Origin of the sequence: Aquimarina agarilytica ZC1 (assembly GCF_000255455.1) — a bacterium.
In the GTDB taxonomy this organism is placed as follows: Bacteria; Bacteroidota; Bacteroidia; order Flavobacteriales; family Flavobacteriaceae; genus Aquimarina; species Aquimarina agarilytica.
Genome location: NZ_JH621249.1, coordinates 31,738 through 147,080, shown reverse-complemented (window position 1 = coordinate 147,080; position 115,343 = coordinate 31,738). Strand labels below are relative to the sequence as shown.

The following is a 115,343-nucleotide window of genomic DNA, read 5'->3' as shown; positions in this document are numbered from 1 at the left end:
ATCGCCATTTTGTAAACCTTCTGTTACAGCATAATTTTCGCCATTTCGGTTTCCGATGGTTACTTCACGCATTTCAAAAACGGGTTCGTTGGGATTGGTTTTTATATAGACCAATGAGCGTTCGCCAGTCCACATCACAGCACTTGCAGGAACTGTTATCACTTCGGTAGTCATCATCATTTCCCCTTTGAGTTTACCCGTTACAAACATTCCTGGTTTTAAAAGGTCATCTGTATTTTTAAGTGTTGCTCTAACGGTAACCGTTCTTGTTGCATTGTTCAATATCGGATCAATAAAAGAAACCGTGGCGTCAAATTCTTTATCGACATAGGCATTGGTTACTACCTTTATTTTCTGACCTACTTTTAAATCTGAAATCTGATTTTCATAGGCATCAAATTCTGCCCAAACCGAATTCAAATTGCTTACTTTCAAAATAGGCTGACCTTGTTTTACAAAGTCGCCTTCTCTTGCCATCACTTCTGAAACAGTACCTGAAACGGTGGCATAAATGGGGAAATTATCTCGCACTTTTCCTGAAGTTTCAATCGCATCAATTTGGGCTTCTGAAAGTTTCCAGAGCTTTAATTTATTTCGCACTGCTTTGTACAATTCAGGCTGCGATTCTTTTAATGAAGCGGTTGTGAGCAATTCTTGCTGTGCAGCTACTAAATTTGGTGCATAAATGGTGGCCAGTAATTGACCACGATTTACTTTTTGGCCTTCATAATTAACATTCAAACGCTCGATACGCCCATCAAAATAGCTTGCTTGTACAGCATTGTTTTCTTCGTTGGTGGCGATTTTGCCCGAAAGCGTAATCATTCCATCATCTTCTGACATACTGCTATTACCTACAATAGTAGTTTGAATGTTTGCCAGTGCCATTGCATTTTCTGTCATTTTAATCTCATTAACTGCAAGACCATCTGCACCAGATTCAGCAGGTATCAAGTCCATTCCACATATAGGGCAGTCGCCTGGTTCGGGCTGCATAATCTGTGGGTGCATTGAGCAGGTCCACATTTGGTTTTCTGATTCGCCAGAATGGTCGTGGGTATCTGACATTTCAGAAACGTCCTTGTTTGCCTTGGCATCACTACCTGAACTACCAAAAATGAGCCATCCACCTAGTAGTCCCACGATTAGTGCAATTGCTATATATAAAATGTTCTTGTTCATACTATTATTTCTCGTTTTGTAAACGTTCGATCATCGCATTCATTTCTTCAATCTCTTTTCGTTGTGCTTTGATAATTTCCTCTGCAAGTTTTTTTACTTCTGGATCTTGTATATCTGCACGCTCACTGGTTAAAATTGCTATTGAATGGTGTGGTATCATTGCTTTCATCCAGAGTATATCGCCTACAGTAGATTTTTGCTCACGCACTAATCCTAAAGCTCCTAGAAACAATACAAAACTACCTACCAGAATAGCTATATTCTTCTTCTTATTTTTATACATATTAAGCATAAATAATAGCATAATTACAGCCATAGTAGAAATACCTAAACAGACCATATAAAATCGAGTAAGACTAAATCTTACGTGATCAAATTCATAAGTATTTAAATACATTGTAATGTACATTGCTATAAATGATGCTCCCAGCATCAAGAAAAACTTAGTGTACTGGCTCATTCCTTCTTTGTTGTTGTGTTCGTTTGAATTCATAATTTTTGGTTTTTTAGTTATTTTTAATTTATAGATTTTGTTCTGAGTCTAAGTGCGTTTGCTATTACAGAAACTGAACTAAAACTCATTGCCAAAGCTGCAATCATAGGCGATAATAGAATTCCGAAAAATGGGAATAATACACCTGCCGCAATCGGCACACCCAGCGTGTTGTATATCATAGCAAAAAATAGATTCTGCTTGATGTTCCGCATTACTTTGTGGCTTAAATTTCTTGCTTTTACAATACCGTGCAAATCGCCCTTTACCAAGGTTATCATCGCGCTTTCTATAGCGACATCGGTTCCTGTACCCATTGCGATACCCACATCACTTTTAGCCAGTGCTGGCGCATCGTTTATACCATCTCCAGCCATTGCAACTACGTGACCTTGTTCTTGTAGTTTTTTAACCTCTTCAAGTTTATTTTCAGGTAACATTCCCGCTTTAAAGTCCGCAAGATTGAGTTCGCTGGCTACTGCCTGGGCGGTGTCGTGATTATCTCCTGTGAGCATTATTACTTCGATGCCTTTGTCTTGCAATTCGTTAATAGCTTTGGCACTCGTTTCCTTAATTTTATCGCCTATGACCACATAGCCTGAAACCTCGCCATCAATGGATAAGTAAGAAACGGTCTTTCCTTGTTTTTGAAAAGACTGTGCTTCATCATTCATAGCAGATGAAATTGTTGCCTTAGCATATTCCATCATTTTATCGTTGCCTAAATCGAGTTTTTTGCCATCAACTGTTCCTTCTACACCTTTTCCAGTTACTGCGCTAAAGTTTTCGGTTTTTGATATTTCAGTTTTCTGCTCCTTTCCATATTTCACGGTAGCTTCGGCAAGGGGATGCTCACTGGAACTGTTTAGGGATGCGATAAGATGTAGAATTTCGATTTCGCGAAAGCGAGATTCATCAAACGACCCAATTTTCTCAACCGTCGGTTTGCCTTCTGTTATCGTTCCTGTCTTATCTACTATTAGCGTGTCGACCTTATCCATTTTCTCTAAAGCTTCGGCATTTTTAATCAACACCCCATTTTGTGCGCCTTTACCAACACCTACCATAACGGACATCGGCGTTGCCAATCCTAACGCGCACGGACAGGCAATAATCAATACGGCAATGGCATTTACAAGGGCAAATACATAAGCTGGCTCTGGTCCCCAAATTGCCCAGACAATAAAGGTGATGACCGCAATGATAACCACTACAGGTACAAAATATCCTGAAACGGTATCTGCCAATTTCTGAATAGGGGCGCGACTGCGACTGGCATCGTTTACCATATGTATGATTTGGGAAAGCAAGGTTTCGCTACCTACTTTTTCGGCTTCCATCAAGAAAGACTGGTTCCCGTTAATGGTACCGCTACTTACCTTATCATCTACAGATTTATTAACTGGGATAGGCTCTCCCGAAATCATTGACTCATCCACCGTAGTTTCTCCTTCGGTAATTTTGCCATCCACAGGAATTTTATCTCCAGGCTTCACTCGTAGGATATCTCCTTTTTCAATTTGGTCTATGGTAACTTCTTCTTCGTTTCCATCTACTACGCGTACTGCCTTGTTAGGTGCAAGTTTTAATAATTCTTTCACTGCTGAATTGGTTTTGCTATGCGCACGCGCTTCCAAAACCTGACCCATCAATACCAAGGTGAGAATTACGGTAGCAGCTTCAAAATACACGTGAACCGCACCAGATTCTGTTTTAAATTGTTCTGGAAAAAAGTCTGGAAACAACATCCCAAAAACACTGAATAACCAGGCTACGCCCGCACCTATACCGATTAGCGTGAACATATTGAGATTCCACGTTTTGATACTTCGGTAGGCACGTTCAAAGAACATCCAAGTGGCATAAAACACTACAGGAATCGATAGCCCAAATTGAATCCAGTTCCACCATTTCTGTTCCATTACATCGTATAGCGGATTGTTGGGAATCATTTCGCTCATAGCGATTAGGAAAATAGGAAGCGTTAAGGCTACCGCTATCCAGAATTTCTTAATCAACTTATTATAGGTTTTCTCTTCCGCAGATAGATCAGGTTCCATCGGCACCAAATCCATACCGCATATAGGGCAAGCTCCAGCTTCATCTTTGACAATTTCTGGGTGCATTGGACACGTCCATTGTTCTGAAGTTGTAGCTGACAAATTTTGCTCCTCGACTAAATCCATTCCGCATACTGGGCAATCTCCTGGCTTGTCATAAGTTTTATCGCCTTCGCAATGCATTGGGCAATAGAAGGTTCCTGTTCCTTTGCCTTTGGGTTGCGGTTTCTGTTTTTCAGCATCGGTCTCAGGACGTTGTCCAGCTTTATAGATTGTGTACGTATCGCCATCTTTTTCCATTGCTTCTTGAAAAGTTTCGAAAGGAATGATGCCTTTCATATCGATAACAGCCTCTGCTTTTACCAGATTGACCGAGACACCTACAACACCATCTACCTGCTGAAGTATTTTTTCTACGTGAGATTTGCAGCCGTTGCAAGTCATACCATTAATAGGAAACGTGCGTGTTTTTATCCCATCTGGTTTTATTGGATGAATGTGGTATTTGGCTTTCTTTTCTTGAAGTGCTTTCTTAAACTCTTCAATTTCAATATGATGCTCCATTTCAATAGTGACGGTTTGATTTTCAAAATCAATCACTACGTCAGTAACTCCATTAACTTCTGATAAGGCATTATTTACTGTTCTTAAACAACCCTTGCAAGACATTCCCTGTATTTGATATGTATGTTTCATTTCTTTTGATTTACCTTGATTTGATTAATATTTGCTATACCAAAAACTAGAACAAAAAACCGAAGCGCTATCGCTAGCATAACTACAGTTTTTGCCGATAGACTTACAGGCACTATATCACCATATCCCACAGAGGAAAAAGTTATCGTACTGTGATATAAATATTCAAATACGATAGCTGGCATTGAGCTATTTGAGGTAAGATTATTTTTAAATGCATTAGAATCGATTAAGTGTAAAGCACTAAAATCCATCGTAAATGATATAATAATAAGACCAATTAAAAGACAAAAAAGGATTAAGATATGACTGAGCAGATGACTATCTCCAATAATTTTAATTAGTTGTTTAAATGATAGTCTTATTACAAAGAATATTTTTAAAGCAACTGAAATCATAACTAATAAAATAGCCGTGGTCTTTTCAAAAACCGGAAACAAATAAATACTGAGGATGCTGAGAACAATTACTAGGGTTGTAACTGGCCAAGCCTTACCTAATAATTGTTTATAAAATCGATCCATATTAATTTGTTTATTCATTTTCTATAAATTGTGCCTAAAGGAAATTATGAACTACTCATAGGGCTGAGTTCTTCATTCGGGGAAAGCATTTCCTTTAGGACTTAATTTTCTAATATTATTTTGCTCATATAATGCAATACTTTCTCAGTCGCTAGTGAATCCAAAATAGCTCTCTGGTGCATCAGGGTATAGCTATTCATAGGCATTTCTCCACTTTCTACTTGTTTAATGATAGACCGTAACTTACTTTTCTTTCTCCTATCAGAATAATTACTCCACTCGTTAAAATTCAGTTCCGCTTTTCCCTCTTTAATATGGTTTTCTAAAAACCAACCTGCGGGCTGAATTTTACTATACCAAGGATAAGCAGTGTTATTACTGTGACAATCATAGCAGGACACCTTGAGTTGATTCTCAATATCTAACGGTACTTTATTAACCATCATAAAATCAGTTTCAAGTGTTGTATAGCTTTCATTTTTATCCACAGGAAAAAATTGAATAACGATTAACGCAATAAGCGCTACCCAAGCTATGATTTTTAGAAATTTCATTTAGTTTATTTCTCTCTGTACTTTACCACATCTCAACATTGAACTACCGTAATACGGATTTAAAACGTTTTCTTCTTTGCTCAACCAAGCGGTACCACCATCATACATAGGGCAATATTGCTCGTACAGTTTTGTTGCTGTTCCTGTTATTGCTACCATATCTGTAATGTCTTTACTTAAAACTTTGAAATGCTCGCGCTGGTGTGCAATATCACTTTCTGAAATGTGCTCTGCGTGTTCTGTGGCATCTTCGATGATGTCATTTAATTCTGATTTTTCATTGTCCGAATAGTCGGATGCATCAAAAGCTTTCAGGGATTGAGCCAATGTATTTCCCAATTCCTTTGCCTTGCCATTATCATCATCTACCAAGGCATCTTTTAGGTTGAAATAGTCTTTAAGAATAGCTTCTGCTTTTACATCTTGATTGTCACTCATCGCCATATCGTCCTTGTCATCCATAGATTCTTGGTGCATCTCATTGCTCATTGGTGCAGCAGCCTCTTCTTTGTTTCCGTCTTTACAGGAAACTGTTAAAATCATTGTGGCAGCTAATGCCATTGTACCTATTGTTCTTTTTACTGTTTTCATTTTTATTTATTTAAGGGTGATGTTAATTTTTGGATAATAGATTCCCATCCCTTTTGAGATGGAAATCTTATTTGTTAATTATGCGAGATACGCTTTACAGGCATCAGCACATTTTTTACAGGCATCTGCACAATCTTTACAATGTTGGTGGTCGTGCTTGCTACATTCATCGGCACATTGGTTACAGATCTCGTGGCATTTTTCTACCATCGCTTTCGCGAAAGCGGAATTCATAGCCAGCAATTTTACAGTTGTTGCACAGATTTCCGCACAGGCTCTGTCTGTTCTAATACAATCTACCATCATTTTGATATTATCAGTCTCAAGACAGGCATCTGCACAATAGTTGCAGTGTGAAATGCATTTATTTAATGCATCTATTAATTTTTGATTTTTCATAGTGTTTATATTTTAGAGTTAGTAATTATTTCTTTCTTTTAAAATCTAAGTGATAGCCCACCACCTGCGCCAAAACGGTTATCATAGCTTCCCACTATTGAAAAGTCTCGACTTAACACATATTCAAGTCCTACTTGCCAAGTAGTTTCTTCTTCAAAGTTGGTTCCTTCCTCAAAATCCGTAATCCAACCAAAATCCATCTGATATTCATATTCACCATAAAGGGCAATATGTCTGGTAATCATAGTTGACGTTGCAAATGATATCGTAGGTCTTAATTTGTTATCTATTCTTAAATCCGAATCAATGAGCATAGGCAATAAATACCGTATTCCAACAACACCTGTTGTAGAAATCTCCTCTAGACTGTCTTCCATTTCATTTTCTACATTTACTCCACCAAAAACACGGAAGTAGCTATTGAGCCAACGCTCATAAGTAAACTCAGCTTCAATATTTTCATTCCATCCATATTCTCCACGTAGAGTAAATTGATTTCTTATGTTAGTTGCTGTGTATAACAATTCAGTCATATGGCTTGCACCGGTAACTTCTCCCCAAGACCAAATGTGATCAGCTTCATTCGTGAGATTGGTTAATGGATATGCGTTTAATCTCTTATCACGAGGCGTGTCATAACTAAATACCCTTCCCATACCGCTATTGATATGATATAGGACGTGGCAATGGAAAAACCAATCGCCATACTCGACTGCATCAAACTCGATGACCACTTTTTGCATAGGTGCAACATTAACAGTATGTTTAAGAGGCGAGTATTCTCCATTTTCATTAAGAACTCTAAAAAAGTGACCGTGTAAGTGCATAGGATGGTGCATCATCGTTAGGTTATTGAGCGTAATACGAACTACTTCGCCCTTTTCAATCTTAATCTTGTCAGTTTCAGAAAGTGGTACACCATTAATAGACCATACATAGCGATTCATATTTCCTGTTAGATTAAAGAGCATTTCCTTTACAGGTTTATCATTTTTAAATTGAGTAGGTTGTTTTGCTTTGAGATAGTTATAATTAAACTCTGGATTGCTACCAGTCTTCATATTGCTACCTATTACCTTTTCTTGCGGCACCATATAGCCCATTTTCATTCCGCCCATTTTGTCGCCACCATCCATCTTCATCTTGTCATCCATTGTCATACTATCTTTTTTCATATCCATAGCACCGTGATCCATCTTCATTGCGTACTTTTTCATAAGCGCAATAGAGTCATTACGAGACGGATTAAACTTGGCTGCTGGCGCTCCCATTTTCATATCCATTGCCATCATTTTTTGCATCATTTTAATAAGGTCTGGCATTGGAACTTCAGGTGCAGCAATAATATTTCCTGTTCCTAACAAAGCAGATGCTTTTCCAGAACCATCTTGTGACGTAGCAAGAATTTCAAGTTTGCCGCTATCTGGAATCGTCACTATAAAATCATAAGTTTCTGCAACACCTAAGAGTGTTTTGTTCATTTTAATTGGAACGACATCTATACCATCTGATGCGACTAGTAATGGGTCTTCTCCTGCAAACGTGAGCCAGAAGTAACTAGCAGCTGCCGCATTTACAAATCGTACTCTAACCTTTTCTCTAGGATTAAATTCAGGATAATCATTTGTAGGTTGACCATTGATTAAAAAATTGTCGTAGTAATTATCTAGAATAGCCATATCTGGCATTCTGTTCCACATCATTTTTAGTTTAGCACCAGTTGCACCACGAGCAATTACTTTATCCCAACTTTGGATTTGATTTTTTTTGATTAAGTACCATTCATTACCTCTTTTTAGATTACGCAATTGTGTTTTAGGGTTTTCATCCATCCAGTCTGAGAGTACCAGAACAAGATCTTTGTCATATTCTAAATCTGTTTGTTTTGGATTAATTTGAATGCTTCCGTAAACGCCACGTTGTTCTTGTAAACCTGTGTGAGAGTGATACCAGTATGTTCCCGATTGTTTAAGAGCAAACTTATATTGAAAGGTCTCGCCTGGTTGTATAGGTGGTGTAGTAAGGTAAGGCACACCATCATAATAATTAGGCAGAATAAGGCCGTGCCAGTGTACCGATGTCTCAACATCCATTTGATTCGTCACATTAATGATGGCAAATTCACCTTCATTAAATTCTAAATTAGGACCTGGGATACCACCGTTTATTACCATTGCCTTCACATCTTTACCAGTAATATTTACAGTTTTATAATCTATAGTTAAATCGTAAATACGTTCTGGCCAGTTGTCTACGTTTTCCTCACTACTGTTAGCCACAAAGGAATAATTTGATGTTTGAGCCACTGCGATAATTGAAATAAAGAGCGCTATAATTAATGTAATTTTTCGTTTCATAGTTTTCTTAACTTTTTTTATTTGTAAAGTTAGAAATGTTAAAATCGTTTGATTTACGATATTTTGGATGATGTTTATTAAATTTTGTCTAACGATTTCCTAAAATTCTTGTTCATATTTTTATACTCCGTTAAACTTTTTCCAGTATGTTTCTTGAACTGTGCGCTCAGATTTCCCACGCTGGAATATCCTATGAGCTGGCTTATCTCTGTAAAATTGTACTGACTGGATTGAATTAGTTCTTTCACTTTTTCAATCTTAAGATTGATGAAATACTGTTCAATGGTTTTTCCAGTGGTATAAGAAAACACTTTTGATATTTTACTGTAATCTGTATTAAGAATATCTGATAGATATTTTGACAATACCTTGTTATCCTTAATAGGTAATTCATTCAATAGTTCTATGAGTTTATGCTTTATGTTTTCAGTTAAAATATCTTCCTGAGAAGCTATAATTTCAAAATCATTTTGCTCTAAAACCTCATTTATAATGCTTAAATCCTTATTACCATTCTCTCGATAAGACATTTTACCTAGTTCAACATTTATTATGTCGATACCATTTTCTTGCAACTCCGTGCGAACAACTTTTACGCAACGGCTACAGACCATATTTTTTATATATAAATTTTTCATTTTAGTTAGTCAAATAATTTATGACGGCTTGTTGAACTAAATACATCCGAACCGATTCTATCTGATTTATCTGAAACTTTAATTGCAGTTCCTGTATATCGAGCACATCGTTAAAATCGATGGTTCCCGTTTCATAATTCTTGATTAGAATTTGCTCGGCATCTTTGGCTTGTTTCAAATTCTTAGCTTGAGTATTAAATTTTATTCGGGCTTGGTTGCGTTGGGATATCGCTTTCGCGAAAGCGGATTCCAACACATTTAATCGTTGCTCTTTTTGAATTTCAATTTCCTGTTGGCGTAGTTCATTTTGCCTTGAAATTGACTTATATCGATTATTAAAAATTGGAATAGAAACCGAAACCATAGGCATCAACACATCTTTACCATTGTCGCTAAAATTGACATCGCTACGTTCACTTACAGGTAGGTAGTCCACGCCAAAACCAATCATAGGTAGGCTCTCACGTTGATTGAGCAATTCTGATTGTGCTACGGATTCGTACAATTTATCGTATTTGAGCAGTTCAGGATTGAGCGATAGTGCATCTGTTCCGTATATAGGGTCATTCTCTGGGATTTCCATTATTGCAACTATATCAACCGTCCTATTTTCATCCCGATTGAGAAGATTATTAAAGGTTGTTTGTTCTGCGCTAAATTCCTCTTCCAATACTTCTTTTTGCTGCTGCAATTCATTTTGACGAATCTGCAACCGCAATACATCTACCGCAGATGCCTTGCCCACTTCTACCGAGGTTAGGGCAAGTCGCTCATAGGTTTTTAATAGTTGAATGTTCTCGTCAAGTACCTTTTGCTTTGCTCTTGTTTCATACAACCTGTAATAGGATTGCGCTACTGAAAGCGCCAATTTTCGTTTAGCGATTGTGATTTCCACATATTCAGCTTCGGCCATTGAAGTTGCATAATTTTCACGTGCGGTAATGGTGCCAAACCAAGGTAACATCTGTTTTACGCCTATTCGCGCTCTTTGAGCGCCCACTCTTGTTTCTGGCTCACTTACAAAATAGCCTGCGCTTACTTCAGTATTGGGTAGCCAGTTTGCTTCATTGACCTTTTCTTCGGCAATATTGTAGCGCAGTTCAAAAGCCTGAATCTCAGGATTATTATTCTCGGCTTCTTCAATATAGCTTTGTAGTTGTTGCGCCTGCCCGCCGATTGAAATCAGTCCAATGCTCAATATGAGTAGAGTGTTCAGGTGGGCTTTCGCACTTCGTCTTCGCTCAGCATAAACTTCAGCGGAAACAAACAAAAGACAGATTATGATTTTTATATTTTTCATTTGTTTGCTCTTTTAAGTTGGTATTCTTTTTTCCAGCTATATAGAACTGGTAACAGGAAATAGGATGTGACGTCGATTATCATTCCGCCAAAAATGGGGATGGCCATCGGTATCATAATGTCGCTTCCTTTTCCTGTAGATGTGAGTACTGGCAGCAATGCCAAAACTGTGGTCACGGTGGTCATCAAGCAAGGACGTATTCTTTTTCCTGCGGCTTCTAATGTGGCGAGACGTATGCCTTTTTTACTGTCTGGCTCGTTGCTTTTAAAAGATTGGTCTAAATAGGTTGCCATTACAACACCATCATCAGTCGCAATACCGAAAAGGGCAATAAAACCGACCCAAACGGCCACACTTAAATTGATGGTTTTCATATTGAACAAGTCCCGTAGGTTCTCGCCAAAAAAGCTAAAATTGAAAAACCAATCTTGACCGTATAACCAAATCATTATAAAGCCACCTGCAAAGGCTACGGCGATGGCAGTAAAAACCATAAGCGACGTAGAAACCGACTTAAACTGAAAATACAAAATCAAGAAAATGACCAGCAAACAAAGTGGCACGACTACCGATAACGTTTTTTCTGCCCGTAATTGATTTTCGTACGTTCCTGTAAATCGGTAACTGATGCCTTGTGGCACGACCAAATCGCCATTATCGATTTTCTGTTGAATGAGAGATTGTGCATTTTCCACCACATCGACTTCGGCAAAGCCATCAAGCTTATCAAACAGCACATACCCAATCAAGAAGGTGTCTTCACTTTTAATGACCTGTGGACCTTGCTCGTATTGTATATCTACCAATTCGCCCAAAGGAACCGGACTTCCAGTCGATACCGGTACATAAATACTTTTTAAATCTTCTGGATTTGCACGTAATTCCCGTGGATAGCGCACTCTTACACCATACCGCTCACGTCCTTCTACTGTTTGGGTAAGTGGCATACCGCCTACAGCAACCTGAAGTACTTCCTGAACATCCATAATGGAAATCCCATAGCGAGCCAATTGGTCTCGTTTAATATCAATTAGCAAATAAGGTTTACCCACGATGCGGTCTGCAAAAACGGCCTGTTCTTTGACACCTTCGGCTTGTTTTAAAATATCTTCCAATTGCAGTCCAAAATTTTCTATAGTTTTTAAATCTGGGCCTTTTACCTTAATTCCCATTGGTGCTCGCATACCTGTTTGTAGCATCACGAGTCGCGTCTCGATGGGCTGCAACTTGGGCGCAGAAGTCACACCTGGGAATTTCGTCACTTTTACGATTTCATTCCAAATGTCATCAGGACTGCTAATCTCTGGTCGCCAGTTTCGGTAGTATTCGCCATCATTATCTTCAATCAATTCATTGCGTGTTGCACTTGTTTTGAGTTGTGACGCATCATAGTTTGCATCATCATCGATTTCATTATTGGGATTAATAATGAATTTGTCATTTTTCAGCACAAATAGACCATCATCGTTTACACGGTAGCGTTGTCTCTCGCCATTTTCATTACGCAAATATTCAGACTTGTATTGAATGACATTTTCATACATCGAGAGTGGCGCAGGGTCAAGAGCTGATTCTGTCCTTCCTGCTTTTCCTACTACAGTTTCAATTTCAGGGATGCTTGCCACGGCCATATCGAGCTGTTGCAATACACGCTTGTTTTCTTCGACACCTGCGTGCGGTAAGGATGTGGGCATTAATAGGAATGAGCCTTCATTGAGTGCTGGCATAAATTCCTTCCCTGTGTTTCGCATTATGACCACACCTAAAATCAGCACCGTGGTTGGAACAATTAAAAACAGGTATCGATTTTGAAGTGCCCAGCGCAAAATGCTGTCATAGTATCTTCGGAAAACTGTAAACACACCAAGCAGTCCAAAGCAGATAATCGCTACAAAAATCAAATTCATTAGAATGCTGCGGTCAAAGCCAAGTGGTCGCCAATATTCAGCTAACAGCACGACGATAGCAATACAGGAAATGATGATATTTACTACATTTTGATTGATGTTGAGCCTGTAGCCAGCAATGGTTTGGTTGTATTCCTTTTTCGCTTTAAGCGAAAAGAATAAACCGCTACATCCAAAAGCTATCAAAATCAACCCAAGCCAGTAACCAAATACAAGTGCAGTGATGCCGAGTGCGATTAAAAGACCATTCAAAAGCAATTTAGATTGCTGGCGAATATTTGTTTTTTTGAAAAGGAACGCGGCAAATGGCGGTATTAAAAACAGCGCGATTACAAGCGATGCAGAAAGTGCCATTGTCTTTGTAAAAGCCAATGGTCTGAAGAGTTTCCCTTCAGCACCTATCATCGTAAATACAGGTAGGAAACTGATAATCGTCGTGAGTACAGCGGTCAAGATTGCACCGGAAACTTCCGCAGTAGCGTTGTAGATGATTTCGTTTGTGGTGTATTCTATTCCGCTTTCGCGAAAGCGTAATTTTTCATCTTCCAGATGCCGAATCATATTTTCGGCAAGTATGACGCCCACGTCCACCATTGTACCGATAGCAATGGCAATTCCTGACAAGGCAACAATATTGGCATCTACATTAAAGAGCTTCATTGTTATAAAAACCATTAAAACGGCAACAGGCAACAAGCCAGAAATTAAAATGGATGCGCGTAGATTGAACACCATTACGATAATTACCAAAATGGTTATCAGGATTTCAAGTGTAAGGGCTTCATTGAGCGTGTGAAGTGTTTCCTGAATAAGCTGAGTACGGTCGTAAAAGGGAACAATAGTCACTTGTGAAGTACGACCATCTGCCAAGGTTTTTGTGGGTAGTCCAAATGATAATTCGGCTATTTGGTCTTTTACATTATTGATGACTTCCAATGGGTTAGCACCATAACGAGCCACAACGACACCGCCTACCACTTCGGCACCTTCTTTATCTAAAATACCACGTCGCGTTTGTGGTCCCAAATGGACATTAGCGATGTCTTTGATTCGGATAGAAGTAAAATTTTCCGAAGCGACCACCGCATTTTCAATATCTGCAACTGATTTCACGTACCCCAAGCCACGAACCAGGTATTCGGCTTGATTGATTTCCAACGTCTGCGCACCGATGTCTTGATTGCTTTCTTTTACGGCTTTTACGATATCGGTCAAGCCGATGTTGTACTGCCGCATTTTTTCAGGGTCAACATCCACTTGGTATTCCTGGACATAACCACCAATTGAGGCCACTTCGGAAACACCGCTTGCCGAAGACAATCCATATTTCACATAGTAATCCTGTATGCTACGCAATTCCTGTAAATCCCAACCGCCAGTTACATTACCATCTTTATCACGACCTTCCAGCGTGTACCAAAAAATTTGTCCCAAGCCTGTAGCATCTGGACCCAATGCAGGGTTTACACCATCGGGCAATAAGTTTGCGGGAAGGGAATTGAGTTTTTCGAGAATACGGCTACGTGACCAATAGAATTCTACATCTTCTTCAAAAATGATATAGATACTTGAGAAACCGAACATTGAAGAGCTTCGGATGGTCTTGACCCCAGGGATTCCCAACAATGAAGTAGTGAGTGGATAGGTAATCTGGTCTTCAATATCCTGCGGTGAACGCCCTTGCCATTTGGTGAAAACAATTTGTTGGTTTTCGCCGATGTCTGGAATGGCATCAACAGCTACAGGATCAGTTGGTAAAATACCAGTTTCCCAATTGAAGGGTGCGTTGACTATTCCCCAACCTACAAATAGGGCAAGCAATATAACGGCGACAAGTTTGTTTTCTATGAGAAATTTTATGCTTTTATTTAGCATACGATATGATTATTAAACAGTTATAGAAATATGCTTTGGTTTGCTCACAGTACAAATGAGAAACAATAAAGCGTGCCCAAAACGAATGTATCGCTGGGCTTTTCCAGTTGCAATTAGATTGCTACTGGTACTGTTTAATAAATCAAATTAAGAATGTCTGGTGCAATATCTGCAAGTCCCGCCTAATGAATGGGGGCGAGTGATCTGAAAAAGAGATCTCTTTAGATTCAGTTCCTTCAAAAAGACTGATATATGAGTAAGCAAAAGAGGCAACGAATATTTGTTGCTCAAAAGTAAGTTGTGAAAAATCCTGTTTTAAATCGTCCTGACCTTCAATAATCAATTGTTCATCTGAGCAACAAGATTTTTTAGAAATCATTGAGTTAGAACAACCCTTAGCAGGTTCAGCTTTTTCCATTCCGCAAGTCTTAACATCTTGGATGAATGAAAAATCTACTAACGTATCTCCACAATAATGCATATCCACAGTAAATGACATTGTGGTCAGTAGAACCACAACAGCCATTACCATTGCCATTGATTTGTGGATAAATTGTTTCATTTATTGCAAAATTAGCAAATATTTTAACATAAATGTTTGTTTTAACGAAATGTTGTGTAATGGTGAAAAATCACATTTTCGATAAATAAGAGTAAATCACAATCAAATTCTTTTATTTTAGTGAGCTTAAACAATTAAATATTAGCACGCTATAGACTTCAATTTAACAGACATAAACGCATCATACTCAAGTCTTATCCCTAAAAAGACCGATGGTATAACCGTTTATATGCTTCATAAAAAAATCATTAATAAACAGATTAACAAGCACTTTACCTATAAAGATATTGAAAGGTGTATAAAAGATGTGGCTTTAATGGAAAGCAGTAGTATACCTCATAGTGATCCTATTGTGGATGGTTTGTTGAAGTACTATTTAGAACACCCAAGAGAAGAACGCTTTAAATATGCGCTTACTGACTTTGCACTTAAGTTCATTAAGCTTATAGATAATAAACTATATAGTCCGTATGCAAAATTTCCACTTCGTGACACTTTCAAAAAACTTGCAGACTTTACAGCTTCAGATATTAAAAGTATAGATGATTTTAATAGATGGTATGAATTTAATTTTGAAGGTAATAGCGGCACTGTAATTTTAGATCATTTAGAGTCATTAAAGGATTACGTTAATAAGGCTATTGACGAGCTCAATATTTATATCAATCAAGACCAAGATTCGGCATTGAAAACAGCTGAGAATGTTTCCATATTATTTGAAAAAATTACTGCAAAAAGCGACGAGATTAAAGACACTTTACTAATAAGTAATAGCCTTGATGAAGAAATAGAGCAGGTCGTTGACTATTTTCTTAAAAGAAAAAACAGCCTTCCTGACACTAAAACGCCTGAACAGAAAGAAACTCATAAAATATTAAGAGAAGAATACGATAGAGCCGTTCAAATTAAAAAGAAGGTAGATGAGTTTTTTGTTGAAGTAGAATATAAATTAGGACAATTATTAGATAGGTCAGCTTACGCAAGCACTCAATTAATAACGGTACAAGATAATTTTAAAAATAAATCGGCAGTTAGAATAAATGTAAAGCGTTTTTTAAAATTCACATTAGAACAAGCATCCTTCTCAAAAAAAGATGGTATTACATTGTCTGAAAAATTTCCTTTAAAATCTATTGTTTCTGAACGTTTTAAACACGTCGGTTTGGTTTATTATGAAGAGTTTGGTATTCAGAAGAGCTATGTTATTGAACCTAAAGTTAATGAAGCACACCTAAAGTCACAAATCTCAAAATTAGATACCGAACTAACTCGTCAAGAGAATACCGCCAAATGGGTAAATCACTTTAAAAAGCAGTTGAGCAACGATGGGGAAATTGATTTTAGCAATCATTTTTACGAAATAGCTTTAAAAGAAAATGATGCCTTAATAGCACTTAAAGTAGGATTTGAACTTGTAGAGTTTGCTAGACACAATAACGATTACGAAATTAAAATAGACAGAGAAATCCCCAAGTCATCGCTGTCTCAAAATATTGCATTATGGAAAATGAAAATAATAAAGAAGTAAGTCAAATTTTTTCGTTTTTTGAAAACGCAGATGTTCAAGAATATTTTGCAGATTTAAATATTGAACTACTATCTGGTAGACATATACAAAATGATAAATTTTATCTCTATAAACTACTTAAGGACTATTTCAACGAGCTTTCATATTATTATGAAAAGATATATGGTTTAGAACTAATAATGGAAAGTAGAGAAGACTCAAAATACTATTATGTAGATTATCCTGATGCATCCAAAGGAGCACTTGCTAACCCATTGCGACACAAAAAGCTAACGCAAAAACAAACCTTGATAGGTATTATACTACTTAATATGTATTACGAGCGCTATTTTGAAAGTAAAAAAGAAGTTCGCTTTGCAGATATAAAAAAGGAGATTAAAGAAAGTGACAATAATATTTTGTACAAAAAATTATTCTTTAACAAAGTACAGGACGACTACTTGGAGGGCGATTGGTTATTAAAGGTTATTAAGCCATTTAAGAGTGTACTACGAGAATTTAATAAGTTAGGATGGATTACAAATTTAGCTGTAGAAGATGGCGAAGATATACATTTTGTATTACGAGAACCAATTATTAGATTTCAAAAATTGTATGAAAAAGAAATTACAAACTTCACAGAGTTTAGTGAAAAATACCTTAGCCAATTATAATGATAGAATACCCAAGAATTTTTTCGCTATCCACAGTTGGTGTGAGAAAGCACTATAATCAAGACTACTTATTGCATCAAGTAAGGACTGATTTTACTGGTAACAATGGTATTGGTAAATCGCTTATAGCAGACTTATTTCAACTCATATTTATTGGTCAAAAGAGCAAAATAAGTTTTGGCACCGAGAGCTTCAAAAATAAAGACAGACACATACATACGATACCTTATAATACCGATGATGCTTACGTTTTTATACATATAGAATTTAAGAAAAATGAATTTATAACTATTGGTACTAATATAGGTAATAAGCGTAGCAGGCCGTTAAAATCATTCTGGATATTAAATCAAGCCTATAATGATAATGACAGAAAAGACCTTGAAGCTTTAGGACTTAACGCAAATCAGTTAGCATACAGTAGAGATTTTTTAAAAGACGGTCAGTTTTTGCCCATTAACCAGCTTGCAAGGCATCTTAAAAAGAATAAAAAAGGCTTTCTAAAATCCTTCACAGATTTAGAAGATAAAAAGGAATATTATGATTTTTTATATACTAATGAGCTTTTGCCTATAAATCTTGCGATTGATGAAAATATGGATGCTTTCGCGAAAGTGATACAATCCTTTTCAAAAGCAAACTCATTAGATACGGAGAGCGATAAAATTTTAAAGGATTTTCTTTTTGAGAATAGTTTGGATAAGCTTGAGACCAAATACAAATCAAACAAGGAGAAGCTTGAAAAACTCATTAGTGAATACAATGAGCTGGACGAGGAAATACATACTATTGAGTTAAAACAAGAAGTATTAGGTAATCTTAAAGAGTTAGAGCAATTAAAAAACGATGCGCAACAAAATTATCTAACAGCTGAATACCATAGTAATTATTCGCAATACGAAACTGTTGCAAATAAATGCATAGGAACTTCTAAAAAAATTGAAAGAGAGACAGATATCGTTAGTAACCTAAAATCAGACCTGCCAAAAATTTCTAAACAAATTGAAATTACAAAGTCAGATTATGACACCTATTTTAAAGCTCAAGAATCCTTTACAAACTATAAAAATCTATTTAATGCACGAGCAGAAAAATTAGCAAGTCTTAATCAGCTTCAAAAAATGAAGCTACCTGAAATAGATCAAGCAAATTTAGTTGAGATAAATATTGAAGAATACAATCACCAATCAATAATTGACAGGGTAAATAAACTTAATTCTGATTTAAAAAGATACGGTACGATTGATAAAATAAATGAGAAGACATCATCACAGCTAAAAATTATTGCAGACTACAAAGCAGTCAAGAGCTCAGAGCTTGCTGACTTAGAAGCACTCAATCGTATTCTATCTGCTGGAGAAGATGGTTCCTTAATCGCACAGATTTTAAAAGACGGTAATAATCTTACTAAAGAACAGGAAACTGTACTGTTCGGATTGCTTAAAAATGTGGATTGGGAAAAACCAGATAATCCTACTAAAGGAAGTCAATACACTAAAGATAGTTCTCTCTTAAAATCTGAAAATATTGAAGAAGATAAGGTGAATTCCGGTTATTGGTTTGCAATAGGTGCTTTACGAACCTTTGTACCTTACTCTAATGATAAACAGATATTTGCTGATACTGCTAAAATGAATGATGCTAAGAAAAAAAAGCAGAATGCAATTAACGAGCAAGTAAAGTCTATCAATATTGAACTTGGCGAAATTTTAAAATTTGAGAAAGGAGATCCTTACGATTTGTCAGCGGTTGATGAGCTGAAAAATCTTAATAAAGATTTTAAAGACTTTTCGTTATACGAAAGGTCAAAAATAGCAATGAGTATTGCCGAAAGTCTTTCTACTAAAATTACTCAAGACCAGAAAGACTTGGAGCTATCGTTGCGAGAATTAGAAGCACTTGAAAAGAAAATTCCAATTAAAATTACAGATGAGAAAATAGACGACCAATTAACATCTTATATTCAAAAAGTAGCTGCTAAAAAGTCTGTCCATACAGATTTGCAAAACAAACTTGAGACTTCAAAATCAACCATAACCCAAAAGGAAGAAAATTTAGTCACACTTAAAGCGTTGCTTGACTCACAGGAGAAAGAACGAGATGACCTAAAGAAAAAGTATGAGGGTGCGCTTACTATCTTTAAAACACGTTTTAGTCAGTTGCATATTCAGGATTTTGTACCTACTAATATCAATCAAGTGAATGTAGAAAATCTTCAAAAATTATATAACACAAATAAGGACAACTACATAAACGCTTATGGTAAAGCATCATCCCAATTCGATACCACCAAAGATGATTTAGAAGTGAAAAACCAGATGGATGATCAGAATTATTCATTTGCGGTTTTAGAATTAGTGCTATTAGGACCAAAAATAAAACACACTGAAAATCTTGCCCCAGCACTTAAAAAATCTAATCAAAACAGAACTAAAGTAATGCAGGCCATTACGCAGGCGATGCTTCGTATATTCAAATTGACAAAAACAAAGTACCAAGACTTTGAAAAAACAGTCGAAGATTTGAACGATTTTTTTAACGAGCGACTAATTAGTGACAAGTACCATTTCAAAATAGATTTTACGCCAAATGAAACATTCAAAATAGATTGGATGAAGAATCTACAGTCGTCCACTCAAGCCGCTTACTCGGAAGGAGAATTACAATTTTCAGACTCAGTAGAAAGTTTTGTAGAAAAGATATTTGCAGAAACAACCTCCTACAATGAGAAGATAAAATTTTCAGACCTATTAGACCCAAAAACTTATTTCGATTTAAGTACCAGATTATTAGACAAAGACGGCATTGACCAGACAGGAAGCACAGGACAAAGCTATACAGCGATTGTATTATTAGGTATTGGCAGACTTTCAATTGTGCAAAAAGAAGATAGAAAAGGTGTCAAATTTTTAATACTTGAAGAAGTCTCTAATATGGATAAGGGTAACTTTGACACCTTTCCAAATATTGCAAAAGAGTTTGGGTATCAAATGTTGACAATGACACCAGAACCTTACGGCTCTAATGAAAACGAAGGCTGGTATTTACACCATTTAATAGAAGGCTACGAAGATGTTAATATCAATTATGCACCGCCAAGTAGCTATTTTAAAACTAATGAAGCCAGACAAGATCTGTCAGATTATTTAAATAATATAAATGAATAATGAATTGGGTAGCACTAAAATCATTAAATGAACTTTACAGAAATAAAGAAACAAAGATTAAAGAAACTTTAATTAAGGATTCTTTGTTTCAACACTTGCTGAATGATACCCAAGAAATTAAAGAAGGCTATAAGATTTATTATTCTGACGATGAAGATTTTTTTGAGATGTATGAAGAAGAATATCTCGAGAAGTTTAATCAGTACTACGCATTTTTAGAAAACAATCAGCTTTTAAAACCCCAAACCAGATTTGAAGAAGCAGATATCATAGAGCTAATGGATATGAAACGTCGTATAGACAGCGGCGAACTTTTACCAATTAGGAATCAAATAATACAAAATGAGGAAACCGTCAGGAATGTGTCTTCTATGTTTTTCAAAAATGAAAAATATTTGGTGGGTAAGAAATCTTTAATTGATGCCGTTAAACAGATGCTTCAAATTGATGAGCTTGCTGATGATAAAGATCAGCAATATATGTATCGTTTAGAATGTGAAAATCCTAAGTTAATTATTCTCTGTGAAAATTTAGACTTTTTAAAGAGACCTTCATTACCTAGAAAATACGGTTATGAACTTTGGTATGCTGGAGGGAAAAACATTGAAAAACTAAAATATACCTATGACAGGAATTTGCCTATCTACTATTCAGGCGATTGGGATTATGATGGTCTACTTATTTTCAATATGGTTTGTAAACTTATTCCACAAATTAAGCTACTTTATCCAACAGCGAGTTCTAAAAGCATCCTGAAATCAGAGCACAAAAGCCTTTGGATAGACAGGGATAACCCCTCTAAATACTCCAATCTTAGTGTGAAGAATTTAGATAATAGGCACAAAGATATTTTAGTTAATTTAATAGAGAAAAATCACTGGATAACTGAAGAGGACAATCAACTTAAAGAAATGGTTACTTTGATTCAAGATTAGAATGATGTCACTTTATCAAAGTCATCAATAAGCTCTTATGACTATTACACAAAAGGATTAACCTCTGCAGGCGTACCACTAGGATAACCCCAAGCCACATATTGAGACTTTAAATCATCTACATCAAGATGTACGAAAGTTCTACCAACACCTATGCGCTTAAATCCAACATTACGAGCCGAAGTGACAAGATGATTACGTATAAACTTAGAGGGAGCTTTAATATCAACCGCTTTACAGGTCGGTATTTTATGAGATGAGTTAGAGACACCGCCAACCTTACTGTTATGCGACGGACTGCGAGCGCCAGAATTTATCCAGCTAAAAATAGGATAGCCAGTACGAGCTTCTAGTTGCCGAAGCATAAATAGTAAGCGTCTGTCCATACAGTTGCCAGAACCAGGAATATCTGGACTATCAAATATAGATAAGTCCATTGGTTTATGACCCGCAAACAATTGTTGTCTCTTTTTAGACCTGGAACCCTTGTAAATAACAAAAGCACCCAACAGTAAAACTGATAGAGTGCCTATGCCTACATAGATATGTTGATTGCTATTTTTTACCACAACCACATACCTTTGAAGGCATTTTTGATTTTTTGTATCGCAGATATAAATCTGAACTTATTTTAACTGCACTCAATAAAATAAATGCTCCAAAAATGTAATTGAGAGTATTGTTTCCTTTATCAACGTTCATCGTTTTTCTCTTTTTTATAAGACTGTATTTCGGCTTCCAATTGGTCTACGTATTTTTCTAATTCGGTAATACGGTCGCGCTGTTTTGTGATGGTTTTATTCATCAAAGCATTTTTACTTTCTAATTGTTTCAATCGCTTTTCCATATTTTCAGACCATAACTTGTAATTCTCTACCACCAGACTATTGGCTTGAATGTTTAAGTTGCGTATTTCTGCATTTTTAAGGCGCTTCTGCATACCATATTGCAACAGGATTTCAATGAGCTTCCAGAACCCTGTAGCTCCTAAAATGATAGCAATAAGCTTAAAGATTTTTATTTCCATACGTCTGTAAGTTTTAAAATAGCTAAAGTGATAAGAGTCGCACCTATGGTTACAAAGGCTATAAGAGGTTTCTTAGTATTCTTTAATGACCTCTTTTTTGATGAGACAGGAACTAAGGCTTCAATTTCAAAGATTAATTGAGAAATTTTATCAGCATAGTTAGGGTCTGTGGCATAACCAGCATTAGCGATTTCGTTTGCAAATTGATGTGGATTTGCAGTATGTTGAAATGCTGAACGATATCTAGAATTGCTTTTTAAAAGTCCTGCCCAATCTATAAAAGAGTGTAGCGGTGAGGCATAAGCTCTAAAATTGTCGAGTACGCGATATTTCCATTTTCCACTAGAAAGTAGAACAGGAAATCCTGATAGAATAACAGGAAACCATTTTGTTGATATGCTAGAATATTCAGTAGTTTTAATCAATTGCTTATCTCCTTGCCAACCACCATAATTTCTGCCACTACCCACTTTCATACCAAATAGCATATTACCTTTAATGGTTTTGCCCCAACCTGTTTCTAGCGCACATTGGGCAAGCCCAAAAAGCGCTGGAATCCCTGTGCGCTGTTCTGCCTCTTTAGCATAAGAGTAATATGTCTGTACAAATTGCTGTTTCATTTATCACTTTTGCACTAGCTTAACTACTTCTTATTTTTAGCATCCGTAGTTGTGGTTTTTCTCGCATTTCGTTTTCTGGGTGCTTGTCTATCTGGAAACGACCTGAACTTTAAGGGTAACTCGGCTACGTAGGGATTTATATTAAGATTCACTTCGTCCTGCTCATCTTCAAACTTACCAGAGAGAAAAACACGACCATCATCATCTATCGCATAGAAAAAGGGTTTACCTTTTCTGCTCAATAGCGTTCCTGTGTATTCACCTTGTGGATTTTTTACCAATGGTGCAGGCAAGCTCACTTGCCATCCCGCAATTTCATCTTTGCCAGACCTAGTACGTAGTCTAATATCTTTTCCTATTACAATGTTTTCATTGAGTACGGCGTACACATTGCGCTCTGGTGAATGAAATAAATCAGGATTAAGATGATTAGGTGGAACTCTCAATTCCCTTTGAGAATTAACCACATTTCCAGGTGCTTGTATTACGGTACTTTGATATCCTACTATACTCATTATTGTGCTATTATTATTCCGGTTAATATGAGTAAGCCACCACCAAAAAACCAGCGTTCTAGCTTACCTCTTTTTAATTGTTTTTGTTGCTTTCTTACAGTCAAATTGAGTTCTTGAATATGTGCTTCATCATTGACTTGGATGAGTGATAGATTTTCAATTTTGTTTTCTAGCTTTAAAATGGTAGTATCCTTTTTTTGTAACAGTTGTTTCCACCTTATCTGCCTAATTTTAAGCGTATCGATAATGCTATCTTGAAACAAACTATACTCTAACTTCGTTGCTAGAAAGCGTGATTGCTCCATATTAAAACAGAAGTGTTTACCGTTTTTGAAATCCCGTACTATCGGTTTTAAATCCTGCGATGTACTCGTGCAAGTCCATAGCAGACATAGCATTAATCCTATCCAATTTTTCATATAGTTGGGTTTCTAGTTTTTTGATGGTTTGTTCACTTAAAGAAATATGAGTAGCTAAACTGTCAGTTTCCTTTTTTAGATGTAGAATTTCTTCATCTAGCGTTGCATTTCTATGAGCTAAATTTTCATTTTCCTGTTCCAGTTTTTCTATGGTGTCATTTTGTAATCGTTCTTCTTGAGGAATGATGTAGAACACTAATAAAAGAACTAGCCCAACCATCCAAAGCACCAATAAAATGGGTTTCCAGTATTTCATTATACCTTGGGTTTCGTTTGAAAGAGTCTATTTAAAAACTTTTCTAGTAACAGCTTATGAAACACCAATGCAAAAGCAAAAGATTGTAAAAGGCACTCAATCATTTTAAGCTGATAACCACGGATAAAGTATAGCGCTATTCCATAAACCAGCCCGATGATGAAAACGCGATAACGTGTAGCTATTTTTAGTTTGAATACTTCATAGAAAAAGTCGGTAGCTCGATAATGGTTTAGGCCATAAGCAATAACAATGAAAGTCAGAATATATGACCAGTCTAGGCTATTTAGGTAATTTGAAATGTGTTGTAAGATTTCTATCATTTTAATTGTGATTTTAGGGTTGATTTGATGCTTTTAATATCTGCTTGCAAAGACGCTATTTGATGATTAGGAAATAGATTTTTGGTTAAATGTGCTACCACAACTATGGTGGCGCCAGAAGCCAATAATGCCAGTACAATTTTGGTTAAGGTCTGATTGGTAAGTGTTACCGTAACTTCGGTTTTAATTCCATCCTTATCCACCAGACCATCAATTAAATCTTTAATGCTTCTTTTTTGGGTCATTAGTTGTTTTGTTTTTCGTGCCAGCTATATTCAATTTCTTAAATAGAGAAGCTGTTATGGTTTTTACCTTCAGGTATTTCTGGACACGTTCTTCAATCGTTTTATCAAAAGTGTCATTAACAATGCCCTGACTTCCGTGATTACGCAATAGATACACCTGCAATTGTTTTACACGTTCACCTTTGCTACCCAATTTTAGGGGGAAGTCATCATTAGGTTCGGGTGGAGCTTTTGGTTTTACCAGAATGGTTTCTTCTTTCTTTTTTACAGGTGCGATAGGTTTCATTTCAACAACAGGAACTACTTTTTCTTGAATAATTGGTTTTTCAATTTTTTCAAGTTTAGGCTCTTCAACTATTGTAAATTCAGCTTCTTCGATTCGTTCTTCTTTTTCTCTGAAAAAGAGATATCCTAGAATTCCTAAGCCAAGCAATCCACCAGCTATCATCAATCCTTTATTTATCGTTTGCTCGCTCATCATTTTCCTAGACTTTTCAATGCTTTGCGCATTCCTGCAATATCAGTAGTGCTAAAGATTGTTTTCTTTAATCTTTTTTGTGCAGCACGAGATGTTTTAGGACCAAAAATGCCATCTACACCATCTCGTTTAGGACCACTGCGACCTAAATCTTCCTTATAAATTTTTAGGTAGCGCTGTAACACTTTTACATCGGGATGACGACTACCATATTTTATAGGATAACCAGCTTTGGTCTGCGGTGGTTTACTACCTAAACTTGACGTACCCGAACTACTTGGAATAAAAGGTGGTGTTTGATAACTAGATGTACCACTTAGTATAGATGTTCCTGTAGTAGATGAGCTGGCGCTAGCAATCTGTTTTTTCTCTTTCTTTTTACTCATTACGTAGTAAGTGATGGCTGCTCCTGCGAGCACTACAATAACACCTCCCACAACGAGGATATCTTTATTCTTCTTTGCAAATGATGGTTTTGGTTTCGTTTTTATCTGTTTCATTGTATCGTTTTATGATTGATAGTTTGGTAATCGTTGTACATATTTTGACACGTACTCCTTCATTTCATTTTGGCTTAAAAAGCTATTTAAGTACTGCCACATATCCTTTTTATAGCTTTGATAGAAAGCTTTAGAAAGACTCGCAACTTGAGTTTTATCACGAAGCTTTTTTCCAAAAACATCTTTTACAGCCTCTTCATCGTCATTAAAAGTACCTTTGGCTTCTTTAATGATTTTTGCAAACTTTTTGGCTGAGATATCATCTAACACACGGATTGATTTCGGGGATACCCATTTCTGTACATCCGTTAAATAATTCATATCAAAAGGGCTGTTCCAGTTGGGTTCTTGTTTGGTGGTACCCACATTTCCAGTAGAAACTTGTACACCGGACCCTATTGCTGTTATTGTTGCAGAAGCCATTGATTGTTGCTTGTTATGCTTTCGCGAAAGCGTAACAAAAACACCGATACCGATAACGCCTAATCCTGCGCCACCTATCATCCACCAACTTGTTTTTGAGAGTTCCATTTTATGCGGTTCTATAGTTAGGAAGTGCCTTTACAATGTTGAGCACTATGGTTATTTCTTGTTTGTCAAAACGGTCTTTAAGTGTATCTATAAGGTTTTTAGAATAGGTTTCTTGATAGGCTTTTGCCACCTGTGATACCTGAACTTTATCTTTTAGTTGCCTAAACACACCGTACACTTGTTCTTCGTCATCACCACCTTGGTACCAGCTTCCCCAAGCCTTATGAATTTGGTCAGCATAGCGCGAAGCTGTACTGGTTTTTAAAACCAAAACTTCACGATTTACACTCTGTAATACCTTGTTTAAAAAGTGAATATCAAATGCGTTTTGTGAATTGAGTCCATTTGTAATAGGCTGAATTTGTGCTTGAATAGCAGTCATTAATTTGCTAGTGCGTATATCACGACTACGTTTTCTTAACGACAGAAAAGTTGTGCCGATAAATAATGTGCCTACACTTGCGCCTATAATTTTATACGTAATACTCATTTGCCTAATAGTTTTAAACCGCGACCTGCAGGTGTTAGCATTGCTACATCTGATAGGTCTGCGTTTTTTGATGTGTTTCTAAGCAAAACAATAATCCCAACTAAAACGACCGCAAGAATTACGGGAACTCCAATAGATAGAATCTTTGTAAGATTCTTACCTAAGCCAAAAATGTTTCCACCTATTTCGGAGATATCAGCTATAGTACGTGTTGCCATATTAGACACATCAAGATTGTTTTTATGCAACCATTTATTGAAGTTGGGACTCGTGGTGCAAGACGTAGAACCATTAGATTTCCAAGTAATCAACCATATCATTTTTGCATTTTCCTGACCAAGCTCACTTTTAAGTTTTGTAAAATAGCTCGTCCAGAAGTCACACGGGTCGTCTGCTTCTGGTACAAGAAAAATGCGGTTTTCTATGTTGATTTGAATGGCCATTATCCTACGATGCGATGGGTTTGTTTTTTACTCTCGGCTTTACTAAAATCATTGTCCTCCAGAAACTTCTGAAGACGTGCTTTTAACTGTGCTTCTTTTTTGAGTGCAGTTCGTTTATCGTAGTTGATGTAAATCTGCCTACCCAGCCAAAAACCTACACCTAAAGTGAGTATCGTTTTCATTTGCTATTTTTTGAAAATGTTATGCTCTTGAATCTCTAATTCACGTAGCCACTCTGCAACTTCAAATCCAGGATTATCTTCATCTGCTTTTGCAGGAATTTCATTAAATCCTGCAATGATGATATCTGGAAAGCGCAGTATATAGAACTTTATAATAGCCTCAAGCGTGGCTTTTTGTTCATCGGTACGCGTGTCTTTATCCCAAGCTTCTTTGAGTGTTCTGCCACCTACGTATGCAATATGCTTTGCAATACCTGTGATACCTTTTTTACCGTGGGAGATACCCCATAAATCGGTAGTTGTTGGACTAGCTTCATTGATGATGGTTTGCAATGAGCCATCTTGCGGTATCAAGTAATCGATACCTGGGCGATTCCAGCCAAAACCACCATCGCGTTTTGAATCCGTATGTTTTGCTATGATGACTTCTTTTCCAAAGTCTTTAGTTTCGCCTGTGTCAGTACTTTGTATGATGAGATAATCTATTTTTTCCATTTCTTTTAGATTTAAAAATTAATTGGTTGTAAACGTCTAAAGCCCAACAAACGATAGGTTGGATAGGTTTTAATATTGACTTGATTGTTCTGATTTCCACCTAAGACGTAGATGTGTTTTTTGTCTTCGGTATAGCCTATAAAAAGACCGACGTGACCTTTCCAGCTCGACTTTTTATGTCGCCAGAATATGACCACATCATTAAGTTCAGGTTCTTTAATTTTAGTGCCTACCTTTAGCCAAGAGCGAGCCGTAAGTTTATGGCTTCGTTCCACATTGGCTTTATGAGCTACCCAATTTATAAAGGCAGAACACCAAGCAGTTTCATCGGTAGTGACCCAAGTATGACCAATCTCTTTAAAATATTTAAGAACAATCTGGTTATGTTGATTGCCTACAGTTTCCGTAACTCCGTATTGGCTTAAGGCGATATTAATAAGTTGTGTCATCTGGTGGCTCGTTTTCGTTGTATTCGAGCCACGATGCTGGTATGCCTTTACTCATTTGCACACCAGTAGATATTCTTGATTTTTCGGGAAGTACGCTGTACATCTCAAATTGTTTGTGGTATATCAAGAAGGTTACCACTTGTTTAGGATTGATTTTAAAGCACCAAATAGAATGCCCGTCAATGATGTCACCATCAATATCAAAGACCTCAGAAATATTACCGAAGTTTTGTGGACTTTGATGGTTACTCAACGAAAGCGTTTGACACGTCTCCTTACCAGCAACCGATTTTTCAATGAGCCGTAGTGCGTTTATACGGTCTTCTCCTGAAGCCACAATTTTTAGATGAGAAATTAGTGTTGGGTTGTGCTGGAAGTCTTCACGATATTCGTAATACTCATCATTGACAGTAACCGTTGGGCTACTTTGGTTTCCTGTGATAGTAACGGTATCACTTTCAGTATCGCTCACAGCAATAACATCTTCTTTTGAACTTATTGCTATATGACTTGTAAAACCGCTTAACTTAATTACATCTTGAATTTCGTTTGCAGTAGTGATTCTTGTTACCGTTTGATTTTCAGTACATCCTACATAGATTAAGTTATTATGAGGATTAAATGCCATAACCGATGGACTTTTACGCAAAGGTATTTTTGTAATTGTCTTGGATTGTACAGCATCATATACAAGCACGGTTTTACCTTCATAAAAGGAAATGTACATCAATCCATTTTCTGGATTGAAGGCAAAGTAAATGTTCTCTTCTACAGTTGCACCCACACTACTTTTAAAGTTTCCTGAAAGGTCATAAACGTTAATTCTCCCATCAGTAATAGTGTGTACAAATAAATCTCCAGTATTCGTGTCAACGCCTAATGACTTTACGCCTTCTACACGTGGTAGGTTATTGGCTCGTCTGAGTGCGCATATTTTGGTTATTGTGCCAGATGTAATATTAGCAGTGTAATAACATCCATCTTTGGGGTTAAAAACAACATCAACAGGTCTTACACCAGTATTACTTCTTTCAATGATTTCATTATCGGGAGAAATGAAAACTACTTCGTTTGATACGGAGCAAGCAACTGCTATAGTTCCATATTGTAAACTGCTTTCATTTGAATTTACAGTAATTGCGGATGGACTTATGGCTCCAGGCAATACACCAAGACCTTGATTAGAAAACCTTGCTGACCCATCATCTTCGCCTTCAGAAGCTATTGGGTTTTTTGATAAATCGATAGTGGTAATCACATCACCAGTACTGCTTATTACCGACACGGAATCTGAAAGCTGATTAATACAGTAAAATGCGTCATTTACTGCATTATAAATCACGCCTTGTGGATGTTTTTGAACCAATACTTCTTTAGTAAATGAACGCTCTATTTGCATTGGGTCTGTAAGTGGGAGACAAGCATTAGCTCCCCATAGGCATACTTTTTGTATGTCGTCGGTATGATTAGTTACGGTAATTTGCGTAACCTCGGTATCCTTTTGTAGTTTTTTGTAGAAGCTGTTTATTGCCTTTTGCTTCTCTAACCAGTTAAATCTTGTTTTACGCATTTACTCTGTAATTTTCTATAAAGTTGATGACATCTTTAGTGCGTTCTATTTGGGATGCACCGACCATTTCAGGATTTTTACCAAAGACTTTCGTCACCGCATAAACAGCTTCAATAGTCGGAAAACCATAATCTAAATATTGCTTCATCCCGCATAAATCTGCAGTCGTTTGACTACGGGTATTTAAGAACCAATGACAGCCTTCGTGAGCTAAAATGGCAACACGTATAGGAATGGTGTAGGACTTAAATAAACGCTGTGAAATTTGAACTCTCGGCATTTTACGATGTGTTCTTGCTGGTGTTACCAGTTCGCTACCAAAGGCATCAGTAATTTTAGGCAAATACTGAAACAAAAACTCGTGGTCTGTACTATCGTAAAATCCTGGTGGTACATAACCTGCTTTTTGAGCAAACTGTATCGCAAATTCCAAATAACGATGTTGGTCATCTGTAGCCCACATCTCAATAGGTTTCATTTTTTCAATCTTCACATTCACAATCTCAAACGCATCATCATCTTGTGCATTTTTATCAAATACTTCCATTTCCAAGACTTCTGGAGAAACTGGAAGTGAGATGATAAATTCTCTTTTAATTCCCGCTTTCGCGAAAGTTGCCTTTCTTCTGAAATAATAGGAATTAGCATATCTAGGGTCGTACACACGAATACCTAACTGAAAAGGCATTCGAGCCAAAACCGTTAGCCGAATACGAAAGCGCTCTTTATTTGATGGTATCGTTGTTATCACTTAGTAGGATTGATAAGATTTGTTCTTTTGACTACTCATTACAGCTAGTCCAATGACACCAACGACGACTACACCTCCTAATACATAGACCACCGTTGGGAAGCCTTTTTTCTCTTCTTCAGGTTCTGAAGGCGCACCTACATCTATTGAATAGTCTGAAGTCGGTTCTGAAGTATTAGTGTTATAATCTGAAGGTAACTTTGGTCTTGTGAACGAGTCAATGGCCGCACCGATAGCTGTTGCACCTCCTATGTCATTATATACCTGACCAACATCTTTAAAAAACTGCTTCCGTTTCGCTCTACGCTCAATACGTTTAGGTGCTGAACGTCTTATGGTTCTGCGTTGTAGTCGTTTTGCTTTGCGAGCAGCTCTACGAGCACGACGTTTCTTTTTATTACCAAAAAAGTCGTCGTAATCTTCGATAAAATGGTCATCCAGTAATTGTTCTGTTTCTCCTGTAATCATAAACCTTAATAGATTGCCATTATTCGTAAAGTAGAAGCACCTGGGTCATAGGAGATTTTCTTGTAACCTTTACCTACAAAAGGGTAACCTTTTGCTTCGCCAGGAATCAAAACAACACCGTTAACTAAAGCTTTACCTTCTCCAACGTTTTTTATAGATGCACTTAAAAAGCCATCATTAATGTCGCCTGGTTGCTCGGTGTCCGTTTCATTTACTTGTGCTAATATGTCCATTGTTTTGTTTTTTGAATTGAATGAATTTATAAATGCCAAACCCTGTAATACCAACTACACCTACAATAGCAACTACTTTGATAAGCTTCCCGCTTTTTGAATCGGACTGTATAGCTTTTTTAGTAGCTTCCACTTGCTGAGTTTTTATTTGCTTAACATCAGCTTTAGAGACTTTTGATAGTGGTTTTTTAACCTGTTTTGGATTCGTCTTTTTAATTAAATGGTTGATGGGTGTTTTCTTTTTTACAACAGGTTTTACCTTCTTTTTTATAATCGCTGGTTTTTGTTTTACAATGGTTCTTGGTAAAACAGCAGGTTTTATTTGATATGCAGGTCTAACTTTTATAGGTGGTAACTTGAGAGGACGCCCACGGATAATTCTAGGTTTTCTAACCACGACTTTTGGTCGCCTTTTTATAGTTGCGTACCTAATATTTCGTGGCGGTCTGCTTAGTTTTGGGTAGCGCGTCACACGACTGTTTCTAAAGTTTCGTTTTGAAAAACGTTTTCTATGTGCGCGACGCGGTCGTCTTCTGTAATTATCAAACGCTTCATCCTGATACACGTCGTAATCGGTTATTGCAAAAGTGTTTACCATACTATTTAGGTATTTGCATCGGTGGTGCGTAAGGCATTGCAGGACGTCCCGATTTCATTAATACTACGGCGCCTATTCCTAAAGCCACGACACCACCGCCTATCATTAGCATCATATTGGTTTTCTTTTGGGCGGCTTCGGCTTTTTGTTTGGCTTCTTCCCGACGGCGTTCTTCTTCACGCCTACGACGTTCTTCCGCTTCACGACGCCTGCGTTCCTGCTCTTCTCGCATACGTTGCATACGCATTTCCATATCTCTTTTGGCAGCTGCCGCTTGTGCAGCTGCTCTAGCCTGTGCAGCTTGTGCCGCACCTGCATTACTAGATGAGCCTCTACGTTTTTTCTTTTTGAATAATCCGCCTAAAATGCCCACGGCACCTTTGGCAATAGCACCCCAGAACTGGTCATTCTCTTGTGAAGAAAACTTTTGGATTAAATTTTCTAGTGCTTTTGCGAAAGCGGAATCTCCATCCTTTAGAAGTTCTACCACTTCATTGATAAGCTGTTCTTTTGAGGGTTTTCCTTGAAAGAATACATTGCTTTCGGCGAGTAGTTCTTGTACAGGCTTGGGGTAGTTGAGTACCAGATAGGTAAGGTTATCTATCGCCTGATTGTATTGTGATTGTTTATTTGACATTACTGAAATTGAATTTTAAACCGTGACCTACCAATGCACCAGCAATGAATACCACTCCGAAGAGAATAAGTTCATCTTTAGTAATGCTAAAGTTTTTTGGGGCTTCAGTTTGGGTTGCTTCTTCTTTTTTTAGGGCGAGTTTTCTGGTTCTGATTTCGTTCCAGACCATTTGCACTTCCTGTGCAAGATTTTTGTCTTGTGGATTTGCGTTCGATTTTTTGACGATTGTTTGGTAATACCGTTCTAACTCTCGGTCTTTATAATTTTCAAACTGACTCAAAAAACTGTCTTCATCTCCAGTTCCAGAATAGTTCGAGTGTCCACAGGCTTTACAGAAGTTACCTTCGGCATTGTATGAATCGTTGCTACACGCACCACAGAAGTTATCTTCTTTAAGCATATTAAGTTTAAGAATTGCTTCTTTATCTGGATGTAGCTGGATAAGTTCCTTTATGACCTTTCTACCTTTCTTTCGCGTAAGCTCTTTAATTGCTTTGGCAAGATGTAAAGGGTTTTTTGGAGCCTCGAAACCGTATTGCTCTAATAGATGAGATACTGCGCTTGCATTGTGATACACGATGTAGTCTATTCTATTTTGTCCTAGCGTATGTGTTTCTGCTTGCTTCATAGTGTTTTAGATATAAAAACAGCCAGAGTTAATGGTTTGGGGGAAACCGACTCTGGCTGTCTGGTAATGGGTAGCAAAGTCGCGCCTGCAAGTTACAGACTATCGTCTTTTACGTCTCACGAGTCTCGTAGGCACTCTTCTACGCGGCGCTGGTTTACGGATGTAGCGCACTCTAGGAGATGGTCGTCTACGTATACGTCTTACTTTACGTTTACGGCGTAAGCCTAAAGCTGTAGGTCGGCGTCTACGAATCAAATCCAGTTGTGGCAATCCTGTTGTTCTAGGTGCTCTTGAAAGTTCGGCTACGTTGCTTCCTTTTAAAAGGTTGCCCAGATTTGCTCTCGCTTTGATAGTGAAAGTAAATACCGCCGTTACGCCGTCTTCTACAACTACACGTAGCGAATCCTGACCTGTAACATCCATCTCGAAGTTATCGTCATCAATAAGTTGCTGGGTAAAGTTTTGCGGTGATGTTGCATTACGTGGTTGGTACACACGTGTGGTCTTAGAACCAGATGCCGTTCTACGGTCAATACGTAGTACGTTGTCAAACTGAAGCGCATTACTCACCGAGTATTTCATTCCCGCAATTTTAAACGGATTTGATTTACTCTCTTCTCGCACTTCTTTATGGCTAGACTCTTCTATATCTACAGAGACACCATTGGGTTGTGCCGCTTCTGCGTTACCACCAAAGATAACTGCCTCAGCAGCTGCTCCAGATTTATTGGTTACAACTACCGTTAAAGTTCTGTCGTTAGGGTCTATTTTCCCGATGCTTGAACGTGTGTAATCATCATACGCCTCTTCATCATACTCGCCTTCATCGGCATAGTCGTCATAATCGTCGTACTCATCTTCGTACTCGTCATCGTAGCCGTCTTCTAATCCTTCAAATCCAGAATCGAAGTCGTCTTCTTCGTCATCATATAATTCGTCGTTATCGTAGTCATCATACTGGTCTTCAGCAGCTTCTTCGTAACGCATTAATTCGTCGTTATAATCACTCATTTTAATTGTCTTTTTTGCCTGTATTCACAGGATGAAACTTTTTTAAAGTGTCCACGAGTGTCTCTAAACACTACTTTTTTGTAGGACTAGCGATAGCTTTCTTTTTGTTTTCGGCTATCTTTTTTGCCTTCATCTTTTGAACCATTGGAGCGACCAAAAATGTTCCTAATGCGAGTCCAGCAATACCTGCTCCCACACAATAGAGAATTGGTGTCCAGGCGATGTCTTTGTTGTTTGCCATTCGTTTTGTTGTTTATTGATTTTTGAATTTTTGGCGAGGTCTCTAAACCTTGATAGACTGCGAAGTTGGGAAGAGGTAGTTGTTTTTCCGCTGTCGCGAAAGGGACTTTGGAACGGGATGCTATTTAAATTGTATTTTACAGGTTATGAAAGAAAAAATAGAAAACGAAATCAAAGCAGCTGCAGGAAGACTATCTAACCACTTAAAAAATGTGCAGATTAATGGAAGTTCTGGGTATATTCAATACGATTTTAAGTGCAGCGAATTATTAGATTGGAATGATAATGACATAAGGAAATCACCAGAGCATAAAGGCTTTTTCGAAGAAGTGACAAATTTTACTGGTCCAGTTCTATATTTCTTTGAAATTATTTCCACTCAGGATTCAGGCGCAGTAAGGGAATGTATGAGAGCTTATAAAATTCTGGAAGGTTCTAAATCGGTTCCTGCCTTGAAAAAAAGATATAATCAAGATTCTCGTATTTTATATGTAGGAAAGGTGAAGCGTAACTTTTATGGAAGAGTAATCCAGCATTTAGGATATTACAAGGTTGCAAGAACGCAAGGTTTGCAATTATTCTATTGGGCTAGAGAGTTTGGTTTAGATGTCCGTTTACACGCCTATCATTTTGAACCAGAAATGCACGACTTGGTTTCGATTCTAGAATTGAAGTTTGCAAGAGATTTGAAACCTATTACTGGTAAGCATTCTTAAATTATTCTTCTTCATCAAGAATTGTAAAATCCATTGTATTCAAGAGTGTTCGGATAGATTCTTCTTTTTCTATCAGATGATGAAATATTAAATTAAGGTGCTCATCTGATATTTCTACTTGAGGAACAGGTCTTCCGTCTATGTCGTCATCATTGATATAAACCAAGCCTTCATTTTCCAAAATATTAATATCTACAATAAGTTCCTTTTGAGTTATTCTGAAAATCCTTTCTAAAATTTCTGGTATTATACAAAAATGAGAATTGAAGTTTTTAATCTTACCTCTATCTGCAATGTAAAACAATAATTCTCTGGATATTTTAGGGACTCTTGATAAACGCCTATATAAATCTAATAATTCCTTGAAGCTTTCATCATAATGCTTATTCCTTTCAAGAAGATACTTAAGAGCATTCTTTGGAGGGCTATTTGGCACCTTTTCTGCAATGTTAGTATAAGAGCTTTCAAAATTTCCTTCTGTATCGACAACTTCTAATTCAATTTTCACCGAACGAAACTCAAGCTTGAACAAATCGTAAAGTGCGCTTAGCTTTTCTAAATCTAAAATTACTACATACTTTAGTAAGTCGTCCAAGTCAATAATATCCGTATCGATATCAAATTTAATATTGCTTGGTTTTAATGAATATGAAGATTGTTTTTTGCCAATTACTATTATTTTGAATTTTGTAAAATCTTTCTTTTGTTGCTCTGTAATCTTTTGAAGTGTATCGTTCACTTTTTTACTCGTGTTAGATGAAGTCACTTGAAAAGCAATTTCTTCTCTTTTATCTCCTAAATCTAAACCTGGATTATTTGACCTTATTTGGTTTAAATTTTTAAGGTTTAAGTTGAAGGTGATATTTAGAACTTCTTTGATGAAATCCTCACAAAAGAGAGTAAGGTCAGTATATCCTAATTTATTACGTGTCTCTATCTGATATTTCAAAGATGAAATATCGTCTACTATCTTGCCGATTAAAGAACCTCTACTTATCATTTTATTCTTCTATTATCTTCAAAACCCCTTCATTACTTTCCTTAAATGCGTTACTAGCTTCAAGAGTAGCTTCCATTTGCTCCATATCATCACCCAGAAGTGTATGGCTAAAAGCCTGGGCGCGATTCAACATTCGGATGTATACTTCTGGGTCATTATTTCGCGTAAGCTTGCGTAAACCACCTAAGTAATCTTCTCGATATACGGTTGGTATGATAATTTTAGTGTGGTTTGCTGCGGATAATTCTGCATTCATCATTATACGAGCCATACGTCCATTACCATCTAAAAACGGATGCACCTCGCTTACTACAAACATTATGTATGCAGCTTTTGCAAAAGGATGTACAAGCGCTTTGTAAAAATCAAAACTTTGTATGAGCGTTCCGTTAACCAGTTCCATATCTACAAAAGAGGTGTTGCCCGCTTGATTGTTTTTGTCTTTAAAAATACCGGGCTTTTTATCTGCTCTAGCACTTAGTAAAATAGCGTGTCGGTATTTTAAAATTTCAATGAGATTTTCTCCAGAATAGGGCAACACGCGCATTTCTTGTTTATTGGATGCTAATTGATATGTTCCTAAAACATCGTGCGAATCTTCATTACGTGCAGGCAATGGTTGCTGTGTGGCAATGATGCGTTTGGCTGTATCAATTTCAAAAACAGTACCTTCTATATAGTTTGAAAAGTAGCTTTCATAGAAAGCAAAGTTTCGGTACGCTCTGGTTGTAGTATTTTGCTCTTCACGGTTTTTAAACTCTTCTTTTTTGAGTGCTTTAAAAAGTGTTTCAAACAATTGGATACGCGCTGGGTCGTAAGGCAAATTATTTGCTCTGGCTACTGCCAAAGGTGATTTCAAAGTAGTTGCAGGATGCGTAGTTAATAAGGCACTTATAATCTTGTTCAGTTTTTCAAACTCTTTTTGCATCCCAAGTTGTTCGGCAATATCACGAGCTCTATCTCTAACGCCGTTTAATTCGGCTTCACCATTAACTCGAATAATTTTTTCTAGTTTCTCTTCTATTTCAGGATAGGTAAGTGTCTTTGAGTCGCCACCTGTTTGTCTGGAGACTTGTAGGTTTTCTAATAAGGCGCGCTCGCGTTGTGATACCATAAGTTCGCCAGAAAATGAAGTATCACCCTCAATGGCTTTTGAGCCTTCCATAAACCGAATAGTTATTCCTGGAAGTTTTACCTTTTTAGTGTATTTGTAGGTGACAAATAATTGATTTGTTGACGTAGGCGTAAATTCAAAAGCAGAGCGATGACTTAATACAGCTCCTGGATATTGGTTTCCTAAAATAGGGAATATATTACGCTGTATGATATCTTCTGGCGTATCTTCTAGGTTACTGGTGTAGATACGAGAAGCTATCTTTCTAATTTTTCCTTCTTTCTCAAGTTTGGATATTTGTCTTGAAACATTTGATTCTGGTGAACCATAAATGATTTCTTGAAGATGTATAGGCTTACTTTTTTCCATTATAATGATATCAAAGCACGAATTTGATAAATATTTTCCATTATAACTATTTTTTTGTCAAATATTTTCCAATATAATAGATTTGACTATTTTCCAGTAAAACATCAGAAAAATAGTTTTTTGACAAATATTTTCCACTATGCAAATGAATCTGATAAATATTTTCCACTATATAGGGCTGGTCAATCCATTTTCGTGGTAACGAAGTTTATCTGAAATCAATTTTACAATCGCCTCATTTTTGGTTTTGTAGATATTATTACCTTCAAAGTCCTGTTCATTAAGCAACATTTTCACTTTTCGACCTTCTTCCTGGTCAATAAACTTTTTACAGGCTCTAATGAAGGCAGCGCGACTGCAACCTTTAATACGTTGCTCTCGCATATTAACGTAGACAAAAAAGCTTTTTTGAATCTTATACTGTTGCTCGGTAATTTTACCCATTGCAAAGGCATTGGAACATAATTCGTATTGCTCGTCTACAATGAGCTGCGCGATGCGTACCATTTGATATTTTGGTATGCGCTCTCGGTAACGCGTCACATCATCTACCTGATGATGCAATCGTAACCACGTACAGTTTTGCCATTCAGAAGTGGTAATTTTTGCAACAGATTGATGGGTAAGTACAATATCAATTCCTTTGTGACGAACAGTACACAATGCACCTATCATCGATTGCCCTTTTGCACCTGTCATATAATGGTCGATGTCGTCCAGGACGACAAGCCCATTTTTGTAGTGCTTCATAATTTTGGTAATGACTTCTTTTTTCTGGTCATTATCCATAGGCGAACCGTCTGGATTAAATGGACGAATGCGTCTTGATGATACCTTTGTAAGTGCTTTGAGATGATTAGGACTCACAGTTCTGAATTGCGGATAATCATCATCATTGGTATCAAAAGCCAACACTTTACGACCTTTTTTGCCCATCACGAGATGGTCCATCATATAATGCTTAATCTCTTGTTTGTTACGGTAGGTCTTACCAACGCCTGTTTCGCCACAAACTAGCATAATCATTGGTTGGCGTTCTAAATCTTCCTTTTTATAAGTAATAGGTTTACGACCGCGATTAGATGTAGTTCCAGCCATTACGAATTGTTTTGTAGTTCTTCGGCAACTTCTAAAATGGGTAGGTCTTCATCGACTTCTTCTGCTTCGATGTCTTCGATAGTTGATTCTGGTTTACTGATTTTTTCTTGAATAGGTTCTTTTTCCGACTCTGCTTTCGCGAAAGCATATTCGTTATTCTTTTCAGCTTCCTCAGAATCTTCCTCCTCAATATCATCAACTTCTGTTTCTCCTTTTTCCTGACGAACAATATCGAGAATACGGTTTTCAAGAAGACTATTTTCTGCACGCACTTCCATAACCACTTGTGCTTTTTTAATTAAAATAGAAATAATCGCACCCATTAGTTGCTGTTCTGGAGTGAGTTTTTTCGCTTTCTTTCGTAGTACTTGAGCCAGTAATGGTCTCAGAAGTGCTTGGTCTTCTGTGTCGAGTTTTATGCGCTCAACATTCTTATCATTCTGCTGGTCTACAACTTGAATGATTTCTTCAAACTCATAGAACTCCTGATGTTTTTTGATTTTAACGAAGTAACCACCACCTACAGCAAGAACGTTGTTGGACATTCCTAAAATAGCATCAGCCGCCTGATTTGCTTGCGCGAGCGGAACTTCAAAATCTTGGTCGGTTACTGTATCATCCTCATCTGTATCAAATCCGTTTCCATTGATATCTTGTTCTGGAGCATCAAGTGGTTCTTGTGCTTTCTCTTTTTCGACCTTTGCTTCAACCGAACTTCTAAAGTCTGTTTGGGTATTTCCGCTGCGTGTAGGTTCTAATTCTTCTAGCGTTTTCTGCTCTTGTTCTGGTTTCCAGACATTCCAGCTTTTTTGTTTTTCCTCTTCGGTTTCAACAGGACGTTCGCCACCTATATCTTTTTCTATAACAGGCTGATTGAGCGGACTGCTATCTTCGTTTTGAAGCTGTTCAAAATTAATTTCTTCTGGGCTTGCGGTAAGGGCATCTTGTACCTCTTTTGCGATGTTATCTTGCATAGGCTAGTTCAATTTTGCAATAAAATTGATAGTATTGTTTTCTAGGATTTTAAACTTCTCTACAAAAGGCTTGTAGAATTGTGGGATGGACAGAATCTCATCACATTTATGATAGTTGTACAATATGGCACGTTTAGACTGATTAAAGCTTTCTCCAATTTTAGCGTAGCTAGAATCTGTATATTTTTTGAGTAGAAAATAACAACACATACGTGCCTCACGATACTCCTGCACAGTACTTGTGTAGAAGTTGTCTTCTTTTAAATCGAATACCTCTATACTTTGCGAAATGATAAATACGAGAAGGAGTTTTACTTTCTCCTTGTCTTGGGTAGTAAGCTCTGTATTACTGGTTAAGCTGTCTATGACTTCAATGGTTTTTTGAAGTCCAAACTTCCCAATTAAGGAATCTATACTTTGTTGTAAATCGTGATAATCGTATGCTGTTTTTTTCATTGGGCAAACGCCGAATTGTTTGACAGGCAAAGTATATAAAGTTGTTTTACAGCGTATTTATAATTGATTTACAGATTATTTACTCCCGTTTTCGTTTGAGTAGGTGGTAATGTTTTTTAACTTGTGGGGTTTAACTTGTTATTATGTACTTACGGAAACTGAAACTATGGAACTTTAGAAAATTTGGAGGAGCTAAGCCATTTAATTTACTTGAACCTAATCTTGATTTGAACTTTTCAACTGGTGTCAATGTTTTGATAGGACAAAATGATTCTGGAAAAACCGCTATCATTGATGCTATAAAACTTGTTCTCAAAACACATAGTTTTGAATGGTTAAAAGTTGTAAACGATGACTTTTATTTAGATTCAGAAAGACTCAGGATTGAATTAATATTTGATGATTTAGATGCAGAAGAAGCTAAAAACTTTACAGAATGGCTTGGATGGGCTAAAAAAAATGGAGAAGAACCAAAACCCTATTTGAGACTTATTTACGATGTAAAACGAAATGTTATCGAGAATAAAATTTTGCCTGCCGATGTAAAAGCTGGTGTTGACCCAACTGGATATCAATTAACTGCAGAAGCCAAAGATTATTTAAAGACAACCTATTTAAAGCCTTTAAGAAATGCTCAAGCAGAACTTGTTCCTAGAAAAAATTCAAGGTTGACGCAAATTCTCCAAGAGCACGATGCTTTTAAAGGTAGAAATAATGACCACCTGCTAGTTGAACTTTTCAATAATTTCAATCAATCAGTCGAAAAATATTTTTTAGGCGTAGCACAAAATGGAGTGCCATTGCCACCGCACGAACAAAATGGGAAGGAGCTGAAAGATGAGATAGATAGTTACATAAAGTTATTTTATGATGGATCAAAAGAATCGGCCTTTGGTGTAAAGGGTAACAATCTAAAAAATATTTTAGAAAAGTTGGAATTATCCATTAAAGACGAAATTAATCCAGGCCTAGGAACACTAAATCGTTTGTTTATGGCTTCGGAGTTGTTACATCTTAAAAAGAAAGATTGGACGGGTGTTAGACTTGGTTTAATTGAAGAGTTGGAAGCACATTTGCATCCGCAGGCTCAAATGCAAATTATCGAAGTTTTACAAAAAGAAAGAGACATACAACTTATCCTAACTACTCACAGTCCAAACTTAGGATCTAAAATACAACTCGAAAATCTCATTTTATGTGCAAATGATAGTGCATTTCCAATGGGCAAGGAATACACCTGCCTTGAAAATGAGGATTATAAATTTCTTGAAAGATTTTTAGATACTACAAAAGCGAATCTCTTCTTTGCAAAAGGCGTTATTATGGTCGAAGGTTGGTCTGAGGAAATGTTGCTCCCTACGATTGCCCAAAGGTTAAAGGAACAAAATGTAATTCAGAAAAACTTGACGGAGGCTGGTGTCTCAATAGTTAACGTAGCGAGCACAGCTTTTCAGAGGTATTCAAAAATTTATTTGCGTAAAGAACCTACTTCGAAGAAAATAGAAATTCCAGTAGCTATTATTACTGATGTAGACATTAAAGCATATGAAGAAGAAATAAAAGTTGGGGCGGATGGCAAAAACTACAAATCCTACACAAAAAAAACTGCGGTAACTGTTCTTGAAGATTCAATAAAAGAAGTAGCAAGATTAGAGTCCGATTATAATAAGGATAACATAAAGTGCTTTGTGGCTAAAGACTGGACATTGGAGTATGCGTTATCAAAATCCTCATCTGTCGGTAAGCTTTTTAATGAAGCATTGATGGAGGTACATCCAAAAATTAAGGAAGGCTCAGTTGAAGAAGAACTTGGCAAAAAGCTAATCAACAAGACTCTTCATAAGACTGAGTTAGCATATATATTGGCTGATAAAATCGAAGAAAATAGTGTTTTACCTATTAAAGAAGACGATGAAAGTATTAAGTACTTGGTTGATGCTATAAAATACGTGTGCAATGATTAAAGTTACCGCAGAGGACATATTATATTCAGAATCTATTTTATTAAAACCTGGTCAAACATTTGACCACGAAAGGCTTTCCTACATAAAAAATTTTGAAACATTAGACTTACAAGCGGTTCCAGGAAGCGGTAAAACCACAGCATTACTCGCCAAGCTGCTTATTTTAGAAAAGCATCTACCATTAGAAAAAGACAGAGGTGTTCTCGTATTGTCTCACACTAATGCAGCCATAAACGAAATTAAAGATAGGATAGGTCAACATTGTCCTAAACTTTTTTCGCATCCAAATTTTGTTGGGACTATTCAAAGCTTTACCGATATTTTCTTAGCAATTCCGGCTTACGGAATTAAATACAAACAAAAGCCAATTAGAATAGATAATGAAATATATAATGAAACCATTAGTAGAATATTTGGTTACAACAAATTTGGTTTTGTTAAACAAGAGAAAAGTAATGCAATTTATTATAATAAGAATTTCAATGTTTTGTTTTCTTACAGATTCAAGTTTAAGAAAGGAGTTTTACAGTTAGTTAAATCTATTTCGGGAGATGCACTGGAAATAAAAACACCCAATAAAAGAAAAGAAAAATTTACAAGTGTTGAATTGGATAGAATAGCTGAGTGGCTATATGTAACAAAGCTCAAAGTTCTGGAAGCAGGAATTCTATGTTATGATGATGCTTACCTTTTGGCAGATATAATTCTTTCGGAAATTCCATCCTACATTTCACTATTACAAAAACGCTTTAAATTTGTGTTCGTTGATGAAATGCAGGATATGGAAAAACATCAATTCGATTTACTTGAAAGAGTATTCATTGGCGCAAATAGCATTTCATTCTATCAAAGATTAGGTGACGTAAATCAATCGATATATTCAAAGGCATTAGACTCAAATCTTATCTGGAGTCAACGTTCTAAAAAATTGTTTATTTCTGGAAGTCATCGATTAAGTAAACCAATAGCCAAAATAGTTGAACGATTTGCTTTGACAGGATGTACCGTTCAGGGTAGAATGAAAGATTTAAAAGGAAATGAGATTGCTATTAAACCTATCATTTTCTCTTATAATTTAGATACAATTACTGATGTAATACCAAAGTTTGCAGAACATATACAAAATCTAATAGCTGAAGGTTCTATAGTTCATAATGAGAAAAATAAATATGAAGCTGTTGGATGGCGAAAACATAACGAAGACAATGCTAAAATTTGCATATCAGATTATTGGCCCAACTTTAGTTCAAGTGAAAAAACGAAAAACATTGATTATATTGTTTTAAAGGACTATCTGCAATTTTGTGAGAAGAATAATGCAACACTTGCTCCTGTTAGAAAATCATTATTAAATGGTCTTTGTAAAATACTTTATATTGAAGGAGTGAGGGATGAGTTTTCGAGAGTATATACAATCACAAAATTGATAAGATATTTTAAAACTTACGACAATAAAGAATACGAAGCACTAAAACTGAACCTATACAATTGGTGTGTTGCGCTAAAAAATGAAGAACTTGACACTACGCTCTCCGAAATAATAGCGTACATCCCACAATTTTTACATTGCTTCGGAAGACAGATAAACAAATCTACACAGTTTATCAATGGTTCCTCGGACATTGAAAATGTTGATGAAATTGAAGAATACGAACATTCGTATTCCAATAATGGCATTGATGTAAAAATTGGTTCCGTACACTCTGTAAAAGGACAAACCCATACGGCTACATTATACTTAGAAACATTTTTTAGTAAAGGTGCTGGTAATTATGAATCTGAAAGATTACGTGAGCAAATAAAGGGACTACCAATAAAGGAACACCTGGAAGGTTATAAAGGCGGTAGTGTTGATAAAATCGTTCAATCTGCAAGAATGGCTTATGTCGGTTTTTCAAGACCTACACATTTACTTTGCCTCGCGATAGAAAATTCTCGACTTGAAAAGTTTGCGAATGAAATAGACAAAAACGATTGGGATGTCATTCAAATAAAAAAAACAGAGGCAGAAGATAGTTAGTATTATATAAATAGTGTGGTGTGACATATATTCAAAAATATTTAAGTAAAAAAGGCGGTATTTTATCTGGAGATTTAGCCAAATATATACAGAAAAGAAAAGGAATTTCAAATGATGCTGCTCGAAAACAAATTGAGAGACTTGGAAGTCCTATTCATAAATTAAGTGGACTTTTTTCAGACAAGAAAGTTTTTGTTTATCATTCGGATAATTACCAAACAGAAGCATATTATCTTGATTTATTAGAGGCGTTTAGAACAGATGGCAAACGATGTTTTTATCTTCTAAATGCTTTAAAATATCATCACGGCCTTCTTCCGGTTAACGAACTCGCTAACTATACTCTGAGTCCTGTAAATGCAATAAAAGGACATATGAAGTTTTCCACACTCATAGAGTTACTCAAGAAGCATAATTTAATTTCAGAAACGATAAATGGGGAATATCGACTCAACAGTTCTTTTACAGAGCACCAAAAACCTAATCAAAGACACATACAAGGAATCCAACTATCAAAGAAATTAGTACTTCAACAATTTGAAATTTGGAGCAAAAACATAGGTATGGTTTCATTTAAAAGGGGAAAGAACAATAATATAGTTGGTGGTTTTCAATTTGGTTTTACGGCGCCATCATATATAGATGGTCTCGTAGGCTATACCAGTAAGATAAAGAAACCTGGTTTTTTGGTCGCGGACATTTTAATTGGGAATACTACAAACGATACGACAATTGGATTTTTTACACGTAAAATCGCAACTATTAAAGCCTCTAATCCCACATTGAAATTGCTACCTGTTTTGCTCGTAGATGGAATTTCATCAGAAGGACTAAATCAGCTAAAAAGTAAAGGTGTTTTAGTCGCATCAATTAAGGAATTGTTTGGGAAAGATTATAGCGACCTACTTAAAAATTTAATTAACACCGTTACCAATGCTGGCGCAATACTAAAAACTGAACCAGAGAAGTATTTAAATTTAATGAAGAAGCTAACGAAGCTTGTAGATGGGAAAACAAACAATTTGCGGGGAGATTTATTTGAATTAGCAGTTGGATTCTATTATAGCAAGTACTCTCAATCCTTAAATATTGGGAAAAGAGTTCCAGTCGTAGATTCAGTTAGAACAAGAGAGATAGATGTTCTCGCAAGTACGGAAAATGAGATGTTTATTATAGAGTGCAAAGGATATAATTATCCTATTGATGCTGAATATATAGAAGCGTATATTTCGGAAAAAGTTAGAGAAATTCGCGGATGGCTCAACTTAAGATTTCCAGAAAAACGACATCGATTTGAAATATGGAGTACTGGCGGATTCACGGATGAGGCTTTAATAATATTGAAAAAAACTAAAGAAAGCGTCAAAAAATTTGACTTTGATTTTCTGGATCAAAAAGCGATTATGGAAAAAGCTAATCAATTAAATGACAAAAAGTTTAAAGAGATTCTTAGAGACTACTATCTGAAGGAATATGTGTAATAGCAAAAAGACCAAATTGATACATTTAGTCTTTTCTTTACTTTATTGTTTCTCTACCGCATACCGATACCTAAAAACACTAGTCCTAACCACACGATACTTCCCAATAATTGTTTCCCAACCGAGTTTAGACTTTAATCCTAAATCTTTAAAGGTAGAACGCCCTATGTCCTGAGTACGTCCCATTTTTACCAACTCATCCAAAATAGCCTCGTCAGTAGTAGGCTTTTGAACTCCTTTTTTTGGAGCTATTGTTTCAATAGCTGGTGCTTCTTCAAGAGCTTCTTCAATTTCGTTGAACTCAAGCTTATCTGCATATTCTTCATCTATATCTTCTAGGATTTCGAGGTCAAGCTCCTCCAGTTGTTCTAGCAAATCTCCTTTTTCACAATCAGAAACGGTATCTAAGAGTTTGTACATTCTGTCAAAAATTTCAATTTTATCTTGAATCGGTTCCAGGAGTAATTTTTTATCGAGACTGTTATTCTTTAGGAAAGTTTTATGTTCTATTTTTTTCATAATCTATGCGGTTACTGGGATAAGTTGTTCTTTGTCTTGCATTGCATTTTCAATGATATTTGAGAGTGCAGCGGTGGCGAGTGAGGTGGCGATAATGATACCTGTGGTTTTTAAAAGTTCGGCACCTTTTGGTATTTGAAATTTGAATTTTTCTTGCTGGTCATTCTTCCCTAAATTGTAATAAATAAGCGCCTCTGCAAAACCTATGGCGAGTCCTGCGCCCGTGATAATCAATACTTTCTTATTCATACTTATTTCTTAGCTTTTTCTTCCATTTTATCGTATCTCTCTTTAATCTCTTTTTCGCCAGCTTCAGCACGTACAAAGTTGATTCCGTAGGTATTCATTATACCTCGATAGGCACGAAGCAGAATCTTCTCAGCTTCCTTTTGCATCTTTATATTTTCTTTATGCGCTGGAGGAATTAGATTAGCAATAGCGACAAAGTGATTTTTGATTTTAGTATGACGCATCGGCTTGGGTTTCTTAGGCTGATTTTTGCGCTTTTCTTCATTGTACTTCTTAATTTTTAGCCGACACGCCTTAATATCTTTACTTAAAGCATCCAGTTCTTTTTTTACCGTTTTATTCGGTTTTTTAGGCTTTTCAGAAGCTTTCTTTTCTGGAGTAGTTTCCTTTTCATCTTTTGCCACCTCTTTTTTCTCCGTCTTTTTCGGAGCTTCTTCTTTTGACTTTTTAATAGCTTTAGGAGCGAGACGTTCTACCAGCAAAAACACTTTTTCAATATTCTCTTTGGCGATGTCTTCAAAGGCTTTTTTATCAGACGTGGCGTTGTAGTCGTCCAGAATATCCTGAACGGCAGTTTTCAACGCTTCAGGTTGAACGAGGCTCATATCGAGCGCTTGTAATTGTAGTATGGTCATTGTTTAGTTTTAAGCAGCGATTAATAATTCTAGTTCCAGAAGCTCAAGCGCTCTGGCACGTTCTTTCTCCTTGAGGCGAATGATTTCGGTATCATTCTTTTTAGCCTTCTTTTTGGAAACCTCTGGATGTAGCATTTTATAAAGCAAGGCATCTGCCTCTTGTGCCTTAGCATCAGGCTTACTAAAATTTTCCGAAGTAGATTTAATGACTTCCCAAGCTTGTACTGGATTCAGTTTACTACCTGTGAGTTCTACAATTTCCTCTTGATTTTTTATCTGCAACGCTTTTAAAGTGGCTTTGTTTATTTCTTTGGTTTTATACATCATCTATAATTTATGGTCTATGGCATATTCTTGTTGGTAGAGCGGTTCTAGCGACCAGAAAAAATCATTGGCTTCCTCTTGATTCGCATAATGAATGGAACATAATTGCGGTGTTCCATCCATCTCAAAACACTCATATCTGTAACATTGCACAGGACGTTCGATATCTGAAATATCGATGGTAGTCCAGCGCAGGATTAAGGTGTTTTTTCGCTTTTGCGAAAGCATAACTCGAAAATCTCTACACCTTTCAGCGCATCCTTTATTGATTTCAATAGCTCTATCCATTATCCGTTGAACTACTTGTGGTTCCAGTTTAATTTTTGGTTTTCGCATCCAGTTGTTTTTTATAATTGGTAATGATTTGAGAGACCTCTTTTACGGCAGATGCCATCGAGTAACTCTGTTCAAAGACGAAGGCTTTTTCGTTGACCGCTTTCGCGAAAGAGTTACCCATACTAGCAGAAATCGTCCCTAAACCTGAAGGAATGGTCAACCCAAAATAATTGCTCATCGCCACCAGAGATTTGAAACCTCGATAGCGAAAATACCTGGGGTCGCTGCTCATTAACAACAGCTGATTTTTATCCAGTTTATCCTGAAATCGCTTGACGCGCACGCAACCCATTGTGACCTGATTATTAAAGGATGTGCCTAGCATCACATTCACTTCTACCGAAACACCACGCAACTCCATAAACTCAACCAACTCAGCGCAAGCAAGACCTACATAAAGTAAATCGTTCCCTTTTACCTGTGCATTTGCACCTGCCATCAGGTACAATTGCAACGATGGATACGATTGCTGTTTATCCTGAAAATAAGCGTACACACTTTTTACCGAAGTCTGGATTTGTTTGTTGCGCAGCTCAATATTCATTTGGCTTACAGAAGTGTCAAGCGGTGTTCCAGTATTCACAGGAAACTGCTGAAACAAAGCCATTGCAGCACGTTCAAAAGAGAAAACGCCCAGACCTCTATCGTTATACGCCATCTTGGGTTTTGGTATTACGGCATCGTTGAGATACTGAAGGTACTCGGCAAGCTTGTCTTTGATTTTAGGCTGAATTTTCTCTACCAGAGGCATTCCCAAAAAGGTGCGATGCGTTTCTAATTCGGTTACATCTTTGGGCGCTGGTGTGCCGTACCAATTTGTACCGTTTTTTATATTATCGCTCGTGCTTTGCGTTACCCAATCCCAACGCGATTGGTTTGCGGTAGATAGTTGCTTGACTTCATCATCTACAAATGCATTAAAGGCAAACACACTATCAAATAAGAGATAGTTGTATTTGCCATCGTTACTTGAGATGGTATGTTTTTGTGGTGCGCTCACGTATGCTCATAAAAGTAATTTTTGTGGTGCTGTGAGTTGCGTAATGGGATTGTAGTTTGGGACGTTCGTTCAAGATATATGGAATAATTCCTATATACTTGTTTAGATATTTTTAACTTTAGAAAATATATAGATACTGTTTAAATGAGAGAAAAAATAGAGGCTTTAGTCAATTATACAATGTCATTAGATGGCGATGAAAAGGGTGAAGCGCAAGTGTTTTGTGACAGACTTTTTCAAGCTTTTGGACACGATGGATATAAAGAAGCTGGGGCTACTTTAGAATTTAGAGTAAAAACTAAGAAAAAGACCAATTTTGCGGATTTACTCTGGGAAGATAAAGTTCTCATTGAAATGAAAAAGAAAGGTGCTAAACTTCAAAGTCACAGAACACAAATTTTTGATTATTGGTGGAAACTTAGACCATTACAACCTAAGTATTCAATCCTTTGTAATTTTAAAGAATTTTACATCTATGATTTCTCCATTCAAGATGAGCCACTTGATATAATAAAGCTAGAGGATCTTCCAGATAGATATACTGCTTTCAATTTTATGTTTGAAAAACCAGAAATACCTGTTTTTAAGAATAATCTAGAAGAGGCAACTCGTAAAACAGCCAATATTGTTGCTGATGTATTTAATTCCTTGATTGAGAGAGGAGAAGATAGATTAGTAGCACAAAGATTTATGTTGCAGTGCATATTCACAATGTTTGCTGAAGACTATAATCTTTTACCAAAAGATATTTTTACTCAAATCTTAATTGATTGCCAAAATCAAAAGGGTAATTCTTACGATTTAATAAATCAACTTTTTACTCAAATGGATTCAAGTATTCCAGCACGAGGTGGACGTTTTAAAGAAGTTGAATATTTTAATGGTGGTTTGTTTTCAAATCCAGAAGCTATTGAGTTGACAGACTGGGAACTAGATAGAATGAAAGATGCTGCATCAAGGAAATGGAGTCAAGTCAATCCCGCTATTTTTGGAACTATTTTTCAAAGTAGTATGGGAGCAGAAGCAAGACACGCATTTGGAGCTCATTTTACTAATGAACTGGATATTTTAAAAATTGTTCATCCAACTATAATACGACCGTGGCGAGATAAAATAAATAAGGCTAAGACATTAACAGATATGAAGCTACTAAGGAAGGAGCTTTCTGAATATCAAGTTTTAGATCCTGCTTGTGGTAGTGGTAATTTTCTATATGTTGCTTACAGAGAATTAAAGCGCATTGAAATGGAACTTTTAAATAAAATTCACGAAGATTTTCCTAAAAGCGCTTTTGAAATTGGCACACAATCCATTGTTAGTATTAAACAATTTCACGGGATGGATTATAATCAATTTGCTGTAGAATTAGCCAAAGTCACTTTAATGTTAGCTAAGGAAATAGCAATCAATGAAACTAAAGATTGGGTAAATACTATGCAGGTAGGTCTTGGTTTTCAGATGGAAGAAACTCTTCCTTTGGACAATATGGACGACAATATTATTTTCTCAGATGCATTATTTACAAACTGGCCCAAAGCAAATGTCATAATAGGAAATCCTCCATATCAAAGTAAAAATAAAATGCAGAATGAATATGGAATTGAATATTTAAATAAACTATGGAATGCTTATCCTGAAATTTCTGGAAATGCTGACTATTGTGTTTATTGGTTTTATAAAGCTCATAAACTACTCGATGAAGGTGACTATGCAGGATTAGTAGGTACAAACACTATAACACAAAACTATAGTCGAGAAGGTAGTCTTGACTATATCGTGAAGAATAACGGAACAATCATAAACGCAATAGCTAGTCAACCTTGGGAAGGGGATGCTGTAGTATTCGTTTCAATTGTAAATTGGACTAAAGGAAAGTTCCCGAATAAAAAGCAGTTATATGTAGAAGATCAATATAAGGAGCAGAAAGAATATGTAGTAGATATAATCAATAGTAGTCTATCTCTTCAAATAGACGTTACTTCTGCGAAAGTCTTGAGCTGTAATACAAATCCAAAATCTGTTTTTCAAGGTCAGACTCACGGTAATAAGGGCTTTCTATTAACCGTTAATAAAGCACTGGAATTAATAGAACAGAATAGCTCATACTCAGAAGTTGTAAAGCCATATTTAAATGGTCAAGAACTTGTGGGAAATTTAAAAAGTCAACCAAAAAGGTTTGTTATCGATTTTAGGGATATGGATGTTATTAAAGCTTCAACGTTTGCAGCTCCTTTTAAAATAGTTCAGACCGAAGTATTACCTATGCGTCAGATAAAATCCGATGACCAGGAGAAAAAAAATAAGGAAGCTCTTGAGAAAAATCCAAAAGCAAAGACAAATAAACATCATATTAATTTTTTTAATAAATGGTGGCAACTATCCTATGGTAGAACGGATATGTTAAATTCAATTAGTAAAAATAAACGAGTAATTGTTTGTTCCAGAGTTTCTGCACGTCCCATATTTGAATTTATGTCAACAGAGATTAATCCAAATGATGCTTTGACAATTTTTAATTTTGATGATGATTACACATTCGGTATAATTCAATCTCAAGCGCATATTCTTTGGTATCAAGAAAAATGCTCTACTATGAAAGGAGACCCAAGATATACTACCGATTCAATTTGGGATACATTTCCCTTTCCTCAAAAACCGACTATTTCGCAGGTTAAGAAAGTTGCGAAAATCGCCAAAAGCTTACGAGAGGAAAGAAACATACTAATGGAGTTGCACAATTATACATTGAGAGACCTTTATAGAATCCTTGAACAACCTGGTTCAAATCCGCTCAAGAAAACACATAAAAAGCTTGACGATGCGGTAATGGAGGCTTATGGCTTTGATAAAAGAAAAGATGTTCTTTCTCAATTGTTAGATCTAAATAATTTTGTTTTTTCAGAAATAGAAATTGGAAACACAGTTGAGAGCCCTGGGATTCCTAACTGTATTATAAAAAGAAATGAAATAATTTCAGATGATTGCGTAAGATTAACTAAATCATTGATCCTTTAAAAAACTCCATTTTAAATTATGAAAAAAACTAATGAAGAAATAAATGCTCCTAATGATTATTTAAGTAAAAGCTTTTTTGAAGAATTAAATTATAAAATGTGGTCAACAAAAGGATCGCGGTTCAACTGTGACAAAAGACTTAGAACTAAAGGCAAAACTTCAAATGTTGGTTTGGCTATCATTTCAGCATATTTAATAATTGCGAGTTTAATTACAGTTTTTGGATTAGAATTGGGGATTAGTCAAAATGCCCTTAACTTCATAATTACTGGTCTCTCTATTTTGGTTCTCGTTTTTAGTCAATTTGAAAATGCACAGAATTATGAATTAAATGCAAAGATGCATCACGACAGTGGATTAAAAATATCAGAATTATATAATGAGTTAAGAATATTCAAGACCCTAAGAGAAGACCCTTCTAGCTATGAAATGCTCAGTTTCGCAAAAGATATAACGAAAAGATATGAAAGCGTTTTAAATACTTCTGGCAATCACTCTCGTATAGATTATGATAGATTTTTAATGACTAACATAGAGTATATGAAAAGGACAAATCCTGATAAAGTTAAGAATCTAAACAAAAATGAAATTACACTTCGATATTATTGGAATGTTTACGGATGGTATTTCCTGCTAGTAACTATACCTCCTTCGTTATTCATTGCAATTAACACATTTACCCAATCCTCCTCTTAAACTCTGTAATAAAAGCCTGCTTCATTCCGCTACTTTTATAAGAGTTTAAAAAGCCTTCCAGGTTAATTTCTGTCTTGATGTGTTCAGCTTTTTCCTTGGTCATTGCTATAAAATAGCTGTGTAGAGAATCCTTGAGCGTTTTGCCATTTGGCATTTTACGGTAGGTCTTTCCAAACTCATCTTTCATTCCTGTTTCTCGCTTCATTTCAAGCTCGTAAGCGCGTTCAAAGTTAAGCATTGTGCGAAGTGTCATAATATCTTCGGTGTCGTCATCGCCAGCTTCTTTACCTTCGTATTTGAGAATGGATTTTCTAATGTTAAGGCAAATATCTACTACCGCAGGATAAACGAGTTGACGTTCTAAAGTTTCGTTAAAACCAATGCGGTAAATACAACCACTAAAACGGTCAAGCAAAGATGCATCTTGTTTGTTATTTCCAACGTAGTTTCCACTTGCGCCTTTACCTATGACATTTCCTGTAGCGATACAACCAAAGTTTCTATGCTTCTTAATTGGTTCATTATTCCCATTGAAGATAATAGCATCTTCACGTGCGCTTTTTGCTAAAGCATCATTTAGCAATCCAGCGGTATTGGCATCCAACTTGGGCATTTCGTCCAGGATTAAAATTTTACCATCACGCCAAGCTTCTATAAGTGCGCCTTCTTTGTAACCAGAAATGGTTTGTCCTCCTTTAATATCGATAGGCGAAGTCCATTGGTTGCAATTCACAATGGTAAATGGTAATTCTTGACCATCGTTTTCCCCTCTTCCTTTTATCGCATAAGCAATTTTTTCGCCTATGGTGGTTTTTCCTGTTCCGGCACTTCCAACCAAGTATGGATTGTTCCCAACACTTAAATCATCCATAATTTTCATAAACTGTGGAATCTGCTTTACTTCTGGGATATCTAATTTTCTGTTGTTCATTATTAACTTCTTTTTGCTTTTCTGAAGAGCTTATCGGCAGCTTCGTTTGCTCCTTTTTTTGTGGAGTAGATACTATCGATTACAGATGCATCTAATCCTCGTCTAAACTTGTTTTTGAGTTCCTGCATCGTTGTTGGTTTTCCATTAAATATGTCTTTGCGACTTCTGTAGAAAGGTGTATAAACGATGTACATTTTGTTAGGATTCACTTTCATCAAAGAGTTGCTAATTGTAGTTGGTTAATTAATTCATCAATAGCCTCGATAGTCGTAATAGTGTCTTCATAGAACACACGACCTAAATCCTGTGCAGTGTACTTTCCAAAAACAAATTCGGCATTACCATCTTCGTGTAGATTGTTTAAAATGAAGTAGCCTAATGTTTCAATCGCATCGTGTAAAGGCAAGTCTCGAACTTCTTCTACAATGGCATTGAAATCATCTTTAATTCCTGTCTGAAGAATTGCCTGTTTCCAATCTTGGTATGGCTCTTCCACATTTTTAAAAATTGGAATCAACGAATAGTTGTATTTCTCTTTGTCTGTTAAGGGACGATTGTAAATGACCAAGCCAAATTCATTATCTACAGATGGTTCTTCGTAGTTCACAAAACCAATGGTAGGATTACTTTCTTGGCCGTAAGCCCGACCTAATTGATATTTATAAGTGCCTTTTTTCTGTTGAGTCTGTGCTTTCCAATCGGTTTCATTTTCAATTTCCCAATCTTCCAGCTCACGGGCTTTACCCATATACTGCACTTGAAAAGCATCCAGTCGATTCAGAAACGCTTGCAAGTTTTCCAAATGCAAAGCTCCAGTCATATCTCCTGCATTTTGCACAAAGTCTGGTAATTCTTCTTGAGATTGCCCAGGTTCACGCCTTAAAAGTGAACGTAGCTTTTCATCGATAATCGCAGGATATAAGTCCTTCTTATCGAGATAGACTTGGTAGTAATTGTCACTTATTCGCTTAGCGCGAAAACTTAACTTATGGTCTGCAAAGAAATCATCTAGTTCCAATTTACTGATAATCGGATAGGCTTCTGACACAGGAAGCAATGCCGTATCTGCTTCGCCTTCTTTACCGAAGTCTCTGTGTAAAAGAATACCATTTTTGATAGTTCCTTCTTTGGTGTTGTATTTAATCAGTTTGTTTTGAGTACCGATTTGACCTGAAGCGCCTACGATATTTTCGGTCAAAATATGACGACGCTCTCGTTTAGAAGAAGCCTTTTTAATGAGGTCATTCCATTCCAAATTCACCATTTGAACATCGGCATCTGAAATACCACGACTCTCGGTAAATACTTGACTGATGAAACTTTGTTCAGCAGGCTGTAAACTGTAAGTTAAAATCTTTCGAGAATCCGTAACACCAAATTTTAAACTGACATTACTCAATGTGTATGGATTCTTTCCAGACTTTCCAATGCTGACACCTAAGAAGATTCCCCAAGATGGTTTGATAGTGGTTCCTATAAATGGAACTCGCACCACATCACCAATATTCCACATATTGATATATCTTAAAATGATACGCTGAATGTTTTCCAATCCAGCCATATACGTAGCCAGTTGCGATGTCTTTTGATTGATAAGCGCTTCTAGCTTGTTCCAGTCCGAAAGTATCTTTTCATTTTCTTCCTCGGTTTCTCCGCTACCACGTTCAGGCAAAACGTCTCGGTCTTCTTTGAGTTTTTCAATGACCTTGAAACGTTTAGCTTTTCGCTCTTCTAACAGTTTAGGATACGCCTCGTTGATTTGGTCTTCTAACTTCAATCGCACCTGAACAGGCTTCTCTCCATTTAAGGCTTCTTGAATACGCTGGTCAATATCTTGTTTGGTAAACGGACGTTTCAAATTATTGACAATGGTAATATCACGCACGGTATCTTTCCCGAAAGGTGTTTGTCCACCTTGACCTTTTTGAAATAAAAACCGCTTTTTCACTTCGGCATCGAGTGGCAAAAATTCCGTTTCTAAATCATAAGTTCCTTGCTGTTTTTCTAACTTGATTTGATGGTCATAACGTTCTAACAAATCATCATACAAAGCATCTTGTTCTTCAACCTTTAATAGTCCAGCTCGTCCAGTAAGTTGGCGTATGGCTCCATCTTTAAAACCATTACGCTCATAAAAAATATTTCCTTGTTTATCGGTTCGTTTTTGATAGGTAGGATAACCGAGCTGTTCCATCATTTCTTGATTCTCATCGACCCAATTCCACGCTGCGATGTCTCCGTATTTGTTCAGAAAATCAGCACTTTTTAGTGTGTCATCATTGGTTTTTTGAGAACCTGTGGTATTGGCATCCAGCGATTTTAGTTTCGCTTTAAGCATTGTCATCAAACGCTTTTCGGTCGGAATATCACTCGTGATGTAATAGTATTCAGGTAAGTTTACTTGTCCAGTACGGTTGATACGCCCACGTTTTTGAACTTCGGTATTGATATCCAATTCAAACTGGTGCACAATCATCGCTCGTTGGCGCTGGTCTTTAAAATCCTTACTGGCGTGTGCCGATGAGCCAGTACTACCGCTTTGATTGATAAGTAGTACATCGTAATCACCACTATTGAACAATCGGAATGACTTTTCAGTATTACTTCGGAAGGATTCTACCACCGCTTCATCATCGGTTAAATCGATACGCTGATTACGACCTGTGACTTCGGCTACTTTGAAATACATATCTGAATGGCCGCCTAAATGCTTGGGTTTCTTTTCGGTTTGTAATAAATGGATGAGCTCGTCAATAGGTGAGATTGAAAGTCCAGAGCTTTCCAATAACATTCGTTTTTTGATATCTTGATATTTCTCAATCCCGTTTTGAGGCAGTTCTTCTAAAGCAATGCGTTCTCTTGTTTTCTCGCCATCAATCGCTACATAATTATAGTTGAAAATGCCGTCTAGTCCTTTGACTAAGGTTCTGGTAAAGTCTAGCTGTTCTTCAGGAATCACATCACCACTTACCAAGTTTAAATCTTTCAAAAAAGCACCCATAGTCGATTTAAAAGCAATGACCACTTTCTTATCTTCTTTCAATAATTTGACGGTGTGTGCTACTACATCTTTAACCTTTAAAGCAAATAACATTTGGTCAATGATGTTGAACACTCTTGAAAAATAAGGCGATTGTTTTACTCCAAGTCCTCTCGGTTTAGAAGACATATGTTCTCCTTGCGCTTTCGCGGAAGCGTGCACTTCAGCCAACAATGGTGCAACAAATTCCTGTTCAAACGCAACCACTTCATTCATCAAACTAATAATTCGGTTAACACTCGCTCGACTTTTGCTACGTTGTGGTTCTGCATCGAGTGTGATGTAATCGACATTCATCCCTTCATTAGAACGTTGCCTTCTAATGAGCTGACCACTTTCTGATAAATTGGAAGCTACAATTTCTTGCAAAGCTAAACCGCCACTTGTCATAGAACGAACGAAATTGGAATCGGTCAAACCCGTTTCGGCAATCGCTGTTTTCTTCGCATAGAAAGGCATCACTTCTGGATATTTGGCAAAAGTAGCACTTAAGAAACAACAGGCTTTAGTTTGTGGTAATACCTCACGCATCCAGGTACCGATGATAGAATCAAATCCGCCTGCCATATGCGATTCATCTAAAATGAATGCAAGCTTCTTATATTTCTTGCTTCCATCGATACCATTAGCCACCATTTTTTCAATCCACATACGTTTATATGGATGCGCCGATTGCACTTGTGAATAGGTCGCGAAAATCATATCGTAACCGAGTGGCAAATGGTCAAGCGTTTGCGGAATTTTAATCGTTGGTACTTTGTCTGGGTCTGGCAATTTCTTCCCAATCTTTTTGTGGTATTCAATAGACTCTGGACTTTCGGTAGGGAATTCAATTTCATTGGAAATTAAATCAGCTTGAGCCGAACTACTGAGAGGACTAAATACTACATTACCATCCGCATCTTTGATTTTAGCATTGGTATCTGTATTGATGATAAAAGGTCGGATATTCTCAAAACCTATCGCTTTTAAATCACGATACATATCGGTAAACAAGTCTGGTTTCTTGGTAAAAAAGACAGGAATATAGTCGTTCATAACTGCGTGTCGTATCACCGCAGCAGCCTGCCGACCTTTACCTATTCCTGTCTGGTCTGCTATAATAATGCCTTGCTCTTTTTCAAATTGCTTGAGGTATAAACCAACTGCATCTACTTGTTCCGCTCCTAAGCCTTTCCAGAGTTGTTTGGTAGATTCATATTTGAGTTCGTTACGTACATAATTGTCAATATTTCCTTTTGCCTTGACGATACTATTCAAGGACTTTTGCACCTCAAAAGCCATATTACGCGGAATAAGCGTGTTCATTCTGTACGGTGCTTTTGATTTAGGAATGTATTCTACCAAAGCACTTTCTTGCGAGGCAAGCTGTGCAACTTCTTCGGCATTTTGCTTGAAGTCCGCCTGTTCTATTTCTAATTCTTGATTACTCATTCTGGTGTTGGGCTAAGGCTTCTAAATAGGTTCGCAATGTGATTTCTGAATACAGTTGAATCGCTTCTTCTTTGTCTATTCCACTTCCATAAAGCAGAGAATCTTGTGGTGCGCTTTCATCGAGTTTATCCCAACTTTCTTTAAGTGTCCAAAGTGCGAGTTGCATCTTGTCAGTCTGTGCTAAAAAGTCTGCAATTTCGGCTACCGATTTCCCTTCGGTATAGACCAGCTCCAGATAATCTTCAATAAGAGCAATTGGGTTGTCGCCTTTCGCGAAAGCGTGTTCCACCAGTTGGTGCAGTTGAATGTAAAGTGCTGCTTCGTGGTCTTCATAGCGTTCAAAAGGTTTTGTATTTGTAACCATAAAGAGCTTAGCGCTCGTATTGTTTGGCATTAATTGATTGTTGAAATAAATCATTGTGTTTGTGCAGTTTTTAGCTGTTGAATGATAGTGTCTATATTGGGCTTAATATGCGATTTGGTTCGCATCCACAGGTCTTCAAAAGTCTCGACCATATCTTCAAGATGCGGTTGTTCGCTTTTGTTAGGTGCAACTCCTGCAGGTGTGGCTTTGCGACCGCCGATGAGAATGAGCATCGTTTTGGTAACAGCGCCTTGCTTGTTGTACAACTTGTAGCTGTTCATATTGATGATGTCATCTACTTTATAGTGACGGTACAACCAATTGAAAAACGGACGGTATTTGGCAAAGAGTCCATCGTCGCCAAAATAGACGTGTCCCATAATGATAATGGCAGCCTTACCATCGTCTTTCATTGTGTACAATGCAAGTCCAGCCATTAAATGCTCAAGACGGATATGATTAGCCAATCCGCGATGTTTGTGGAAATACTTTTGAATGATACGTTCCTTATCAAACTTCGTATCATCCCAACTCGCAAAGGGCGGATTAGTCACTACAACGTCGTGAACTTTATGCATCATTTCTGGAAATGGCTCTGCTGCATTTTCAGAGGTTATTCTACCAAAACCTTGGTATTCCAATGATTGCTTTCGGCTTTTGTCAATTTCGTTAACGTGCGTTATTCTTGGGTTTGCTCCGACGAGTAATAAACCATTCCCAGCACTTGGTTCAAAGATGAATTCGGCTTTATCCATTCCTGTGTATTGTGCGACGATGGCTCCAATAGGGCAAGGTGTAGAATATTGTTTGTACAGTTCTTTACTACTGTCAGAATAGGCATAAGTCGGTTGCACATTATTCCAGAATTGAACCATCTTTTTAAGTCGTAGTTCAAAAGAAATCGGTTCTTTGTATAGCATTTTGTACCATAAAAGCCAACTGAGTTCCACCGCTTCCCAAAGTGCGCCCATAGTGGGTGCATTGGTTTCTTCTTTAAGCTTTTCAATTTTCTTTTTAGATAGACGTTCCGCTTTCGTGAAAGCAATATGCATAATAGCAATGACTTTATCGAGATAGTCGTTTGGAACTTCTTTTTGCTTAGATGGTTTGGGTTCTGGAATAGTCGGAACAGGCGATTTTGATTTATGGTTTTCTAAATAATCAACGATGACTCGTTTGGAACGTTCCAAACGATTGATTTCCCATTCAATATCATTAAAAGCTTCTTTTGATTTTTTATCAGTTTTGGGTTTGTTGGTTTTAGGATTAATGTATTCCGTTTGCTGTTCTACCAGCTTCAGTAAAAGGTCATCGATGATGATAATTCCTTTTTCTAAATCGGCTACTGGTCTGGAATGTTCTACCGCAGACCACCATTGGTGTCTGTCATCATAAGCGCCTATTTCCGATGCTAATGTTGATACACTTTTATAACCTGTATGAATGTTTACATAGGGATAATCTAAATCTGTTGGAAAGCCCAATGTTTCAAATGCTTCACGACCACGAGATTCCCATTCTCTAAGTAATGCACTACGGTTTACAAACATTCCGTAATCTTTGGGATGTGCCATTTGCGATAATTGGAATAAGGCCAATGGAGAAACTTGAGAAAGCGTGTCATCATTGATTTTGTATAGTTGCGGAAACTTAAATTTTAAGAAATTGCCATCGCCAATATTAAGTCCGCCAGATTGAAAAGGCTCTCCAGCTTGAGAAGGGACAAGCACATTAGGAATGATGTTGTCTCGATTGAAAATATCCTTAACGGTTACGAGGCTTTCGTCCTTGCTGTTATCGGAATCAATTGGTGCACCATCCAAAAGCTGGGTTAACTTACTCATTGCTACGGTTGCTATTAATCTGGTGTCCGCATCTAGGTCGTTAACCCAATCTTTGAAAATTAGGACGGCTTTGTTTAGGTGATTTTTAAAAGGAAGTTCACGTGTTTGTTCTAGGGCTTCTTCTAAATCATTGATTGTTGTGGCTATGATTGTTTCGGCTTCGCCTTCTAGGTTTTTTTCTAGTTCTTCAAGTGTTTCAATTACGGAGACTGTAGTTTCTCTCAAAAGATTAGCTTTTGGTTTGGCTGTTTCTGGTTTGTTTTCTTCCGTAGTAACTACATTATCTTTTTCTAAAGGCAAACCTTCTTTTATACTTTCAATTTCTTCTTGCGGAACGCGTTGAATTATTTTACCTTCTTTAAAAAGCTCACGAGCCTTTCGCTTATAGTTTCGTGGATAAACCTCAATATGTTTAAGTGCATCGCCATATTGAATCATTGCAAAATGGGTGGCAATTTCTAGAGCAACTTTTTTGTAAGAATCAAACAGAACATAATCTTGCTGTTGCGCTTTTTCAGTTCCTTGAAAGTAGATGGTAATGACACTAAACTTATTGGCATCTATATTTTCTAAAGAGGGCTTAAAAGAATGATAGATATTAACCGTTTCCCAATCACCATTATTTGAAAGCACCTCACTTAAGGAAGTAGCAAATTTTTGATACGCAGGATGCGCATCTGCATACCATTTTAGTGGATTGCGTAATGCTTCCTTAAAGCCTAGTTCCTTTAGGAAAGTCGCAAGCTTTTGAGGTAGCTCTTCGCTAAAGGAAAGTTCTATGCCTTTTTTCTTTTTATTTTCTGTAATCGATAGCTCCATCTTTGTCCTTCATCTTAAAAACTCCTCTCTTTAGGAGATAGTTTTTAATAGTGATTCAGGATAAATATAATTTTATGAGACTCTGAATTGACTTAACAGAAATGTACCTTGGTACGTTGGGATTATTTTAAAATTAATTGGAAATAGGTAATGGTAGGGATAGTAAGGGTTTTGAATTTATGGGTAGAATAAAAAGTAATATACTTGATGATACTATTGTAATAGTTATTATTGTTGGATATGTTTTAGTGTGAAATTAGTTAAAGCAAAAAAATATGAGAAACAAGAGAACCATAATACAAAAAATAGAACGCAGTTTGCGTTATAATCTTTCCTGTTTTATGGCGCTCATTTGGTCTCCTAAAAAATTTAGACTTTTCAGTTGGTTTGAAATCTTAGGATTTACTCTATTTCTAATAATTACTTTTATCTTACTTTCCTTAAGCGCATAGTTCTGCACGTTTTGTATTTTCTTCTTCCCAATTACCATAGTCATCTGCAAACCACATATCCTTTTGCTTGTGACCACTTATATGACCATTAAGTTTCTTAGTGCTAGCAAACGACTGTTTGCATTCAGGGCACAAATAGGGATGCGCTTCAAAGTATATACCCGCTTTTATCGCTGTGGTTATGCGCAAAGCCTCTGCGCTAGCTTGCGGTTGTCTTGCGGTATCATTGTGCTCCACCGCTTTGTCTTTGTGGTAAAATAAGTGACTAAAACTAAAGATTGTTGCAGAGAGCATTATGCATATTAAAACGGAGCTCCACATACTTTCTGGGTAGAATTGATAGACTAAATTATGAGCTAGCGTACCAGCAAAATAAGCGTAAGCGGTGCGAGTCCATCCTTTTACCGTGAATATTAATATTGCCAAATCTATTCCTATCGCATAGCACCAACCAAACCAAGGGTCTGTGTACTGACTATTAATTTTGAAAACATAAATGGTATGTGCTATTTGTGGTATCAATAAAACAGTAAGTGCTATAATACCAAAAGCTTCATTCAAGATGAGTTTACGCATAATTTATATGAATATTTCTGTTAGTAGCTCTAAGTTTTTGGTATTATAACTTTGAAATCTCCAAGCCCATTTAAGCGCATTTCTACCTAAACGAGTTCTGGTTTCTGAGTCTTTTACCATAAGCTCAATATTTTCAATCCATTCTGGTGTTTCGCTAGCCAGTAATCCTGTCTCACCTTCTATAAGGATGGATTTTGCTGAATGATGAATTGAAGTAATTGTAGGTACGCCAAATACAGATAGCTCTATAAAAAGTTGCGTATTCTGATGTTTATTAAAAAGCCCTTCTTTAGCAGGTAGCAAAGCAATATCAAGCCGAAGGTTATTTAGCTTTTCAAAGTAGTCTGTGAAGGAAACGGTATCGTGTAATTCACAATCAATCTCTTTAAGAAGCATATCTCCTTCCTTAGAAGAATGGGGCTTTCCAAGGCATACAAATTGAATGTTCTTCTTTAAAGTTGCACGTGTTTTTAAAAGTACTTCCTTATGAGATAGTAAATCTTCTTCTGTCGGTTTTATGATTCCTATTCGTATTTTTTCTGAATCGTTCTTTATAAGAGGAGGCATTTCTTCGTAGCCAAATCGGGAGGTTAAGCTAGGTGAAAACTCAACTATGACATTTGATTCTGGTAAGCGGTCGGCTGTCAATTTTTGTAAAAATTTCTGGAAAGGTTTATTGGCTACTGTCGCCATATCCATTAAACCTAAATTGGTTTCAAAGCGCTTTAGTTTTTCTGTGTTTAGCTTTCGCGAAAGCGGAATTGAAATAGGAAAAGCAAAGTAGTTTCTGTCTACATCCATAACTAATTGTACCTGTGGGTTAAGGGTTTTTATAGCCTGTAACAGGTAGCTAACATCACTAAAAAGTGCTGGGAAGATGATATAATCTGCCCAGGTAATTAATTGTTCGTCGAGTACACTAACAAAGTCAGATAGTTTTCTGGAAAAGTCGTTGCTTTCAATACCCGTAATAATAGCCTTATGGGTGTCAGTCTTGTTAATCTCTAAAGCTGGAGCTATCATTCTATAATACCCTGTGGCGTTGAGCGTAGGGCTTACATAAAGTATGTGGATTTTGTCATCTGGCTCAATATTATATTTCTCTTGAAATTTATTGCTTAAATGTAATCGTGCTTGGAGTTCTCTTATTGTTCTCATTATATAATATTTGGAAGTTCTTTCTGTATGCCTTCATAATATTTTGCAATACGTTGTCCAGTTGCTTTGTCATAAATTTCAATGGTGCCAGCAAGTGGTCCGTACTGTTTTATCTTTTTACGAAAGCGCTCTAGTCCTGTTTCTTTACTACGTGTTTTAGACAATTTATGTTTCCAATCTATGGAGTACATTGTGCGTACGTTTCCATCTTTGAACCATACAATCATTTTTGTGTAGGAGTCTTGTCCTAGTTTCCATCCTTTTTTCTGTGTCATTATTTGAAATATTTTATAAGTGAATTAAGTGGGATTTGCTTGATGAACTCTTCATTTTGAAAGGCTCTAACGTGTACTTTTTCGTCTTTTACGTGTATCCAGATGCGCACGCTGTGGTCATCAATGCGGTTTGCTTCTGCGAAATCTTTTAAATACTGCTTAATGCTAAAAGCAATTTTATTTTTGATGCTTCCTAAAGCAGCAGTCTGCTCATCCAGAAAGAAATAGGTTAAGTCTTCTGTAGGGATTGAGCTCAATGGTTTGTCATTGTCGTATAGCAGGGACTTTATTTGATGCTCTGCCTGAAATAGACGTATAAACAATCGCTCTTTAGGAATGCGAATACGATTTGAGATGTAGGTGGTTCTTTTGATGATATTTTTTGATACCATTTTTTCATAACCAAAAATATCTACGGACAAATCGGTTAACGCACCCTTGAGTTTTGCCTTTATGGTGCTATTTTGTTTCGTTTTGTTTTTCATTTATTAAGTATTGAATTGTAAAAATGAGTGTGTGCTGTGGTCTAGTACTGCCGCTTGAAAAGCCTTTATGAGTTCTGGTTGCCCAAGTTTTCCAATACGTGTTTCGCACGCTTTATAGAGTTCAAGGCGAGGCTTTTGTTTTGCGGTATCTTTCTTCTCGTTGTTAAGAAAGCGCCTTATTTGGGCGTGTAGAATGAGCTTTTGTTGTACTTCAAGTTCCCGCTTTTTCTGGTTGTAATACCATTTGCGAGTACCTGTAAATCCGCTAGGGTTTTTAGGGTCAAAGTATTGATGAGGCAGTTGTACAAATCTCCTTTCGGAATCTTTGGCAATGTATTTCTCCACGATTGCGATACGTTCCACATAGACTTGATGCACTTTTGATAGCGTTTTATCCGAAACAGGTTCGTACCAAAGTCGTAATAGTTCCAAAGCTCTTTTTTCTTGACTCTGTGTGAGATAGTGGTTTTTGTAAAGTGTATTTCGAGCAAGTTTCCATAGACTTTTTACATACACAGATAGGGAGGCGGAACGAGCCACATCGGCTTCCGAAATTTCGGCGCCAGTTTGCTCTGTGACTCGTTTGTTCCGCACTATTTCCCCTGCATCATCATTTTTTTTAGGGGCTATTTTCCCTGTGTATCCTGTCAAGGTGTTACTAGTAGCGTTGCGTGACCGCTGAAGCTTTGTGAGAGGTAACGAACTCGTTGTTCTTTTCAACTTATCAACCGCTATTATTATATTATTTATGTAACCATTGTTACTAGTATCTGTATGAGGACAAGTTGGCGTTTGTGTTTCTTTAAGGTGTTGATTTTCAGTGTTTAAATTTTGAGGTTCTTTTAGCGTACTTTTTGCTTTATCCACAACTTGTTTTCCAGTTACTAACAGGATGTTTGGATTGATGGAAAGCTCATAATCTGCTTTAGAACCACGCCACTTTTTTGCAGTAATGATATTGGCTTCTCTTAAGCGAGATATATGTCTTTGAATGGTTCTTATGCTGGCATTTGCTTTTTTAGCCAGTTGAACATTATTTGTTCTTAAAGGAGGGAGATTTTGTAAATCTACAGATGAAATACTATTCGCTTTGAGAAGAGAAAGCGAGTATATCTTAATGATTTCACGAGTTGTAAGAATCATAGCCTGTCGCACTTGTTTGGACAGGGAGTTTGTGTTGCTGTTGTAGTTTTCTACATAAGTATCTAAAGCATTAAATGCAGTAGCGTAGTGTATTATGGACATTTAGTAAGAGATAACCACACCTCAGTAAAATACTGTCAGTGAAGTGGTATGTCTTGCTTGCTGTTATAGCATTGGGTTTACAGATTTAATGTGGTCTGCGATTTTTTATTGGGCTCACGTTGAGATTCCTTAAAAAGACTCTGCTCTCTTCTTAAGGAGGTTTGTCGCTTTTTCTCTTTAGCTTCTATAAGGTCAAGACAAAGTTCGTAAAGCGTTTCTACGCTACTAGGTTTAATGATTTGCTTATTAAAGAACTTGGACACTGTAGGTCGTGATAGTCCAGAGGTTTTGGTTAGTAAAGTAATGGGGCTGTCGTATAGCTTTTCCATCTTTAGGAGTACGGTTTTAATTTCTGACTGTAAATACATTGTAAAAGTTTTGTAAAATAATTGACATCATTTTATGATTTAATTATAAAAATAAACATCATTTTAGTTGTTTGTGATGCCAAATATATATAATATTGCTATTCAAATACTAATTATTGATATCAAATTTTACATCCGATTAATAAATAATAACTAACCAATTTAGAGACAACACTTTAAAATAATGAAAGAAAATCCCCTATTAGATAATATTGATAACAAGTTTATAGAAGCCGTAGATGAAGTTATTGCTATAAATACTGAATTAGGTATAAAACCAGCAAATGATAGCGCTATTGGAAAAGCTGTCTATCCAAATAATAGAAGTATTGTTTCGGCGGTAAGAGGGCGCAATAAGCATATTCCTCACATTGCACTAATCAAATTTGCAAAAGCATTCAATGTAGATATGAATTACTTTTATGCCGATGATAAACCTTTACATTACAAGCCAAATACCATAATGAATGTGACTGTTTCGGGAAACGGTATAAATAGTTCTGGAGCAAATACTACAAATATTCACGCTGGTAAAGGTGAAATTAAAGGAATTAATACTGCTGCTGCAGGTTCAAAGAATACCCTCGTGGAGGTAGTAGAAGTTAATACAATGATTAACAACTTTATCTCTCAGATGGATAAAGACCGAGTTGAAAAATTTCTTCAAATTATATCGTCCATACAAGTAGAAAGTAAACAAGCGACTAAAAAGTTTGAAAAACTGTTTGAAGCAAAATCGCTTGAAATGCAAGATATGCGGAAGTATTTTGAAGAAAAACTTGAATTATTGGATAAACAACTTATTGAAACACGTCAGAAATTAGATGAAGCGATGAAGCGAGAAATCGATTTACTAAGACAATTACTAGAAAAGAAAAATAGTAATTGATTATGAAGCAAGATTTACAACCAAAAGAGCTTGCTTCGCTATCTGAAGAAGAGAGACAGGTAATTGAAATGTTGCGCCTTCAAACATTTCAATCTTTAAAGATTACCAAACGCAATGGGCGCATTGATATGATAGAAGGAACAGAGCGTATTGAGGAGCGAACAAGAATAGTAGATATATTGAAAGAACACAACTATCAGAATATCGAAATAAAACAGAATGATGGTCGCGTAGTATTTATAAATCGTACCATAAAAACAAAGGTTAAATAAACCAAGACATCAAGAGGTTTAGTGATTAAAAGCTTTAAAGCTAAACCAGAAGACCATAAGGGTCATTATTTCAGATTTGATTGCAACCATAAATAATGGAGCAATTGATTAGGAAATCAAAATGTCAAAAACAATTGCTGTTAAGCAAAAAGTAAAAGAAGAAAAGTACAACGACGAGTGGTTAAAATCCTTTGTTGGATTTGAGGATATTTCGGAAGAAGAGTCAAAGAAAATAGTTAAAGAATTAGAAATGCTTGCAGAGGTAGTTTGCATACATTTTATGAATACAAGTTAATATGAAAGATTTATCAGTCTTTAAACAGTTTGCAAAACCAAGCAAATCCATTCAGTTCAAAACAGACGGGAAAGCGGTTATTTATACTAGGGTATCTACAAAAGAACAGGCAGAGAATAACGCTAGTTTAGAAACACAACTTAAGTACTGTAAGGAACTAGCACTTAAGAAAGGAATTGAAGTGTCAGAGTATTTTGGAGGTACTTATGAGTCTGCAAAAAGCGATGAACGAAAGCAATTCCAAAAAATGCTAACCTTTGTAAAAAGGCGAAAAGATATTGGTTATATTATTGTGTATTCTTACGACCGATTTTCAAGAACGGGAGCCAATGGAGCTTATATAAGTGACCAGCTCAAAAAGCAAGGCATTGTAACATTATCTGCAACACAGGAAGTAGATACTTCTACAAGTGCTGGGTCTTTTCAACAGAATCTCTATTATATGTTCTCTCAGTTTGACAATGAATTGAGAAGGGACAAGTGTGTTTCTGGTATGAAAGAAAAAATAAGAAAAGGGTATTACATTGGTCCATTGCCTTTCGGTTATACCAACTTAAATCCTGGTAATGGAAAAACTCCTGAATACATAATTAACGAGCAAGGTAAATTATTGAAGAAGGCTTTTCTTATGAAAGCAAATCTTGGTTTGGCCAATTCTGAAATCGTGAGGAAGTTTAAAAAGAAAGGACTTAAAATAACTGAAAAGAGTTTTAGTAAATATCTGAGAAACCCTTTCTATTGCGGGTTAATAATTAGTCCATTACTTCCTGACGAGATAGTGATTGGTAAACAACAACCTCTGGTAAATCAAGAGTTGTTTTTAAAGATTAACAACATTCTTTATACAAGACCAGATAACAGAGTTTACAACTCAGAAGATGAACATTTGCCGTTAAAATCGTTTATCAAATCACTTGAATGTAAAACGCCGTATACAGGTTATCTAGTGCGTTCTAAAAACCTGTATTATTATAAAAATAGAAGAAAGGGTAGTAAAGAAAATAGAAGTGCTAAAAAACTACACCAGACATTTATAGATTTTTTAAATGACTACAAGCTAAGAGATGAAAAGCTTGTAGAGCCATTGAAGGAAATCATTACAGACAAATTTATCGAGTTAAATTCTGAAAGTATAGAAGATGCTAAACGTGTAGAAGCTGATATTGAAAACCTTCAGAAGCGTTTGGAACGATTGGAAGAGCGATTCGTTTTTGAAGAGATAACTAAACCTCAATATGATAAATTTAAACAGAAGTTAGAGCTGGAAAAACGGGAATTTGAAAGTAAAAAACTAAACTTCAAATTTAATAGTTCGAACCTTAGAAAGGCAGTCGATAAAGCTTTAGATTATGCTTTGAATCTCCCGTCACTATGGGAGTCTGGTAATATCGAAACAAAAAGAGCATTGCAATATATGGTGTTCCCCGAGGGAATTTACTATGACTTCAAAAATCACCGAGTTCGAACTTTTAGAGTAAACTCCATTTTCTCTGCAATCGCAAGTATATCGGGCAATATGGGCGGAAACAAAAAAGAGAATTACCATAAAAATTATGATAATTCTCTTGAAGTGGAGTCGGAGGGATTCGAACCCTCGTCCAAACAAGCAATTATGACTGCTTTCTACACGCTTAGTTTTTGTTTCGATTTTCGTGAACTTGCCGGTCAAAAACAACCAACGCATTCCTTATTCTTAATTAAGCTTCAAAATAGTATCAAGACTCTACTATTTCTATGTTTACTTTTACGATACTCAAAAACCAAACGCCGTAAACCAAGGCTTTTGAAGAGTATCCTGCTTGTCTACCTAGTAGACCGAGGCATTATCCTACTATGATTCAGATTATGCAGCTAGGGCGTAGTTATTCTCGCCGTTTAAAAAAGTGACATCGATATTTACGAGCATGAACATCATAGCTCGGCGTGCTTACAATCCAATTGGTCTCGCTGTCAAAACCAGTCGACCCCATTTGTATCAGTAAAAACAACAATATGTATTTACTAATTTGTACCAAATTAGAATATAAAAAATATCAAATTCGGGTTGCAAATATAATTGTAATATCTTTGCGCCCGTAAAATTTTTACAAATATTATACCATTTTGAAGTTTGCCCTCATTAAGGAACATAAATCAATACACGAAGCTCGTGTATTATTTTCTCCCTTACAATTAAAAAAAATAGCAGATTGTTACCCTCAACATCAATTTATTATTGAAAGCTCTGCTACTCGCTGTTTTCCCGATGCTGCTTATGCTAAACTTGGTTTTGTTGTTACTAAAAATAGTAATGATGCTGATGTTTTTCTGGGTATAAAAGAAGTACCTCTGAAAAATTTAATTCCACATAAAACCTATTTCTTTTTTTCGCATACCACCAAAATGCAAGCTCATAACAAAGAATATTTACAAGGCTTGACCGAAAAAAAAATCACCTTTTACGATCATGAAAATTTGACTGATGATGCTAACAGACGTTTAGTAGCCTTTGGAAAAAGTGCGGGTAATATAGGTGCCTATCATGCTTTACGTACCTATGGCTTAAAAAATACCTTATTTACACTGCCAAAACCACATCATTTTACGAGTATTGAGCATCTCAAAAACGAGATTGCTAAACATGTTATTCCAGCTATAAAAATTGTAGTTACTGGAACTGGAAATGTAGGAAATGCTACCGCTCAGTTTTTAAAAAGCATAGGAATAAAACAATTAACGCCAACCGAGTTTTTGAATACAACCTACAATTTCCCTACATTCGTTCAATTGCGTAAGTCGGATTATTTAGAGCATTATAACACTCAGGAGTTTTGTATAAATGATTTCATAAAACACCCTTATAACTACAAAAGTACCTTCAGTAAATTTACGCAACATGCAGATCTATTTATAGCTGGTCATTATTACCACCAAGGCATGCCAATGCTTTTTACTCAAAAGCAAACCAATCAACCTGATTTTAAAATAAATACTATTGCAGATATTTCATGTGATCTAGATCACCCCATACCTACTTGTATAAAAGTAGCAACACCAAAAAATCCAATTTATGGGTATGATAAACTAACAGGTAAGGAAACCAATTACAATACTCCCAATAGTATAGCCATTATGGCTGTGGATAATCTTCCGTGTGAGTTACCTGAATATAGTAGTATTGAGTTTGGAAATCAATTTGCTTCAAGAATCCTTCCCCTACTTATAAATAATCCAAATCACCCAATTTTAGAAAAAGCTTGTGTTTTCAAAAATGGTGACTTTACTAAAAAGTATCAGTATTTGGAAGATTTCGTTTTATCAAAATCTTTTTCTTTCTAATCATTCAACTCATACTAAACTATTTTTTTACATTTTTAACACAATATGATCATCAAACAGTCTTAGATTATTATTTTTTACGACTAATACGATTTACTGATAAGAATTACGTATAATTAATAAAATTAGCTATGACACCTTTACATTTATATGTAGGTGAAAAAATTCAAGGAGATTTTGAACCTAAAAAACTTAATTTACTACTTAACTTTCAAGTAAACTGTCCGGGTTGTTTTTTATATGCCTTACCAACTTTTAATAAACTATACAAAAAGTATAATAATGATTTAGGTTTTCTTGCCCTTTCTACTGCCTTCGAAGATTTTGATGTGAATACAACTAAAAACACTATTGATTTAGTTAATGAAGGAACACTTGTAGGTCACACCAAACATGCTCTGGCTGAATATGGATATGATAAATTACAAATTCAACCAGAATTTCCAATTGCAATGGATAAAAAAATGGAATCATCTCAAATAGATGAAATAACAGAAAAAATATGCCTACTAAATCCTAATTTTTCTATCTGGTCTAATTATGATCAAGATCTTTTTTTAAAAAAAGTAAAAAACTATTTAGTAAAACTACCCGAAGTATCACTCACTTTTACGACTAATCAATTTCGTGGCACGCCCACTTTTACTTTATTTAATAATGATAATGAAATACTTCATTCTTGGTTTGGCCATGTAAAAATAGCTGAAATTACAACTAAAATAAACTCATTTAATTAGTTTGAATGCTAACCATAGCATAAACATTACTCTAGCATAACAAGGTGTTCTTCATTTTAAATTAGAATGTATTAAACAAACTTATACTGTAATTCTAATAATGTAACCATAAATACTACTATACTAAACAGGTATCTTGTTAAACCCGAATTATGCATTAAAAAATCTATTACGTCTGCGATCTACTTCAAATACTATCGTAAACTGTATTTTTTAATTTAACCATAACGGTGCTATGCTGAAATTAAGAAAACACTAGTATTTATTGTATATCACAGCCTCATGACAAAGTTTCAATGCATAATTCGGGTTAAACCAAAATTTAGTTTCTGTACAAAACCACAAATACATCTGTGTTTCAGTAGACTAAAACATCTTACAAATGTTAGATAACTAACTTTATTACAACGAATTAAACAGTTAAATTAATTTTATTAATGTTAAATAAATACAAAATAATACTTAAAGTATTATTTATAATTCTGTCACTATACAAAAACTTATTCATAACAAAAAACTATCGTAAATAGCTTTAAGACAACTATTTATCTATTATTTTTAAATCTTAAACTTACTTAATAGGCTGTTAATTTATTGTAATTATTTGATATTATATAAGTTAAAGATCCTATCCTACAAAAAAGTACTGTAAGCTTTATAATTTCCAAAGGTCTACATCCATACCACATAAATTAAATACTCAATATTAAAATTATTCAAATATGAAAAGACCCACAACTGAATACATTTCAAGGTTTAAAAAATGGCAAGATACCGCTGTAGTAAAAATAAAAGACCATCCAACTTTAATTGACTTTGAAAAAGGATTAGATTTTTATTCAAGAGAACAATCAATACTTTTGAAACACCCAAAAGTATTTAATTTACCCGAAGAGGAAATACAAAAACTACTTGTTTACGAACTTTACAATTATTTAGAATTTACGGTTTGGCTCGAGTTAGGCCCTGTAAACGAGGTATGTAATTTAATAAGAATGCCTTCTTTTTTACCATGGCTTTCTAGTGAAATGAAAGATGATGCTCTCAAAATATATGTTGATGAAGGGGCTCATGCTGAAATGGCTTTTGCTTTAATTTCAAAAATAGAAGAACATACGGATATAAAATCAATGAGGTTGGAACCTAAATTTATTAAAGAATTAGATGAATTGATTTTGAGCCAGCCTAAGGAATTAGAACAAATGATTAAGATTTTCTTTGTCATTATATCTGAAACTTTAATAACAGGAACTCTCACCGGATTACCTCATGATAAAACTGTGCAAAAAGGTATTAGAGAATTTGCATTAGATCATGCAACTGATGAGGGCAAACATCATGCCTATTTCAAAAACTTTTTTGAAATTCTTTGGCCCAAAATGCCAAAAGATTTTCAAGCTAAAATTGGAGCTCTTTTACCAAAAATGATTCTTGCCTTTTTATATCCAGATGCTCATGAATTAGAGCAAATACTTTTAAAGTTTTTCACTGTTAAAGAATCTTCTGAAATTATAAATGATTTATTAAGCTCTGAAAATGTTATTGAAGGAGTTAGAAAATCAATATTACCCACTAAAAGAATGCTAAAAAAATGTAATCTTTTTGAAATTGAAGAAATTGAACATTCTTTTAATAGTCATAAGTTAATGAAAGTATGACAACTTTTATTTCACTTTCACTAAATATTTTCAACTATTAAAACTACCCAACTCAGCCATTGTTCTGTACATGACACAATTATGGAATGATAATAAAACACTAACAACTCTAACAACAAACACTATGAACACAGAAACTTCAAAAAATCTCAAAGAAATAATTTTGTCATTAATTGCTACGCCAAAATTAGGAGAAAAACATTTGATTACATTATACAAAAAAGATGCTAATGAAATTATAAAAACTTTTTTTCACTGGTTAACTATAGTTTCCGAAATCAACAATAGACTTGCTGTTGATAATTTAATATTTGAAGATAATAATAATGCTCATTTCACTCTTTTAAAACCTATAAACACAAAAATAGGTGTCATTTGTACTTCCACACTAAATGAAAACAATTTGAATTATTCGCTTAAAAAGCATATTGAAAATTACAATTTGGATTTTGCCATACTACTATCTAATCAAGCTAACGATATACAAGATAATAATGATATTAGTAAAGATAATAAAGTCTTATATATAGATTCCAATTGGCTTGCATCAATAATAATTGATAATCAAAAACCTTTTTTTGCTCAATTAGGGATTACAAATAATTATGAGTGGACTCCATATATAAAAAGTAAAAAAATAAAAACAATTTCATTACAGAATAAAAATTTAGAAACTACTTTTTATAGTGATACTTACGAACTTTATAAAGGCGATATTTTTGCTGTAAATTCACATCTTCCTTTAATTACTATTCCAAAGTCTTTTATAGAACGCTATTATAAATCAAAAAAAGCAACTAAACTTCAAATTGAAAAGGTTTTCAAAAATAGATCCAAATTAATCAACAACTGGGAGAGTCATATAAACAATTATAATCATTATCAAATTGTTGATCAAGTATCATTAGAAAATTATATTAAAAATCCAAAGTATTTAGGCTTATCACTAACAAAAAAAGAATTACAAGAACAGATTTTCAACTTAAAAACACTATTAAAATATAACAATTATAAATTTTTGGTAACTACAGAATCTTTAGATTTTAATTTTGAATTAAAAAATTCTAAAGTTTGCTTAAAACCTACATTATCAATCAATTCACCTTCCATTAAATCTTTTAACATAGTTGTTTGCACCCCTTTAATTTACAATGAATTTGAAAAAAGATTTTGGAATATATATGAATTGATTGGCGATGAATTTAGCAACAAAAAAGATCTTGTAAATTACATTGATAATATTTATTGTAATAGCCTTATTGAACATAACGCGTCAATCCAAAATGAAAAAGTTAATATTGAATTATTCAACTACAACTCTAATAAAGCTTCTTAATTCTTATTAATTAAAATAAAAACAAATGATAACTATTCATTTTATAATACACGAATATTTTGAAGGGCCGGGGATTTTAGAATCATGGGCAATAAGTAAAGGTTATAAAGTTTTATATTCAAAGTTATACAAAGGTGATAAATTACCTAATACGACAGACGAACTAGACATGCTTGTTGTTATGGGAGGACCACAAAGCCCTAATACTACCATACAAGACTGTCCATATTTTGATTCAAAAGCGGAAATGGCATTGATAAAAAAATGTATTGATGAAAATAAAATTGTTATCGGTATATGCTTAGGTGCACAAATGATAGGTCAAAGTCTAGGAGCACCAGTATTATCTAGTCCAAATACTGAAATAGGAATTTTTGAAATATGCAAAACTGAATCTGGAAAAAAAAATAAATTGTTTAGTCATTTACCTAACACACTAAATGTGGGGCATTGGCATGGGGATATGGCTAATCTTACTGATACTTCTGAGGTAATAGCCTACAGCAAAGGTTGTCCTAATCAAATTATAAAATATGGCGAATTTGTCTATGGATTTCAATGTCACTTAGAATTTACATCAGAATCTATTAAAACTCTTATTCTTAATTCCACAAAAGAACTTGAAACACTAAAAAATAAAACTTATGTGCAAACTGCCGATCAAATTGAAAATTACAATTTTGAAGAAATGAACTCAATACTCACTCTTTTCATTGAAAATTTGATCAAATTACATGCATCTGAAAGTATTGTTGTTTAGTTTTAACTTTTCTTCAAACCTTTAACCCAGATTACGCGTTAAAACTTCTTTATAAGTCTGTGATATATAATAAAACTAGTACTTTCTTAATTTTAGCATAGCATCGATATGGTGAAATTAAAAAAATATAATTTAGGTTAGTATTTACATTAGATCATAGATGAAATAGATTTTTTAATGCATAATCTGGGTTTTTAACTAAATTAATGAACCACTATGGACTGAAAGTACCTTAGTTTTGGTTATGACTGAAAGTCACCATCTTTTTAAACATCCATTTTTGCTATTAGCTATTTAATAAATATATAAAAAGTCAAGAGCTAAAAGCTAACTGCCAAGAGCTCTTTGTCCTATTTTTAGAAGCTAAAAGCATTTATTCTCTTTAAGTCACATTGTAAGCTATAATAAATATACTATCCTTTAAACTTACTATTTTACTCCTATTAGCTTCAAACAACACGCCCTCTCCAATTAACTCTCCTTCCACTTCAATAGCTCCAGAAGCTACATAAATCAAGCTGTTTTTAGGGCTAACATAAGATTGTTCATGAAGTAAATGCCCCACTTCTATTTGTGTTGAATTCCCATCTTCATTACCATAAACCTTAGTTATTTTGCCCTTTTCGGCTACACGCACTCTAAAACTTGCTGTTGCTTCTTCTTTTTCAGGAATCAACCATAATTGTAACATTCTGGTTGTTAAAGTTCCTTTATTTACTTCGTTATGAGCAAAGCCCTCTTTTCCTGATTTTTGTACCTGAAAATCCAAGGCCTTCAAATTCACTCCATGTTCTAAAGAGCCTTCATGGCTTAACTCCCCTTCCACTACAAAAGTTAATACGTCAATAAATTTATGTGGATGCATTCCGGTGGCAATACCCGTTCCAAACCATGAATCTGCTAAATAAATTAAATTACCTATTCCCGGCCAAGTACCAAGTCTTACCCCCATTCCTGGACCATATTTGGGGTGTACTATTAATCTTTTTTGCTGTATTCCATGGAAACCTCCGGTCTCTATACTATTCCTGTTAAGTTTTTGAAGTGGCATATTCCCTTTATTATGATTAACTTTAGTAAAATAGTCTGCTTTATTAAGAACTAATTACAGAATAAAAAAAGGATTTTAAGCAACGCTTAAAAGAAACTATCTTTGCAAACAAATAAAAATAAACTATGACAACAGCATCGCTAATTGCAGAAATTAAAAGGAAAAAATCATTTTTATGTATAGGATTAGATGTCGATTTAGACAAAATTCCTCCATATTTATTAGGAGATCCAGATCCTATTTTTGCATTTAATAAAGCGATTATTGATGCCACACACCACTTTGCTGTTAGTTATAAACCAAATACCGCATTTTACGAAGCTTATGGTATGAAAGGATGGAAATCCCTTCAAAAAACAATTGAATATTTAAACGCTGTACACCCCGAAATTTATACCATTGCCGATGCCAAACGCGGCGATATCGGTAATACTTCAACCATGTATGCTAAAGCTTTTTTTAATGACTTATCATTTGATTCTGTTACTGTAGCTCCTTATATGGGTAAAGATTCGGTTGAACCTTTTTTAGCATTTAAAGATAAACACACCATTATGCTAGCACTTACATCAAACAAAGGTGCTTTTGACTTTCAAACTCAAAAAATTAATGATGTAGAACTTTATAAACATGTTTTAGAAACTTCAAAAAATTGGGAAAATGCTCAAAATTTAATGTATGTGGTAGGTGCTACTAAGGCCGAATATTTTGCTGAAATTAGAAAAATAATTCCTAATAACTTTTTATTAGTCCCTGGTGTTGGCGCTCAAGGCGGAAGTTTGGCTGATGTATGTAAATATGGATTAAATGATCAAGTGGGGTTACTTGTTAATTCGTCTCGAGGAATTATTTATGCATCAAATGATAATGATTTTGCTTCCCAAGCAGCTAAAGCTGCTGAAAAATTGCAACAAGAAATGGCAACCTACCTTTAATCTAATAAATCCAAAGAAGGTTTTTTAAAACGTAATCGGTATTGGAGTTCCAAACACCTGCGAATTTTTATAGCTTCAAAATAGTCATAATCACTTAGGGCTGCATCTGTCTGTTTAAGATTATATGCTTCTTCCATGAGTTCTTTATAACGACTCATTAATTGTTTGCTATTTTTGAAATTATAAATTTGCATACCTAAAATTATACAATAATTTGATTTTCAATTGTTAAAACATCCCTTAATCGACAAAAAGTAGTGTTAAAGTTTTTGTAATACGATTTAGTAATATAAGAATGCCATGTATTTTAATTGAAATACATGGCATTTATCGCTTTAAAAGTTGCTTATTAATAGTTTACAATATAAAGTGTGTTTCCTTCTACATTACCGGTAGCTGGCAAGGTTTTTTAAATGGAATACACTATTATTTTTGGTTACTGTTTTACAATTTTAATTACTTTTTCAAGAGAAGTCTCTTTTTGTTTTAATGCTATAAAATAAACCCCAGGGGCTAAGTTTTCCAGATTCACCTTTGTTTGTTCTTCATTTAACACTCCTTCCTCAAAACGTTGACCTTTCAAATCAAAAATTTGATATGTCAATTTCTTTTTAGGCACATCAATGGTTAATACATCTGTAAAAGGGTTTGGGTATATATTAACTTTTCCAATAGTTAATTCGAAATCATTAGCACTCAATGTATTTACGCAATCTGTCTCAACCGTAACTTTTACTCCGTTTTTAATATCTGTGACTGTCGATGCAAAACCTTTCCCTTCTTCGGTCATATAAATATTTAATCGGTACTCTTCACCTACACGTAAAGTTTCATTCGCGTCAAAATTAATTACTACGCTATCCTCACCATTTACAGTTTGTTTAGCCTTACCTACAATTTTAAAATCCAATAAATCTTGAATATCAATATTGATATCTCTCGTTGTATTAGTTTTATAATCTAACTTGATACTTCCCGCTCCCGAAGGTTTAATACAATCTGCGGAAGCATTTAATTCAAGGCTTTCAGGATTGGAGTTACTTACCTCTAAAAAAAGAACATTTTCTGGCGCTAATTCGAAACCATTTTTAATAGTTATGCCCTTTAACAAATCATAAATAACCAGATCATCACCTTCAATTCCGTTCATTGCTAAATTTAATGTAGCTGTTGTTACCCCTAAATTAACTAATGATATCACATTTTTACCCGTTGTTGTTCGTACAGAATGTTGTGCGACTCCTTTGAAGTTTACCGCTTGCTTATTAACTTCTGTAACTTTTATTAAAGGCTTATGGCCTTTTGATTCTGCTTGCGTTAATATTGATTGTTTAACATTTGCCGTACTAATAGGAATAATAGTTCCAGCTCCAGCGGTAAGTGATTTTGAATGATTTTGTCCATATTCATTTTTTTTAAGACTCACATTATCTAACAAAATAGTCCCTCCATTATTCAAATAATCCTGTAAAGCATCTAATTCACTTTCCAGTACAAACTCGGTATCTTTTACTACAATAAACTCCCAGTTATTATGATTTTGTTTTTCAATAATATTTTTAGTCACAAATCCCAATCGATACCCTTCAAAATAAAGACTTTCATAAAAATCCTTCAAATTAGTCATATGATTAGGTTTGTTTATAGCTGATGTTTCGGAATAAAAAATACGTACTGGATTTTCTACTTCCTGCAATTCAGTAATTTCCTGTCCGTAACTATTTATATCCATCATAGTGGAATGTACCTCAAATAATACTCTGGGTTGTTGTCCTACCGTAGTTGCATTTCTAGTCCCTTTTCTGTACGAACCATCTTCTCTCCTTGTCCACACCCAATTTGTAGTCATATCCAACCCATGCATAGTGGCTAACCATTGAGAAGCTCTTGCATATTCTGGCCTTAGGAAAGCTTCGCGAAAACGCACATTAAATAACATATGAGCTTCTGAATTATAATTTATAGCATTAGGCTTAATTGAATGGAAAAAATCAAACGCCATGGTTAAATGTGTCCAATCAAGCTTATAACGCTTTTGCCATGGTTTTTCACCAAATCTTCTGGAACCATCCATGTGGGCATCATGTCCTATCACATCGGACATTTCCATTAATGCTTCAAAATCCAAACCACTCCCTCGGTCATCATTACTCCATTGAAATGGTATTAATTTAATATGTGTTTTAGCTTCATTATCTAGTCGTTTAATCTCATCATTCATAAACTTAAAATACTCGATCACTCTTTCTTGATTAAAGCGCATAAAATCATACCACTTTGGATTCCCTTGAATATTTGATGGTACTGGAGTTGTAACACTATTTGAAGCGTCCTTAAAATTTGCAAATGATGTATTCCATAAATTATTTAGAGTAGCAATATTCCCATGCTTTTTTTGCAACCAGGTCACAAATTTAGCATGAGTGTATTTTGTTATTTCAACAATATCCCAACTTCCTGCAGTATTCCAATGTGGCTCATTTGCCAATAAATACCCCAATTTGCTCATGTTCTTCCCTTTAAATGTAGGTACATAACCTTCGAATAAAGCTTTTAATAATGGTTTTGTTTGCGGATGATCAATATCATACCCGGTAAATTCAGCATGTCCATCTGTGATATCTGGATACTTTTGGGTAATAAATGGAGCTAACCTATTCCCTCCTAAAAAAGGAGCTCCAAACGTACCTGTTTTCAAATTTTTTAAGGCATTTTTTTGTCCATTATTTAATTCAATACTTCCATCGGGTTTTTCTTCTAAAAGATGTAGATCATAAAAATAGCCTCCTAGGTTACCAAAATATGCTGTTAAATTTAAATTTCCTGCTTTATTTGGTTTAAATGTCCACTCATTACCAAAAATTGGCTTTCCGTTTTGAACAATACGATTTCCTTGAATAGCTAATTGATCCCATATAATTGCAGTTGACTCGGGTCTTTTTCCTTTGTTATTAATAAGATCGCCTAAAACTACTATGCGCTCATCTAGCATCGCTATAACTTCGTTTCGTTGATAATCAGGAATATCTTTAGCAAATTGATTCGCATTTCTGTCTAAAGGAATTACAGGTAACTGTCCTTCAAAATCAGCTTCTACCTCCTTTAAATTTTTCTCATCCCAATTAGCATAAAATAAATACACCTCAGCTACACGAATGCTCATTTCTTCTTTTCGAGTATTAATCCCTTGTGAATTTGCTTGGGTTATTAATGCTTTCAGCTCTTCCATCTTGTTTTTAGCAGTAGCTTCCAATCCTTGTGAAAAAGTAGAAAGGTAAGTGAGTAACATCCCCACAGATAAGAGTAATTTTTTCATTGATATAGTGTTAATCGTGTTGTTAAGTTTATTGTTTAGATATAAATAAGATCCTTTAATCATTAAAAAAATTAACGTTAACCAAACACAATAAATTGTTTTTCACCCCTTTATTTAGATAACATTACGATTTATTAGACGAAATTACACCATGCCCCGTTTTTCCTATAGCTACTTAATAAAAAAGGCCATTTGGAAAATTCCAAATGGCCTATAATACAAATAAGTTAACTACTAAATTACTTAGCTATATTGTGTTGGTGACTAATCGATTCTTGGTGAATTGCCGAATATACTTTTTCAATAAATTCTTCACTTAAACCTACTTGACTACCGTCGTTAATCATTTTATTTTTGATAGCATTCCAACGATCATTTTGTAAAATTTGAACGTTGTTTGCCGCTTTTACTTTTCCAATTTCATCAGAAATTGACATACGTTTTGCTAGCTGCTGTACAATACTTTCATCAGCAATATCAATACGTGCTCTCAATTCATTTAAAGCACTTTCGTATGCTGCTGTACCACCTTCACTACGTACTTTCAAATCTTTCATGATTTGAATAAGTGTATCTGGTGTAATTTGTTGTTTAGCATCACTCCAAGCATTATCTGGATCGTAATGAGATTCTATAATCATTCCATCAAAATTCAAATCTAAACCTGTTTGACATAAATCCTGAATAATATCTCTACGTCCTGCAATATGCGAAGGATCTAATATAATTGGTAAATCTGGGAACTTAGCTTGTAAGTCAATTGGAATTTGCCATTCTGGAATGTTTCTGTACTTTGTTTTTTCGTAAGTAGAAAACCCTCTGTGAATAACTCCTAGATTTTTAACGTCACAAGTATAAAAACGCTCTACCGCTCCTAACCATAAAGCCAAGTCTGGGTTAATTGGGTTTTTAACTAATACTGGATTTTTTATTCCTCTACAAGCTTCTGCAATATCTTGAACAATAAAAGGTGAAACCGTGCTACGCGCACCAATCCATAAAATATCAATATCATGCTCTAAAGCTAATTCTACGTGGTGTGGGTTGGCTACCTCAGTAGCCGTAAGCATTCCAGTTTCTTTTTTTGCTGTTTGTAGCCATTTTAATCCTAAAGCACCAACACCTTCAAAGTTTCCAGGGCGAGTACGGGGTTTCCAGATTCCGGCACGTAATACCGATGCATCTGAATCCTTTAATTGATGTGCAATTTTAACTACCTGATCCTCTGTTTCTGCACTACAAGGTCCCGCAATTACTAAAGGGTGATCTAACTTGTAGGCATCTAACCAATTTCTAAGTTCCTTTTTGTTTTCCATTGTAAATGAGTTGTGTGTCGCTAGACACTTTTTATTCTTATTTGTATTTAATTATGTAAGAAAAAGAAATTCGAATATAGATAATAGACTTACTATATATTATCCATAAAACTCATAAACTAACCTGTCTATATTCTTTCTTCTTTTGTCTTATATTTTTTTACTCTTTATCGATATTTACTTATAATCATTCAATACCTTGTAAAATTGTTTTAATTCTATTGGTATCTTTCATTTCATTAAAAATATCTTCATCATTACCTGCTTCCATTAAGGCTTTAAACGCTGTTAAATTATCAATGTACTCCTGTAATGCTCCTATTACATTTTCTTTATTTTGTTTAAAAATAGGTGTCCACATTGCTGGTGAACTTTTAGCTAAACGAACGGTCGAAGCAAATCCACTTCCAGCCATATCAAAAATATCACGTTCATTTTTCTCTTTTTCAATAACCGTTTTACCTAACATAAATGAACTTACATGCGATAAATGCGATACATAAGCAATATGTTTATCATGCGATGCGGCGTCCATATAACGAATACGCATTCCCAAACGATCAAAAATATCCAACGCAAACTCTACTTGCTTTTGCCCAGTTTTTTCAACTTCGCAAATAATATTCGCTTTTCCTCTGAATAAATTCGCTAAAGCTGCTTTAGGCCCCGAAAATTCTGTACCTGCAATAGGATGAGCCGCTAAATAACAAGCTCTTTTTGAATGTTTCGAAACTTGATTACACAATTTTTCCTTAGTTGAACCTACATCAAAAACTAAGCAATGATCTTCTATTTTATCCAATACTTGTGGTAACACAATTTGAGCAATATCCACTGGAATGGCTAAAATTACAACATCCGCTTCATACAAGTTTGCAAAGGTAGCACTTTTATCCACAAAGCCCAATGAAATTGCTGTGGCCAAGTTGCTTTCATTAGCATCAATACCATATACAATCGCATCTTTATAAGCTACTTTTATATCAGTTACTAATGAACCTCCTATTAACCCTACTCCTATTACAAAAACTTTCATTGATCTGATTCGCTTAACGCGAATTGCCATTAGCTTTAAGCGCTATGCAATTAGCTTTAATTAATTTAATACTTACCGTTATTTTTTACAATTTTAAACCTTTATTGGCTAAACAAATCCATTTAAACGTTCGATGGCTTCTTCTATTGCTTTTTCATCAATACATAATGAAAAACGTATGTATCCTTTTCCTTGACTTCCAAAAATGGTACCTGGTGTTATAAATATGGATTTCTCATACAAAATACGATCAATAAACGCTTCGGCATCTGTAATCTCTGCTGGTAACTTAGACCACACAAACATTCCCGTAGCATGTTGATCATATGTACAACCTAATAGTGTGGCTAATTTCCAAATTAACTTTCTACGTTTGGCATACACCTCATTCATACTAGCAAACCATTCTGTACCGCACTCCAATGCGGCTATAGCTCCTTTTTGTAATCCCTGAAACATACCGCTATCCATATTACTCTTTACTTTTAGAATAGCTTCTATTTTTTCTTTAGCTCCTAACACCATACCAACACGCCAACCTGCCATGTTAAAGGTTTTACTTAATGAGTTTAACTCAATAGCGACTTCTTTAGCTCCTGGTATACTCAAAATACTCATTGGTTCTGGATTCAATACAAAACTATATGGATTATCATTTACCAATAATATATTATGCTTCTTAGCGAAAGCGATTAAACTTTTAAACATTTCCTTTGATCCAGCCGCTCCAGTAGGCATATGTGGATAATTAACCCACATGATTTTCACTTTACTTAAATCTTGCTTAGATAAAGCTTCAAGATTAGGTTCCCAAGCATTTTCTGCTGATAAATCATAAAAAATAGGTTCGGCTCCTAATAATCTAGTAACCGATGTGTATGTCGGATAACCTGGATTTGGTATAAGCACTTGATCCCCTTCGTTTAAATAGGCCATGGAAATATGCATAATACCTTCCTTTGACCCCATTAACGGAAGTACTTCGGTATCTTCGTTCAAATCAACTCCATAATGTAGCTCATAAAAATTTACAATAGCTTTACGTAACTCTGGTAAACCTTGATAACTTTGATATTTATGTGCTCCATTTACCAAAACAGCTTCGGTTATTGCTTTAATTACCGATACTGGTGGTTCCAAATCTGGACTACCAATAGCCATATTAATAACAGGCTTCCCTTGCAAAACCAAGGAACGAACTTCTCTCAATTTTTTAGAAAAGTAGTATTCCTCTACTGTATCTAAACGTTTTGCTGTTACTATACTCATCCTTTTTGGTTTTTATATTCACCAAGTATTTTAAATTCAGTTGCCATAATTTCTAATATCGATGTGGCTTTTTCGTAATTGATACTACTATCAAAAGTTACATCAACAAAAAAAGCATACTTCCAAGGTTTATCAATTACAGGTAATGATTGTATTTTGGTTAAATTCATTCGACAATCGCTCAATACATTTAATACTGCCGCTAGACTGCCGCGTTTATGATCTAATACAAATTTTAGCGAAGCTTTATTAACTTCTTCTTTTTTTACCCCTGAATCATTTCTGGTATTTAAAATAAAAAAACGTGTACTATTTGTTTTTATCGTTTGAATATCTTCGGCCAAAACATTTAAACTGTAAATATCGGCTGCTGTTTTTCCCGCAATAGCGGCAACACCTAGTAACTTTTTATCTGTAATGCGTTTAGCTACCTCTGCCGTATCAGCATCTTCAATTAGCTTAATATGTGAATGTGCTCTAAAAAATTCTTTACACTGTAATAATGCCATTGGATGGGAATATACTTCCTTAATGTCCAAAATAGCTTGCCCTTCTAAAGCCATCAAACAATGATGTATCGGTAAATAAAACTCCCCACTAATAGTTAAATCATGCTCATCAATATATGCGTAGTTAGGAATAATAGACCCTGCTATTGAATTTTCAATGGCCATTACAGCATCGGTACATATTCCTTTTTCTAGGTTATATACCAATTCCTGAAAAGACATACATTCATTTACCTCAATATCATTCCCAAAATAAGTCAAAGCTACACGATGATGGTAGGATCCTTTAACTCCTTGTATTCCTATTATTTGTTTCATTTATTATACTAGTACTTTCAATAACTACACAAAAAAATCCCGACTCTATTTCAGAATCGGGATTTTATATATTTAGCATTTTACTTTTTACATACCAAAATCCCGCTTCTATCTAAAAAAGAAGAAGAAATAAAATCGGTTGTAAAAAAATAAATTGTTCATTGACTTATTAATATGCTACAAATGTATTTAAACTTTTGACAATGCAAAAATTTTTTTTAAGATTTTTTTAGAAAAGAAAAAATTAATAGCGCTATTCCTATTTATAAAATTATTTTTGTGCTACTAAGAAGTTTACAAATGTCAATAAAAGTATCCAACCTTTCCAAACATTACGGTAATCAAAAAGCTCTAAACGATATGTCTTTTGATATCCCTAGTGGACAAATAGTTGGTTTTTTAGGGCCTAATGGTGCCGGAAAATCAACATTAATGAAATTGTTGACCACCTACCTAACTCCTACTGATGGTGACGCTTTTGTAAACAACTTTAATATCAACACGCAAACAAAACAGGTACAACAGAGTATCGGATACTTACCCGAACATAATCCGCTGTATTTAAATCAATACCCTAAAGAATATTTAAATTTTAATGCCAATTTGTATAAGGTTCCTAAATCTAGAATTAATGAAGTTATCGAATTAACGGGACTACAAAATGAAACATCAAAAAAAATTGGGGCACTATCAAAAGGATACCGTCAACGAGTTGGATTAGCTTGCTCACTATTACACGATCCTAAAGTTTTATTATTGGATGAACCCACTACGGGATTAGACCCTAATCAATTGGTGGAAATTAGAGGTTTAATTAAAAGTTTAGGTAAGGACAAAACGGTACTATTATCAACCCATATTATGCAAGAGGTGGAAGCTATGTGTGACCGAGTGCTTGTTATAAATAAAGGAACTTTAGTTACCGATCAACGTATTGACTCCTTAAATACAAAACAAAACTTACTAGTCACTTTTAATCACCCCCCTCATGTGGCTTCCCTTGAAAAATTACCTAATGTAATAGGAATAACACAACTAAAAGACACTCAGTTTATAGTAAGTTTTGACAACCAGGAGAACTGCGCTATACACCTATTTGATTTTGCTGTTGCTCATAATTTAAAATTAACGCAATTACAACCGCAGGAAATAAACATTGAAAACTTATTCAAAGAGGCTACCAATTAAACCTATTTTTACAGTAAGCAAAACAATCAAAATAAGAAAAAGACTAGTTTTTTTACAATAGCTTAATAATTTCTTATATTTCATGTCACATAACTAACTTATTACCATGAAATTAAAAAATTTTGCAATTACAGTATTCTCTGTAAGTACTGTAATTACTACTGCTGCCACTAAAACGATGGTAGTAAATGGACCTCCTGTTCCTGTATTTTCTCAATCATCACTTAGTAAGGCTAAAAAACTACTTTCTTCGCTTACGCTAGAAGAAAAAATTGGTCAAATGAATCAATTAACTATTACTTCATTTGAATCTAGTCCTGGTGTACTTGATGAGGCTAAACTTGAAGAAGCCATAGTAAAATACAATATTGGTTCCATTTTAAATGTACCAGGCACAGGTGGCGTAACTCCAGAAGTTTGGGGAAAACTAATGGCTAAAATTGAAGCTATTTCGAATAAAACTGATAAAAAAATACCTATCCTTTATGGTATCGATGCCATTCATGGATCTAGTTATACTGCCGGAGCTACCTTATTCCCTCAACAAATAGGAATGGCAGCTACATGGAATACTGATTTAGTGGAACAAGGTACTCGTGTTTCTGCGTATGAAACCAGAGCTTCTTCAATTCCATGGGTATTTTCACCCGATTTAGATTTACCGCGCTCCCCAGTTTGGTCTCGTTTATGGGAATCTTTTGGTGAGGACACCTACCTTTCTAAATCCATGGGTGTTGCCATGGTTAAAGGTTTTGAAGGAGACAATGTTGGTGATAAATACAATGTAGCTACATGCATCAAACATTTTGTAGGCTATGGAAGTACTGTGACCGGACGTGACCGGACTCCAAGTATTATCCCTGACAGGGTATTACAACAATTTGATCTACCTATTTTTAAAGCTGCCATTGATGCCAAAGCAAAAAGTATTATGATAAGCTCTGGCGAAATTAACGGTACACCAGTACATGCCAGTAAAAAATTATTAACAACTATTTTAAAGGAACAATTAGGTTTCCAAGGCATGGTGTTAACCGATTGGCAGGATATTATTTACCTGTATACACGCCACAAAGTAGCTAAAGATAATCGCGAAGCTGTAAAAATGGCTATAAACGCAGGTATTGATATGAGCATGGTACCTGATAATTACACCTTTTATAATGACTTACTTTCATTAGCTAAAAGCGGTGAAGTAGCTATGACTAGAATTGACGATGCAGTATTAAAAATTTTAGCACTTAAATACGAATTAGGTTTGTTTGATCAGCCTTTTGTAGCTAAACCTAAAGACTACAAAAAATTTGGTTCAGCCGAATATGAAACTTTAGCTTATAACGCTGCTGCAGAATCCATCACCTTACTAAAAAATAATGACGCTATTTTACCTTTGAGTAAAAACAAAAAAGTACTAGTTACAGGACCAACAGCCAATAGTATGAAGTTTTTAAATGGAGGCTGGACATTTACTTGGCAAGGTGAAAAAGCAGATGAATTTGAAAAAGATGAATTTACTATTTTAGAAGCTTTTGAAAATAAAGTAGGTAAAGAAAACGTAAGTTATGCCCAAGGCGTAGCAATTTTTAAAGAAGTTAACATTGCTGAGGCTGTTAAAAAAGCGCAATCGGTTGATGTTATTGTGTTATGTGTTGGTGAACATAATTATACCGAAACTCCGGGTGATATTATGGGCTTAGCCATTACCGAGCCACAACAAAAATTAGCCGAAGCTTTATTAGCTACAGGAAAGCCTGTTATATTGGTACTAAACGAAGGTAGACCAAGAACAATCACTAATTTTGAACTTAAATCAAAAGCAACTATTCAATGTTATTTACCTGGAAGCGAAGGTTCTCGTGCTTTAGTTGATATTATTTATGGCGACGTAAACCCAAGTGGTAAATTACCTTATAACTATCCTCGTTTTACCAATTCATTACAAAAATACAATCGTAAATACACCGAAAGTTTAGGTGACGAGGAACAAAATGATGATGCCGACTACCAAAAAAGTTATAATCCTTTATATGAATTTGGAACAGGCTTATCCTACACTACATTTGATTACAGTAATTTAACAGTAAATAAAAATGTATTTAGTGCATCTGATACTATTGAAGTTTCGGTAACTGTAAAAAATACAGGAAAAGTAACTGGGAAAGAAGTAGTTCAATTGTACCTAAGAGATGAAATTGCTAGTATTAGTCCCGAAGTAAAATCATTACGAGGCTTTAAAAAAGTTAACTTAACTTCTGGCGAAAGTAAAACAGTGAATTTCACTTTAAAGCCTACTGACTTTAAATTTGTTAATGAAGCAGAAAAATGGGTTGCCGAACCCGGTGAGTTTACTATAAAAATTGGTGATTTGACTAAAACTATTGAGTTGAAATAATCAATTCTACTAATGATATCGTATGAAAGCCATGTTTTTTTTAGCATGGCTTTTTTTTATAACCAAACTGTGCGATACTGTTTCTTAATGCATAATTCGGGGTTTAATAAAATGACCTGTGAATAACTCCATCAAAAAAACCATACTAAAGCCTTTTTTTCCTCGTACGTATTTGTAATTTAGCTTTCAGAAGTATGAAACAATTTATAGTATCCGCGCGTAAATATCGTCCGCAACATTTTAAAGATGTTGTAGGGCAACAGGCTATTACCAATACATTACTTAATGCTATTGATAACAACCATTTAGCGCAAGCTTTACTTTTTACAGGGCCTCGTGGTGTTGGTAAAACCAGCTGTGCCCGAATATTGGCTCGTAAAATAAATGCCGATGATACTACGAATGATAATGAAGATTTTGCTTTCAATATTTTTGAATTAGATGCTGCTTCAAACAACTCCGTTGATGATATCCGAAGCCTAATTGACCAGGTGCGTATCCCTCCGCAGGTAGGAAAATACAAAGTGTATATTATTGATGAAGTTCACATGCTTTCTACCTCGGCTTTTAATGCTTTTCTTAAAACATTGGAAGAACCACCAAAGCATGCTATTTTTATTCTAGCAACAACCGAAAAACATAAAATTATACCCACAATTTTATCGCGTTGTCAAATTTTTGATTTTAAACGAATCACCGTAGCTGATGCAAAAGGACATTTAATAGAAATTTGTAAAACTGAAGGCATTACTGCCGATGAAGACGCTTTACAAATTATAGCTCAAAAAGCTGATGGGGCTATGCGAGATGCCTTATCTATTTTTGATCGAGTGGTAAGTTATTGTGGGAATAACTTAACACGACAGGCTGTTACCGAAAATTTAAATGTACTTGATTATGAAACCTATTTTTCGGTTACTAATCAAATTCTAACTAATGACATTCCAGGTTTAATGATAAGCCTGAATGAAATTATCACCAAAGGCTTTGACTCACATCATTTTATTGCTGGTTTAGCTTCTCATTTTAGAGATTTACTTGTATGTCAAAACCCGCAAACAATTAATTTACTTGAGGTAAGCCAACAAATTAAAGCAACTTATCACGAACAAGCGCAAAAAGCTCCTGCTCCTTTTTTAATAGAAGGCATTGAGCTTGCCAATACTTGTGATTTACAATATAAAACTAGTAAAAATCAACGTTTATTAGTGGAGCTTTGCTTAATGAAACTGGCTTCAATAACCGCTATTGACGAAAAAAAAAAGGCTCAACTAGCATAATTCCTCCTTCGTTTTTTAATGCTGAAAGCGAAAACAACACTCAAGTAACTGAAAATAATGCCCATACTGTTAATGTTAACACTGCTGTAGCAGCACCTAATATACCAAACCCTCCCAAAAAAGCCCCAACCGCTCCAACAATTAATATTGAAAACACTATTGGATCGGCACTTTCTATTAAAGGTATTCAACAGAAAAAAGCTTTAAGTAAAAAGAGAAAAGTTATTATTGAAGACCCTAAGGATCTTCCCAAAACTCCTTTTACAGAAGAACAAGCTTTAAAATTATGGAATACCTATGGAAAACGCATGGACAAAAAAGGAGAGCGTATTATTGGTTCCATGTTTGCCATGAACAAACCAAAATTAGGTGATAATTTTGAACTTTTACTCGAGTTACCAAATGAGACTATGCGTTTGGATATCGAAAATATCCAAACCCCGCTTCTTGCCTATATGGGCGAAGAATTAGACAACTACAGTATTAGCTTAAAAATAACTGTAAATGAAGCCGTTGCAGTTAAACATGCTTTTACGCCACAAGATAAATACGACAAACTCAAAGAAAAAAACCCTTTGATTGATAAATTAAGAGCTAAATTTGATTTAGACATATAATACCAAAACTTATGTTAGGATTAAAGCTTCCCACTGACCCACGTTGGGTAAACATTGTTGAAAAAAACATTGATGAAATTCTTATTGACCATGCTTATTGTGAATTAAAAGCAGCATCAACAGCCATTTCATTAACCAATAGTTTTCCCGAATACACCGAACTTGTTCAAGAAATGATTTCGCTTGTAAAAGAAGAAATGAGTCATTTTAAACTTGTTCATGACAAGCTAATTCACAAAGGGATTCCCCTTGGTCGTGACCGTAAAGATGATTATGTAATTGAGCTCCTAAAATTTTTCCCCAAAGGAGGAAGTCGCACCACTCAACTTGTGCATCGTTTATTATATGCCGCACTTATTGAAGCTAGAAGTTGTGAACGTTTCAAACTACTATCGGAACAACTACCCGATCCCGAATTAGCTAAGTTTTACCGTGATTTAATGGTTAGTGAAGCTAATCATTATACTATGTTCCTAAATTTCGCTCGTCGATATGGGGATCGCCAAGAGGTAGATACCAAATGGCAAGATTTATTGGATTACGAAGCTTCCATAATGAAATCTCTTAGTAGAGATGCTAGTATGCATGGGTGATTTTATTTTGTTGTTTTAAAATTGGGTTTTATATTAACTAGTCCCCCCTACTGTATGTCAGTAATATTGCAATGGCTCCTTGTTGAATAAAAAAAGGGAATTTTCGCTTCAAACCCCTCAAAGAGCTACGTGTAATTGTCATCAGCATAAAAACGCAGGCTAAACTTTATAGTAATTCAAATAGCAAATATATCCTTAAGGACATGGGATAAGTCAATCCTATACTCATATTGAATTCAACAAGCCATACGAACATCTAGTTGTTGTAACGTTTTTTTAATTCATGTCTTTTAAAAGAAAAGGTTTTTGAATTTTCATCAAGGTAATTAATAATCAGAATTCCTTTTTGTGCTAAATCTGATTTAGAATATTTTTTTGATTTGGCTACAATTATACTAATCAACTCTATCAAGTACTCTAGATTTTAGTTCTTTTGTATGAAACACAACGTCTCGTATAAGAAACGTAGGGCAGGTGATACGCACTTTCGTTTCGATTTATTACTTAGCTAAATATAAATATTTTGCTTTTATCTTATTTTCTATAAATGCCAAATTTTATATTTAGCGGACTTTGTTAATATTCCCAGAATTTTCGGTTTAGCACAAACGCCCTATGTTTTTTATACCTTGTGCCTGTTGCACAAGTATTTTTTAAAAGTACAATTATTTGTTATTTTTAGATATGCAAGGCAAAAAGAATTATCAAGAGAAATTATTCACGAGTTTTCAGTTAAGTGATCGGGTACCAAAGACTAATTTTTATAGGCAGTTATCCTCGGTTTTGGAGGTTGATTTTTTATATAAACGCACCCAGCAATACTATGGTAAAAGTGGACAAAAAAGTATAGATCCTGTGGTGTTTTTTAAATTGTGTTTAGTAGGTTATTTAGAAAATATCATCAGTGATCGTAAATTGATAGCGCATTGTAGTATGCGTTTGGATATACTATTCTTTTTAGGCTATGATCTAGATGAAGAACTCCCTTGGCATAGTACTATAAGTAGAACACGACAATTGTTTCCCGAAGCGGTTTTTGAAGAACTATTCACTCACATTTTTAGTTTATGTGTAGGAAAAGGAATGGTAAGTGGTCATACCCAAGCCATAGATTCAGCTCCAGTAAAAGCCAATGCGAGTATGGATAGTTTAGAACTTAAAGTACCTGCACAAGATTTGAAAGCTCATTTAGCAGAAGTCCGTCATATAAGTAAAGCCGATAAAGAAGTTTACCGTAAGGCAAAAGAAGATAAATCCACCAAAGCGGAGAAAACAATAACAGCAAACAAGGGCGAGTTAAAAAATATAGTCTCGCGTAATAAAAAGTGGCGGGCAGATCAAGACCAGCGAGTTGGAGCAGGCAATAAAGGGAGCCGTTACACGAGTAATAAAACCCATTATAGTCCAACGGATCCCGATGCACGTATAAGCGTAAAACCAGGTAAGGCCAGAAAGCTTAATTATCTAAGTCAATTAAGTGTAGATAGTGCTCACCATGTAATAACAGATATCAGAGCCTATCATGCAGATGGGAAGGACAATCAACAGCTTCAAGATATTGTATTACGCACAAAAAAACGCTTATGGAATCACGGATTTGTATGGGAGAATTGTGTAGCCGATACAGGATACAGTAGTGGAGAAAACTATGCTTTTTTAGAACAGCAACAATTACAAAGTTTTATACCACCTCACGGGACGTATAAAGGAGGACCAGAAGGTTTTGAATATAACCAAGAGGGAGATTATTATAAATGTCCAAAAGGAGAGATTATCCCTTTTAAGAAAGTGTTTTTAGATTACAGAACCCAAACCAAAAAGAAGGAGTACCGAAGTTCGTCCAAACAATGCAAAGGCTGTCCCTTAGCCTCTGAATGCTTAGGAAAAACAGCAAAAGAAAAGCGAATTACAGTAACTTATTACCGAGATGAATATGAGCGTAATAATGCGAGAGTAAATAGTAAACAAGGACGCTATATGAAAGCCAAACGGCAGAGCACAGTAGAACCTGTTTTTGGCACCTTAACGCAATTTATGGGGCTTAGAAAAATAAATACCTTAGGGCTAAAACAAGCAAACAAAGTAATGCATCTGTCAGCTATGGCTTATAATTTGAAAAAGTACCTAAAATTCATTCAAAAAACAGCAAAAAGTAAAGCAAAAGCTCAAGTAATTAAAGCGCTATTGAAAAACACGTTTTATGAGTTGATATTCTCATTTTTAAGCAAGCTAAATTTTACGAGTTTAATCTTTAAAGTATAAAATATGACCTCTTAGAGATGCTTATTTTAAAGCTTATTTTGTGAAATTAAGGGCTTGTGCAACGGTTACCCTTGTTAGCAATAGTACTTTTTACTTTAAAATAACTTTTCCATCTTTAATTATTGTTTTTTCTGATGTGAAGTTTTCAATATTATCAAACGGGCTTTCTCTCCAGATTATCAAGTTTGCTTTTTTTCCTTTTTTTAATGAACCAACCTCATTTTCAATTCCGATAGCATTGGCTCCATTTAAACTGGCTATTTTCATAACATCTGCCACTGGGAAACCATATTTGTACATTAGTATTAATTCAGAAATATTAGCTTTTCCTCCATTAGGCATATCAGAACCAAGTCTTATTTGGATTCCGGAATTGTGCATTTGTTTTACATATTTCATCATAATTTCAAAATTTTCAAGACATCGTTTTTTTTGTTTAATAGTTAGATTCTTGTCAGAAGGTTCAGAGAAATAAGTAGATTCAAATTGCTGATATAAATAATGAATTGTTGTGGAAAATGACACATTGTTTTCGGCAAGTAAATTGATAAAGCTATTCAATTCATTTTTTTTGTATTCATCTATATATCGAAATTGTTCTAATAAATATTCAAGTACTCTTGATTCGGAATCCATCTCTCCAAAATGTTCTGCAAATTGTTTATCAAGTTTATCCCAATCATTCTGATTAGTTAAAATATTGTTAGGTATAATTCCTAGGTGTTCATATTTTGTTAACCCTAATTTTAATGTCTCCTCAATTTTTAGGTGCTCTAATCCAAACCCTCCAATATGTCCATAAACATTCATATTTAAACTATCAGCTGTTTTATAAGCTATTTCAAATTCGGGATTATTTAGTCTGTAATATAATTTAATATGTCTGATTCCTAAATTATGGTATTCGATTACTTTATCTTTTGCTTTTTGTGAATTTTCTAAAACACAATGACCAATATATGGCTCTCTATTTTCTTTGGAAATCATTGCTCCTCCAGAAGTATAATGGTCAGTATATTGATAGTTTGGTTCTTTTTGCCAGCTAAGTATTGTATCTAACCAATTTTCTGGCTGACCTAACATTAGTGTTGTTGTTGTACCATAAGGTAAATATGCATCTGATAGCTTTTTACGAGCATTTTTATCTAATCTTTTAGGAGCTTTATCTCTATCTCCAAAAACATCTGTTGGATGAATATGGGTATCTATAAAACTTGGGGTAACTAAATTTCCTTTAGCATCTATATTTTGTGTGCTTTTATAGTTTTTAGAATTTGAAATAATGTTTTCAATTTTACCTTTATTAATTATTATAGATTTGTTTTCTAAAATACTTCCTGTTTCTACATTTAAAACATTAGCATTAGTAATTATTAAATCACAATCTATTGTTTGTTTACAGCTGAAAAAGATTGTTGTAAAAAAAATGAATACGATTAATCTATTCTTCATTTAGTTGGTTTTGTATTATTGCTAACAATTCAATATAAACTATTGTCTATATATCTTTTATATAAAATACTAATCTACTGTATTTTTAATGCTTTACAAATTATTGAATAATAATCACTAAAACCAAATTGAACAACTCTGTTTGTTATTGTAAGCAATAAAGACAATAAAGACAATAAATTTTAATACCTAAAAACCCAAAATTAGTATCATCAGCAATAGCGGTCTTTTAGTTTTTGTTCCACTCCTAAGCTTTTTGCAAATTGATAGCCTAGTTTTAAAAAAGGTTTTCCTAATTGATACAGTAATGTGTTTGATTGCGTATCGCCCCATTGTAGCAGCACCAATAAATGTAAGGGATTTTTTGGTACTTGTAATGAACTAAAAACTTTAGCATCATTTACCAATCCAAATTGAGCTTTTAAAAACCACTCAAAACTTTCTATTGGTGGCGTAATTATTACCTTAAATTTAATAACATCTGTTTTGCTTGGGTTATAAAATCTATGATTAATTGTAGGTCTAACTGCAAAATCTTCTGCTGGATTTAGTTGTATTTCTGTGCCATCAAAATGTAAGCCCAAAACTCCTTTTAAAGCATAAAAATGTTCTGTAAACTTGGTATGAAAATGAATAGGGTTACCTCCCTTTGGAGCCAAAGTAACTTCTATTTCTATACCTTCGTTTTCCCCACAATCCTTTGCACTCTTTACAATATGAATGCTTTCTTTGTTAATTGGATTATATAATTCCATTCAAAAATAATTGCTGTAAACTAAAAAAGACCACTCTTTAAAGTGGTCTCAAGTTATTCAATAAAGCTATCAATTATGATTCCTTTAAAAACACAATAGCTTCAATTTTTACATCTTCCCAAGTTTTACTTACTTTATCTGCTCCCGTATGTAATACTTCGCAAGCCTTGTGTATAGAGTTAAATGCCTTTTCAGCTCCAAAATCTAAAATATTTAAACTTCCTTCTAGCTTAACATGCCTGTCCGAAACTGTATGGGTTAAAGGAATCTCCTTAGTTACATTATTCATTTTCAAATTCAATACAATCTGCTCTCCTTTAGTTACAAAATTACCAGTTAGTAACTCCGTATTATCCATAAAACCAAAAAACAATTTCATCAATTTTCCATCACGGATAGCATTATCACTAAAAATACTACTAACAGGGATACTAAAATCAACACCATTAAATGCAGCTATTGGAGTTTGAGCCAATGGCGCATTAATTACGTTTATTAATTTAAATTTTCCTTTAACACCTTTCTTTTCTGTAAACTTATAACCAGTCCATTCCACAATTGAGCCTTGAGCAGAAACCTTATAGCCTTTAGGTGCTGCCACCTCTTTTTCTACAGCTTCTTTAGTTTCGGCTTTCTTTTTACAGGATACACTTGCTAATGTAGCTATTATTGTTAATGCAAATATGATCTTTTTCATAGGGTAACTATTTTGTATGTATATGTGTAAGTAAATATAAATATTATTACTAATAAATGTTTTAAACTAAGATCTGATTTTTATATAAAGTGACTTCCTTTCTAAGCTTAAAAATCAATAAAACTAGCAATTACTAATTTTTTGTAATCAATTAGAATACTAAATTCAAACACTTGCTAGTATTTGCTTTAGATTTTGATAATCTTACAAAAACAAAAAAGGAAGCTGATTGGCTTCCTTTTGTATATTAAATGGTAAAAATTAAGGCTTATGCTCAATTTTTTTTCCTTTATTTTTTATCATTTCAACAATAGCCCCTCCTATCCAATAAGGAACAAAAGATGCTAAAAAAATCATTAACCAGAACCCAATGGTCAATATGGTTAAAAAAGCTAAAAAACCTAAATATTGGTCAAATTCAAACATGATATAATTTATTTGCTACAAATATAAAAAATTGTTTTTAGTTGTTAATAAATGACCTTGTGATTTTTTAATATTATTCATTAAAGCATTAAAGCGTCTTTTTATTGACATATATCTCAAATATTTCAAAATAATTATTAATTACTCAATATTCCATTAAAAAACCAGTAATAAGCTAAAAGCCTACTAGTCTTTGACAATCTAATTATGCTTTATTAAATTTGTGCTCGTTTTTACACATTCAAAAAAACACCTATATCGGGTGTATTAACAAAATATCATGGAATACAGAATAGAAAAAGACACAATGGGAGAGGTTAAAGTACCTTCTGATAAATTGTGGGGTGCTCAAACACAACGTTCAATAAATAATTTTAAAATTGGACCTAGTGCTTCAATGCCTTTGGAAATTATATATGGATTTGCTTACTTAAAAAAAGCAGCAGCATATACTAATTGTGAACTTGGCGCACTTGCTATTGAAAAACGTGATCTAATTGCTCAAGCTTGTGATGAAATTTTACAAGGAAAACATGACGACCAATTCCCTTTAGTCATTTGGCAAACAGGTTCTGGTACGCAAAGTAACATGAATGTAAATGAAGTAGTGGCCAACCGAGCACACCAAATTGCTGGTCAAACTATAGGCGAAGGTGAAAAAACACTACAACCGAATGATGATGTTAACAAATCACAATCATCGAACGACACCTTCCCTACTGGAATGCATATTGCTATTTATAAAAAATTAGTTGAAGTAACTATTCCTGGTATACAAAAACTAAGAAATACACTTCATAAAAAATCTGAAGAGTTTAAAGATGTAGTTAAAATTGGTAGAACTCATTTTATGGATGCTACGCCTTTAACTATAGGACAAGAACTTTCGGGTTATGTATCCCAATTAGACCATGGACTTATGGCGCTAGAAAGTACTTTACCTCATATGGCCGAACTAGCTTTGGGGGGAACTGCAGTTGGAACAGGACTAAACACGCCTAAAGGATATGCTAAACGTGTTTCAGAATATATTGCTGAATTTACAAAACTTCCTTTTGTATCTGCTAAAAATAAATTTGAAGCACTTGCAGCCCATGATGCTTTAGTTGAAACACATGGCGCTTTAAAAACATTAGCAGTTTCTTTAAATAAAATAGGGAATGATATTCGTATGTTGGCTTCTGGACCACGAAGTGGCTTAGGGGAACTTATAATCCCTGCAAACGAACCTGGTAGCTCAATTATGCCTGGAAAAGTAAATCCAACACAGTGCGAAGCCTTAACCATGGTGTGTGCACAAATTTTAGGTAATGATGTAGCTGTAAATGTAGGTGGAATGCAAGGACATTTTGAACTTAATGTATTTAAGCCTGTAATGGCGGCTAACGTACTACAAAGTGCACAGCTTATTGGCGATGCTTGTGTATCTTTTAATGACAATTGTGCCACAGGTATTGAACCAAATCATGCGCGCATCACAGAATTGTTAAACAACTCCTTAATGCTAGTAACAGCTTTAAATACTAAAATAGGATACTACAAAGCCGCAGAAATTGCGAACACTGCCCACCAAAATGGAACAACTCTTAAAACTGAAGCAGTACGCTTAGGTTATGTAACTGAACAAGAATTTGATGAATGGGTTAAACCCGAAGATATGATTGGTGGTTTAAAATAAAACTAATCACATACAATTTTTAAGCGACATCATTAATTTGGTGTCGCTTTTTTTATAATCACTTTTTTACCCTCTACCTTAATACAAAAGAACTAATTAAATAAGCCTATCTCTTATTTTTTAATTTCGTACAAAGAAAAAACATCCATTTATTTCCTAATAATTTCAAATAACAAATGCTATAAATTCTGTAAATTCACACAGCACATATTTTAAACTATAGCTCTACATGCAAATCAACGATAAATCAAATTACAAAGCATACGCTGCTGCAGAAGACAGATACGAAACCATGCACTACAAACGTAGCGGCAAAAGCGGTGTACAACTTCCTGCCATTTCATTAGGCTTATGGCATAACTTTAGTCATTATAACCAATTAGCAAATGCCGAAGATATCCTCCGTACCGCATTTGATCATGGCATTACTCATTTTGATTTAGCAAATAATTATGGGCCTCCATATGGAAGTGCCGAAGAAAATTTTGGAACACTTTTTAAACGAAATTTTAACGCTTATCGCGATGAGTTATTTATAGCCACTAAAGCAGGTTATGATATGTGGCCCGGTCCATACGGCAATTGGGGTTCTCGTAAATATCTTATTTCTAGCTTAGATCAAAGTTTGAAACGTATGCAATTGGACTATGTTGATGTTTTTTATCATCACCGTCCAGACCCCGAAACACCTTTGGAGGAAACGGCTATTGCCTTGCATGATATTGTAAGACAAGGAAAGGCTTTATACATTGGTATCTCGAATTATGATGCCAAACGCACCAAAAAAATAACTAAATTATTAAAAGAGTTAAAGGTGCCTTTCATTATTCACCAAGCTAAATATTCTTTATTTGAGCGTAGTATTGAAAAAGAATTGTTACCCGAATTACAATCAAACAACTTAGGTTGTATCGCCTTTTCACCATTAGCTCAAGGAATGCTAACTAATAAATATTTAAATGGCATCCCTAAGGATTCTAGAGCTGCTAAGGATAAAACGTATTTACAAAAGGAAACTGTTGCTGCTAAACTTTCGCAAATACAACAATTGAATAGCATTGCCGAAAATAGAGATCAAAAACTTTCGCAAATGGCAATAGCTTGGATATTAAATCAAAAAGGGATTACATCGGTACTAGTAGGAGCTAGTTCATCAACCCAATTAAAAGAGAACCTACTTTCATTAGAAAAAACAACCTTTTCTTTAGATGAGCTTAATAAAATTAATGAAATAACACTTATTTAATAAATATAATTTGGTATTGATTTTTTTTAATACCATATATTAAAAAATCAACAATTCTTAAGCAATTAAATTGACAAATAACGAACATTAGTTATATTTAGGTATCTATTAAGTTTATATGAATAAAATAATACACGTTACTGCTGAATGTTATCCAATTGCTAAAGTTGGCGGCCTTGCAGACGTAGTTGGAGCACTTCCAAAATACCAAGAAAAATCGGGCATTACCTCGCAAGTTGTAATGCCTTTTTATGATAAAGATTTTACGAAATCGACTCATTTTAATTGTGTAATAAACGACCTTGTTTACTTGGGAGAAACTGCATTTGAATATGAAATTCTTGAAGTCCCTAAAAAACAACTTGGATTTAGCGTTTTTCTCATTAAAATTGAAAATTTAACTGATCGCGAAAATGTTTATGGTTACCATGACGATACCGAACGTTTTACCGCTTTTCAAAAAGTAGTTGCCGATTTTGTGTTACAAATGGAACTAAAACCCGATGTTATTCATTGTCATGACCATCATACGGGACTACTTCCTTTTTTTATGAGTTACGCTCACAAATACAATAGTTTAAAAACAATCCCAACTGTACTCACTATTCATAATGCGCAATATCAAGGATGGTTTAGCTTTGATAAATTACATTACTTTCCCGAATATGACCTTAAACATTCGGGAATCATAGAATGGGATCATCAAATTAACCCCTTAGCAACTGCCATTAAATCTGCATGGAAAGTAACTACTGTATCCCCAAGCTATTTAATTGAATTACAACAAAAAGCCAATGGACTAGAATGGTTACTATCACATGAAAATCAAAAATCAATCGGAATATTAAACGGTGTAGATCCCGATGTCTGGAACCCCAAAACAGACCCTTTATTGGAATCAAATTTTGGATTACAAAATGTAGCCAGTGGTCGCAAAGGAAATAAAGATTGGATTTGTAATAAATTTAATTTAGACCCAACACTTCCTTTGGTTGCTTTTATTGGTCGTTTTGTGTACGAAAAGGGATCCGATTTACTTCCTGAAGTGATTTCAACTGTTTTTGACCAACTTAAATTAAAAGTAAACATACTTGTACTTGGAAGTGGAGATATGGAAACTACCGAGCAATTAAAAAACATACAAAACCGATACAAAGGCAATTACAACCACCATATAGGTTATAATGAAAAATTGTCCCATATTATTTATGGCGGAGCAGATTTTCTGTTAATGCCTTCACGGGTGGAACCCTGTGGTTTAAACCAAATGTATGCGTTAGCCTACGGAATGATCCCTATTGTAAGTAAAGTAGGAGGCTTAATTGATACCATTATTGATGTTGATCAGGAGCATGGCTTTGGAATTACCATGAATACTATTTCTGTTCATGAAATTTGTTTTGGCATCCAACGAGCAGTTGATATCTATGCCAATAAACCATTTTACAACAAACTCCAAAAACTGATCATGAAAATTGACAATAGCTGGAACAGATCAGCCAAACAATATATTCACATGTACCACTCACTTAAAAACAATTAGTAAATAATGTTAAATAAAAAAGTACTCAGTATTATTCTTGGAGGAGGAAGAGGAACAAGGCTTGAACCCTTAACGAGTCATAGATCAAAACCCGCAGTACCCGTTGGAGGTAAATACCGCTTAGTAGATATTCCTATATCTAATTGTATACATAATGATTTAAAACGAATGTATGTATTGACTCAGTTTAATTCTGCTTCATTAAATTCTCATATAAAAAACACCTATCAATTTAGTAATTTTAGTGAAGCTTTTGTCGACATTTTAGCTGCCGAACAAACTCCCGATAATCAAACATGGTTTCAGGGTACAGCGGATGCGGTTAGGCAATGTCAACATCATTTTCATAGACATGAATATGAGTATGCGCTTATCCTTTCGGGTGATCAATTGTACCAAATGGATTTAACCGAAATGATTACTGCACATGAAAAAAGTGGTGCCGATATCACTATTGCCACACAACCTGTTTCGGCAAAGGAGGCTCCTTCATTTGGTATTCTTAAAACCGATGACCATAGTTTTATTCGAACTTTTACCGAAAAACCTGCTGCCGAAGCACTCCCTGGCTGGGAATCTGACGTATCCGATGATATGAAAGCCGTTGGTAGGACCTACTTAGCCTCCATGGGAATTTATATTTTTAACCGTAAGGTAATGGATGAAGTACTAAGTGATACCACCACTATTGATTTTGGGAAAGAAATAATACCTGATGCCATTACCAGTGGTAAAAAAGTATATGGATATCAATATGAAGGTTATTGGGAAGATATAGGTACCATAAAATCCTTTTTTGAAGCCAATTTAGCGCTTACAGATGATATTCCTAAATTTAATTTATTTGATAACAAAAATAATATCCTCACTAGGTCACGTATTTTACCACCAAGTAAAGTTAATGTGACTACATTGAGTAAAGCCTTAATAAGTGCTGGATGCATTCTTTCGGGCGATATTATTGAACGTTGTGTCATAGGTATCCGCTCCCGTATTGGGCGTAAAACCACCTTGAAAAACACCTATATGATGGGTAGCGATGATTACCAAACGCTGGAAGAAGTTGCTGAGTGCGAAAAAAATGGAACCCCCTATGTAGGTGTAGGTGAGCACTGTAACATTTCAAATGCAATTTTAGAAAAAAACTGTTGTATTGGTAATAACGTAACTATAAAAGGAGGTGATCACCTTGCAGATATAGTAACAGACACCTATGTGGTCAGAGATGGTATCGTTGTTATAAAAAACAAAGCAGTCATTTTGCCCAATACTAGTATAGGCTAACCTAATTTGATTAAACTAAAAAAACAATCTAACCTTAACGAGATTACTTAATGAGCCTTGTACAACCTTATTCTTTATTTACCGATTTTGATATTTCACTATTTAAAAATGGCTCTCATTATAACTTATTTGACAAATTTGGAGCACATACTGTAACAATCGATGGTGTTAAAGGCACTTATTTTTCTGTTTGGGCACCTACCGCAAAATCCGTATCAGTCATTGGCAATTTTAATTTTTGGCAGGGTAACCAACATGAATTATTAGTCCGATGGGACAGCTCTGGTATATGGGAAGGCTTTATCCCTAATGTAACTCACGGAGAATTATATAAATACCGCATTGAATCCCATAACAATGGTATTATTACCGAAAAGGCTGATCCTTATGGGAGGTTATGCGAAATCCCTCCAAAAACGGCTTCGGTTGTTCAAGATACTTCAACATATCAATGGAATGACACTGCTTGGATGTCTTATCGCAAGAATAAAAACAGTTTGGATAAACCTTTTTCTGTATATGAAGTCCATATTGAATCTTGGAAAAAAAAGGAGGGATATAAAAATTTAAGCTTTCGCGAATTAGCTACTGAATTGGTTAATTATGTAGCCGAAATGAATTTTACACATGTCGAATTCATGCCCATTATGGAATACCCTTATTCCCCATCATGGGGCTATCAACTTACAGGTTATTATGCTCCAAGTGCACGTTTTGGCACGCCAGATGACTTAAAATATTTAATCGATGAATTTCATAAAAATGATATAGGAGTAATAGTGGATTGGGTTCCCTCCCACTTTCCAGAAGACGCTCATGGACTCGGTTATTTTGACGGGTCAAATTTATATGAACATCCCGATCCTCGAAAAGGATACCACCAGGACTGGAAAAGCTTAATTTTTAATTACGGACGTAATGAAGTAAAGGCTTTTTTAATTAGTAACGCCGTTTTTTGGATGCAAGAATTCCATGTAGATGCTTTAAGAGTAGATGCCGTGGCATCCATGCTCTATTTGGACTATTCCCGTAAAGATGGTGAATGGGAACCAAATATATATGGCGGACGTGAAAACCTTGAAGCTATTCAATTCATTAAAGATTTTAATACCGAACTTTATACACGTTTTGAAGGCATACAAACCATAGCAGAAGAATCCACTGCATTTACTGGAGTAACCACTCCTACTCAATTAGGAGGACTTGGTTTTGGAATGAAGTGGATGATGGGTTGGATGCATGATACACTAGATTACTTTTCAAAAGATACCATTTACAGAAAACACCATCACAACGAAATCACCTTTAGCTTGGCTTATGCTTTTAGCGAAAATTTTATGCTTCCGCTCTCTCATGACGAAGTAGTGTATGGTAAAAAGTCATTAATTTACCGCATGCCCGGTGATGAATGGCAACGTTTTGCCAATTTAAGAACCCTGTACGGATATATGTTTACGCATCCAGGTACAAAATTACTTTTCCAAGGAGCGGAATTCGGACAAACAGAAGAGTGGAATTTTCAACAAAGTTTAGACTGGCATTTATTAGAATTTGACCCACACAAAAAAATGAAAGCTTTTGTTTCGGACATAAATAAATTATACAAAACCGAACCGGCTCTTTATGAAAAAGCATTTAGCCCCGAAGGTTTTGAATGGATAGAACTGAATGATGCTGAAAGCTCTGTACTAAGTTACATTAGAAAAGGCCATAACACTGAAAATGATTTAGTTATAGTCTGCAACTTAACACCTACAATTAGGAAAAAATATAAAATAGGTGTAAATTCTAGCAAGAATTTAAAAGAAATATTTAATTCAGATTTAAAAAAATATCATGGAAGTGGTATAAAAAATGACAATATTATAAAAGTAAGTAAGAAAGGCTGGCATTTTAAAAAATATGCGGCATTAATTACTTTACCTCCACTTTCTGTAGTAGTTTTTAAACACGAATAAGTACCTTTAGAGTATAAACTTGGTAAAACCATTTCTTATGATTTTAAATGAACACATAGAGCGTAAAGGAAATATGTATCCTTCCAAGGTGTTTAAGCACGAAAAGGACATTGATACATTTTTTTTTCATACTGAAAATGGGGTAATTCTTCAATTAACCGTTTTAAGAGATAGTGTAGTACGCTTTAGGTATACAACCACCAATACTTTTGAAGACGATTTTTCATATGCCATAGATAAGAAAGCTTTAAATGGTTATAATTCCTTAGGAATTGAAGAAACCGAAGATAGCTATATAATTACCACCGAAAAAATTGCCATTCATATTTTAAAGAGTAATTTAAAAGTTACTATTTATGATATTGAGGATGATTCTATCATTCTTCAGGATGAGCAAGGTTTTCATTGGGAAGAAAGTTATGAATTAGGAAGTGATATTGTCAAAATGAGTAAGATTTCGGCAGATGCCGAAAGTTTTTATGCATTAGGTGATAAACCACTACATTCCAACCTAAAAGGAAAACGTGTTGAAAATTGGGCTACTGATTCTTATGCTTTTGGTAGTAACACCGATCCCATTTATAAAGCTATTCCTTTTTACGTTGCCCTTCATCATAAAAAGGCATATGGAGTGTTTTTTGATAATACTTTCCGTAGCTATTTTGACTTCTGCCATGAGCGAAGAAATGTAACTAGCTTTTGGGCTCAGGGAGGTGAAATGAATTATTACTTCATTTATGGCCCAAAAATGGAAGATGTAGTTGTAAAATACACACAACTTACAGGTGTTCCCGAAATGCCCCCAATGTGGGCTTTAGGTTTTCACCAGTGTAAATGGAGCTATTATCCTGAAGCTAAAGTAAAAGAAATAACAGGAAAATTCCGAGAACTTAATATACCTTGTGATGCCATTTATCTAGATATTGATTATATGGATGGTTTCCGTTGTTTTACTTGGGATAAAGATAAATTTCCGGATCCTAAACGCATGGTAAAAGAACTGTCCGATGATGGTTTTAAAACAGTAGTGATTATTGATCCAGGGATAAAAATAGACTATAATTACGATGTATTTTTAGAAGGCTTAGAAAATGACTATTACTGTAAACGTGCCGATGGCCCATATATGAAAGGAAAAGTTTGGCCTGGGGAATGTTATTTCCCCGACTATACCCGCCCCGAAGTTAGAGAATGGTGGGCCACATTATTTAAAGGTTTAATTGAAGAAGTTGGTGTACGCGGTGTATGGAATGATATGAATGAACCTGCTGTTATGGATGTTCCTGGAAAATCATTTCCTAATGATGTACGTCATGATTATGATGGTCACCCATGCAGCCATAGAAAAGCCCATAACATTTATGGAATGCAAATGGCTAGAGCTACTTATCATGGTGTAAAACGTGCAGGCTACCCTACTCGACCTTTTGTAATTACACGTTCGGCTTATTCTGGTACACAACGTTATACGAGTACTTGGATGGGTGATAATGTAGCTACGTGGGAGCACTTAGTAATTGCTAACCGCCAAATACAGCGTATGTGCATGTCTGGATATTCATTTTCTGGAACGGATATCGGTGGTTTTGCAGAACAACCACAAGGAGAACTTTTTGCTCGTTGGATTCAACTAGGTATTTTTCATCCATTTTTTAGAGTGCACTCCAGTGGCGATCATGGCGAACAAGAACCTTGGTCTTTTGGCGATGAAATAACCAATATTACTCGTAAATTCATAGAAATTCGTTACACATTACTTCCCTACATTTATACGGCTTTTTACAATTACATTGAAGAAGGGGTTCCTATGCTTAAATCATTAGTGATTTATGACCAAGAAGATGTACAAACACATTACCGTACCGATGAATTCATTTTTGGAAATCAAATTTTAGTTTGTCCTATCAATGAACCAAACACTAAAGGTAGACGCATGTATATTCCTAAAGGTATTTGGTTTGATTTTTGGTCCAACACAGTTATTAAAGGAGGTAAAGAATATTGGGTGGATGCTGATTTAGATTCCATGCCTATTTTTGTAAAATCGGGAGCTATAATACCTAGGTATCCAATACAACAATTTGTTGGTGAAAAAAATATTGAAGAGCTTGTATTAGATTGTTACTATACAAAAGGCATTGAAAAATCATACGTGTATGAAGATGAAAATGACGGATATGGTTATAAAAAAGGTGTATTTAGTAAATGTGACTTTATTTATACTGGAAAAAATAAAGAGATTACCATTCAACAATTTAAAACAGGTAAATACAAAACAAGTTATCAATCCTTAAAAATACGTTTAATAGGAAGCCCTTTTAAAATCAAATCCATTGAATTAGACAACCAAGATTTTACTCCAGATATAAGCTATAATGATGGTATTGCAGAATTTGTAGTTCCTAAAGATTTTACGGAGCTGCATGTGCTTGGTTAATAAGCATAAATACTAATTTTAAGCAACTAAAAAGTGCCGTAAAACTAAATAGTTTACGGCACTTTTTATTAATACAACTATAGTAATTTAGTAAAAATCAACTACTCCAGAGCCAATATCATACATCCCTCCTATTATTTTTAAAGCCCCATCATCCTCTAATTCTTTCAATACTTGACTGTGCTTCCTAATAGCATTAAGTGTCATTTCTACATTTTTTTGGGCAACTTCATTTACAAAATCAATATTTTTCGAAGTACGTAATGCCTCATCTTTAGGACTGGAAACTGCTTCCACCGCAGGTTCTATTTTGTTAATTAAGGCTGTCAAATTACCTAAACGAACATGATCACAAGCTCCTTTAACTGCTCCACAAGCCGTATGCCCTAATACTACTAACACCTTTGTTCCTGCAAGTTTACAGGCAAATTCCATACTACCTAAAATATCTTCATTTACAAAATTACCTGCAATACGAATACTAAAAAGATCACCTATACCTTGGTCAAAAATAAGTTCCGCTGATACTCTGGAATCAATACAATGTAAAACAGTTGCAAATGGGTATTGACCCGATGCGGTTTCTGCTACCTGACTGTTCAAATCTCTCTTAAGCATTTTGCTTGTAACAAAACGCTTGTTACCTTCCTGCAATGCTATTAATGCACTTTCAGGTGTCATTAATGCTTGCGTTTGTTTTGTATGTGCTTTCATATCTCTTTTAACTTTCAATAATTAATTTTTGGAGTTATTCTTAAAAAAATCGACAAAACTTTCTGGATTTTCTATAACCCCTTCTTTTGAAATTAATTTAATATTGATTTCTCTATTTTTAGCTTTTTCGAGGAAATCCTCTAATACTTCAACAATATCATTATCAAGGTATCGTGTTTTTAGAATATCAATTTCCAATTGTGTGTTTTTCGGCAAAGCCTCTAACTCTCTCATAATAGCTCCTTTATTAAAGAAAGTTAACTCTTCTGCTAATTCCATTTTTACATTATGAAACTCATTATCAGTTTCTTTAATATGTAAAAAGTGAGAGTTTTGGTAACTTTTTATTAAAACTATTAAAATTCCAACAGCTAATCCAATACCTATTCCTAGTAACAAATCAGTTGCCACTATTAATACTACTGTAATTATAAATGGAAGCCATTGTTTCCATCCCAAAGAAAACATTTTTTTAAACTTTGATGGGTGGGCTAATTTATACCCCACTATTAAAAGTATAGCAGCAAGTACAGAATAAGGTATTAAATTTAATAAATTAGGTATCAGTAATATTGATGTTAATAATAAAAAGCCATGAACAATCGCTGAAAGTTTAGTTTGCCCTCCCGATTGTATATTTGCCGAACTTCGAACAATTACTTGAGTAATAGGTAAACCTCCTATTAAACCTGATAATACATTCCCCGTACCCTGCGCTAATAATTCTCTATTTGTTGGAGTAATTCGTTTTCTTGGATCAATTTTATCCGTTGCTTCAACACATAATAAGGTTTCTAAACTTGCTACCAATGCTATGGTAAAACCGGTAATCCACACCTCTGGTTTTGAAATAACATTAAAATTTGGAAAACTAAATTGTCCAATAAAAGAATCAAAACTATCCGGAACAGGTACTTCTACTAAATGGTTCTTGGCAATACCAATACTATCATTACCTTGTGTAATTACAACATATATTACTCCTATAACTACTGCAGCAAATGGGCCTTGAATAAGTGTGAAAATTTTAGACTTTTTTGCTAAAACACTATTCCAAAAAATAATTAATAATAAGGCAAAAACTCCTATCACTACTGGCCCCAAAGACGGATTACCTATTGAATTTAGTACTGGAGTAAAAAGTGATTCAAATTCTATTTTAAAAAAAGAAAATTGTCCACCTATATTTTTATCGTATCCAAAAAAGTAAGGAATTTCTTTTAAAATAATTATAATCCCAATTCCGACTAACATGCCTTTAATTACCGAGTTTGGAAAATAATAACCAATAACCCCCGCTTTTAAAATCCCAAAAACAATTTGAATCACTCCACCTAGTACTACTGCTACCAAAAAATTTTGATAGCCTCCTAAACTGGTAATAGCCGTGAGTACTATTGCCGCTAAACCGGCGGCTGGCCCACTAACACCTATTTGTGAACCACTTAAACTTCCTACTACTATACCTCCTATTATCCCTGCAATCATTCCTGCAAAAGGAGGTGCGCCACTAGCTAATGCAATTCCTAAACACAAAGGTAAAGCCACAAAAAACACCACTATACTAGCTGGCAAATCATTTTTAATATATTTAAACATAGATCTATTTTTATATTGTAAAACCAATAATAAATTAAATTTGTAATCATTTTTACTCACTAAAATAAATTTAATGAGTACTATCTAAGAACTCCTAATCTAATGCTTAAAGAAAGATCAAGGTACATAGATAAATCGACTTGAATGAGATGAGCATATTCAAGGAATGAATTATGAAATTGGTCTAGGTGGAGGAGAAATAACTTCACTATGGAAAAGTGAAGCTTTAACTAAATAATAATCTGTTATTTTCGATTGCAAATCAGCAATACATAAATTTTCTGTTGGCGACTTTTTGGTGAAAAATAAATCTTTAATTTCCAACTCCTTCTTTGCTTCTTTTTGATCTTCTTCTCCTAATTCAAACTCACTAAGTAAATTTATATTTTCTGTTAGCTCAAATAAATCTATTACTAATGGAGTTAATACTGCCATAGCAAGTAAAGCTGCTGTTATATATATAGTTAACTTTTTAAACATTAAGATCAAATCAATTATTAGTAAAATTAGCATTTGTTTAAAACAACAATGTTAAATATATACAAAAATATAACTTTGATCTATATTAATTATCAATTTAATTTATGTTTTAAATAATTTTATCCAGACGGTCCTTATTTTATTTATTCTACTCAAAACATGATAATTACATTATAAAAGCACACCTATCCAATTGTAATTTTATTCTTACCTATTATTTTATTTTTAATACGACTAGCTCTTTAATCGAATGATACTTTTTGGTTATCCTACTTATTGGAAATTATCATTTTTATCAAAATCGACGATGTAATAAAGTACCACCAATAGTTGTTATTAATACAGCTCAATATTTCACAAATTAAAGTATTATACGATTTACTTATAAGAATTTCGTATTACATACAACCAATCATTAAATTAAATGCTCTTTATGAAAATAACGACTATTCTTTTACTTTTTTTCAGCCTTTCAATAGTATCTTTTGCTCAAGAGGCTAACATATGGAAAAAATATATTTGGGAAATTAATAATTCCAATATCCCTGAACTACCCAATTATTCGTATGCGGGATATAAATTAGGAAATGAGTCGATTCCAGATCGAGAGGATTTAAACGTTTTTAATGTTATTGACTACGGAGCTATTGCCAATGATTCCAAATCGGACTTTAATGCTATAAAAGATGCTGTGGATGCCGCAGAAAAAAATAAAGGAGGGATCATTTTTTTTCCTCCTGGAGAATATTTGGTGAATACCCAAAGTGGCAATAATACCCCTATTATTGAAATTAATACGGGGAATATCATTTTTAGAGGTAGTGGATCGGTAAAGGGTGGTACCATTATAAATATGAAAAACCATATGTTTTTACCAAGCGGAAAAAATCCATGGGAAACTCCAGCCCTTTTTCAATTCAATGGAAATGGTACAGGTAAAAGAACTAAAATTGTAAAAGATGCAAAAAGGAACGATTTTAGTATTACTGTAAATAATGCAAGGGATTTTAAAAATGTAAAATTTGTTAGACTAAAAATGGAGGAAAACAAAGCTGTTAATAACACCTATCTTGATAATAAAAAACCTCGAAATATTTGGAATAAAATAAATGATGAGGGAATTAGTTTACAAGAATTTCATGAAATTGATAGCGTTAATGAATCCAATAATACACTAACGTTTAAAGATCCTATTATTGATGATATAAATTTTAGTAATGATTGGGAAGTCCGCGCTGTAACACTATTAGAAAATTGTGGTTTTGAAGACATTCATTTCAAAGGAAACTTTAACAAAGAGTTTAAACATCATAAAAACTATATACATGATGAAGGTTGGAAATTTATTTCTATGTCCGATATAGCACATTCATGGGTACGTAGGTGTCGATTTAGTGATGTTAACAAATGTATTAGTATGGAAAGTGCTTATGCTTCTTCAATTACTTCTATTTTAGTTGATGGAAATAGAGGTCATGGCATAAGTGTTGTGAATAACGGTTCAACACGTGTGTTACAAGGTCTAATTTGGGATAATACCAATAAAGGAATGTGGCATGGTACTGATATGTCTTCACGTGCTTGTGGATCAGTTGTATGGCGAGTAAACGCTCCTAATGGCAGGGGGTGGGATTTGCATGCGGCGCAACCAAGAACAAACCTTATTGACAACTATATTAGCTATGATCTTTCAGGAGTTGGTGGTCATTATTCTAATAATCCTAATCACCTAAAAGGATTAACTATTTGGAATCAAAAGCGTGTGGGTAAAACTGAAACTAATATTAATCTTTGGAATGATTGTGGTAAAAATTACTGTGGAACCACTATTGTGAATCCAATTATTGTTGGTATGCATGGTAGTGCAACTACTTTTAAAAATTCAACTATAAAATACGAAGAAGGTAATGGTAAAAAAATGCAACCAGAATCCTTATATGAAGCCCAATTAAATCATCGCTTAGGACAAATACCAGCATGGCTAACCTCAACTATTAATGAATATAACACATTAGTCACAGACTGGTATTCGGACAATCCCGTAACAATAGCTCCAACCGAAAATGAAGTTTTAAGTGTTTCATTTCTATTTCCTAATTTAAAAAATCAAAAAAAAGAACCTAGCTTAGTAGCTGGAGCATCTTTACAAATTGAAGCTGTAACTTCCAAAAACATAAAAAGTGTTGATTTATACATAAATGATATTTTAATAAGGACTGAAAAATTCGTTCCATTTGAATGGGGACATAAAGATGATTTAGATCCTGAATTAAAGGAATTGACTGAAGGAACTTACAATTTAAAACTTATTGCTACCAACAATGACAATTCTATTACCGAAGCAACAACTGTACTCACTGTATCCAATAATACATTAAGTACTATTGATTTTAAATCTAATAATGTTACAGCAGTAATTTACCCAAACCCTATTACTTCAAATTATGTAACTATTGATCTTAGTAAAGAAAAAATTAACGCCAACACAATACAAATTGAATTATATAGCATAAAAGGAAAATTAATGCAACAGACTTCACATGCAACTACTAATCAAATAAAGTATTATATCCCTAATTCTATTTCAAATGCTGTATACTTTATGGTATTAAAAGCCAATAAGAGCCATAAAACCAAACAAGTAATTGTAAATAGATAGTCTAACTTATTTTCAACAAATTCGATATAATTATATTTCATATAAAATACCGATCATAGCTATATAAAAGTGGTATAATTTTTTTTAACTTGTTTGCTCCCCTTTCGGTAGAAGGTTAACATTATATTAAAATAAAATAGCATGTTTTTAATTATAAAATTTTGGTTATTATATGTATTAAATGTTGGATTATTGTCTAAAATTACCACTCCACAATACACTAATGCTACTTATCTTCAACAGGATGAAACTTTAAGTAAAAGTATCCAAAATGGGGAACTAATTTATGGTAAATATTGTGCTCGTTGTCATAAAACAAATGGTGAGGGATCTAAAAATTATCCTCCATTAGCAAATTCCGATTGGTTACTCACTACCAAACTTCCAAAAAGTATCCATGCCGTAAAGTACGGCTTAAAAGGCAACATTATAGTTAATGGAAAAAACTATAAACGAACTATGCCTAAATCAAAATTAAAAGACCAAGAAATTGCCGATGTAATGAATTATATAATGAATAATTGGGGCAATAAACAAACATCTATGATTACTAAAAAAGTCGTTACAGAAATAAAACAATAACCTCTTCTAAAAACAAAAGCATCCCTTACGAGATGCTTAGCTATTAGTTATAGCATAAAATTATCAACAATTAAAAACAATTTTACTATAATAAATAAGAGTAAACCTTTTTTGTCAACTCTTTTAAAGAAATAAACTCACAAAAATTTAAATTATCATATCCAAAAAAATACATCAAGATACTATTAAGTTTTATAGAAAATATTTCATAACCCCTATCCAAATATAATTTTAAACCAAGGTTTATTGTTTTCGATTTTTAAAAAAAGTAAATTTATTTTTTTTAAAAATCGAAAACACAAGTCCCCTAAAAATTACTATGCAACAACAAAAGCTTCTCAGTCTTATTTCTAATTTACTTCCCGAAGAAAACTCTCTTGCAGAACAGATTGCTTCTGTTCTTGATATAAGTTATGGAGCCGCCTATCGTAGAATTAATAATAAATCCAAAATTTCAATTGATGAAGCAATTACGCTTGCAAAACATTTTAATCTATCCATCGATTCATTATTTGGAACTGGTGACGAGAATGTGATCCCTATCAGAAAAATGCAAATTCTTAAGGGAACAGCTGATTTTGAAAAGTACTTTACTAATTCAACGGAACTACTAACACCACTACTAAATATAAAAAATTCCGAAATTATTTATAGCGCCAAAGATTTACCTATTTTTTATACCTCCGAAGGCAATATGTTGACTCGATTCAAACTTTTTGTATGGTTACAAATTTTAGATCCAAGCTTTAAGTTAACTCAATTTTCAAATTTTGCTTTGCCAAGTTCATTAAAAAAGTCTTATCAAAAATTTGGACTTCTTTATGACAACCTAAATACTGTTGAAATATGGGATATCACCACTATAAATAGTACTTTAAAACAACTTCATTATTATTTTGAATCTGGTATTATAACTTCTGAAGAAACAAGTATCCTATGTGACGACCTAAAAAAATTGATTCATAGAATTTATGCTAAATCTGTACCTAACAGTAATTTTAAATTATACTATAATGAATTATTACTTATGAGCAATAATGTTTTGATAAAAACACCCCTCCAAAATTCATTATTTGTTCCATTTACCGTGCTTAACTATTTTAACACAAATGATACTAAAACATGCGAACAAGTTTCCGATTTTATAGCAGAACAATTAAAGCAATCTAAATTAATAAATACATCGGGTGAAAAAGAAAAAAACATCTTTTTCAATAAAATATTTTCAAAAATTGACGAGTTAAAAAGTCATGTTAACGGGAAACTCATTCTTGATTTTTAGGCTATTTCATATTTTTTTACAACAAAAAACGATCATTCTCAAAAAAGAATGATCGTTTTTTGTTTAGTAAACCCGGATTCTACAATAGAAAATCTATTCCGTATCCAAGTTAAAGTATGGTATAGAAATCTTAAATAAGATAAACTTCTTGTTTGTAAGTATCTCAATTTAGGAAAGTGCCTGATTTATATCGGCTATAATATCATCAATATGCTCAATACCCACAGATAGTCTTACCATGCCTGGTGTAACACCACTTTTTAATTGCTCCTCCGCAGATAATTGATCGTGAGTAGTTGATGCCGGATGAATGGCTAATGTTTTGGAATCTCCCACATTTGCTAGATGAGAAATTAGACCTAGTTTATTTATAAAACTTTTTCCCGCTGCAACTCCTCCTTTTATTTCAAAAGTAATCACTCCTCCGGCTCCATTTGCTAAATACTTTTTAGCTAAATCGTAGTATGGACTCGATTTTAAGCCTGGATAATTTACTTTTTCAATATTCGCATGTCCTTCTAAATGCTCAGCAATAGTTTGCGCATTACTCAATGTACGTTCCATACGTAGGGATAAAGTTTCTACTCCTTGTAATAACATAAAAGCATTCATTGGACTCAAACATGGTCCAAAATCTCTAAGTCCCTCTACTCTAGTTTTTATAGCAAAAGCTACATTGGGTAAGCCCAAAGGATTTCCTTCACCAAATACTTCCCAAAAATTTAAACCATGATAACCTTCACTTGGTTCCGAGAACTGAGTAAACTTACCGTTACCCCAATTAAAATTACCTCCATCTACAATAATTCCTCCTATGGATGTTCCATGACCACCAATCCATTTAGTCGCTGATTCAGTTACAATATTTGCGCCATGTTTTAAGGGTTGAAAAACATACCCTCCAGCTCCAAAAGTATTATCAACAATTAAAGGAATATTATGCTTTTTAGCCACTGCTGCTACTTTTTCAAAATCTAGAATACTCAATTCTGGGTTTCCAATAGTTTCAATATAAATAGCCTTAGTTTTAGTATCAATTTGAGCCTCAAAATCAGCAGGCTGATTTCCTTCAGAAAAACGCGCTTCAATCCCTAATTTTTTAAACTGAACTTTAAACTGATTAAATGTACCTCCATATAAAAAAGCAGACGAAACAAAGTTTTCACCCGATTCCAAAATACTTGTAATTGCCAAAAATTGAGCAGACATTCCAGAGGCAGTTGCCACTGCCATAGTTCCCCCCTCTAAGGCTGCAATTCGTTTTTCAAATACATCGGTGGTAGGATTCATTATACGTGTATAAATGTTTCCAAACTCTTTTAAACCAAACAAGTTAGCAGCATGTGCTGCATCATTAAAAACGTATGAAGTTGTTTGATAAATAGGTACTGCTCTTGAGTTTGTAGCCGAATCAACTTCCTGACCTGCATGAAGTTGTAATGTTTCAAATTTTAAATTGCTCATTTTATTTTTATTTTCAATAAAAATAAAAAACATAATCAACAAAAAATGGTAAGATCATTACAATCTATTGTAATATGAGTAAAAATTAGCCTCTAAATAAAAATAACTCATCCTTCATCCCTTCAATTTCGGAGCGCTCATTATCAACTATATACTGAATTGCTTTTGAAGTAAATGTGTGTCCTTTATCTGTAAGACCTATTACTCCTTTTTTAATAAAAATCATGTTATTTTTTGATGCTAAATCCAACAC

Annotated in this window: 107 protein-coding genes, 1 other RNA gene and 2 pseudogenes (1 of these 110 running past the window's edge); 35 read left to right on the top strand and 75 right to left on the bottom strand. The window is 34.8% G+C overall.

Features of this window, described 5'->3' with window-relative positions:
- The 12 genes from KQA_RS0203605 to KQA_RS0203550 form a co-directional block, all read right to left on the bottom strand.
- On the bottom strand, positions 1-1,182 hold the 5' portion of the coding sequence (locus tag KQA_RS0203605; RefSeq protein ID WP_010178169.1) for an efflux RND transporter periplasmic adaptor subunit. It extends 561 nt beyond the left edge of the window; the window shows 1,182 of its 1,743 coding nt (coding positions 1-1,182); it begins with the start codon at positions 1,180-1,182; the stop codon falls past the left edge of the window.
- 4 nt (positions 1,183-1,186) lie between these two features.
- Positions 1,187-1,675, bottom strand: coding sequence for a DUF305 domain-containing protein (locus KQA_RS0203600; RefSeq protein ID WP_010178167.1), 489 nt, complete (start codon positions 1,673-1,675; stop codon positions 1,187-1,189).
- A gap of 23 nt (positions 1,676-1,698) precedes the next feature.
- On the bottom strand, positions 1,699-4,431 hold the full coding sequence (locus KQA_RS0203595; RefSeq protein WP_010178165.1) for a heavy metal translocating P-type ATPase: 2,733 nt from the start codon (positions 4,429-4,431) through the stop codon (positions 1,699-1,701).
- Positions 4,428-4,973: an ion channel gene (locus KQA_RS0203590; RefSeq protein ID WP_029209442.1), complete on the bottom strand. Its 546-nt coding sequence runs from the start codon at positions 4,971-4,973 to the stop codon at positions 4,428-4,430. The genes KQA_RS0203595 and KQA_RS0203590 overlap by 4 nt, the downstream gene beginning before the upstream one ends.
- A gap of 83 nt (positions 4,974-5,056) precedes the next feature.
- The gene (locus KQA_RS0203585; RefSeq protein ID WP_010178160.1) at positions 5,057-5,509 is read right to left on the bottom strand and encodes a heme-binding domain-containing protein; all 453 of its coding nucleotides are present in this window, start codon (positions 5,507-5,509) and stop codon (positions 5,057-5,059) included.
- Complete coding sequence (locus KQA_RS0203580) at positions 5,510-6,100, bottom strand: DUF3347 domain-containing protein (RefSeq protein ID WP_010178158.1); 591 nt, start codon at positions 6,098-6,100, stop codon at positions 5,510-5,512. It lies immediately after the preceding gene.
- A 78-nt stretch (positions 6,101-6,178) separates the two neighbouring features.
- On the bottom strand, positions 6,179-6,499 hold the full coding sequence (locus KQA_RS0203575) for a four-helix bundle copper-binding protein (RefSeq protein WP_010178156.1): 321 nt from the start codon (positions 6,497-6,499) through the stop codon (positions 6,179-6,181).
- A 38-nt stretch (positions 6,500-6,537) separates the two neighbouring features.
- Entirely contained in the window at positions 6,538-8,856 is a 2,319-nt protein-coding gene (locus KQA_RS0203570; protein WP_010178152.1) for a multicopper oxidase domain-containing protein, read from the bottom strand.
- A 77-nt stretch (positions 8,857-8,933) separates the two neighbouring features.
- A complete protein-coding gene (locus KQA_RS0203565; RefSeq protein WP_040396030.1) occupies positions 8,934-9,494 on the bottom strand; it encodes a helix-turn-helix domain-containing protein in 561 nt (186 codons plus the stop codon).
- 1 nt (position 9,495) lies between these two features.
- A complete protein-coding gene (locus tag KQA_RS0203560; protein ID WP_010178148.1) occupies positions 9,496-10,794 on the bottom strand; it encodes a TolC family protein in 1,299 nt (432 codons plus the stop codon).
- Positions 10,791-14,576 (bottom strand): efflux RND transporter permease subunit, encoded by a 3,786-nt coding sequence (locus KQA_RS0203555; protein ID WP_010178146.1) that lies wholly within the window; start codon positions 14,574-14,576, stop codon positions 10,791-10,793. The genes KQA_RS0203560 and KQA_RS0203555 overlap by 4 nt, the downstream gene beginning before the upstream one ends.
- 142 nt (positions 14,577-14,718) lie before the next feature.
- Positions 14,719-15,138, bottom strand: coding sequence for an HYC_CC_PP family protein (locus KQA_RS0203550; RefSeq protein WP_029209440.1), 420 nt, complete (start codon positions 15,136-15,138; stop codon positions 14,719-14,721).
- Positions 15,139-15,367: 229 nt separating this feature from the next.
- Between KQA_RS0203550 and KQA_RS0203545 the strand changes: the two genes are divergently transcribed.
- The 4 genes from KQA_RS0203545 to KQA_RS0203530 are packed head-to-tail and all read left to right on the top strand — an operon-like array spanning position 15,368 to position 21,421.
- Positions 15,368-16,666 (top strand): hypothetical protein, encoded by a 1,299-nt coding sequence (locus KQA_RS0203545; RefSeq protein WP_010178142.1) that lies wholly within the window; start codon positions 15,368-15,370, stop codon positions 16,664-16,666.
- Positions 16,639-17,319, top strand: a complete 681-nt coding sequence (locus KQA_RS0203540) for a condensin complex protein MksE (RefSeq protein WP_010178141.1) — start codon at positions 16,639-16,641, stop codon at positions 17,317-17,319. Before KQA_RS0203545 ends, KQA_RS0203540 begins: the two co-directional genes overlap by 28 nt.
- Positions 17,319-20,486 (top strand): synaptonemal complex protein 1, encoded by a 3,168-nt coding sequence (locus KQA_RS0203535; RefSeq protein WP_010178139.1) that lies wholly within the window; start codon positions 17,319-17,321, stop codon positions 20,484-20,486. Before KQA_RS0203540 ends, KQA_RS0203535 begins: the two co-directional genes overlap by 1 nt.
- Positions 20,486-21,421: a hypothetical protein gene (locus tag KQA_RS0203530; protein ID WP_010178137.1), complete on the top strand. Its 936-nt coding sequence runs from the start codon at positions 20,486-20,488 to the stop codon at positions 21,419-21,421. Before KQA_RS0203535 ends, KQA_RS0203530 begins: the two co-directional genes overlap by 1 nt.
- 44 nt (positions 21,422-21,465) lie before the next feature.
- Here the strand turns inward: KQA_RS0203530 and KQA_RS20670 are convergent, their stop codons facing one another.
- The 24 genes from KQA_RS20670 to KQA_RS20465 form a co-directional block, all read right to left on the bottom strand.
- Positions 21,466-21,786 (bottom strand): D-Ala-D-Ala carboxypeptidase family metallohydrolase, encoded by a 321-nt coding sequence (locus KQA_RS20670; RefSeq protein ID WP_232285845.1) that lies wholly within the window; start codon positions 21,784-21,786, stop codon positions 21,466-21,468.
- A gap of 326 nt (positions 21,787-22,112) precedes the next feature.
- Positions 22,113-22,448 carry a hypothetical protein gene (locus tag KQA_RS0203515; protein WP_010178133.1) on the bottom strand — a complete coding sequence of 112 codons (336 nt, stop codon included), beginning with the start codon at positions 22,446-22,448 and terminating at the stop codon, positions 22,113-22,115.
- Complete coding sequence (locus tag KQA_RS18435; protein WP_010178131.1) at positions 22,439-23,068, bottom strand: glycoside hydrolase family 73 protein; 630 nt, start codon at positions 23,066-23,068, stop codon at positions 22,439-22,441. The genes KQA_RS0203515 and KQA_RS18435 overlap by 10 nt, the downstream gene beginning before the upstream one ends.
- 23 nt (positions 23,069-23,091) lie before the next feature.
- On the bottom strand, positions 23,092-23,583 hold the full coding sequence (locus tag KQA_RS0203505; protein ID WP_010178128.1) for a hypothetical protein: 492 nt from the start codon (positions 23,581-23,583) through the stop codon (positions 23,092-23,094).
- Positions 23,583-23,888, bottom strand: coding sequence for a hypothetical protein (locus KQA_RS0203500; RefSeq protein ID WP_010178126.1), 306 nt, complete (start codon positions 23,886-23,888; stop codon positions 23,583-23,585). Before KQA_RS0203500 ends, KQA_RS0203505 begins: the two co-directional genes overlap by 1 nt.
- 16 nt (positions 23,889-23,904) lie before the next feature.
- Positions 23,905-24,258, bottom strand: coding sequence for a hypothetical protein (locus KQA_RS0203495; protein WP_010178124.1), 354 nt, complete (start codon positions 24,256-24,258; stop codon positions 23,905-23,907).
- Between the two features lie 319 nt (positions 24,259-24,577).
- Complete coding sequence (locus KQA_RS0203485; RefSeq protein ID WP_010178117.1) at positions 24,578-24,826, bottom strand: hypothetical protein; 249 nt, start codon at positions 24,824-24,826, stop codon at positions 24,578-24,580.
- Positions 24,804-25,307 carry a hypothetical protein gene (locus KQA_RS0203480; protein ID WP_010178115.1) on the bottom strand — a complete coding sequence of 168 codons (504 nt, stop codon included), beginning with the start codon at positions 25,305-25,307 and terminating at the stop codon, positions 24,804-24,806. Before KQA_RS0203480 ends, KQA_RS0203485 begins: the two co-directional genes overlap by 23 nt.
- The gene (locus KQA_RS0203475) at positions 25,304-25,804 is read right to left on the bottom strand and encodes a peptidoglycan-binding domain-containing protein (protein WP_010178113.1); all 501 of its coding nucleotides are present in this window, start codon (positions 25,802-25,804) and stop codon (positions 25,304-25,306) included. Before KQA_RS0203475 ends, KQA_RS0203480 begins: the two co-directional genes overlap by 4 nt.
- 9 nt (positions 25,805-25,813) lie before the next feature.
- On the bottom strand, positions 25,814-26,335 hold the full coding sequence (locus KQA_RS0203470; RefSeq protein WP_029209438.1) for a hypothetical protein: 522 nt from the start codon (positions 26,333-26,335) through the stop codon (positions 25,814-25,816).
- Between the two features lies 1 nt (position 26,336).
- On the bottom strand, positions 26,337-26,825 hold the full coding sequence (locus KQA_RS0203465; RefSeq protein WP_010178109.1) for a hypothetical protein: 489 nt from the start codon (positions 26,823-26,825) through the stop codon (positions 26,337-26,339).
- Positions 26,822-27,268: a hypothetical protein gene (locus KQA_RS0203460; protein WP_010178107.1), complete on the bottom strand. Its 447-nt coding sequence runs from the start codon at positions 27,266-27,268 to the stop codon at positions 26,822-26,824. Before KQA_RS0203460 ends, KQA_RS0203465 begins: the two co-directional genes overlap by 4 nt.
- Positions 27,268-27,450, bottom strand: a complete 183-nt coding sequence (locus tag KQA_RS0203455) for a hypothetical protein (protein ID WP_010178105.1) — start codon at positions 27,448-27,450, stop codon at positions 27,268-27,270. The genes KQA_RS0203460 and KQA_RS0203455 overlap by 1 nt, the downstream gene beginning before the upstream one ends.
- Positions 27,451-27,453: 3 nt before the next feature.
- Positions 27,454-27,945: a hypothetical protein gene (locus KQA_RS0203450; RefSeq protein ID WP_010178103.1), complete on the bottom strand. Its 492-nt coding sequence runs from the start codon at positions 27,943-27,945 to the stop codon at positions 27,454-27,456.
- 11 nt (positions 27,946-27,956) lie between these two features.
- The gene (locus tag KQA_RS0203445; protein ID WP_010178101.1) at positions 27,957-28,394 is read right to left on the bottom strand and encodes a TIGR02594 family protein; all 438 of its coding nucleotides are present in this window, start codon (positions 28,392-28,394) and stop codon (positions 27,957-27,959) included.
- Positions 28,378-29,964, bottom strand: a complete 1,587-nt coding sequence (locus KQA_RS0203440; protein WP_010178098.1) for a YncE family protein — start codon at positions 29,962-29,964, stop codon at positions 28,378-28,380. The genes KQA_RS0203445 and KQA_RS0203440 overlap by 17 nt, the downstream gene beginning before the upstream one ends.
- A complete protein-coding gene (locus KQA_RS0203435; RefSeq protein ID WP_010178096.1) occupies positions 29,957-30,715 on the bottom strand; it encodes a hypothetical protein in 759 nt (252 codons plus the stop codon). Before KQA_RS0203435 ends, KQA_RS0203440 begins: the two co-directional genes overlap by 8 nt.
- The gene (locus KQA_RS0203430) at positions 30,716-31,183 is read right to left on the bottom strand and encodes a hypothetical protein (RefSeq protein ID WP_010178094.1); all 468 of its coding nucleotides are present in this window, start codon (positions 31,181-31,183) and stop codon (positions 30,716-30,718) included.
- Between the two features lie 5 nt (positions 31,184-31,188).
- The gene (locus tag KQA_RS0203425; RefSeq protein WP_010178093.1) at positions 31,189-31,416 is read right to left on the bottom strand and encodes a hypothetical protein; all 228 of its coding nucleotides are present in this window, start codon (positions 31,414-31,416) and stop codon (positions 31,189-31,191) included.
- On the bottom strand, positions 31,391-32,014 hold the full coding sequence (locus KQA_RS0203420; protein ID WP_010178091.1) for a hypothetical protein: 624 nt from the start codon (positions 32,012-32,014) through the stop codon (positions 31,391-31,393). The genes KQA_RS0203425 and KQA_RS0203420 overlap by 26 nt, the downstream gene beginning before the upstream one ends.
- A gap of 1 nt (position 32,015) precedes the next feature.
- Positions 32,016-32,387 carry a hypothetical protein gene (locus tag KQA_RS20665; protein ID WP_232285844.1) on the bottom strand — a complete coding sequence of 124 codons (372 nt, stop codon included), beginning with the start codon at positions 32,385-32,387 and terminating at the stop codon, positions 32,016-32,018.
- Positions 32,388-32,640: 253 nt separating this feature from the next.
- On the bottom strand, positions 32,641-33,279 hold the full coding sequence (locus KQA_RS0203410) for a hypothetical protein (RefSeq protein WP_010178086.1): 639 nt from the start codon (positions 33,277-33,279) through the stop codon (positions 32,641-32,643).
- A gap of 99 nt (positions 33,280-33,378) precedes the next feature.
- Positions 33,379-34,290: a hypothetical protein gene (locus KQA_RS0203405; protein ID WP_010178085.1), complete on the bottom strand. Its 912-nt coding sequence runs from the start codon at positions 34,288-34,290 to the stop codon at positions 33,379-33,381.
- 70 nt (positions 34,291-34,360) lie between these two features.
- Positions 34,361-34,531 (bottom strand): hypothetical protein, encoded by a 171-nt coding sequence (locus KQA_RS20465; RefSeq protein ID WP_198283098.1) that lies wholly within the window; start codon positions 34,529-34,531, stop codon positions 34,361-34,363.
- 145 nt (positions 34,532-34,676) lie between these two features.
- Between KQA_RS20465 and KQA_RS0203395 the strand changes: the two genes are divergently transcribed.
- Entirely contained in the window at positions 34,677-35,246 is a 570-nt protein-coding gene (locus KQA_RS0203395) for a hypothetical protein (protein WP_010178083.1), read from the top strand.
- A 1-nt stretch (position 35,247) separates the two neighbouring features.
- Here the strand turns inward: KQA_RS0203395 and KQA_RS0203390 are convergent, their stop codons facing one another.
- From KQA_RS0203390 to KQA_RS0203370, 5 genes are all read right to left on the bottom strand, one after another.
- Positions 35,248-36,246: an SMEK domain-containing protein gene (locus tag KQA_RS0203390; protein WP_010178082.1), complete on the bottom strand. Its 999-nt coding sequence runs from the start codon at positions 36,244-36,246 to the stop codon at positions 35,248-35,250.
- A 1-nt stretch (position 36,247) separates the two neighbouring features.
- The gene (locus tag KQA_RS0203385; protein ID WP_010178080.1) at positions 36,248-37,729 is read right to left on the bottom strand and encodes a Fic family protein; all 1,482 of its coding nucleotides are present in this window, start codon (positions 37,727-37,729) and stop codon (positions 36,248-36,250) included.
- A 168-nt stretch (positions 37,730-37,897) separates the two neighbouring features.
- A complete protein-coding gene (locus tag KQA_RS0203380) occupies positions 37,898-38,827 on the bottom strand; it encodes a zonular occludens toxin domain-containing protein (protein ID WP_010178077.1) in 930 nt (309 codons plus the stop codon).
- Positions 38,827-39,801 carry a hypothetical protein gene (locus tag KQA_RS0203375; RefSeq protein WP_010178075.1) on the bottom strand — a complete coding sequence of 325 codons (975 nt, stop codon included), beginning with the start codon at positions 39,799-39,801 and terminating at the stop codon, positions 38,827-38,829. Before KQA_RS0203375 ends, KQA_RS0203380 begins: the two co-directional genes overlap by 1 nt.
- Positions 39,802-39,804: 3 nt before the next feature.
- Positions 39,805-40,287, bottom strand: coding sequence for a hypothetical protein (locus tag KQA_RS0203370; protein ID WP_232285843.1), 483 nt, complete (start codon positions 40,285-40,287; stop codon positions 39,805-39,807).
- 113 nt (positions 40,288-40,400) lie between these two features.
- Here KQA_RS0203370 and KQA_RS0203365 point away from each other — a divergent pair, with 113 nt between their 5' ends.
- Genes KQA_RS0203365 through KQA_RS0203355 form a run of 3 tightly spaced genes read left to right on the top strand, consistent with a single transcriptional unit; the run spans position 40,401 to position 45,722 of the window.
- Positions 40,401-42,221, top strand: a complete 1,821-nt coding sequence (locus tag KQA_RS0203365; protein ID WP_010178071.1) for an ATP-dependent nuclease — start codon at positions 40,401-40,403, stop codon at positions 42,219-42,221.
- On the top strand, positions 42,214-44,241 hold the full coding sequence (locus KQA_RS18430; protein ID WP_010178069.1) for a UvrD-helicase domain-containing protein: 2,028 nt from the start codon (positions 42,214-42,216) through the stop codon (positions 44,239-44,241). The genes KQA_RS0203365 and KQA_RS18430 overlap by 8 nt, the downstream gene beginning before the upstream one ends.
- A gap of 20 nt (positions 44,242-44,261) precedes the next feature.
- A complete protein-coding gene (locus KQA_RS0203355) occupies positions 44,262-45,722 on the top strand; it encodes a hypothetical protein (protein ID WP_010178067.1) in 1,461 nt (486 codons plus the stop codon).
- A 42-nt stretch (positions 45,723-45,764) separates the two neighbouring features.
- Here KQA_RS0203355 and KQA_RS0203350 read toward each other — a convergent pair whose 3' ends face one another.
- Genes KQA_RS0203350 through KQA_RS0203325 form a run of 6 tightly spaced genes read right to left on the bottom strand, consistent with a single transcriptional unit; the run spans position 45,765 to position 48,785 of the window.
- Positions 45,765-46,241, bottom strand: a complete 477-nt coding sequence (locus KQA_RS0203350; protein WP_010178065.1) for a hypothetical protein — start codon at positions 46,239-46,241, stop codon at positions 45,765-45,767.
- A gap of 3 nt (positions 46,242-46,244) precedes the next feature.
- A complete protein-coding gene (locus KQA_RS0203345; protein WP_010178063.1) occupies positions 46,245-46,490 on the bottom strand; it encodes a hypothetical protein in 246 nt (81 codons plus the stop codon).
- A 2-nt stretch (positions 46,491-46,492) separates the two neighbouring features.
- Positions 46,493-47,125: a hypothetical protein gene (locus KQA_RS0203340; RefSeq protein ID WP_010178061.1), complete on the bottom strand. Its 633-nt coding sequence runs from the start codon at positions 47,123-47,125 to the stop codon at positions 46,493-46,495.
- Between the two features lie 9 nt (positions 47,126-47,134).
- Positions 47,135-47,449, bottom strand: a complete 315-nt coding sequence (locus tag KQA_RS0203335; protein WP_029209437.1) for a hypothetical protein — start codon at positions 47,447-47,449, stop codon at positions 47,135-47,137.
- A 3-nt stretch (positions 47,450-47,452) separates the two neighbouring features.
- On the bottom strand, positions 47,453-47,785 hold the full coding sequence (locus tag KQA_RS0203330) for a hypothetical protein (RefSeq protein WP_010178057.1): 333 nt from the start codon (positions 47,783-47,785) through the stop codon (positions 47,453-47,455).
- Positions 47,766-48,785 (bottom strand): DUF7192 family protein, encoded by a 1,020-nt coding sequence (locus KQA_RS0203325; RefSeq protein ID WP_010178055.1) that lies wholly within the window; start codon positions 48,783-48,785, stop codon positions 47,766-47,768. The genes KQA_RS0203330 and KQA_RS0203325 overlap by 20 nt, the downstream gene beginning before the upstream one ends.
- A 144-nt stretch (positions 48,786-48,929) precedes the next feature.
- On the opposite strand from KQA_RS0203325, the gene KQA_RS0203320 reads away from it, so the two are divergent.
- A complete protein-coding gene (locus KQA_RS0203320) occupies positions 48,930-51,800 on the top strand; it encodes a class I SAM-dependent DNA methyltransferase (protein WP_010178054.1) in 2,871 nt (956 codons plus the stop codon).
- 18 nt (positions 51,801-51,818) lie between these two features.
- On the top strand, positions 51,819-52,496 hold the full coding sequence (locus KQA_RS18425) for an SLATT domain-containing protein (RefSeq protein WP_010178053.1): 678 nt from the start codon (positions 51,819-51,821) through the stop codon (positions 52,494-52,496).
- Here KQA_RS18425 and KQA_RS0203310 read toward each other — a convergent pair.
- From KQA_RS0203310 to KQA_RS0203255, 11 genes are all read right to left on the bottom strand, one after another.
- Positions 52,477-53,427 (bottom strand): AAA family ATPase, encoded by a 951-nt coding sequence (locus KQA_RS0203310; protein ID WP_010178051.1) that lies wholly within the window; start codon positions 53,425-53,427, stop codon positions 52,477-52,479. The genes KQA_RS18425 and KQA_RS0203310 overlap by 20 nt on opposite strands.
- A 2-nt stretch (positions 53,428-53,429) precedes the next feature.
- A complete protein-coding gene (locus tag KQA_RS0203305) occupies positions 53,430-53,621 on the bottom strand; it encodes a hypothetical protein (RefSeq protein WP_157366576.1) in 192 nt (63 codons plus the stop codon).
- A 20-nt stretch (positions 53,622-53,641) separates the two neighbouring features.
- Entirely contained in the window at positions 53,642-57,901 is a 4,260-nt protein-coding gene (locus KQA_RS0203300; protein WP_029209435.1) for a strawberry notch C-terminal domain-containing protein, read from the bottom strand.
- Positions 57,894-58,295: a hypothetical protein gene (locus KQA_RS0203295; RefSeq protein ID WP_232285842.1), complete on the bottom strand. Its 402-nt coding sequence runs from the start codon at positions 58,293-58,295 to the stop codon at positions 57,894-57,896. Before KQA_RS0203295 ends, KQA_RS0203300 begins: the two co-directional genes overlap by 8 nt.
- A gap of 20 nt (positions 58,296-58,315) precedes the next feature.
- On the bottom strand, positions 58,316-60,928 hold the full coding sequence (locus tag KQA_RS0203290) for an N-6 DNA methylase (protein WP_029209434.1): 2,613 nt from the start codon (positions 60,926-60,928) through the stop codon (positions 58,316-58,318).
- A gap of 440 nt (positions 60,929-61,368) precedes the next feature.
- The gene (locus KQA_RS0203280; RefSeq protein WP_010178046.1) at positions 61,369-61,956 is read right to left on the bottom strand and encodes a hypothetical protein; all 588 of its coding nucleotides are present in this window, start codon (positions 61,954-61,956) and stop codon (positions 61,369-61,371) included.
- 3 nt (positions 61,957-61,959) lie between these two features.
- Positions 61,960-62,979 carry a glycosyltransferase family protein gene (locus tag KQA_RS0203275; RefSeq protein ID WP_040396040.1) on the bottom strand — a complete coding sequence of 340 codons (1,020 nt, stop codon included), beginning with the start codon at positions 62,977-62,979 and terminating at the stop codon, positions 61,960-61,962.
- Positions 62,980-63,113: 134 nt separating this feature from the next.
- Complete coding sequence (locus tag KQA_RS0203270; protein WP_010178042.1) at positions 63,114-63,389, bottom strand: hypothetical protein; 276 nt, start codon at positions 63,387-63,389, stop codon at positions 63,114-63,116.
- Positions 63,389-63,874, bottom strand: coding sequence for a hypothetical protein (locus KQA_RS0203265; RefSeq protein WP_010178040.1), 486 nt, complete (start codon positions 63,872-63,874; stop codon positions 63,389-63,391). The genes KQA_RS0203270 and KQA_RS0203265 overlap by 1 nt, the downstream gene beginning before the upstream one ends.
- A 3-nt stretch (positions 63,875-63,877) precedes the next feature.
- Positions 63,878-65,119: a helix-turn-helix domain-containing protein gene (locus tag KQA_RS0203260; protein ID WP_029209433.1), complete on the bottom strand. Its 1,242-nt coding sequence runs from the start codon at positions 65,117-65,119 to the stop codon at positions 63,878-63,880.
- A gap of 77 nt (positions 65,120-65,196) precedes the next feature.
- Positions 65,197-65,487 carry a hypothetical protein gene (locus tag KQA_RS0203255; RefSeq protein WP_010178037.1) on the bottom strand — a complete coding sequence of 97 codons (291 nt, stop codon included), beginning with the start codon at positions 65,485-65,487 and terminating at the stop codon, positions 65,197-65,199.
- Positions 65,488-65,671: 184 nt separating this feature from the next.
- Between KQA_RS0203255 and KQA_RS0203250 the strand changes: the two genes are divergently transcribed.
- The 4 genes and pseudogenes from KQA_RS0203250 to KQA_RS20975 all read left to right on the top strand — a co-directional run.
- Positions 65,672-66,376, top strand: coding sequence for a hypothetical protein (locus KQA_RS0203250; RefSeq protein WP_010178036.1), 705 nt, complete (start codon positions 65,672-65,674; stop codon positions 66,374-66,376).
- 2 nt (positions 66,377-66,378) lie between these two features.
- Positions 66,379-66,648 carry a hypothetical protein gene (locus KQA_RS0203245; protein WP_010178035.1) on the top strand — a complete coding sequence of 90 codons (270 nt, stop codon included), beginning with the start codon at positions 66,379-66,381 and terminating at the stop codon, positions 66,646-66,648.
- Between the two features lie 121 nt (positions 66,649-66,769).
- Positions 66,770-66,943, top strand: a complete 174-nt coding sequence (locus KQA_RS20160; protein WP_157366575.1) for a hypothetical protein — start codon at positions 66,770-66,772, stop codon at positions 66,941-66,943.
- 1 nt (position 66,944) lies between these two features.
- Positions 66,945-67,775, top strand: a pseudogene (locus tag KQA_RS20975) (recombinase family protein); the annotation flags it as partial.
- 736 nt (positions 67,776-68,511) lie between these two features.
- Here the strand turns inward: KQA_RS20975 and ssrA are convergent.
- Positions 68,512-68,911, bottom strand: a transfer-messenger RNA (tmRNA) gene (gene ssrA, locus KQA_RS19800).
- Positions 68,912-69,046: 135 nt separating this feature from the next.
- Here ssrA and KQA_RS0203230 point away from each other — a divergent pair.
- The 5 genes from KQA_RS0203230 to KQA_RS0203210 all read left to right on the top strand — a co-directional run bounded on the left by KQA_RS0203230 (position 69,047) and on the right by KQA_RS0203210 (position 74,752).
- On the top strand, positions 69,047-70,261 hold the full coding sequence (locus KQA_RS0203230) for an NAD(P)-dependent oxidoreductase (protein ID WP_010178031.1): 1,215 nt from the start codon (positions 69,047-69,049) through the stop codon (positions 70,259-70,261).
- Between the two features lie 131 nt (positions 70,262-70,392).
- On the top strand, positions 70,393-70,998 hold the full coding sequence (locus tag KQA_RS0203225; RefSeq protein ID WP_010178029.1) for a hypothetical protein: 606 nt from the start codon (positions 70,393-70,395) through the stop codon (positions 70,996-70,998).
- 722 nt (positions 70,999-71,720) lie between these two features.
- Complete coding sequence (locus tag KQA_RS0203220) at positions 71,721-72,656, top strand: diiron oxygenase (protein ID WP_010178027.1); 936 nt, start codon at positions 71,721-71,723, stop codon at positions 72,654-72,656.
- A gap of 124 nt (positions 72,657-72,780) precedes the next feature.
- The gene (locus KQA_RS0203215) at positions 72,781-73,992 is read left to right on the top strand and encodes a hypothetical protein (protein ID WP_010178025.1); all 1,212 of its coding nucleotides are present in this window, start codon (positions 72,781-72,783) and stop codon (positions 73,990-73,992) included.
- A 25-nt stretch (positions 73,993-74,017) separates the two neighbouring features.
- Positions 74,018-74,752 (top strand): glutamine amidotransferase-related protein, encoded by a 735-nt coding sequence (locus KQA_RS0203210; protein WP_010178023.1) that lies wholly within the window; start codon positions 74,018-74,020, stop codon positions 74,750-74,752.
- A gap of 382 nt (positions 74,753-75,134) precedes the next feature.
- On the opposite strand, the gene KQA_RS0203205 is transcribed toward KQA_RS0203210, so the two are convergent.
- Positions 75,135-75,803: a pirin family protein gene (locus tag KQA_RS0203205; protein WP_010178021.1), complete on the bottom strand. Its 669-nt coding sequence runs from the start codon at positions 75,801-75,803 to the stop codon at positions 75,135-75,137.
- Between the two features lie 125 nt (positions 75,804-75,928).
- Between KQA_RS0203205 and pyrF the strand changes: the two genes are divergently transcribed.
- Positions 75,929-76,738, top strand: a complete 810-nt coding sequence (gene pyrF, locus KQA_RS0203200) for an orotidine-5'-phosphate decarboxylase (protein WP_010178020.1) — start codon at positions 75,929-75,931, stop codon at positions 76,736-76,738.
- Here pyrF and KQA_RS0203195 read toward each other — a convergent pair.
- The 6 genes from KQA_RS0203195 to KQA_RS0203170 form a co-directional block, all read right to left on the bottom strand.
- Positions 76,735-76,932: a Lacal_2735 family protein gene (locus tag KQA_RS0203195; RefSeq protein ID WP_010178019.1), complete on the bottom strand. Its 198-nt coding sequence runs from the start codon at positions 76,930-76,932 to the stop codon at positions 76,735-76,737. The genes pyrF and KQA_RS0203195 overlap by 4 nt on opposite strands.
- A 242-nt stretch (positions 76,933-77,174) precedes the next feature.
- On the bottom strand, positions 77,175-80,054 hold the full coding sequence (locus KQA_RS0203190) for a T9SS type A sorting domain-containing protein (RefSeq protein ID WP_010178017.1): 2,880 nt from the start codon (positions 80,052-80,054) through the stop codon (positions 77,175-77,177).
- 239 nt (positions 80,055-80,293) lie between these two features.
- On the bottom strand, positions 80,294-81,370 hold the full coding sequence (locus tag KQA_RS0203185; protein ID WP_010178015.1) for a bifunctional 3-deoxy-7-phosphoheptulonate synthase/chorismate mutase type II: 1,077 nt from the start codon (positions 81,368-81,370) through the stop codon (positions 80,294-80,296).
- Positions 81,371-81,557: 187 nt separating this feature from the next.
- A complete protein-coding gene (locus KQA_RS0203180; protein ID WP_010178013.1) occupies positions 81,558-82,406 on the bottom strand; it encodes a prephenate dehydrogenase in 849 nt (282 codons plus the stop codon).
- A gap of 108 nt (positions 82,407-82,514) precedes the next feature.
- On the bottom strand, positions 82,515-83,675 hold the full coding sequence (locus tag KQA_RS0203175) for a pyridoxal phosphate-dependent aminotransferase (RefSeq protein ID WP_010178012.1): 1,161 nt from the start codon (positions 83,673-83,675) through the stop codon (positions 82,515-82,517).
- On the bottom strand, positions 83,672-84,502 hold the full coding sequence (locus tag KQA_RS0203170) for a prephenate dehydratase (protein WP_010178011.1): 831 nt from the start codon (positions 84,500-84,502) through the stop codon (positions 83,672-83,674). Before KQA_RS0203170 ends, KQA_RS0203175 begins: the two co-directional genes overlap by 4 nt.
- Before the next feature lie 300 nt (positions 84,503-84,802).
- Here KQA_RS0203170 and KQA_RS0203165 point away from each other — a divergent pair, with 300 nt between their 5' ends.
- The 6 genes from KQA_RS0203165 to KQA_RS0203130 all read left to right on the top strand — a co-directional run bounded on the left by KQA_RS0203165 (position 84,803) and on the right by KQA_RS0203130 (position 92,834).
- A complete protein-coding gene (locus KQA_RS0203165) occupies positions 84,803-85,690 on the top strand; it encodes an ATP-binding cassette domain-containing protein (protein WP_029209430.1) in 888 nt (295 codons plus the stop codon).
- Between the two features lie 106 nt (positions 85,691-85,796).
- A complete protein-coding gene (locus KQA_RS0203160) occupies positions 85,797-88,082 on the top strand; it encodes a glycoside hydrolase family 3 N-terminal domain-containing protein (RefSeq protein ID WP_010178007.1) in 2,286 nt (761 codons plus the stop codon).
- A 194-nt stretch (positions 88,083-88,276) separates the two neighbouring features.
- The gene (gene dnaX / locus KQA_RS20955) at positions 88,277-89,362 is read left to right on the top strand and encodes a DNA polymerase III subunit gamma/tau (protein WP_010178006.1); all 1,086 of its coding nucleotides are present in this window, start codon (positions 88,277-88,279) and stop codon (positions 89,360-89,362) included.
- A 308-nt stretch (positions 89,363-89,670) separates the two neighbouring features.
- Entirely contained in the window at positions 89,671-89,979 is a 309-nt protein-coding gene (locus KQA_RS20950) for a hypothetical protein (protein WP_010178003.1), read from the top strand.
- An 11-nt stretch (positions 89,980-89,990) separates the two neighbouring features.
- A complete protein-coding gene (miaE, locus tag KQA_RS0203140) occupies positions 89,991-90,572 on the top strand; it encodes a tRNA-(ms[2]io[6]A)-hydroxylase (RefSeq protein WP_010178001.1) in 582 nt (193 codons plus the stop codon).
- Between the two features lie 684 nt (positions 90,573-91,256).
- Positions 91,257-92,834 (top strand): IS1182 family transposase, encoded by a 1,578-nt coding sequence (locus tag KQA_RS0203130; RefSeq protein WP_010177999.1) that lies wholly within the window; start codon positions 91,257-91,259, stop codon positions 92,832-92,834.
- 90 nt (positions 92,835-92,924) lie between these two features.
- On the opposite strand, the gene KQA_RS0203125 is transcribed toward KQA_RS0203130, so the two are convergent.
- The 4 genes from KQA_RS0203125 to KQA_RS20460 form a co-directional block, all read right to left on the bottom strand.
- Positions 92,925-94,286, bottom strand: a complete 1,362-nt coding sequence (locus tag KQA_RS0203125; protein WP_010177997.1) for an amidohydrolase family protein — start codon at positions 94,284-94,286, stop codon at positions 92,925-92,927.
- 212 nt (positions 94,287-94,498) lie between these two features.
- Positions 94,499-95,041 (bottom strand): cupin domain-containing protein, encoded by a 543-nt coding sequence (locus tag KQA_RS0203120; RefSeq protein WP_010177995.1) that lies wholly within the window; start codon positions 95,039-95,041, stop codon positions 94,499-94,501.
- Between the two features lie 73 nt (positions 95,042-95,114).
- Positions 95,115-95,738 carry a YceI family protein gene (locus tag KQA_RS0203115; RefSeq protein WP_010177994.1) on the bottom strand — a complete coding sequence of 208 codons (624 nt, stop codon included), beginning with the start codon at positions 95,736-95,738 and terminating at the stop codon, positions 95,115-95,117.
- Between the two features lie 261 nt (positions 95,739-95,999).
- Positions 96,000-96,164 (bottom strand): hypothetical protein, encoded by a 165-nt coding sequence (locus KQA_RS20460; RefSeq protein ID WP_010177992.1) that lies wholly within the window; start codon positions 96,162-96,164, stop codon positions 96,000-96,002.
- Between the two features lie 280 nt (positions 96,165-96,444).
- Between KQA_RS20460 and fumC the strand changes: the two genes are divergently transcribed.
- The 6 genes from fumC to KQA_RS0203080 all read left to right on the top strand — a co-directional run bounded on the left by fumC (position 96,445) and on the right by KQA_RS0203080 (position 106,310).
- A complete protein-coding gene (gene fumC, locus KQA_RS0203105) occupies positions 96,445-97,842 on the top strand; it encodes a class II fumarate hydratase (protein ID WP_010177991.1) in 1,398 nt (465 codons plus the stop codon).
- A 229-nt stretch (positions 97,843-98,071) separates the two neighbouring features.
- Positions 98,072-99,088, top strand: a complete 1,017-nt coding sequence (locus tag KQA_RS0203100; protein WP_010177990.1) for an aldo/keto reductase — start codon at positions 98,072-98,074, stop codon at positions 99,086-99,088.
- Between the two features lie 118 nt (positions 99,089-99,206).
- Positions 99,207-100,631, top strand: coding sequence for a glycogen synthase (locus tag KQA_RS0203095; protein ID WP_010177987.1), 1,425 nt, complete (start codon positions 99,207-99,209; stop codon positions 100,629-100,631).
- 6 nt (positions 100,632-100,637) lie between these two features.
- On the top strand, positions 100,638-101,915 hold the full coding sequence (locus tag KQA_RS0203090) for a glucose-1-phosphate adenylyltransferase (protein WP_010177986.1): 1,278 nt from the start codon (positions 100,638-100,640) through the stop codon (positions 101,913-101,915).
- Between the two features lie 50 nt (positions 101,916-101,965).
- A complete protein-coding gene (gene glgB, locus KQA_RS0203085; protein WP_010177984.1) occupies positions 101,966-103,873 on the top strand; it encodes a 1,4-alpha-glucan branching protein GlgB in 1,908 nt (635 codons plus the stop codon).
- 37 nt (positions 103,874-103,910) lie between these two features.
- Entirely contained in the window at positions 103,911-106,310 is a 2,400-nt protein-coding gene (locus tag KQA_RS0203080) for a glycoside hydrolase family 31 protein (RefSeq protein WP_010177982.1), read from the top strand.
- Between the two features lie 87 nt (positions 106,311-106,397).
- Here the strand turns inward: KQA_RS0203080 and KQA_RS0203075 are convergent, their stop codons facing one another.
- From KQA_RS0203075 to KQA_RS0203065, 3 genes are all read right to left on the bottom strand, one after another.
- A complete protein-coding gene (locus KQA_RS0203075; protein WP_010177980.1) occupies positions 106,398-107,024 on the bottom strand; it encodes a carbonic anhydrase family protein in 627 nt (208 codons plus the stop codon).
- 21 nt (positions 107,025-107,045) lie between these two features.
- Positions 107,046-108,623: a SulP family inorganic anion transporter gene (locus tag KQA_RS0203070; protein ID WP_010177978.1), complete on the bottom strand. Its 1,578-nt coding sequence runs from the start codon at positions 108,621-108,623 to the stop codon at positions 107,046-107,048.
- A gap of 171 nt (positions 108,624-108,794) precedes the next feature.
- Positions 108,795-109,136, bottom strand: coding sequence for a hypothetical protein (locus KQA_RS0203065; protein WP_157366574.1), 342 nt, complete (start codon positions 109,134-109,136; stop codon positions 108,795-108,797).
- A gap of 400 nt (positions 109,137-109,536) precedes the next feature.
- Between KQA_RS0203065 and KQA_RS0203060 the strand changes: the two genes are divergently transcribed.
- The 3 genes from KQA_RS0203060 (at position 109,537) to KQA_RS0203050 (ending at position 113,626) form a co-directional block, all read left to right on the top strand.
- Complete coding sequence (locus tag KQA_RS0203060; protein ID WP_010177974.1) at positions 109,537-111,762, top strand: DUF4955 domain-containing protein; 2,226 nt, start codon at positions 109,537-109,539, stop codon at positions 111,760-111,762.
- Positions 111,763-111,903: 141 nt separating this feature from the next.
- On the top strand, positions 111,904-112,344 hold the full coding sequence (locus KQA_RS0203055) for a c-type cytochrome (RefSeq protein ID WP_010177972.1): 441 nt from the start codon (positions 111,904-111,906) through the stop codon (positions 112,342-112,344).
- Positions 112,345-112,663: 319 nt separating this feature from the next.
- On the top strand, positions 112,664-113,626 hold the full coding sequence (locus KQA_RS0203050; RefSeq protein WP_010177970.1) for a helix-turn-helix domain-containing protein: 963 nt from the start codon (positions 112,664-112,666) through the stop codon (positions 113,624-113,626).
- Between the two features lie 168 nt (positions 113,627-113,794).
- On the opposite strand, the gene KQA_RS0203045 is transcribed toward KQA_RS0203050, so the two are convergent.
- Both KQA_RS0203045 and KQA_RS20650 read right to left on the bottom strand, forming a co-directional pair.
- Complete coding sequence (locus tag KQA_RS0203045; RefSeq protein WP_010177968.1) at positions 113,795-115,090, bottom strand: O-acetylhomoserine aminocarboxypropyltransferase/cysteine synthase family protein; 1,296 nt, start codon at positions 115,088-115,090, stop codon at positions 113,795-113,797.
- Positions 115,091-115,175: 85 nt separating this feature from the next.
- Positions 115,176-115,343: pseudogene (locus KQA_RS20650) on the bottom strand (metal ABC transporter permease); the annotation flags it as partial.

What these genes read in the sequence shown, in the direction of transcription:
- KQA_RS0203600 (WP_010178167.1), bottom strand. Translation starts at nt 1,675, where the DNA reads ATGAATTCAAACGAACACAACAACAAAGAAGGAATGAGCCAGTACACT.
- KQA_RS0203595 (WP_010178165.1), bottom strand. Translation starts at nt 4,431, where the DNA reads ATGAAACATACATATCAAATACAGGGAATGTCTTGCAAGGGTTGTTTA.
- KQA_RS0203590 (WP_029209442.1), bottom strand. Translation starts at nt 4,973, where the DNA reads ATGAATAAACAAATTAATATGGATCGATTTTATAAACAATTATTAGGT.
- KQA_RS0203585 (WP_010178160.1), bottom strand. Translation starts at nt 5,509, where the DNA reads ATGAAATTTCTAAAAATCATAGCTTGGGTAGCGCTTATTGCGTTAATC.
- KQA_RS0203580 (WP_010178158.1), bottom strand. Translation starts at nt 6,100, where the DNA reads ATGAAAACAGTAAAAAGAACAATAGGTACAATGGCATTAGCTGCCACA.
- KQA_RS0203575 (WP_010178156.1), bottom strand. Translation starts at nt 6,499, where the DNA reads ATGAAAAATCAAAAATTAATAGATGCATTAAATAAATGCATTTCACAC.
- KQA_RS0203570 (WP_010178152.1), bottom strand. Translation starts at nt 8,856, where the DNA reads ATGAAACGAAAAATTACATTAATTATAGCGCTCTTTATTTCAATTATC.
- KQA_RS0203565 (WP_040396030.1), bottom strand. Translation starts at nt 9,494, where the DNA reads ATGAAAAATTTATATATAAAAAATATGGTCTGTAGCCGTTGCGTAAAA.
- KQA_RS0203560 (WP_010178148.1), bottom strand. Translation starts at nt 10,794, where the DNA reads ATGAAAAATATAAAAATCATAATCTGTCTTTTGTTTGTTTCCGCTGAA.
- KQA_RS0203555 (WP_010178146.1), bottom strand. Translation starts at nt 14,576, where the DNA reads ATGCTAAATAAAAGCATAAAATTTCTCATAGAAAACAAACTTGTCGCC.
- KQA_RS0203550 (WP_029209440.1), bottom strand. Translation starts at nt 15,138, where the DNA reads ATGAAACAATTTATCCACAAATCAATGGCAATGGTAATGGCTGTTGTG.
- KQA_RS0203545 (WP_010178142.1), top strand. Translation starts at nt 15,368, where the DNA reads ATGCTTCATAAAAAAATCATTAATAAACAGATTAACAAGCACTTTACC.
- KQA_RS0203540 (WP_010178141.1), top strand. Translation starts at nt 16,639, where the DNA reads ATGGAAAATGAAAATAATAAAGAAGTAAGTCAAATTTTTTCGTTTTTT.
- KQA_RS0203535 (WP_010178139.1), top strand. Translation starts at nt 17,319, where the DNA reads ATGATAGAATACCCAAGAATTTTTTCGCTATCCACAGTTGGTGTGAGA.
- KQA_RS0203530 (WP_010178137.1), top strand. Translation starts at nt 20,486, where the DNA reads ATGAATTGGGTAGCACTAAAATCATTAAATGAACTTTACAGAAATAAA.
- KQA_RS20670 (WP_232285845.1), bottom strand. Translation starts at nt 21,786, where the DNA reads ATGCTTCGGCAACTAGAAGCTCGTACTGGCTATCCTATTTTTAGCTGG.
- KQA_RS0203515 (WP_010178133.1), bottom strand. Translation starts at nt 22,448, where the DNA reads ATGGAAATAAAAATCTTTAAGCTTATTGCTATCATTTTAGGAGCTACA.
- KQA_RS18435 (WP_010178131.1), bottom strand. Translation starts at nt 23,068, where the DNA reads ATGAAACAGCAATTTGTACAGACATATTACTCTTATGCTAAAGAGGCA.
- KQA_RS0203505 (WP_010178128.1), bottom strand. Translation starts at nt 23,583, where the DNA reads ATGAGTATAGTAGGATATCAAAGTACCGTAATACAAGCACCTGGAAAT.
- KQA_RS0203500 (WP_010178126.1), bottom strand. Translation starts at nt 23,888, where the DNA reads ATGGAGCAATCACGCTTTCTAGCAACGAAGTTAGAGTATAGTTTGTTT.
- KQA_RS0203495 (WP_010178124.1), bottom strand. Translation starts at nt 24,258, where the DNA reads ATGAAATACTGGAAACCCATTTTATTGGTGCTTTGGATGGTTGGGCTA.
- KQA_RS0203485 (WP_010178117.1), bottom strand. Translation starts at nt 24,826, where the DNA reads ATGACCCAAAAAAGAAGCATTAAAGATTTAATTGATGGTCTGGTGGAT.
- KQA_RS0203480 (WP_010178115.1), bottom strand. Translation starts at nt 25,307, where the DNA reads ATGATGAGCGAGCAAACGATAAATAAAGGATTGATGATAGCTGGTGGA.
- KQA_RS0203475 (WP_010178113.1), bottom strand. Translation starts at nt 25,804, where the DNA reads ATGAAACAGATAAAAACGAAACCAAAACCATCATTTGCAAAGAAGAAT.
- KQA_RS0203470 (WP_029209438.1), bottom strand. Translation starts at nt 26,335, where the DNA reads ATGGAACTCTCAAAAACAAGTTGGTGGATGATAGGTGGCGCAGGATTA.
- KQA_RS0203465 (WP_010178109.1), bottom strand. Translation starts at nt 26,825, where the DNA reads ATGAGTATTACGTATAAAATTATAGGCGCAAGTGTAGGCACATTATTT.
- KQA_RS0203460 (WP_010178107.1), bottom strand. Translation starts at nt 27,268, where the DNA reads ATGGCCATTCAAATCAACATAGAAAACCGCATTTTTCTTGTACCAGAA.
- KQA_RS0203455 (WP_010178105.1), bottom strand. Translation starts at nt 27,450, where the DNA reads ATGAAAACGATACTCACTTTAGGTGTAGGTTTTTGGCTGGGTAGGCAG.
- KQA_RS0203450 (WP_010178103.1), bottom strand. Translation starts at nt 27,945, where the DNA reads ATGGAAAAAATAGATTATCTCATCATACAAAGTACTGACACAGGCGAA.
- KQA_RS0203445 (WP_010178101.1), bottom strand. Translation starts at nt 28,394, where the DNA reads ATGACACAACTTATTAATATCGCCTTAAGCCAATACGGAGTTACGGAA.
- KQA_RS0203440 (WP_010178098.1), bottom strand. Translation starts at nt 29,964, where the DNA reads ATGCGTAAAACAAGATTTAACTGGTTAGAGAAGCAAAAGGCAATAAAC.
- KQA_RS0203430 (WP_010178094.1), bottom strand. Translation starts at nt 31,183, where the DNA reads ATGATTACAGGAGAAACAGAACAATTACTGGATGACCATTTTATCGAA.
- KQA_RS0203425 (WP_010178093.1), bottom strand. Translation starts at nt 31,416, where the DNA reads ATGGACATATTAGCACAAGTAAATGAAACGGACACCGAGCAACCAGGC.
- KQA_RS0203420 (WP_010178091.1), bottom strand. Translation starts at nt 32,014, where the DNA reads ATGGTAAACACTTTTGCAATAACCGATTACGACGTGTATCAGGATGAA.
- KQA_RS0203410 (WP_010178086.1), bottom strand. Translation starts at nt 33,279, where the DNA reads ATGAAGCAAGCAGAAACACATACGCTAGGACAAAATAGAATAGACTAC.
- KQA_RS0203405 (WP_010178085.1), bottom strand. Translation starts at nt 34,290, where the DNA reads ATGAGTGATTATAACGACGAATTAATGCGTTACGAAGAAGCTGCTGAA.
- KQA_RS20465 (WP_198283098.1), bottom strand. Translation starts at nt 34,531, where the DNA reads ATGGCAAACAACAAAGACATCGCCTGGACACCAATTCTCTATTGTGTG.
- KQA_RS0203395 (WP_010178083.1), top strand. Translation starts at nt 34,677, where the DNA reads ATGAAAGAAAAAATAGAAAACGAAATCAAAGCAGCTGCAGGAAGACTA.
- KQA_RS0203390 (WP_010178082.1), bottom strand. Translation starts at nt 36,246, where the DNA reads ATGATAAGTAGAGGTTCTTTAATCGGCAAGATAGTAGACGATATTTCA.
- KQA_RS0203385 (WP_010178080.1), bottom strand. Translation starts at nt 37,729, where the DNA reads ATGGAAAAAAGTAAGCCTATACATCTTCAAGAAATCATTTATGGTTCA.
- KQA_RS0203380 (WP_010178077.1), bottom strand. Translation starts at nt 38,827, where the DNA reads ATGGCTGGAACTACATCTAATCGCGGTCGTAAACCTATTACTTATAAA.
- KQA_RS0203375 (WP_010178075.1), bottom strand. Translation starts at nt 39,801, where the DNA reads ATGCAAGATAACATCGCAAAAGAGGTACAAGATGCCCTTACCGCAAGC.
- KQA_RS0203365 (WP_010178071.1), top strand. Translation starts at nt 40,401, where the DNA reads ATGTACTTACGGAAACTGAAACTATGGAACTTTAGAAAATTTGGAGGA.
- KQA_RS18430 (WP_010178069.1), top strand. Translation starts at nt 42,214, where the DNA reads ATGATTAAAGTTACCGCAGAGGACATATTATATTCAGAATCTATTTTA.
- KQA_RS0203350 (WP_010178065.1), bottom strand. Translation starts at nt 46,241, where the DNA reads ATGAAAAAAATAGAACATAAAACTTTCCTAAAGAATAACAGTCTCGAT.
- KQA_RS0203345 (WP_010178063.1), bottom strand. Translation starts at nt 46,490, where the DNA reads ATGAATAAGAAAGTATTGATTATCACGGGCGCAGGACTCGCCATAGGT.
- KQA_RS0203340 (WP_010178061.1), bottom strand. Translation starts at nt 47,125, where the DNA reads ATGACCATACTACAATTACAAGCGCTCGATATGAGCCTCGTTCAACCT.
- KQA_RS0203335 (WP_029209437.1), bottom strand. Translation starts at nt 47,449, where the DNA reads ATGTATAAAACCAAAGAAATAAACAAAGCCACTTTAAAAGCGTTGCAG.
- KQA_RS0203330 (WP_010178057.1), bottom strand. Translation starts at nt 47,785, where the DNA reads ATGCGAAAACCAAAAATTAAACTGGAACCACAAGTAGTTCAACGGATA.
- KQA_RS0203320 (WP_010178054.1), top strand. Translation starts at nt 48,930, where the DNA reads ATGAGAGAAAAAATAGAGGCTTTAGTCAATTATACAATGTCATTAGAT.
- KQA_RS18425 (WP_010178053.1), top strand. Translation starts at nt 51,819, where the DNA reads ATGAAAAAAACTAATGAAGAAATAAATGCTCCTAATGATTATTTAAGT.
- KQA_RS0203310 (WP_010178051.1), bottom strand. Translation starts at nt 53,427, where the DNA reads ATGAACAACAGAAAATTAGATATCCCAGAAGTAAAGCAGATTCCACAG.
- KQA_RS0203305 (WP_157366576.1), bottom strand. Translation starts at nt 53,621, where the DNA reads ATGTACATCGTTTATACACCTTTCTACAGAAGTCGCAAAGACATATTT.
- KQA_RS0203300 (WP_029209435.1), bottom strand. Translation starts at nt 57,901, where the DNA reads ATGAGTAATCAAGAATTAGAAATAGAACAGGCGGACTTCAAGCAAAAT.
- KQA_RS0203295 (WP_232285842.1), bottom strand. Translation starts at nt 58,295, where the DNA reads ATGCCAAACAATACGAGCGCTAAGCTCTTTATGGTTACAAATACAAAA.
- KQA_RS0203290 (WP_029209434.1), bottom strand. Translation starts at nt 60,928, where the DNA reads ATGGAGCTATCGATTACAGAAAATAAAAAGAAAAAAGGCATAGAACTT.
- KQA_RS0203280 (WP_010178046.1), bottom strand. Translation starts at nt 61,956, where the DNA reads ATGCGTAAACTCATCTTGAATGAAGCTTTTGGTATTATAGCACTTACT.
- KQA_RS0203275 (WP_040396040.1), bottom strand. Translation starts at nt 62,979, where the DNA reads ATGATAGCTCCAGCTTTAGAGATTAACAAGACTGACACCCATAAGGCT.
- KQA_RS0203270 (WP_010178042.1), bottom strand. Translation starts at nt 63,389, where the DNA reads ATGACACAGAAAAAAGGATGGAAACTAGGACAAGACTCCTACACAAAA.
- KQA_RS0203265 (WP_010178040.1), bottom strand. Translation starts at nt 63,874, where the DNA reads ATGAAAAACAAAACGAAACAAAATAGCACCATAAAGGCAAAACTCAAG.
- KQA_RS0203260 (WP_029209433.1), bottom strand. Translation starts at nt 65,119, where the DNA reads ATGTCCATAATACACTACGCTACTGCATTTAATGCTTTAGATACTTAT.
- KQA_RS0203255 (WP_010178037.1), bottom strand. Translation starts at nt 65,487, where the DNA reads ATGTATTTACAGTCAGAAATTAAAACCGTACTCCTAAAGATGGAAAAG.
- KQA_RS0203250 (WP_010178036.1), top strand. Translation starts at nt 65,672, where the DNA reads ATGAAAGAAAATCCCCTATTAGATAATATTGATAACAAGTTTATAGAA.
- KQA_RS0203245 (WP_010178035.1), top strand. Translation starts at nt 66,379, where the DNA reads ATGAAGCAAGATTTACAACCAAAAGAGCTTGCTTCGCTATCTGAAGAA.
- KQA_RS20160 (WP_157366575.1), top strand. Translation starts at nt 66,770, where the DNA reads ATGTCAAAAACAATTGCTGTTAAGCAAAAAGTAAAAGAAGAAAAGTAC.
- KQA_RS0203225 (WP_010178029.1), top strand. Translation starts at nt 70,393, where the DNA reads ATGACACCTTTACATTTATATGTAGGTGAAAAAATTCAAGGAGATTTT.
- KQA_RS0203220 (WP_010178027.1), top strand. Translation starts at nt 71,721, where the DNA reads ATGAAAAGACCCACAACTGAATACATTTCAAGGTTTAAAAAATGGCAA.
- KQA_RS0203215 (WP_010178025.1), top strand. Translation starts at nt 72,781, where the DNA reads ATGAACACAGAAACTTCAAAAAATCTCAAAGAAATAATTTTGTCATTA.
- KQA_RS0203210 (WP_010178023.1), top strand. Translation starts at nt 74,018, where the DNA reads ATGATAACTATTCATTTTATAATACACGAATATTTTGAAGGGCCGGGG.
- KQA_RS0203205 (WP_010178021.1), bottom strand. Translation starts at nt 75,803, where the DNA reads ATGCCACTTCAAAAACTTAACAGGAATAGTATAGAGACCGGAGGTTTC.
- pyrF (WP_010178020.1), top strand. Translation starts at nt 75,929, where the DNA reads ATGACAACAGCATCGCTAATTGCAGAAATTAAAAGGAAAAAATCATTT.
- KQA_RS0203195 (WP_010178019.1), bottom strand. Translation starts at nt 76,932, where the DNA reads ATGCAAATTTATAATTTCAAAAATAGCAAACAATTAATGAGTCGTTAT.
- KQA_RS0203190 (WP_010178017.1), bottom strand. Translation starts at nt 80,054, where the DNA reads ATGAAAAAATTACTCTTATCTGTGGGGATGTTACTCACTTACCTTTCT.
- KQA_RS0203185 (WP_010178015.1), bottom strand. Translation starts at nt 81,370, where the DNA reads ATGGAAAACAAAAAGGAACTTAGAAATTGGTTAGATGCCTACAAGTTA.
- KQA_RS0203180 (WP_010178013.1), bottom strand. Translation starts at nt 82,406, where the DNA reads ATGAAAGTTTTTGTAATAGGAGTAGGGTTAATAGGAGGTTCATTAGTA.
- KQA_RS0203175 (WP_010178012.1), bottom strand. Translation starts at nt 83,675, where the DNA reads ATGAGTATAGTAACAGCAAAACGTTTAGATACAGTAGAGGAATACTAC.
- KQA_RS0203170 (WP_010178011.1), bottom strand. Translation starts at nt 84,502, where the DNA reads ATGAAACAAATAATAGGAATACAAGGAGTTAAAGGATCCTACCATCAT.
- KQA_RS0203165 (WP_029209430.1), top strand. Translation starts at nt 84,803, where the DNA reads ATGTCAATAAAAGTATCCAACCTTTCCAAACATTACGGTAATCAAAAA.
- KQA_RS0203160 (WP_010178007.1), top strand. Translation starts at nt 85,797, where the DNA reads ATGAAATTAAAAAATTTTGCAATTACAGTATTCTCTGTAAGTACTGTA.
- dnaX (WP_010178006.1), top strand. Translation starts at nt 88,277, where the DNA reads ATGAAACAATTTATAGTATCCGCGCGTAAATATCGTCCGCAACATTTT.
- KQA_RS20950 (WP_010178003.1), top strand. Translation starts at nt 89,671, where the DNA reads ATGGACAAAAAAGGAGAGCGTATTATTGGTTCCATGTTTGCCATGAAC.
- miaE (WP_010178001.1), top strand. Translation starts at nt 89,991, where the DNA reads ATGTTAGGATTAAAGCTTCCCACTGACCCACGTTGGGTAAACATTGTT.
- KQA_RS0203130 (WP_010177999.1), top strand. Translation starts at nt 91,257, where the DNA reads ATGCAAGGCAAAAAGAATTATCAAGAGAAATTATTCACGAGTTTTCAG.
- KQA_RS0203125 (WP_010177997.1), bottom strand. Translation starts at nt 94,286, where the DNA reads ATGAAGAATAGATTAATCGTATTCATTTTTTTTACAACAATCTTTTTC.
- KQA_RS0203120 (WP_010177995.1), bottom strand. Translation starts at nt 95,041, where the DNA reads ATGGAATTATATAATCCAATTAACAAAGAAAGCATTCATATTGTAAAG.
- KQA_RS0203115 (WP_010177994.1), bottom strand. Translation starts at nt 95,738, where the DNA reads ATGAAAAAGATCATATTTGCATTAACAATAATAGCTACATTAGCAAGT.
- KQA_RS20460 (WP_010177992.1), bottom strand. Translation starts at nt 96,164, where the DNA reads ATGTTTGAATTTGACCAATATTTAGGTTTTTTAGCTTTTTTAACCATA.
- fumC (WP_010177991.1), top strand. Translation starts at nt 96,445, where the DNA reads ATGGAATACAGAATAGAAAAAGACACAATGGGAGAGGTTAAAGTACCT.
- KQA_RS0203100 (WP_010177990.1), top strand. Translation starts at nt 98,072, where the DNA reads ATGCAAATCAACGATAAATCAAATTACAAAGCATACGCTGCTGCAGAA.
- KQA_RS0203095 (WP_010177987.1), top strand. Translation starts at nt 99,207, where the DNA reads ATGAATAAAATAATACACGTTACTGCTGAATGTTATCCAATTGCTAAA.
- KQA_RS0203090 (WP_010177986.1), top strand. Translation starts at nt 100,638, where the DNA reads ATGTTAAATAAAAAAGTACTCAGTATTATTCTTGGAGGAGGAAGAGGA.
- glgB (WP_010177984.1), top strand. Translation starts at nt 101,966, where the DNA reads ATGAGCCTTGTACAACCTTATTCTTTATTTACCGATTTTGATATTTCA.
- KQA_RS0203080 (WP_010177982.1), top strand. Translation starts at nt 103,911, where the DNA reads ATGATTTTAAATGAACACATAGAGCGTAAAGGAAATATGTATCCTTCC.
- KQA_RS0203075 (WP_010177980.1), bottom strand. Translation starts at nt 107,024, where the DNA reads ATGAAAGCACATACAAAACAAACGCAAGCATTAATGACACCTGAAAGT.
- KQA_RS0203070 (WP_010177978.1), bottom strand. Translation starts at nt 108,623, where the DNA reads ATGTTTAAATATATTAAAAATGATTTGCCAGCTAGTATAGTGGTGTTT.
- KQA_RS0203065 (WP_157366574.1), bottom strand. Translation starts at nt 109,136, where the DNA reads ATGCTAATTTTACTAATAATTGATTTGATCTTAATGTTTAAAAAGTTA.
- KQA_RS0203060 (WP_010177974.1), top strand. Translation starts at nt 109,537, where the DNA reads ATGAAAATAACGACTATTCTTTTACTTTTTTTCAGCCTTTCAATAGTA.
- KQA_RS0203055 (WP_010177972.1), top strand. Translation starts at nt 111,904, where the DNA reads ATGTTTTTAATTATAAAATTTTGGTTATTATATGTATTAAATGTTGGA.
- KQA_RS0203050 (WP_010177970.1), top strand. Translation starts at nt 112,664, where the DNA reads ATGCAACAACAAAAGCTTCTCAGTCTTATTTCTAATTTACTTCCCGAA.
- KQA_RS0203045 (WP_010177968.1), bottom strand. Translation starts at nt 115,090, where the DNA reads ATGAGCAATTTAAAATTTGAAACATTACAACTTCATGCAGGTCAGGAA.